General features: G+C 40.4%; 112 protein-coding genes, 1 other RNA gene and 5 pseudogenes (2 of these 118 cut by a window edge). 9 read left to right on the forward strand and 109 right to left on the reverse strand.

Annotated features, from left to right (window positions below):
- The 10 genes from BkAM31D_RS18650 to BkAM31D_RS18685 all read right to left on the reverse strand — a co-directional run.
- Positions 1–452: the 5' portion of a YciC family protein gene (locus BkAM31D_RS18650; protein WP_066156676.1), read on the reverse strand. It extends 295 nt beyond the left edge of the window; only the first 452 of its 747 coding nucleotides appear in the window; it begins with the start codon at positions 450–452; its stop codon lies beyond the left edge, outside the window.
- Positions 445–1,092 (reverse strand): hypothetical protein, encoded by a 648-nt coding sequence (locus BkAM31D_RS18655; protein ID WP_066156678.1) that lies wholly within the window; start codon positions 1,090–1,092, stop codon positions 445–447. The genes BkAM31D_RS18650 and BkAM31D_RS18655 overlap by 8 nt, the downstream gene beginning before the upstream one ends.
- Positions 1,089–1,445 (reverse strand): DUF192 domain-containing protein, encoded by a 357-nt coding sequence (locus BkAM31D_RS18660; RefSeq protein WP_066156680.1) that lies wholly within the window; start codon positions 1,443–1,445, stop codon positions 1,089–1,091. The genes BkAM31D_RS18655 and BkAM31D_RS18660 overlap by 4 nt, the downstream gene beginning before the upstream one ends.
- A 544-nt stretch (positions 1,446–1,989) precedes the next feature.
- Complete coding sequence (locus BkAM31D_RS18665) at positions 1,990–2,865, reverse strand: VanZ family protein (RefSeq protein WP_066156682.1); 876 nt, start codon at positions 2,863–2,865, stop codon at positions 1,990–1,992.
- Positions 2,866–2,999: 134 nt separating this feature from the next.
- Positions 3,000–3,401: a hypothetical protein gene (locus BkAM31D_RS18670; protein ID WP_066156686.1), complete on the reverse strand. Its 402-nt coding sequence runs from the start codon at positions 3,399–3,401 to the stop codon at positions 3,000–3,002.
- Positions 3,394–4,104 carry an MMPL family transporter gene (locus BkAM31D_RS24505; RefSeq protein WP_257391591.1) on the reverse strand — a complete coding sequence of 237 codons (711 nt, stop codon included), beginning with the start codon at positions 4,102–4,104 and terminating at the stop codon, positions 3,394–3,396. Before BkAM31D_RS24505 ends, BkAM31D_RS18670 begins: the two co-directional genes overlap by 8 nt.
- Before the next feature lie 41 nt (positions 4,105–4,145).
- Positions 4,146–5,606, reverse strand: coding sequence for an MMPL family transporter (locus BkAM31D_RS18675; protein ID WP_257391592.1), 1,461 nt, complete (start codon positions 5,604–5,606; stop codon positions 4,146–4,148).
- Between the two features lie 157 nt (positions 5,607–5,763).
- On the reverse strand, positions 5,764–7,182 hold the full coding sequence (locus BkAM31D_RS18680) for a HAMP domain-containing sensor histidine kinase (RefSeq protein WP_066156692.1): 1,419 nt from the start codon (positions 7,180–7,182) through the stop codon (positions 5,764–5,766).
- A complete protein-coding gene (locus tag BkAM31D_RS24510; protein WP_257391593.1) occupies positions 7,160–7,408 on the reverse strand; it encodes a winged helix-turn-helix domain-containing protein in 249 nt (82 codons plus the stop codon). The genes BkAM31D_RS18680 and BkAM31D_RS24510 overlap by 23 nt, the downstream gene beginning before the upstream one ends.
- On the reverse strand, positions 7,392–7,856 hold the full coding sequence (locus BkAM31D_RS18685; protein ID WP_257391594.1) for a response regulator transcription factor: 465 nt from the start codon (positions 7,854–7,856) through the stop codon (positions 7,392–7,394). Before BkAM31D_RS18685 ends, BkAM31D_RS24510 begins: the two co-directional genes overlap by 17 nt.
- Positions 7,857–8,108: 252 nt before the next feature.
- Here BkAM31D_RS18685 and BkAM31D_RS18690 point away from each other — a divergent pair, with 252 nt between their 5' ends.
- Positions 8,109–8,522, forward strand: coding sequence for an LAGLIDADG family homing endonuclease (locus BkAM31D_RS18690; protein WP_066156698.1), 414 nt, complete (start codon positions 8,109–8,111; stop codon positions 8,520–8,522).
- Between the two features lie 340 nt (positions 8,523–8,862).
- Here the strand turns inward: BkAM31D_RS18690 and ssrA are convergent.
- The 6 genes and pseudogenes from ssrA to secG all read right to left on the reverse strand — a co-directional run bounded on the left by ssrA (position 8,863) and on the right by secG (position 14,347).
- Positions 8,863–9,199, reverse strand: a transfer-messenger RNA (tmRNA) gene (ssrA, locus tag BkAM31D_RS18695).
- A gap of 171 nt (positions 9,200–9,370) precedes the next feature.
- The gene (smpB, locus tag BkAM31D_RS18700) at positions 9,371–9,844 is read right to left on the reverse strand and encodes an SsrA-binding protein SmpB (protein WP_066156701.1); all 474 of its coding nucleotides are present in this window, start codon (positions 9,842–9,844) and stop codon (positions 9,371–9,373) included.
- 198 nt (positions 9,845–10,042) lie between these two features.
- Positions 10,043–12,433: a ribonuclease R gene (gene rnr / locus BkAM31D_RS18710; RefSeq protein WP_066156706.1), complete on the reverse strand. Its 2,391-nt coding sequence runs from the start codon at positions 12,431–12,433 to the stop codon at positions 10,043–10,045.
- A 48-nt stretch (positions 12,434–12,481) separates the two neighbouring features.
- Positions 12,482–13,228 carry an alpha/beta hydrolase gene (locus BkAM31D_RS18715; protein ID WP_066156708.1) on the reverse strand — a complete coding sequence of 249 codons (747 nt, stop codon included), beginning with the start codon at positions 13,226–13,228 and terminating at the stop codon, positions 12,482–12,484.
- A complete protein-coding gene (locus tag BkAM31D_RS18720; RefSeq protein WP_066156710.1) occupies positions 13,209–13,928 on the reverse strand; it encodes an alpha/beta hydrolase in 720 nt (239 codons plus the stop codon). The genes BkAM31D_RS18715 and BkAM31D_RS18720 overlap by 20 nt, the downstream gene beginning before the upstream one ends.
- A gap of 189 nt (positions 13,929–14,117) precedes the next feature.
- Positions 14,118–14,347: pseudogene (gene secG, locus BkAM31D_RS18725) on the reverse strand (preprotein translocase subunit SecG).
- Positions 14,348–14,510: 163 nt separating this feature from the next.
- Here secG and BkAM31D_RS18730 point away from each other — a divergent pair.
- On the forward strand, positions 14,511–14,693 hold the full coding sequence (locus tag BkAM31D_RS18730) for an H-type small acid-soluble spore protein (protein ID WP_066156718.1): 183 nt from the start codon (positions 14,511–14,513) through the stop codon (positions 14,691–14,693).
- Positions 14,694–14,816: 123 nt separating this feature from the next.
- Here BkAM31D_RS18730 and BkAM31D_RS18735 read toward each other — a convergent pair whose 3' ends face one another.
- The 14 genes from BkAM31D_RS18735 to BkAM31D_RS18795 all read right to left on the reverse strand — a co-directional run bounded on the left by BkAM31D_RS18735 (position 14,817) and on the right by BkAM31D_RS18795 (position 27,499).
- Positions 14,817–15,197, reverse strand: coding sequence for a hypothetical protein (locus tag BkAM31D_RS18735; protein ID WP_066156721.1), 381 nt, complete (start codon positions 15,195–15,197; stop codon positions 14,817–14,819).
- Positions 15,198–15,297: 100 nt separating this feature from the next.
- Positions 15,298–16,038, reverse strand: coding sequence for a MerR family transcriptional regulator (locus tag BkAM31D_RS18740; RefSeq protein WP_085449822.1), 741 nt, complete (start codon positions 16,036–16,038; stop codon positions 15,298–15,300).
- A 186-nt stretch (positions 16,039–16,224) separates the two neighbouring features.
- Entirely contained in the window at positions 16,225–16,920 is a 696-nt protein-coding gene (gene wrbA, locus BkAM31D_RS18745; protein ID WP_066156727.1) for an NAD(P)H:quinone oxidoreductase, read from the reverse strand.
- A 4-nt stretch (positions 16,921–16,924) separates the two neighbouring features.
- Positions 16,925–18,238, reverse strand: coding sequence for an amidohydrolase family protein (locus tag BkAM31D_RS18750; RefSeq protein ID WP_169801130.1), 1,314 nt, complete (start codon positions 18,236–18,238; stop codon positions 16,925–16,927).
- A 13-nt stretch (positions 18,239–18,251) separates the two neighbouring features.
- Positions 18,252–19,526: an amidohydrolase family protein gene (locus BkAM31D_RS18755; RefSeq protein ID WP_066156732.1), complete on the reverse strand. Its 1,275-nt coding sequence runs from the start codon at positions 19,524–19,526 to the stop codon at positions 18,252–18,254.
- A complete protein-coding gene (locus BkAM31D_RS18760) occupies positions 19,519–20,883 on the reverse strand; it encodes an FAD-binding oxidoreductase (protein ID WP_066156735.1) in 1,365 nt (454 codons plus the stop codon). The genes BkAM31D_RS18755 and BkAM31D_RS18760 overlap by 8 nt, the downstream gene beginning before the upstream one ends.
- A gap of 59 nt (positions 20,884–20,942) precedes the next feature.
- Entirely contained in the window at positions 20,943–21,737 is a 795-nt protein-coding gene (locus BkAM31D_RS18765) for an ABC transporter ATP-binding protein (protein ID WP_084372306.1), read from the reverse strand.
- Between the two features lie 15 nt (positions 21,738–21,752).
- Positions 21,753–22,568, reverse strand: coding sequence for a creatininase family protein (locus tag BkAM31D_RS18770; protein ID WP_066156737.1), 816 nt, complete (start codon positions 22,566–22,568; stop codon positions 21,753–21,755).
- Positions 22,569–22,591: 23 nt separating this feature from the next.
- Positions 22,592–23,608, reverse strand: a complete 1,017-nt coding sequence (locus tag BkAM31D_RS18775; protein ID WP_235820500.1) for an ABC transporter substrate-binding protein — start codon at positions 23,606–23,608, stop codon at positions 22,592–22,594.
- Positions 23,609–23,661: 53 nt separating this feature from the next.
- Positions 23,662–24,456: an ABC transporter permease gene (locus BkAM31D_RS18780; RefSeq protein ID WP_235820504.1), complete on the reverse strand. Its 795-nt coding sequence runs from the start codon at positions 24,454–24,456 to the stop codon at positions 23,662–23,664.
- Positions 24,457–24,595: 139 nt separating this feature from the next.
- Positions 24,596–25,471 carry a hypothetical protein gene (locus tag BkAM31D_RS24515; protein ID WP_257391595.1) on the reverse strand — a complete coding sequence of 292 codons (876 nt, stop codon included), beginning with the start codon at positions 25,469–25,471 and terminating at the stop codon, positions 24,596–24,598.
- Positions 25,441–25,953, reverse strand: coding sequence for an FAD-binding oxidoreductase (locus BkAM31D_RS24520; RefSeq protein WP_257391596.1), 513 nt, complete (start codon positions 25,951–25,953; stop codon positions 25,441–25,443). Before BkAM31D_RS24520 ends, BkAM31D_RS24515 begins: the two co-directional genes overlap by 31 nt.
- Positions 25,954–26,276: 323 nt before the next feature.
- The gene (locus BkAM31D_RS18790) at positions 26,277–26,957 is read right to left on the reverse strand and encodes a cyclase family protein (protein ID WP_066156746.1); all 681 of its coding nucleotides are present in this window, start codon (positions 26,955–26,957) and stop codon (positions 26,277–26,279) included.
- A gap of 206 nt (positions 26,958–27,163) precedes the next feature.
- Positions 27,164–27,499, reverse strand: a complete 336-nt coding sequence (locus tag BkAM31D_RS18795) for a YuzC family spore coat inner layer protein (RefSeq protein WP_066156748.1) — start codon at positions 27,497–27,499, stop codon at positions 27,164–27,166.
- 203 nt (positions 27,500–27,702) lie between these two features.
- On the opposite strand from BkAM31D_RS18795, the gene BkAM31D_RS18800 reads away from it, so the two are divergent.
- Positions 27,703–28,290 carry a hypothetical protein gene (locus BkAM31D_RS18800; protein ID WP_066156750.1) on the forward strand — a complete coding sequence of 196 codons (588 nt, stop codon included), beginning with the start codon at positions 27,703–27,705 and terminating at the stop codon, positions 28,288–28,290.
- Between the two features lie 68 nt (positions 28,291–28,358).
- Here the strand turns inward: BkAM31D_RS18800 and eno are convergent, their stop codons facing one another.
- From eno to rpoN, 8 genes are all read right to left on the reverse strand, one after another.
- The gene (eno, locus tag BkAM31D_RS18805; RefSeq protein WP_066156753.1) at positions 28,359–29,648 is read right to left on the reverse strand and encodes a phosphopyruvate hydratase; all 1,290 of its coding nucleotides are present in this window, start codon (positions 29,646–29,648) and stop codon (positions 28,359–28,361) included.
- A gap of 139 nt (positions 29,649–29,787) precedes the next feature.
- Positions 29,788–31,323 carry a 2,3-bisphosphoglycerate-independent phosphoglycerate mutase gene (gpmI, locus tag BkAM31D_RS18810; RefSeq protein WP_066156757.1) on the reverse strand — a complete coding sequence of 512 codons (1,536 nt, stop codon included), beginning with the start codon at positions 31,321–31,323 and terminating at the stop codon, positions 29,788–29,790.
- Positions 31,320–32,075, reverse strand: coding sequence for a triose-phosphate isomerase (gene tpiA / locus BkAM31D_RS18815; RefSeq protein WP_066156760.1), 756 nt, complete (start codon positions 32,073–32,075; stop codon positions 31,320–31,322). Before tpiA ends, gpmI begins: the two co-directional genes overlap by 4 nt.
- A 27-nt stretch (positions 32,076–32,102) precedes the next feature.
- Positions 32,103–33,287 (reverse strand): phosphoglycerate kinase, encoded by a 1,185-nt coding sequence (locus tag BkAM31D_RS18820; protein ID WP_066156763.1) that lies wholly within the window; start codon positions 33,285–33,287, stop codon positions 32,103–32,105.
- 96 nt (positions 33,288–33,383) lie between these two features.
- Positions 33,384–34,391, reverse strand: coding sequence for a type I glyceraldehyde-3-phosphate dehydrogenase (gene gap, locus BkAM31D_RS18825; RefSeq protein WP_066156765.1), 1,008 nt, complete (start codon positions 34,389–34,391; stop codon positions 33,384–33,386).
- Between the two features lie 58 nt (positions 34,392–34,449).
- Positions 34,450–35,475, reverse strand: a complete 1,026-nt coding sequence (locus tag BkAM31D_RS18830; RefSeq protein ID WP_066156767.1) for a sugar-binding transcriptional regulator — start codon at positions 35,473–35,475, stop codon at positions 34,450–34,452.
- Positions 35,476–35,607: 132 nt separating this feature from the next.
- Positions 35,608–35,859 carry a glutaredoxin family protein gene (locus tag BkAM31D_RS18835; protein WP_066156769.1) on the reverse strand — a complete coding sequence of 84 codons (252 nt, stop codon included), beginning with the start codon at positions 35,857–35,859 and terminating at the stop codon, positions 35,608–35,610.
- Positions 35,860–36,104: 245 nt separating this feature from the next.
- Entirely contained in the window at positions 36,105–37,418 is a 1,314-nt protein-coding gene (gene rpoN, locus BkAM31D_RS18840; RefSeq protein ID WP_066156773.1) for an RNA polymerase factor sigma-54, read from the reverse strand.
- Positions 37,419–37,867: 449 nt separating this feature from the next.
- On the opposite strand from rpoN, the gene clpP reads away from it, so the two are divergent.
- Complete coding sequence (gene clpP, locus BkAM31D_RS18845; protein ID WP_066156776.1) at positions 37,868–38,452, forward strand: ATP-dependent Clp endopeptidase proteolytic subunit ClpP; 585 nt, start codon at positions 37,868–37,870, stop codon at positions 38,450–38,452.
- Positions 38,453–38,573: 121 nt separating this feature from the next.
- Here the strand turns inward: clpP and BkAM31D_RS18850 are convergent, their stop codons facing one another.
- The 35 genes and pseudogenes from BkAM31D_RS18850 to secA all read right to left on the reverse strand — a co-directional run bounded on the left by BkAM31D_RS18850 (position 38,574) and on the right by secA (position 75,294).
- A complete protein-coding gene (locus tag BkAM31D_RS18850; RefSeq protein WP_066156779.1) occupies positions 38,574–38,828 on the reverse strand; it encodes an HPr family phosphocarrier protein in 255 nt (84 codons plus the stop codon).
- A 36-nt stretch (positions 38,829–38,864) separates the two neighbouring features.
- Positions 38,865–39,821 carry a DNA-binding protein WhiA gene (gene whiA / locus BkAM31D_RS18855; RefSeq protein ID WP_066156784.1) on the reverse strand — a complete coding sequence of 319 codons (957 nt, stop codon included), beginning with the start codon at positions 39,819–39,821 and terminating at the stop codon, positions 38,865–38,867.
- Between the two features lie 67 nt (positions 39,822–39,888).
- Entirely contained in the window at positions 39,889–40,836 is a 948-nt protein-coding gene (gene mgfK, locus BkAM31D_RS18860; RefSeq protein ID WP_066156785.1) for a gluconeogenesis morphogenetic factor MgfK, read from the reverse strand.
- Positions 40,833–41,729, reverse strand: coding sequence for an RNase adapter RapZ (rapZ, locus tag BkAM31D_RS18865; protein WP_066156790.1), 897 nt, complete (start codon positions 41,727–41,729; stop codon positions 40,833–40,835). Before rapZ ends, mgfK begins: the two co-directional genes overlap by 4 nt.
- Before the next feature lie 12 nt (positions 41,730–41,741).
- A complete protein-coding gene (locus BkAM31D_RS18870) occupies positions 41,742–42,203 on the reverse strand; it encodes an NUDIX hydrolase (protein WP_066156948.1) in 462 nt (153 codons plus the stop codon).
- A gap of 534 nt (positions 42,204–42,737) precedes the next feature.
- Positions 42,738–43,682, reverse strand: a complete 945-nt coding sequence (gene trxB, locus BkAM31D_RS18875; RefSeq protein WP_066156793.1) for a thioredoxin-disulfide reductase — start codon at positions 43,680–43,682, stop codon at positions 42,738–42,740.
- Between the two features lie 85 nt (positions 43,683–43,767).
- Positions 43,768–44,817 carry a tetratricopeptide repeat protein gene (locus BkAM31D_RS18880; protein WP_066156796.1) on the reverse strand — a complete coding sequence of 350 codons (1,050 nt, stop codon included), beginning with the start codon at positions 44,815–44,817 and terminating at the stop codon, positions 43,768–43,770.
- Positions 44,818–45,030: 213 nt separating this feature from the next.
- Complete coding sequence (gene hisIE / locus BkAM31D_RS18885; RefSeq protein ID WP_066156798.1) at positions 45,031–45,657, reverse strand: bifunctional phosphoribosyl-AMP cyclohydrolase/phosphoribosyl-ATP diphosphatase HisIE; 627 nt, start codon at positions 45,655–45,657, stop codon at positions 45,031–45,033.
- Positions 45,654–46,412: an imidazole glycerol phosphate synthase subunit HisF gene (hisF, locus tag BkAM31D_RS18890; protein WP_066156801.1), complete on the reverse strand. Its 759-nt coding sequence runs from the start codon at positions 46,410–46,412 to the stop codon at positions 45,654–45,656. Before hisF ends, hisIE begins: the two co-directional genes overlap by 4 nt.
- A gap of 1 nt (position 46,413) precedes the next feature.
- Positions 46,414–47,148 (reverse strand): 1-(5-phosphoribosyl)-5-[(5-phosphoribosylamino)methylideneamino]imidazole-4-carboxamide isomerase, encoded by a 735-nt coding sequence (hisA, locus tag BkAM31D_RS18895; protein WP_066156804.1) that lies wholly within the window; start codon positions 47,146–47,148, stop codon positions 46,414–46,416.
- Positions 47,141–47,785: an imidazole glycerol phosphate synthase subunit HisH gene (gene hisH, locus BkAM31D_RS18900; protein ID WP_066156807.1), complete on the reverse strand. Its 645-nt coding sequence runs from the start codon at positions 47,783–47,785 to the stop codon at positions 47,141–47,143. Before hisH ends, hisA begins: the two co-directional genes overlap by 8 nt.
- 1 nt (position 47,786) lies before the next feature.
- Positions 47,787–48,377, reverse strand: coding sequence for an imidazoleglycerol-phosphate dehydratase HisB (gene hisB, locus BkAM31D_RS18905; protein WP_066156810.1), 591 nt, complete (start codon positions 48,375–48,377; stop codon positions 47,787–47,789).
- Position 48,378: 1 nt separating this feature from the next.
- Complete coding sequence (hisD, locus tag BkAM31D_RS18910) at positions 48,379–49,650, reverse strand: histidinol dehydrogenase (protein ID WP_066156813.1); 1,272 nt, start codon at positions 49,648–49,650, stop codon at positions 48,379–48,381.
- Entirely contained in the window at positions 49,647–50,285 is a 639-nt protein-coding gene (hisG, locus tag BkAM31D_RS18915; protein ID WP_066156817.1) for an ATP phosphoribosyltransferase, read from the reverse strand. The genes hisD and hisG overlap by 4 nt, the downstream gene beginning before the upstream one ends.
- 1 nt (position 50,286) lies before the next feature.
- Positions 50,287–51,459 (reverse strand): ATP phosphoribosyltransferase regulatory subunit, encoded by a 1,173-nt coding sequence (locus BkAM31D_RS18920; RefSeq protein WP_066156819.1) that lies wholly within the window; start codon positions 51,457–51,459, stop codon positions 50,287–50,289.
- Between the two features lie 451 nt (positions 51,460–51,910).
- Entirely contained in the window at positions 51,911–52,393 is a 483-nt protein-coding gene (locus tag BkAM31D_RS18925) for an acyltransferase (RefSeq protein ID WP_066156822.1), read from the reverse strand.
- Positions 52,390–53,037, reverse strand: a complete 648-nt coding sequence (ppaX, locus tag BkAM31D_RS18930) for a pyrophosphatase PpaX (protein WP_066156829.1) — start codon at positions 53,035–53,037, stop codon at positions 52,390–52,392. The genes BkAM31D_RS18925 and ppaX overlap by 4 nt, the downstream gene beginning before the upstream one ends.
- Positions 53,027–53,980 carry a nucleoside recognition domain-containing protein gene (locus BkAM31D_RS18935; protein WP_066156831.1) on the reverse strand — a complete coding sequence of 318 codons (954 nt, stop codon included), beginning with the start codon at positions 53,978–53,980 and terminating at the stop codon, positions 53,027–53,029. The genes ppaX and BkAM31D_RS18935 overlap by 11 nt, the downstream gene beginning before the upstream one ends.
- A 20-nt stretch (positions 53,981–54,000) precedes the next feature.
- Positions 54,001–54,860, reverse strand: a pseudogene (gene lgt / locus BkAM31D_RS18940) (prolipoprotein diacylglyceryl transferase).
- 38 nt (positions 54,861–54,898) lie between these two features.
- A complete protein-coding gene (gene hprK / locus BkAM31D_RS18945) occupies positions 54,899–55,837 on the reverse strand; it encodes an HPr(Ser) kinase/phosphatase (protein WP_066156835.1) in 939 nt (312 codons plus the stop codon).
- Positions 55,838–56,089: 252 nt separating this feature from the next.
- Positions 56,090–56,434, reverse strand: coding sequence for a phage holin family protein (locus tag BkAM31D_RS18950; protein ID WP_066156837.1), 345 nt, complete (start codon positions 56,432–56,434; stop codon positions 56,090–56,092).
- Complete coding sequence (locus tag BkAM31D_RS18955; protein WP_066156847.1) at positions 56,434–56,634, reverse strand: PspC domain-containing protein; 201 nt, start codon at positions 56,632–56,634, stop codon at positions 56,434–56,436. The genes BkAM31D_RS18950 and BkAM31D_RS18955 overlap by 1 nt, the downstream gene beginning before the upstream one ends.
- A gap of 41 nt (positions 56,635–56,675) precedes the next feature.
- Complete coding sequence (locus BkAM31D_RS18960; RefSeq protein WP_066156951.1) at positions 56,676–57,782, reverse strand: DUF4097 family beta strand repeat-containing protein; 1,107 nt, start codon at positions 57,780–57,782, stop codon at positions 56,676–56,678.
- Positions 57,783–57,996: 214 nt separating this feature from the next.
- Positions 57,997–60,869: pseudogene (uvrA, locus tag BkAM31D_RS18965) on the reverse strand (excinuclease ABC subunit UvrA).
- Positions 60,870–60,874: 5 nt separating this feature from the next.
- Positions 60,875–62,854: an excinuclease ABC subunit UvrB gene (uvrB, locus tag BkAM31D_RS18970; protein ID WP_066156854.1), complete on the reverse strand. Its 1,980-nt coding sequence runs from the start codon at positions 62,852–62,854 to the stop codon at positions 60,875–60,877.
- A 185-nt stretch (positions 62,855–63,039) separates the two neighbouring features.
- Positions 63,040–63,264, reverse strand: coding sequence for a DUF2198 family protein (locus BkAM31D_RS18975; RefSeq protein WP_066156857.1), 225 nt, complete (start codon positions 63,262–63,264; stop codon positions 63,040–63,042).
- Between the two features lie 341 nt (positions 63,265–63,605).
- On the reverse strand, positions 63,606–64,793 hold the full coding sequence (locus BkAM31D_RS18980) for a PDZ domain-containing protein (RefSeq protein WP_066156860.1): 1,188 nt from the start codon (positions 64,791–64,793) through the stop codon (positions 63,606–63,608).
- A 150-nt stretch (positions 64,794–64,943) separates the two neighbouring features.
- Positions 64,944–66,398: a S41 family peptidase gene (locus BkAM31D_RS18985; protein ID WP_066156863.1), complete on the reverse strand. Its 1,455-nt coding sequence runs from the start codon at positions 66,396–66,398 to the stop codon at positions 64,944–64,946.
- Positions 66,399–66,844: 446 nt separating this feature from the next.
- Positions 66,845–68,203, reverse strand: a complete 1,359-nt coding sequence (locus BkAM31D_RS18990; RefSeq protein ID WP_066156866.1) for a murein hydrolase activator EnvC family protein — start codon at positions 68,201–68,203, stop codon at positions 66,845–66,847.
- Between the two features lie 77 nt (positions 68,204–68,280).
- Complete coding sequence (gene ftsX / locus BkAM31D_RS18995) at positions 68,281–69,174, reverse strand: permease-like cell division protein FtsX (RefSeq protein ID WP_066156875.1); 894 nt, start codon at positions 69,172–69,174, stop codon at positions 68,281–68,283.
- The gene (gene ftsE / locus BkAM31D_RS19000) at positions 69,164–69,850 is read right to left on the reverse strand and encodes a cell division ATP-binding protein FtsE (protein ID WP_066156882.1); all 687 of its coding nucleotides are present in this window, start codon (positions 69,848–69,850) and stop codon (positions 69,164–69,166) included. Before ftsE ends, ftsX begins: the two co-directional genes overlap by 11 nt.
- Before the next feature lie 257 nt (positions 69,851–70,107).
- Positions 70,108–70,467, reverse strand: coding sequence for a c-type cytochrome (locus tag BkAM31D_RS19005; RefSeq protein ID WP_066156884.1), 360 nt, complete (start codon positions 70,465–70,467; stop codon positions 70,108–70,110).
- Between the two features lie 69 nt (positions 70,468–70,536).
- Complete coding sequence (locus BkAM31D_RS19010; RefSeq protein ID WP_066156955.1) at positions 70,537–71,409, reverse strand: YitT family protein; 873 nt, start codon at positions 71,407–71,409, stop codon at positions 70,537–70,539.
- Between the two features lie 194 nt (positions 71,410–71,603).
- A protein-coding gene (gene prfB, locus BkAM31D_RS19015) for a peptide chain release factor 2 (RefSeq protein ID WP_157076858.1) occupies positions 71,604–72,708 on the reverse strand; the annotation gives its coding sequence in 2 pieces (ribosomal slippage) (positions 71,604–72,635 and positions 72,637–72,708; 1,104 coding nt in all).
- 69 nt (positions 72,709–72,777) lie between these two features.
- Positions 72,778–75,294 (reverse strand): preprotein translocase subunit SecA, encoded by a 2,517-nt coding sequence (secA, locus tag BkAM31D_RS19020; RefSeq protein WP_066156886.1) that lies wholly within the window; start codon positions 75,292–75,294, stop codon positions 72,778–72,780.
- A gap of 344 nt (positions 75,295–75,638) precedes the next feature.
- Between secA and BkAM31D_RS19025 the strand changes: the two genes are divergently transcribed.
- Positions 75,639–76,292 carry a glycoside hydrolase domain-containing protein gene (locus tag BkAM31D_RS19025; protein WP_169801131.1) on the forward strand — a complete coding sequence of 218 codons (654 nt, stop codon included), beginning with the start codon at positions 75,639–75,641 and terminating at the stop codon, positions 76,290–76,292.
- Between the two features lie 391 nt (positions 76,293–76,683).
- Here the strand turns inward: BkAM31D_RS19025 and BkAM31D_RS24525 are convergent, their stop codons facing one another.
- The 5 genes from BkAM31D_RS24525 to BkAM31D_RS19045 all read right to left on the reverse strand — a co-directional run bounded on the left by BkAM31D_RS24525 (position 76,684) and on the right by BkAM31D_RS19045 (position 81,836).
- Positions 76,684–76,884, reverse strand: coding sequence for a hypothetical protein (locus BkAM31D_RS24525; protein WP_257391597.1), 201 nt, complete (start codon positions 76,882–76,884; stop codon positions 76,684–76,686).
- Positions 76,875–78,752: a FapA family protein gene (locus tag BkAM31D_RS19030; RefSeq protein WP_257391598.1), complete on the reverse strand. Its 1,878-nt coding sequence runs from the start codon at positions 78,750–78,752 to the stop codon at positions 76,875–76,877. Before BkAM31D_RS19030 ends, BkAM31D_RS24525 begins: the two co-directional genes overlap by 10 nt.
- 212 nt (positions 78,753–78,964) lie before the next feature.
- Entirely contained in the window at positions 78,965–79,516 is a 552-nt protein-coding gene (hpf, locus tag BkAM31D_RS19035; RefSeq protein ID WP_066156898.1) for a ribosome hibernation-promoting factor, HPF/YfiA family, read from the reverse strand.
- Positions 79,517–79,744: 228 nt separating this feature from the next.
- The gene (gene ltrA, locus BkAM31D_RS19040) at positions 79,745–81,139 is read right to left on the reverse strand and encodes a group II intron reverse transcriptase/maturase (RefSeq protein WP_085449804.1); all 1,395 of its coding nucleotides are present in this window, start codon (positions 81,137–81,139) and stop codon (positions 79,745–79,747) included.
- A gap of 499 nt (positions 81,140–81,638) precedes the next feature.
- A complete protein-coding gene (locus BkAM31D_RS19045; RefSeq protein ID WP_012960443.1) occupies positions 81,639–81,836 on the reverse strand; it encodes a cold shock domain-containing protein in 198 nt (65 codons plus the stop codon).
- Positions 81,837–82,525: 689 nt separating this feature from the next.
- Here BkAM31D_RS19045 and BkAM31D_RS19055 point away from each other — a divergent pair.
- Positions 82,526–83,428: a DUF6612 family protein gene (locus BkAM31D_RS19055; protein ID WP_066160523.1), complete on the forward strand. Its 903-nt coding sequence runs from the start codon at positions 82,526–82,528 to the stop codon at positions 83,426–83,428.
- A 422-nt stretch (positions 83,429–83,850) separates the two neighbouring features.
- Here BkAM31D_RS19055 and fliT read toward each other — a convergent pair whose 3' ends face one another.
- The 9 genes and pseudogenes from fliT to xylA all read right to left on the reverse strand — a co-directional run bounded on the left by fliT (position 83,851) and on the right by xylA (position 91,422).
- Positions 83,851–84,213, reverse strand: a complete 363-nt coding sequence (fliT, locus tag BkAM31D_RS19060) for a flagellar protein FliT (RefSeq protein ID WP_066160526.1) — start codon at positions 84,211–84,213, stop codon at positions 83,851–83,853.
- Complete coding sequence (fliS, locus tag BkAM31D_RS19065) at positions 84,213–84,611, reverse strand: flagellar export chaperone FliS (RefSeq protein ID WP_066160528.1); 399 nt, start codon at positions 84,609–84,611, stop codon at positions 84,213–84,215. Before fliS ends, fliT begins: the two co-directional genes overlap by 1 nt.
- A gap of 14 nt (positions 84,612–84,625) precedes the next feature.
- Positions 84,626–85,633 carry a flagellar filament capping protein FliD gene (gene fliD / locus BkAM31D_RS19070; protein ID WP_085449823.1) on the reverse strand — a complete coding sequence of 336 codons (1,008 nt, stop codon included), beginning with the start codon at positions 85,631–85,633 and terminating at the stop codon, positions 84,626–84,628.
- 17 nt (positions 85,634–85,650) lie between these two features.
- Positions 85,651–86,430: a flagellar cap protein FliD N-terminal domain-containing protein gene (locus BkAM31D_RS19075; protein WP_085449824.1), complete on the reverse strand. Its 780-nt coding sequence runs from the start codon at positions 86,428–86,430 to the stop codon at positions 85,651–85,653.
- 102 nt (positions 86,431–86,532) lie between these two features.
- Complete coding sequence (locus BkAM31D_RS19080; protein WP_066160534.1) at positions 86,533–86,889, reverse strand: flagellar protein FlaG; 357 nt, start codon at positions 86,887–86,889, stop codon at positions 86,533–86,535.
- 136 nt (positions 86,890–87,025) lie between these two features.
- Positions 87,026–87,247, reverse strand: a pseudogene (locus BkAM31D_RS19085) (DUF3169 family protein); the annotation flags it as partial.
- 242 nt (positions 87,248–87,489) lie between these two features.
- Positions 87,490–88,473 carry an aldo/keto reductase gene (locus BkAM31D_RS19090; protein WP_066160540.1) on the reverse strand — a complete coding sequence of 328 codons (984 nt, stop codon included), beginning with the start codon at positions 88,471–88,473 and terminating at the stop codon, positions 87,490–87,492.
- A gap of 99 nt (positions 88,474–88,572) precedes the next feature.
- The gene (xylB, locus tag BkAM31D_RS19095; protein ID WP_066160546.1) at positions 88,573–90,072 is read right to left on the reverse strand and encodes a xylulokinase; all 1,500 of its coding nucleotides are present in this window, start codon (positions 90,070–90,072) and stop codon (positions 88,573–88,575) included.
- Positions 90,073–90,096: 24 nt separating this feature from the next.
- Positions 90,097–91,422, reverse strand: coding sequence for a xylose isomerase (gene xylA / locus BkAM31D_RS19100; protein WP_066160549.1), 1,326 nt, complete (start codon positions 91,420–91,422; stop codon positions 90,097–90,099).
- Between the two features lie 203 nt (positions 91,423–91,625).
- Here xylA and BkAM31D_RS19105 point away from each other — a divergent pair, with 203 nt between their 5' ends.
- Entirely contained in the window at positions 91,626–92,234 is a 609-nt protein-coding gene (locus BkAM31D_RS19105) for a YesL family protein (RefSeq protein ID WP_066160551.1), read from the forward strand.
- Between the two features lie 35 nt (positions 92,235–92,269).
- On the opposite strand, the gene BkAM31D_RS19110 is transcribed toward BkAM31D_RS19105, so the two are convergent.
- The 3 genes from BkAM31D_RS19110 to BkAM31D_RS19120 form a co-directional block, all read right to left on the reverse strand.
- Complete coding sequence (locus tag BkAM31D_RS19110) at positions 92,270–93,091, reverse strand: carbohydrate ABC transporter permease (protein ID WP_066160554.1); 822 nt, start codon at positions 93,089–93,091, stop codon at positions 92,270–92,272.
- 15 nt (positions 93,092–93,106) lie between these two features.
- Positions 93,107–93,985 carry a carbohydrate ABC transporter permease gene (locus BkAM31D_RS19115; protein ID WP_066160557.1) on the reverse strand — a complete coding sequence of 293 codons (879 nt, stop codon included), beginning with the start codon at positions 93,983–93,985 and terminating at the stop codon, positions 93,107–93,109.
- A gap of 83 nt (positions 93,986–94,068) precedes the next feature.
- Positions 94,069–95,391 (reverse strand): extracellular solute-binding protein, encoded by a 1,323-nt coding sequence (locus tag BkAM31D_RS19120; RefSeq protein ID WP_066160560.1) that lies wholly within the window; start codon positions 95,389–95,391, stop codon positions 94,069–94,071.
- 254 nt (positions 95,392–95,645) lie between these two features.
- Here BkAM31D_RS19120 and BkAM31D_RS19125 point away from each other — a divergent pair, with 254 nt between their 5' ends.
- Together BkAM31D_RS19125 and BkAM31D_RS19130 are read left to right on the forward strand one after the other, a co-directional pair.
- Complete coding sequence (locus BkAM31D_RS19125; RefSeq protein ID WP_066160563.1) at positions 95,646–96,845, forward strand: ROK family protein; 1,200 nt, start codon at positions 95,646–95,648, stop codon at positions 96,843–96,845.
- A gap of 36 nt (positions 96,846–96,881) precedes the next feature.
- Entirely contained in the window at positions 96,882–98,489 is a 1,608-nt protein-coding gene (locus tag BkAM31D_RS19130) for a glycoside hydrolase family 43 protein (RefSeq protein ID WP_066160566.1), read from the forward strand.
- Positions 98,490–98,711: 222 nt separating this feature from the next.
- On the opposite strand, the pseudogene BkAM31D_RS19135 reads toward BkAM31D_RS19130, so the two are convergent.
- The 19 genes and pseudogenes from BkAM31D_RS19135 to BkAM31D_RS19225 form a co-directional block, all read right to left on the reverse strand.
- Positions 98,712–99,179, reverse strand: a pseudogene (locus BkAM31D_RS19135) (endo-1,4-beta-xylanase); the annotation flags it as partial.
- A 105-nt stretch (positions 99,180–99,284) separates the two neighbouring features.
- Positions 99,285–100,706, reverse strand: a complete 1,422-nt coding sequence (locus tag BkAM31D_RS19140; protein ID WP_066160569.1) for an APC family permease — start codon at positions 100,704–100,706, stop codon at positions 99,285–99,287.
- Positions 100,690–101,760: a YheC/YheD family protein gene (locus BkAM31D_RS19145; protein WP_066160573.1), complete on the reverse strand. Its 1,071-nt coding sequence runs from the start codon at positions 101,758–101,760 to the stop codon at positions 100,690–100,692. Before BkAM31D_RS19145 ends, BkAM31D_RS19140 begins: the two co-directional genes overlap by 17 nt.
- 66 nt (positions 101,761–101,826) lie before the next feature.
- Entirely contained in the window at positions 101,827–104,331 is a 2,505-nt protein-coding gene (locus BkAM31D_RS19150) for a YheC/YheD family protein (protein WP_066160578.1), read from the reverse strand.
- Positions 104,332–104,593: 262 nt separating this feature from the next.
- On the reverse strand, positions 104,594–105,559 hold the full coding sequence (gene hag, locus BkAM31D_RS19155; RefSeq protein ID WP_066160581.1) for a flagellin Hag: 966 nt from the start codon (positions 105,557–105,559) through the stop codon (positions 104,594–104,596).
- A gap of 423 nt (positions 105,560–105,982) precedes the next feature.
- Positions 105,983–106,210, reverse strand: a complete 228-nt coding sequence (csrA, locus tag BkAM31D_RS19160; RefSeq protein ID WP_066160584.1) for a carbon storage regulator CsrA — start codon at positions 106,208–106,210, stop codon at positions 105,983–105,985.
- On the reverse strand, positions 106,211–106,663 hold the full coding sequence (fliW, locus tag BkAM31D_RS19165) for a flagellar assembly protein FliW (protein WP_066160587.1): 453 nt from the start codon (positions 106,661–106,663) through the stop codon (positions 106,211–106,213).
- An 87-nt stretch (positions 106,664–106,750) separates the two neighbouring features.
- A complete protein-coding gene (locus BkAM31D_RS19170; protein ID WP_066160590.1) occupies positions 106,751–107,329 on the reverse strand; it encodes a DUF6470 family protein in 579 nt (192 codons plus the stop codon).
- Between the two features lie 79 nt (positions 107,330–107,408).
- Complete coding sequence (flgL, locus tag BkAM31D_RS19175) at positions 107,409–108,602, reverse strand: flagellar hook-associated protein FlgL (RefSeq protein ID WP_066160594.1); 1,194 nt, start codon at positions 108,600–108,602, stop codon at positions 107,409–107,411.
- Between the two features lie 16 nt (positions 108,603–108,618).
- Entirely contained in the window at positions 108,619–110,316 is a 1,698-nt protein-coding gene (flgK, locus tag BkAM31D_RS19180; protein ID WP_066160596.1) for a flagellar hook-associated protein FlgK, read from the reverse strand.
- A gap of 37 nt (positions 110,317–110,353) precedes the next feature.
- On the reverse strand, positions 110,354–110,848 hold the full coding sequence (locus BkAM31D_RS19185) for a flagellar protein FlgN (protein WP_066160600.1): 495 nt from the start codon (positions 110,846–110,848) through the stop codon (positions 110,354–110,356).
- A gap of 21 nt (positions 110,849–110,869) precedes the next feature.
- The gene (gene flgM, locus BkAM31D_RS19190) at positions 110,870–111,133 is read right to left on the reverse strand and encodes a flagellar biosynthesis anti-sigma factor FlgM (RefSeq protein ID WP_066160603.1); all 264 of its coding nucleotides are present in this window, start codon (positions 111,131–111,133) and stop codon (positions 110,870–110,872) included.
- Between the two features lie 146 nt (positions 111,134–111,279).
- Positions 111,280–111,702 (reverse strand): TIGR03826 family flagellar region protein, encoded by a 423-nt coding sequence (locus tag BkAM31D_RS19195; protein WP_066160606.1) that lies wholly within the window; start codon positions 111,700–111,702, stop codon positions 111,280–111,282.
- Positions 111,703–111,795: 93 nt separating this feature from the next.
- Entirely contained in the window at positions 111,796–112,509 is a 714-nt protein-coding gene (locus BkAM31D_RS19200) for a ComF family protein (protein WP_066160609.1), read from the reverse strand.
- Positions 112,509–113,450 carry a helicase-related protein gene (locus BkAM31D_RS19205; RefSeq protein ID WP_085449825.1) on the reverse strand — a complete coding sequence of 314 codons (942 nt, stop codon included), beginning with the start codon at positions 113,448–113,450 and terminating at the stop codon, positions 112,509–112,511. Before BkAM31D_RS19205 ends, BkAM31D_RS19200 begins: the two co-directional genes overlap by 1 nt.
- Before the next feature lie 20 nt (positions 113,451–113,470).
- The gene (locus BkAM31D_RS19210) at positions 113,471–114,028 is read right to left on the reverse strand and encodes a hypothetical protein (RefSeq protein ID WP_066161086.1); all 558 of its coding nucleotides are present in this window, start codon (positions 114,026–114,028) and stop codon (positions 113,471–113,473) included.
- Complete coding sequence (locus BkAM31D_RS19215; RefSeq protein WP_066161085.1) at positions 114,015–114,398, reverse strand: hypothetical protein; 384 nt, start codon at positions 114,396–114,398, stop codon at positions 114,015–114,017. Before BkAM31D_RS19215 ends, BkAM31D_RS19210 begins: the two co-directional genes overlap by 14 nt.
- A gap of 105 nt (positions 114,399–114,503) precedes the next feature.
- Complete coding sequence (locus BkAM31D_RS19220) at positions 114,504–114,860, reverse strand: hypothetical protein (RefSeq protein ID WP_066161082.1); 357 nt, start codon at positions 114,858–114,860, stop codon at positions 114,504–114,506.
- A 170-nt stretch (positions 114,861–115,030) separates the two neighbouring features.
- Positions 115,031–115,343 carry the 3' end of a hypothetical protein gene (locus tag BkAM31D_RS19225; protein ID WP_066161079.1) on the reverse strand. It continues 383 nt past the right edge of the window, so 313 of the gene's 696 nt are visible here — the last part of the coding sequence; the start codon falls outside the window, past its right edge — the gene reads right to left on this strand; it ends in the stop codon at positions 115,031–115,033.

The raw sequence follows: 115,343 nt of genomic DNA on the forward strand, positions 1-115,343 counted from the left end.
TGCTTTTTTTCTTCAAGTGCCATCACTTGAGGGAAAAACAAAAAATAAATAAATAGAATAATACCAGGAAGAATAAAGAGCATTGAGCCTAGGGTTGATAACACAAAGATCAAAGTCCCTCCGATAATCAATGAAGGAATAAGCTTGTTGAAAGCTCTGCGAACCAGTTTTCGTTGGTCCTTCTTTGAGTGCTCATCTGTAACCATCATAAAATACATTAGATAAGCTGTAGCAGCCAGTGAAAACGAGATAGAAGCAAAACTCATAAAAACAGTTGATAATTGCGATCCTTCCATAAAAAGACTGCTAACAAAATGCAACAGAAAAAAATAGACCAAAACCATAACATAGAAGAAGATCGAAAGTTTTTTTAAAAGCGAAACACCGAGTTTCAATCCACTATTTAACAGATCATTTAATGATTGCGGCATCACATGTTCTTCCTTAATCACGTCGTTCACCTCCAATCTTTTTCATTTTTCCTTTTTGATACATAAAATAATAAGCAAACGCCTCGAAAGGAACTAAAAGCGAGGCCGCCGTAACCTGTGCCAGCATTTCATCAATAAATGGTACGTAAACGAAACATGTCGCCAGTAAGATGTATAATAAATAAAAGAAAAACGTTAGACTTGCCAGACGGAACCAGACTGTTTTCACGATAGAGGCACTTTCTCTCAATGCTTGTCCGTTTGATTTCCCATCTTTTATCACAACAAAAGGATAAAAAGCAAAAACAATCATCAGAATAACGCCAGGTATTAGAAAAAAGAAAAAGCCAATCGAGACAAATAGAGCGTACAGCATAGACGTTGTTAGAAGTACGGTTATATACATTCCACTAATGAATACACCGTTCATCTTCTGATAAAGCATAATTGTGAGTCCGTATAAACTAGTTGAAATCATTAAGTAGAAAAGAGAGGAAACAAACAATCCAACACGATTATTTATGAAGGTAATTTCAGTCAGTAAGCTTGTACTGATTATATGTACATATGAAATTAAGAACATAACAAAAACAGCCAATAAGCTACAAATAGCATAATAGCTAATCTTCTTAAATGGCCTTTGGTCGACAAAGGTCGTCATCGTTCCATCTCCTCTTTCACCCATTCGATATAATCGCCTATTCGAATCACATCGTTTGAAAATTTTCCCGCTTCAGCTTCCACGACATAGAGTGCTTCAGCTACTTTAGGCGACACCCTCCATGGGGAAAGATTGACTATTTTATAGACGACTTGATGATGGTCGTTTACAAACAAAACATCGATCGGCATCCTCATAAACCAAGTATGAATTTGATTACATGGTTGAATAATCATTGCCCTATTCGGGAAGTTCTTTTTGCCCATTAAACCAATGAATCTTGAGAACGATGTCTGTGCTTCTATTACATTTTGAGCAATTCTTTTGTCTGTTACAGATCGATTAATAAGCAAGTTTCACACCTTATTTCAAACTAAAATCGTTTCAAGCAAAAATGAACATACTTATATTTACATGAATTCATGATTAAAACAATTGTCCCCAAAATACAGCAGGGTCAATAGTACCGACCAATTTTTACTAATTACTCTTTAATATGTTCTATTAATATGACAAACTAGATAAAAACAGGAGGAAAGTCTCTTTGTATTTTCTTGTAAAAAAGTAGAAGTTTTTGACGTTTTTTTGCTTATAAACGGTATTACACGAAGCTTTGACAAGCATCCCTGAATCGAGAGATTAATAAATTGGAAAAAATTAGAATGTGTGCATCTTCCTTTTTTTACGCCAAATTTCGACACTTTCTATAAAAAGGAATTAACCCCTATAGGTCAAAAGTATAAAAACATCGAGATTTGTAGTACTTTCTAATCAAATTGCATGTTCGTAAGCGAAAAAGGTCTTAGACAAACAAAAAAAGCATGAGTCCGGTTCCATACCGAATTCATGCCTACTAAACTGCACTATGGGAATAGATTTCCCCTTCTGGTGGACGTGTTAGCCTACGTATCTGCGGTTCACACGCTCAACCTTTCTGCGTTTGTTCTTTTTTGTCTTGAAAAATAACACAAAGGCTAAGGTCACACCTGTTAGTCCACCAGAGAAATCTAAAAGCACATCTTCTACTAATGGAGAACGATTTGGTGTGAATGCTTGGTGGACTTCATCAGATATCGCATACATTAAGACAAATATAAGTGATCCGATGTAACTAGTAGCTCGTCTAAAACCACACGCGATTAAAGCACGGTACATAAGAAAGCCAAGTACGAAAAAGAGACTAAAATGAGCTGCCTTTCTTAATAAAAATTCAATGAATCCTTCTAGCCCTGATCGCTCAACACTTACTATATTTCCTGCGTACGTAAATTCGATTCCTGATACGACCTCACGTACTCTTTCTCCCATTAGACGTTCTTTTAAAAAGAGCAATCCTTCCTCAAGCCTAAAAGCAAAAAGGATCCCTGTGAACATTAGAGTTGTGGAAACAACGAATAGAACTGTCATTACCGCTAAGACTTTAAAGAAGCGTTTATAGCCTTTCTTCCGTATATAATAAAACGATAACAGTGAAACAAATCCAACGCAGATTACCATTAAAACAAGCGCTAGCCCAACTAGCCATTTCCATTTTTCAACGATAATGGTGAGCGTCTGTTTAAACCCATTTTCTTCAACATATAGTCGATGCTGAACATGTTCTAACCTCAATTGCTGATACATCTCTTTTATCTTATCTATATCTGTAACCTGACTTAAGTAAGGCCTAATATCTTGCTGTTCATAAGGTTGCGAAGAAGCAGTGAAAATCACCGCCGCCACAAAAAAGACGGGCAACCAATAAAGAACAATGAGTTTCGTCCATTTTTTCATACATGACTCCTTTGCTCGCTTTCTGCGAATCAATGAACCTAGTTTATCACACTGCCCGTATTCATATACTCACATTTTAAACCAAAAAACCGCTACGACCTAAAGTAGTCATAGCGATTCTCATATAAAATCCTTTATTCTTTATCGGTAATTTTTGGTCCAAACACAAAGGTCATCACAGCAAAAAGCATAAAGCTCGCCATTAAAATGCTTCCACCGACAATATAAAAAATCAGACTAAACGTTTCAGGCGCCCATGCTGGCTGGAAGTAATGCATCCACATTCCAAACGTAAGACCAAAACTTCCGATTAAGGCTGTCCACACATGATAGTTTGCTAGTCTTGAAGTTTTCGGAATGGAGAAAAGGGCGTAAAACGCTGCAAATGCAAATAAAGAAAGCCAACCTACAAGCAAAATATGAGCATGGATGGCACGGAATAAATACGAGCCAGCTCCCGCCATATGAGATCCGATAAAAATACCTATTACGGCATAAATTGCTGAAAAGCGAAGCAAGATTTTTGTTCTATTCATTTTCTGACACCTCATTTTTTTGAAGACTAATTTTCTTTTGCGGCCACCAATTCCATTGTTTTAGAAGGGTTACAATTGCTGGTACGAGCATTCCCCGAATAACAAACGCATCTAGGAGAATACCAATTGAGACGATAAAGCCGAACATAAATAATTCTAAGATTGGTTGTGTCATTAATACACCAAACGTAGCTGCTAGGATTAGACCAGCTGATGAAATTACGCCACCCGTTAATGCCACTCCACGATAGACCGCTTCCTTAATGGCAAAGGTCCGGTTCTCCTCACGAATTCGTGAAATAAGCATGATGTTATAGTCGACACCAAGAGCCACGAGGAACACAAACGCGTATAGAGGAATTAGATAGCTCATCCCGTCGTACCCAAATACGTTTTCAAAGAAGAACCAACTTAGGCCAAGTGCTGAAGCGTACGAGAGCAAGATCGTTGCCATCATGTAAATCGGTGCGATTAAGGAACGAGTATGGAAAATCAACATCGCAAAAATAACGAGCGTTACGAACAGAACAACTAATGTCGTATCTCGATTACTAACAGCCCGGATATCAGCTGAATTAGCTGTTTCACCACTGAAGTAAAGTTGATACTCATCCGAGTTTAACCCACTACTTGAAAGCAGTTTTTCTTTTGACTCAATTAAGTGATCAACAAGATCCAAAGCTGCTTGATCATAAGGATTCATTGAAAGGATCATATCATACTTGATTGCTTGTCCCGATTCATTTATAACCGAAGCTCCATGTCCCCATCGACTCTTAATTCCTCAACTTCTGGCATTGTCGTCGAGTTAACTCCTTCTAGATCAATGAGCTGACGATTGAGTTGATCTAACACCGTTAATTCTTCTTCTGAAAAAGTAAAACCTGTTTCTTTCTCGATTAAAATTGTCACAGGGGCTAATTCCCCAGCCGGAAACGCTTCTTCTAATTGCTCAAATCCAATTCGAGACTTCATATCCTCTGGGAATGATTGAATGATGTTAAACGAATACTGAGCGTTTGTTAGATTCAAAGCATTCACGAGTAAGAAGACGATAACTAGACCACCTGCAAGCAAAGGCTTTTTGGTTACAAATCTGCCTATTGCACTCCAAAAACGATTCTTTTCGATTGTTTTCTCGCCGACTTTAGGAATAAACGGCCAAAACGAACGACGGCCAACCAACGTAAACAAGGCTGGGATTAACGTCAGACCTGCTACTAAGACGATTGCAATCGTGATCGCAAACACCGGAGCAAAATTTTGATAAGGTCCATATTTCGCTAGTAACAATACTAACATGGCTGCAAAAACCGTTCCACCACTAAAAAAGATCGGTTCAGCTACTTCTTTAACAGCTTCTTCCATCGCTTCGTGTTTATTGTCACGTTTTCGTAATTCTTCTCTAAACCTAGAGAAAACAAATAAACTATAATCAGTTGTTGCACCAAATAATAGAATCATAACAATCGAAAGCGATTGTGCTTCAATTTCGAATACACCATTTGCAGCAAAGATTCCTAAAACTCGATCAACCACTTGATAGACTAAAGCCACAGCAACGAGTGGAATAACCGCAAGCAATGGTGACCGATATATCACAATTAACAAAAGAAGTACTAATACAATCGTCGAAAACAACAACACTAAATCCGCGTTGGAAAAAATCGCAATCGTATCTGATGCAATTCCAGCAGGACCTGTAATCATCAAAGTCCCACTTTCTAATACCGTTTCACTAAAGTCCTCAATGTCCACAACAGTCTCATTTACATCAGACATTTCAAGGCTGTCAAACAGCAAGACTGGTAAGACTAGCGTTGATTGATCTTCAGAGCGGAATTGTTCTTTTACAGGCACAGGAAAATGATGAAACGGTACCGTAGACTCAATCGTCTCTAAAGCAAATTCTTCTTCAATCCATTGGCTGACTTGATCAATTTCAGCGAAATTTTCCTCACTCCAACCATTTTCATTATGAAACACTAACAGCGCAAGAAATCCAGTGTCTTCCGGAAAATACTCATTTACCTTTTCACTGGCAATGACAGACTGGGCTTCTTTCGGCAAGTCGTTTTCACCTGTATTAACCTTGTAGTCATTTGCTGGTGGCGCAGCACTTAGTGCCCCCGCAACGGCCACCCATACAAGCAAGATCAACCAGACCCACTTTCGATTTGAAACAAATGTAGCTATGTTTTTCATTTTTATCCTCTTCCTTCATTTTTCATTCTCTAGCTTGCAAACAAAATAGTACTACCTCAATATGAACATAAGATGAACAAGTAAGGTGGCGTCTCAAAAGGTTTATTTTACCTTTCTAGACGCCACCTCTGATTCGGACTTTTGAGCCAGCCCCATATTATTGTCGTGACATCGGTAGTGTAAATGTAAACACAGATCCTTCTCCAAGTGTACTTTTTACATCGATCGTTGTTTCATGTAAGTCAATAATCGTTTTAACGATCGCTAGACCAATGCCTGTGCCGACCTTTTTCGTTCTCGCTTGATCTGATTTAAAAAACCGTTCCCAAATTAACGGAAGTTCTTCAGGTTTAATGCCTTCACCGCAATCTTCAATGCTAATCATGAGGTTCTGATCTACTTGCTTCAATCGTACGATTACCTTACTAGCAGGATGTGAAAAGTGAATAGCATTCTCTATTAAATTCATCATCACTTGCTCAATCCGGTTCGCATCAGCAAAGACACTTACATCATTTTCTGGTGAAAGTAACTCCACCTCCACATTATGTTTGATCACTTGCGGCTCCAACTTGGCAATAAGTAACCTTATTTGCTCACTTATATTATAAGTCGAACGTTTTAGCGTAATATGTCCAGACTCAAGTTGCGACATTTCAAGTAAATCATTTACGAGCTTAATCAAGCGCTCGGTCTCACTTTTCATAATCGTATAATAATGTGGCTTTCGCTCATTGGGAATCGTCCCATCTAATAAGGCAACTAAGAAACCTTTAATGGACGTAAGCGGTGAGCGCAAATCATGTGAGACGCTTGAGATAAAGTCTCTGCGCATTTGTTCAAGGCCCTCAAGTTCTTTTGCCATATAATTAAACGTTTGACCAAGTTGTCCAATTTCATCTTTTGAAGTCACAGACACTTTTTGTGAAAACTCTCCTTTAGCAAGTTGCAAAGCAACACGATTCATATCTCGAAGCGGTGCTGTAATTTTACGTGAAATCACAAAAAGAATAAGGGCGGAGCACGAAATCGTAATCGAAAACGTGAAAAAAATCATAAAAAGCACTTGCTTATATTGATGATCAAGTTCATAGAAAAACATCACCATTGCATATTCCTTTTCGTGTTCAAGACTTAGATGAATCGGTTTTGAAATGGCGTAAACAAAATGACGGTCGATTCTCGATCCTTCAGCAAATTGTTCTCCTTTTAGAACCGACTGTATTATCCCCTCGTCTAACGTCACTTCTGGAACTTCTGGCTTTTCAGGTTCTAACAATAACTGTCCGCTTTCATCATAAATGAAAATACTGCTTTTCTCTTGCGTTAAACTCAAACGTAAAGCAGAGAGGAAAAGCTCATTTTCCCATTCGGATTCCTCAGCAAGCCTCAGTTGTTCTTGGAGTTGTTCCTGATAATGCGAAAATGTTTCATCATAGTCGTCATACAGATTTAGATGAAACAGATAAAGAAAAATTGAACTAAACAAAAAGAAGGACAGGAACAAGATGAGAAGATAAGTTAGAAATAACTTTATAAATATCCCATTCCCATTATCTGTTAGGACATTCTTCAAATTTATACCCCACCCCTCTAATCGTTTTCAAAGACCATTTAAGAGAATCAGTATTTAGCTTTTCACGAATTCTTTTCACATGAACATCAATCGTCCTGGAATCTCCATCAAAATCATAGCCCCAAATATGATCTAACAGCTGCTGCCTTGTAAACACTTGATTTCGATTAGAAGCAAAGAAGTACAACAATTCAAGTTCCTTTGGGGCATCACGACTTCCTCCCATCAAGATATACTTTGTATTGTTTCATATCAATCGTGAGTGAGTTCAATTCAATTTTCTCCTTTGTAGCGTCTAAAAGATTCGCACGACGCATAACTGCCTTCATTCTCGCGATTAATTCATTCGGATCAAAAGGCTTAACGACATAATCATCAGCGCCTAGTTCTAAGCCGCGAATTTTATCGTAACTTTCTCCTTTCCCCGTTAACATAATGATAGGAACGAGAGGATTATCCCTTCTAATTTCCTTGCAAATCTCCCAGCCACTTACCTCAGGCAGCATAATATCAAGAATGACAAAGTCAGGATCTTCCTCATAATACGCTTCCATTCCTTTCTCTCCTTGATAACGAGTTATAAATTGATATCCTTCTTTTTCTACATAGAGCTGAACGAGCTCACAAATATTTGGGTCATCTTCAACCATTAGGACCTTTAGCGCCTTTTTCATACAAGCGTCCCCCTACTCTATTACCGCAAAAGCTGATCGCTTTCTTTATTGTTTGTTTAGTTATAGCATAGATATGTGAATGGAATGTGAATAAAGGGTGAGATATTGGAAAAAGACTGTGCTTAAATGTATCCACTGAAGATGAAGCTTTATAATCAGTGGTAGGAAACCTTACAAAATATGTATCTTAATAGAATAAATCAGTTAAACTCCAACTTATACACTGAATCTATTTCAAAAGGAGCAGAAGGAATGTTATCAATCTCTGAAGCAGCTTATTTAGCCGGTATAATTGATGGAGAAGGAACTATCACTTTAACAAAAATGAATAAAACAGGAAACCGCAGACCTATTATTTCAATTGCTAGTACAGATAAAGAATTGCTGGATTACATTCAAAATTTAATAGGAGGGTACATAACTACAAAGAAAAATTACAAGCCCGGCACACATAAAGATTCATATGTATTAACAATTAAAAAGAAACAAGCTGTTTTCTTTTTGCTAGAGGCAACCCTACCTTTCCTTAGAATTACGCCGAAAAAAGAACGTGCCGAGTTAATACTACAATTTTATGATAAAATCACTCCTCGGAATGGAAAATACTCCTCTTTTGCATATGAACGCAAAAAGAAATTCGAAGAAAATTTTCTTTCGATCACTTAATAACAAACAACCGCATGACCTATGCGGTCATGCGGTTGACGGTATGGTTTTGGTGGAGACGGTGGGACATGTAATTCCAAGCTTTCGCATTGGCACTGACTATATCTTGAACTTAATTAACTATTAAGTCCCTTGGCGTGTTATGAAGCACATAAATTTGTGTATGACTAAATGCTCCATCCTAGTACTACCATACAGGCAGCCTATGAGTCGATACACGGCTGTTGGATTACTCCACATACCGCTCGATATTACCTTATCATCCTTATCGGATGACGTAGGCTTCATCGATAAAGCCAAGTTATCACTCATGTGTCACCACATGAGGCGACTATTTCCATAATCGAACCCACGTCCAGAAATAACGACACTTACGCTTCTACGAGCGTAGTCACTGTATTAGCATTTCGCCAACACTTCGGCCCAATGACAGGCTTCCATGAGGCTAGTCTGATTATTCTCTTCCTTCACCCTCAGACGGAGGGTAACCGGCGTAGCCCACTAAGAGTGAGTCCCAGATCCTACCACATGGGCGATGGAGGGTGGAACCGCAGAGTGCTATTAAGCTGCTACTGCGAAGTTGTTGTTTTCTTTGCCAGTTAATGGCTTTGGCGTTTTAACGAGGCCGACCCCCTCGACTCGCCACGTAAGCACGACCTATCCCTGTCGAATCCAAAACGTCCCCCAGTTAAAAGCTAGCTAGGAGGCTTCCCTCTTTGCTAAGCGGCTTACTAAACATAGTTGCACAGAACTTAAGATGATGTCTCTCTCGCTCTGTGCTTTTATTATAGCATACTCATTTTTGAATACAACTGGTAATTCTCTACCAGAAGTACCAATCCAGACATTTAGCCCTTCATACGATCTTTCATTGCACGTTCAACTTCACGCTTTGCATCTTTACGTTTCAAAGTTTCACGCTTATCATAATTCTTCTTTCCTTTTGCAAGCCCAATTAAAACTTTCGCAAACCCATTTTTTATATACACTTTTAATGGAACGAGTGAATATCCTTTTTGCTGTGTCTGCCCTATTAATTCGTTAATTTGCTTTTTATGGAGAAGAAGCTTTCTTGCACGTGTTGGTTCATGGTTATAACGATTACCTTGCTCGTACTCACTAATGTGTGCGTTATGAAGATAAACTTCTCCATTGACGATACGCGCAAACGAATCTTTTAAGTTCATGCGACCCGCACGCATTGATTTGATTTCCGTACCTTTTAACACGATTCCTGCTTCATACGTTTCTTCAATAAAATAATCATGTGTGGCTCTCTTATTTTGAGCGACCACGTTACGATCTTTGTCTTTTACCGCCATTTGCTACACCCTTTTGCTTCATGACATTTCTTTTATGATAGCAAATTTGAAAGAATGCCGTCAATTTGATCTTGCTTTTCTTCTATAAAGAATAAAAACGTAAGAAGGCACAGAAAAAGGAAAGCCACTGAAAAAGTAAATGTTTGACTTTTTTCAGCGGCTTCTTTCAGGGTTCCTGATTTTCCTATCTGAGCTGAATTACTTCCGACGCTTTTTCCCTTTTTTTCGCTTAACACTCGGAGCATTCTCATAAAACTTCTTCTTTTTACGTCCACCTGATTTCTCAGCTTTGGCTCCAGCAGCGCCTTCTTTCCCTCTGCCTTTAGCTCCGTCCTTGCCTCGGCCCTTTCCACCATTACGGCCTTTAGCGCCAGTTCCATTACGTCCGCCACCTCGGCTTTCACGCTTCCCGCCAACAATCACTTTTGGACGATCTCGTGCTTCGCGGCGTTCTCGCGGCTTCATACCAACGACTTCAAAGTCAATCGAAGCTTCATCGACATTAACATTTGTCACTTTCACTTCAATTTCATCACCAATTCTAAATGTCTTCCCTGTTCGCTCACCGATCATCGCATAATGCTTTTCATCATAATGATAGTAATCATCGGTTAAATAACTAACATGAACAAGTCCTTCGATTGTGTTTTCAAGTTCAACGAACATTCCAAAATTGGTTACACCGCTAATCATACCTGTAAATGTTTCGCCAATTTTATCTTCCATATACTGAGCTTTTTTCACACTATCGGTATCGCGCTCCGCTTCAACCGCACGTCTTTCCATTTCAGAAGCATGACGTGTCAGCTCTGGTAGAATTGCATTCATTCGTTCCTGTGTTGCTTCATCAACATTGCCTTTTACGATATATTCACGGATCAACCTATGAACAAGCAAGTCAGGATAACGTCTGATTGGTGAAGTAAAATGAGTATAATATTCAGTTGATAAGCCAAAGTGACCAAGACTATTTGTATCGTATTTTGCTTGCTGCATCGAGCGAAGCATTACAGTACTAATAACTGTTTCTTCTGGCTCTCCTTTTATTTCTTCAAGCAGTTTTTGCAACGCACGCGGATGTACTGTGTTCGCATTTCCTCGCACGACATAACCGAAGTTTGTAATAAACTCAAGGAATTTTCCTAGTTTCTCCGCATCTGGATCTTCATGAATGCGGTACACAAACGGAAGCTTAAGCCAGTGGAAATGTTCTGCTACCGTTTCATTGGCAGCTAACATAAATTCCTCAATTAATTTCTCTGCAACAGAACGTGTGCGAAGAACGACATCGGTTGGCTTTCCTTCCTCATCAACCAATACCTTTGCTTCTTTGAAGTCAAAATCAATCGCTCCACGGTCAAAACGCTTTTTACGAAGAATGGCCGCTAATTGTTCCATTTCTTCAAAAAACGGCACAAGCGCTTCGTAGCGACTTCGCGTCTCTTCATCTTGATCAACTAAGATTTTATTTACATCGGCATAGGTCATACGCTCTGTCGTTTTAATGACACTTTCGAAAATCTCATGACCAACAACTTGCCCGTTTGTATCGATTTCCATTTCACATGTGAGCGTTAGGCGATCAACTTGTGGATTTAAGCTACAAATCCCATTAGAAAGACGATGTGGAATCATTGGGATGACTCGGTCTACCAAATAAACACTTGTCGCACGATCAGCTGCTTCCTTGTCTATAGGTGATCCCTCTTTGACATAATGACTGACATCAGCAATGGAAACACCTAGCAAATAGTTGCCATTGTCAAGACGTCTAACATGTACAGCGTCATCCAAATCTTTCGCATCTGCACCATCAATGGTTACTATCGTTTCATCGCGTAAGTCTCGTCGGCCCTTTGTATCATCTGGATCAATCGTCTCTGGAACTGAGTTCGCATGGTTAATTACCTCTTCTGGGAACTCAGTCGGAATACCATGCTTATAGATAATTGAAAGAATATCCATACCTGGATCGTTTTTATGACCAAGTACTTTAATTACTTGTCCTTCCGCACTCATGCGTCCTTCCGGGTACTTGATGATTTTGACAACAACTTTATGACCATCAATCGCTCCTCCGGCGTTATCCTTTGGAATGAATATGTCATTGGCAATTCGCTTATCATCCGCAACGACAAATCCATACGAACCTTGATCCGAATAGGTTCCGACAACCTCTGACGTTCCCCGTTCTAGTATTCGAATGACTTGTCCCTCAGGTCTTGTACCTGATGACTTTTGATTTAAACGAACTAGTACGGTATCGCCATTCATGGCACTGTTTAAATCGCCACTCGTTACATAGACATCATCCATGCCCTCTACTTCAGGAAGGATGAATGCAAATCCTTTAGCATGACCTTGAACTCGCCCACGTACAAGGTTCATTTTTTCTGGAATGCCATAGCGATCCGTTCTTGTTCGAACAATTAACCCTCTATTCTCCAGTTCATTTAATGATTTCACTAATTCTTTAAACTCGTCGCTTCCTTGAATGTTAAACGCTTCTTCAATCTCTGTAATAGAAAGAGGCTTTTCCGCCGTTTCGCGAAAGTGACTTAATAATTGTTGTATTTGTTCTTCGTTCAATTGATAAACTCCTTTCGTTCAAACAGCTTCTCTCTATGAGATGTTTGGCTAAACTGACCAATCGAGTTTTTCCAAAAACTGATAGACATCTTCATGAAGCTGTTCTTTCTCTTTTCCTAATGTAATGACATGTGTTGAATTTTCATACCATTTTAATGATTTCTCTTCGGCTTCAACTGTGTCATGAATGATGTTGGCACTGTCGATATCAATCATTTCATCATGACGGGCTTGTACAACAAATGTTGGCGAGTAAATATAATCAAGATTTTCTTTTACATCCTCTATCAGTTGTTGTAATGCTTTTAATGTTCCCATTGGTGTCTCTTTAAAAGCATTCATCTCTTGTTCAATTTGCTCTTCCGGCTTTTGTTCTAGCTTTTTATACCCTTTTGCATAAGCAAGAACCCCTTCATAAATTGCTGATTCTGTCTTAGGCCTCATTGGGGCACACATTGGCACAATTCCCTTTATAGGTAGAGTGTACCCGATTTTTAGTGAGAATACCCCTCCTAAGGACAAGCCGCATACCGCTATCTCTTCATATCCTTCATCTTTTAAATACTGATACCCAGAAATGACATCGTCCCACCAATCTTCAGGTCCCGTATGTACTAATTCTTCAGGAGGTACGCCATGTCCTTTATATAATGGAGCATGGCAAGTATAACCTTGTTTCTGCAAATAACGACCAAGCATCCTTACATCTGCCGTCGTTCCGGTAAAACCGTGCAAAAGCAAAACGGCTCGTTTCCCTCCTTCAAACGTAAATGGCTTAGGAGCAACTACTTTCATCTACATCGTCTTCCTCTCTACATAAAAATGATTCGACTTTTTCAATTAATAACTCTCTCTCAAAACCATGACAAATAAGGTGTTTTGACTTTGGTAAGAAGGCTAATGCCTTTTTATTTGAACCAATGTTCTGATATAAATACAGCGCACTCTTTTTCGGGACAATGCCATCTAACTCACCTTGTAAGATAAGCGTTGGAACCTTTACCCGATTTACATATGGTTTAATCTTTTTCACGACCTGCATAAATTGCATAACGGCTGACATCGGTGTTTCAACGACTTTTTTGTGATAGTGCTTGAAATGTTCATCATGATCCAGCTCTCCTTTTAAACGAAGACGTACGATATCCTTCAATTCTTGGATGAGCTGTTGGGGATTCACATAATAAGCCGCGGCACTTAACAGCACTAATTTTTCTACAGGGTATTTTGCAGCGATATAAGACGCTAACATACCTCCCATCGAAAACCCAACCACATACACTTTATCACACCGCTTTAGTAGTTCCCTGATTGCTACTTCTGCGACTAACACCCATTCCTGATACGTCACTTCTTTTAAATTGCCTGTAGGTCCGTGACCCGGTAGTGTCGGCGTATACACAAGCCATTTCTTTTCATTTAAAAAATAGGTTGAGATCGGCTCCACTTCCCATGGCTCTCCCGTAAATCCATGCAAACAAAGACAACCAATCATCTCACTCACCTTTTTCTTCTTGATTTTGAAATTAGTTGATTCGTAAGGAACGTTAATTTATTTTATTATTTCCCGTTCATAAGAGTGTCAAAACAAGCTTCTTATTAAGCGTACTCTTGTTGCTTACGGCAAGCAAGGGATCAGACTTTGCCTATGCACAAAAAAACAGCAGGCTATTGCCTACCGCTTTTAGATTAAATATGCAACTGCAATGGTTAGAACAAAAAATAGTACAGCTAAAACTATGGTTGCTTTTCCTAAAACGGCATCAATACCACGAGCCTTCTGCTTCCCCATTAGCTGCTCTGCCCACCAGAAATAGCACCTGAAAGTCCAGCACTACGACCAGATTGTAATAATACAACTGCAATTAAACTGATTGATACGATCACAAGTAAAACCGTTGCTACTCCAAGCATGAATTACACCTCCAAGCACAGTTTGCGCTAGTATTACTGTACCACAGAAAGGCTACAAGGCTCAAGACATTTCCCAAACACTCTCTTGTTCAACTCGTTTTGTAGCATAAATATTTCTTTTCCCCAAATACTAAGACTATAACTTATAAAAGGAGTGAAACATATGGATGCAAATCGAGTCAAACAAATCCTTTCCTCTTCTGCTGATATCGATGTCACATACAATGGAACGTCGGTATGGATTGACCAGTTAAACGAAGATGGCAAGACAGCTACGGTTCATTTAAGAGGCCCGTTAGAAGAGCGAACACAAGTAGACATTTCTGAGCTAAACGAAGAAGTGTAGACTACATATTGGATTTGAAAGTGACTCAGAAGCTTGAGTCACTTGTTTTTATGTAAAATCAGGCAGTTTCTATCACTTTAAACATCTAGGGACGTTTCAAATGTTTGAAACGCCCCTTTTTCATTATTGTAGATTTTGCTCAGAAGCCATTGCTTCGTATACTTGCTTTTGAGCTTGGAACACTTCTTCTCTTTCTTGGACAACTTGGTGTTTCTTTTGAATCACATCTTGCTGCGTCTGTCGCAGCTGTTGTTGTTTGCTCGTCACCTGCTGATGCATTTGCTCAAGATCAAGTTTCTGTTGCTGCACTTGCTGCTGCGCTTGTTGAAGTTGTTGCTGTGCTTGCTGCAGCTCTTGATTTTCCATTTGAAGCTTCTGCTGTGCTTGTTGCAACGCAGATTGCGCTTGCTGTAACTGCTCGGGTGATCCACTTGTCTGCGCTTCAATTAAAGCCGCGTTGGCTTCTTCTAACAAAAGTTGAGCAGGATTCGTATCTGGATTCATGATAAGATACCTCCAATTCCTTTGATTGAGTTTACGTGCCCAATCATATCGTGCGCATTAAACACTTTTCTATCCTGTGCAATCACTGGCAGAACGGTTTTTACAAACCCTCCTTCTCATCAGCAAAATAAGCCATCGCTTCGCTCATAAACTGAGCTAATCCTTCACCATATTGGTCAATATTTTTCGTGAAACGCTCATCAACGATATACATTTGACCAAGTCCTTTAAAGGCCTCTTTTGAATACGTACCAAAATGTGTATTTAAACACTCAAACCATTCTTTAATGGCTGCTTGTGACTGTTCTGATTGAGGCGAAATATGTCTCAATGAAGCAAGCTGAGAATAAATGTCTCGTACTTTCTGCTCAGTCTCTTTTGACATTCCTGCCACTTTCTTTTTAGATTGCTCAATAGCTTCATCTCCCCAGCGCTCGCGGGCCTCTTTTTCATAGCGGTTGTCACTAAAGTCAAATCCATCAATTTTTTCAGTATCTGTCATCTCTACTTCTCCTTTCAAATGTTTCATCGATTTCTCTACATTTTGAATCAACGCGTCTAGCTGATTACGCTTTTGAATTAATTTTGTCCGATGTTGTTCTAACGCTTGCTGTTTGTCAAATGAAGAGCTGTGGATGATTTGCTTAATGTCTTTCAAAGAAAAATCCAACTCCCGATAAAACAAAATTTGTTGCAACATCTCCAAGTCTTCCTGCAAGTAAAGACGATATCCCGTATCAGTTTGTTGCAATGGTGACAACAGGCCTATTTCATCATAGTAATGGAGGGTTCGAATACTGATCCCAACCAAGTCAGCAACTTCCTTTACTTTCCAAGCCATCTCCTCCCTGCCTCCTTTCTATTTTCACTGTAAGCCATCACGTAACGTTAGAGTCAACGGGAAATATTGAAATAATGGAATCCCTTCACTATCAATAAAAAAAGACTTAAATAAACGTTTGTTTAACACAATTAAACAAACGTTTATTTAATGAAAGGCTAAAGGGTGTCTAGGACACCCTTTACGCTACTTATCAAACGGTTTGGCAACCGTAAAGGCCTTTGCAATTCGAGCGACACGCTCTCCTAATCGAGATGCCATTGTTAATTCTTCTTCAACAGGGATCCTTGAACCATCTGGTCCTGCTAATGTAGAGACTCCATAAGGGGAGCAGCCAATCGCTTGATCAGTTAAATACTCTGGGTTCTCTGTATATGGGAGCCCAACAAACAGCATTCCGAGATGAAGAAGCGGAACTAATGATGAAAGAAGTGTCGCCTCATGTCCTCCGTGTATGGAGCCCGCACTTGTGAACAATGCTGTTGGCTTCCCTTCTAAATCACCCGTCGTACAAAATTGACCGGCTTGATCAAGAAAAGATTTCACTTGCGCTGGCATTGAACCTAAATACGTCGGAAATCCCCAGATGATACCGTCTGCTAATCGCAAATCCTCCATCGCCGCGATCGGAATACTCGCTTGTTCTTCCTGTACGCGGTCATAATCTTCCACTCGTTTCGTTAATTTAAAATGTTGACCAAGTCCTTCCTCTTTTTGATTGCTTCGCTGGTTGACGACACGAATAGATGGATCGTTGAATTCTGGGATTCGAACAAGTTTATAACGAACACCCTCAACCCGTTCGACTCCCTTTGCGATTGCTTCACTTAATGTCGCTATATGTCCAAATGCACTGTAATACACAATAACAACCTCCGTCATGTCATCACCCTCTTCCTAATTGAATGGAACCATTCACTTCATAATGCCTACTCGTCGTCGTTGAAACGAGCCAACGCCCTCCTCCAAAAACAGCTCGTGTTTGTGGAAGTTCTGCAAATAACCTTTCTACCGACGTAGCATCGATAATGACAAAATCGGCTTGTTGCCCGGTTGCAATACCCTTTTCTTGTTTTCCTGTAAGCTTAGCTGGTATATCTGTAATCATCTTTAAAAGTGTCGGTATATCCTCTTTTCCGCCCAAATGAGCGGTATAACCTGTTAATTGAGCAATTTGCAACAAATCTCCCCGTCCAAATGGATGGAACGGGTCACATACATTATCAGATGCTGTAGCAATCGGAACACCAGCCTCTAGTAACTCACGGACTCTTGTAATTCCTCTGCGAATGATACCGGTATCCCCTCTTCCTTGTAAATATAAGTTTGCTGCCGGAAGTGTGATGGCTCCTAAATGCGCTTTTTTCATTTCCTCAATGACCATTTTCGCCTTTTGCTCCTCCATTGCTGCTAATGAACAAAGATGATCTACAACTACTTTCCCTTGATAGTGAAATTGCTTCGTTTTTTCGGCTATGTACAACACTGTATCAACAGCTGGATCATCGCTCTCATCTGTATGAAGATCGAGCGGCAAGTTGTGTTGTTTTGCATAAGAGAAAATCTCATCGATACACTCTAATGGCTTTTCACTAATGTGAGGAGCACCCCCAACGCCATCGATATCCATTTTTAACATTTTTTCAATTTTCGTTCGATCAAGATCAGTATAAGGATAATAGGGCAGCATCGGATAGACCTGAATCGTCATGACAGAAGCTAGCTCTCGCTTTAATTCTAGGGCCATTCTGATTCCACGAAAGGTCGTTTCTTCCTGGACTCTCGTATTAAAGTCAATATGAGTCCGTATCGTAGTCGTTCCATGAGCTAAGGCTCCTAAAGCCGTTTTTCTCATCCGCTCTTTCACTTGTTCATCCGTAAACGATTCGGATGCTTTCGTATAACTCTCTATCGCTTCTAGCAAAGTGCCACTTTTGTTTTCAGCAACAAAAAGGGTATGCGACTTATCTAGATGCATATGAGCATCGACCATTCCTGGTAAAAGGATCCGTCCTTCCCCGTCCCAGACAATATCATTTGTCGTCATTAATTCTTCTTGCAAATAAGAAAACGCGCGCTCCCCCTTTACCTTTGATGGATGAGGAACTAACTCGACAACAGAACCATCTTTAATCGAAATAGTGTAAAATAGTTCTTTATCCAACGTTGGAATCTTAACATTGACGATTTTCATATTCATTTCTCTTCCTCCTTCAAACAAAATCAAGCTTTTCATCATTTAACTTCAGTGTATCAGCTACATGTAAAACGGTTTGCTGTAAAGGAGTCTCAGCTATGATATGTCCTTGTGAGATTACTACTTCGGCGACTGGTTGTCTTCTTATTAGATCATGAGCATCGCTTGCGGTTACGAGCAGTAAATTAGCCAAACACCCTTTCTTAATCCCATAGTTATCTATGTTTAATATTTTAGCTGGGGTGGATGTAATCATTTCAAACACGTCTTGAAAGTCGTCCAATCCCGTCATATGGGCTAAATGAATAAGCATATGACAAGCATTAAGCAAAGATCCTGTACCTAATGGATAAAAAGGGCTTAAAAAATCATCATGGGCAATAGCAACAGGGACACCCGCCTCATGTAGATCTTTTACCCTTGTAATTCCCCGACCTTTTGGCCATGAGTCAAGACGCCCTTGCATGACACTACTTATAAGCGGAGCCGTCACCACATTGATTTCAGCCCTTTTCACCAAACTGATTACTTTTCTAACGTAAGCTTCATTATAATAGCTCATTGCATTTAGATGACTAACGGTCACGCGTTCTTTTAGCCCAGATTCATAAGCAAGATCTGCGACAACTTCAAGATACCGTGATTGGAGATCATCAATTTCATCACAAAAGATATGGAGAAAGCAATTGCTCTCTTGCGCTCGTTGAAAGCAATAGACAAGAGAGGCCACTCCCTTTTCACGTGTTGGCTCAAGATGAGGAACAGCACTAATCCCGTCGATTCCAAGTGCAATTGCTTGATCAAGCTGCTCTCTTCCTGCTTGCGAACTGAGGCCGCTTTGTGGAAAGGCAACCAATTGTAGTGCCATAAAAGGGGCAACTTGTTTCTTTACTTGAAGCAATGCTTTTAAGGCAATCAAATTAGGGTCTGAGACATCCACCATGCTTCTCATAAAAAGCACACCTTGCCCCGCCATTGTTCGAATGACGTCAAGAGCTCTTGACGTGACCTCCTTCTCCGTCATCGTTTGCCGATACTCATTCCATAATTTAATGCCCTCAAACAATTCACCTGATTGGTTAAATGCCGGAAACCCGCATGTCAACGCCGTATCTAAATGAATGTGTGATTCAACATAGGGCGGTAGTACAACTCTTCCTTTCCCATCAATTGTTTTAAGTGCAGAGTCTGAGATCGACCCAATGGCTACGATTCGGTCTTGTTTGATGCCAATATCGATTGACTCGCTATCAGTTAACCTGCGGACACCTTTAATGAGGAGATCATACAATCTGATCACCTGCCAATGCTAGACGATTCGTTTTTCCTGGGTTTAAAAGATCAAACGGATCATTATGCATTTTCGCATCGCAAATAGCGTCAATCCAATCATCTTTTCCCCCTTCCTCTAATACATACGTATGAGGGTTGCTTACTTTAATCCCGCATTCACGGAACGTTGCAATGATTTCTTGTAGTCGTTCAATTGTCGTAAACCGAATGATTGGTTGTGAGTTCGGCACAACCTTACCACCGGCTTTAATCCATTCAAAATGAATCAGTACCTCATCTTGATACACCTTTTTTAATGTCCTCACCTGAGAAAGATAATCTCTTGGATCGAACCGCCCTTGAAGATACGTATCAGTTGGATGTCTGTTCAACCACCAAAGGGTAACATGGTTCCAACTGAAGTCACTACTCCGTAACTTATGTTTCTTTATATATTCAGAAAAGGATGCAGCAATAGTTCCGCCATCGTTTTCTACTTGTTGCTTAACCTTTTCAATATGACAAGAATCAATTTGCAGTAAGACGGTTGCTGTTCTTGCATTTGTAAACGTTTCAATCGGACGAAAAGCAGCTGATAACGGAGCTTCACACACGGAGACTAAACGCTTTTTTATAATCGGATCATTTGCAACCTTCTCTGAAAAAAGAAGCGCTTGATCAAGTCCGGTAAAATGAACGAACAGATCAACCCAATTCGTTCTTGGAGCTAACGCCAAAGTCGCTTCTAAGATGATCCCAGATATCCCATAGCTATGAATATATTGAGCTAGTTCTTCTTTCGATTGGACTAGTTGCTTTCTTGGTGTTTCTTCCATTGTTAAAATCGTCAGAGACAAAATATTTCCTTCATCCCATAACGTTCCATATTCAATAGAACCTATTCCCCCTGTTCCACCCGCAATAAACCCTGCGACCGTTGATTTCAAATACGTGCTAGGGAAAAAGCGGAGCTCTTGATCGCTTTCTTTTAGCAAACGTTCAATTGTGCCAAGCTTAACACCAGCTTGAAATGTTCCTGCTCCTTTCTCAATGTAAATGACGTTTGTTAGCCGACTTGTATCTAACACAATCCCGCCCTTTAGTGGCACAATTTGACCATAGTTCCCCGTTCCTCCCCCTCTTACTACAATTGGAACTTTGTATCTTACGGCAAATTTTATAATGTCAATTAACTCTTTTTCTGATCTTGGTGATAGCACACAATCTCCAAAACGATCAGTAAGTTGTTCACGTAGGATAGGTGAATACCAATAATAATCTTGAGACATACGTTTGACATATTTCTCTTTTTTATTAATGACTTCTTTTTCAAATTCCGTATCTACTTTTTGTAGCCAATTCGTTGAACAATCCATCACAAACCTCCCTAATAAAGAAGGTACAGCTACGTCTTTGGCTGCACCTTCTTCTTCCGTTAGTGTTTTAATCCAGATTCAATTTCCCCTACTAGTCGACTGAACTCATTTGTACTTCTAAACGATTCATTGCGCTCATAAGGTGGGACTTCATATACGTTCGTAATTCGACCTGGTCTTGCACTCATAACAGCAATTTTCGTTGATAGAAAGACTGACTCAAACACATTATGAGTGATAAACAAAACAGTCATATTCGTTTTTTCCCAAATACGTAGCAGCTCATAATGCAAGTTTTGTCTCGTCATTTCATCTAAAGCTCCAAACGGCTCATCCATTAACAATAGTTTCGGTTTAGCAATTAATGATCGCGCGATCGAAACCCTCATCTGCATTCCGCCTGATAGTTGCCTCGGCAAAGCTTTCTCATAACCTTCTAATCCAACCATCTCAAGCACATTCATCGCTTTTTCATAGCGCTCTTTTTTGGCAACTCCCTTTAATTCTAATGGCAATGCCACATTATCGATTACTGGCTTCCACGGCAGCAAGGTCGCATGCTGAAACACAAAGCCAACTTCATCCCGATTAATCACGGTGTCTGTTGATGTTGGAGTAATCATTTCAATTGCACCTGTAGTCGGTTCGCTTAAGCCTGCGATAATTTTGAAAATAGTTGATTTCCCACAGCCAGAAGGCCCGACAAACGACATAAACTCGCCTTCTTCGATATCAAGATTTACTTCACTCAAAGCGACGATCTTCTGATCATAAGTTTTGCTCACATTGTTTATCCTTAGCTTCGGCTTTTTTTGTATAAGGACATCCTCTTTCGTTGCCACCTCAATTTTCACAAGCTTCCTCTCCTTCTAAACAAACTGCGGCTTTTTGAATTGGTCCATCTCAAATGTGCTTATAACTTGTAATGTATGGGCTGCAGCTACACTTAAACGCTTTAATACTTCCTCACCCTTCTCCTTTGTCGCTTGCTGTGCATTTCCGGCAATCCCTGAGTCTGAAAGGTCATTAATGATCCAAGCTACATAAGGCCCACCTTTGATTCCGACATGAGCCTCGTAATCAAAAAATTCATTTGGCGCCTGATCCATGTTCACCCATTCTTCTTCTAAGGAAAGAATAAGCGATGTCTCAACCTCACCTCCGTGAATCCCAAAGGTGAGTTCTTCCTCTGAAAACAGTTGCGCTAACTCTTGTTTATGATCCATCGCATTCATTCGAAATACCATCAGCTCTGTTTCAATTCTGAGATCGCGGGCAACCATGTTTAATAAGTCAACGTTTCCACCATGTGTATTAAATAATACGATTCTTCTAAATCCACTTGTCTTCACACTTCTGCCAACATCCATAATGACTTGCCGCAACGTTTCGGTTGATAACGTAATTGTACCCGGATGACCTAAATGTTCTGTACTTTTTCCATATGGCAAAGGCGGCAACATCCAAACGTGATCTTGCTCGGAAAGAAGATTAAAAGCTGATGCTAATAGCCCTTCAGCAATGAGTGTATCGGTGTATACAGGTAAATGTGGACCATGTTGTTCAACAGCTCCAACCGGCAAGACGACTACTCCTTTTTCTTTATCCAAGTGTTGAACTTCTTTAGAAGATAGCCTTGGCAAGAAAAATTCCTGCCACGCCTTGCTATTTTGTCTTTGTTTCATGTGACTTGCCCCTCCTTTAATTACTAGTTCAAAAAGTCAGTTGTAAATACTTCTTCTGCTGGAATTTGTGAGTCTAGTAGCTCTAAGCCTACTAATTGGTCTATTAAAGTTTGCCAGCGTTCCTCTGACATATATCCAACCCCATGAGTTACTGCGTCGTCACCAAATACCAACTCCTCCATTTTTTCCGTTGCATAAGCCATTTGCTCAACAGTTTTATCAGGATTTAGTTCAATGATATAGTCATAAACTTTTTCCGGATCTTCTTTAAACGCTTCCCAGCCCTTCTTTGTTGCATCTACATATGCTTGAACGATTTCAGGATGCTCTTCGATAAAATCTTTTGTCGTAAATAACACATCACCATATGGGGAATAACCAGAATCAGCAATAAGCAAATGCCCTGTTTCAACTCCTTCTTCCATTAAGTAATAAGGCTCTGACGTCACATACATTTGCGAAGCTGCTTTTTCATTTGCAACAAATGTAGAGTTATCTCCTGTATAGACACGATTTTGTGATTGTTCAATGTCATATTCGCTTACTAAGTATTCCCAATATCCAGCACCTGCGGCTGTATAAATCTCATAACCATCTCCTAAATCATCGAATGATTCGATTTGTTGATCTTTATGAAACATAATGCCTTGCGGTGTTTTTTGGAAGTTTGCAAATACAGCCACTAACGGAATGCCCTCATTAATGGCATATAACACTTGATCAGCTTGTGCCATACCAAATTGTGCACTTTTAGAAGAGACAATCGATATCGAAGAGACTTGTGGACCACCTGGCTCTGTCGTCATCTCAATTCCAGCTTCTTCATAATAACCTTCCATTTGTGCATAGTACTGACCGGCATTTTCCACTTGAGGAAACCAGCTTGTAATTTGCTTCATCTCAAACAACTCAGCTGATTCATTGGCCTCAATCGTTGTGTCTTCACGCTCTGTTTCTGTTGTTACTTCTTCTACTTCCGTTTCCCCACATGCAGTTAGTGCAATCAATAGTGTCATACTAGCAAACAGTTTTTTAACCATTTCATTACCCCCGTTATGTTTCTATTAATTGATGTGTGTATTGGTAGAAGCTTTTATTCAGATTCCATCTCCGATTCGTGCCATGAGCTTAAGAATAACTTTGAAAGATAGCTAACAATGAGGAAGAACGTAACTCCTAGTACAGCCGCAGATAGTCCTAGTGCAAATAAATATGGAGTTTGGAGTCTTGACGCAGCAACTGTAATCGCATAACCTAAACCACCAGCTCCACCACCTACACCAGCGATGTATTCTCCGACAATTGCTCCAACAACGGCTAATGTACAAGAAATCTTTGCACCAGCAATAATGTAAGGTAGCGCCGCAGGAAAGCGAAGCTTCCACATAACCTGCCATTTGGATGCATTGTACAAGTAGAATAAGTTTTTCATATTATGATCGGTTGCATTGAGCCCGATTAATGTGTTTGACAGCATCGGGAAAAACCCAATCGTAAAAGCAATAATAATGATCGCCTTCATGCCTGACCCAAACCAAATTACGATAATTGGAGCGATTGCAACTACAGGAATCGTTTGTAAAATGATCGCATATGGATACAGACTTCGCTCAACCCATTTGGAGCTAGCCATTAACACCGCAACACCAATTCCACCAATTACGCTAAAAATAAAACCAAGCACAGATTCAATAATGGTTGTCAATAACGCACTTGATAACAGGGACCAGTTTTTCACCGCGGCATCGACAATATCAGTAGGTTTGGGCAAAATATAGTGCGGAACTCCAATTAGTGAAACAATTCCTTGCCATAGTGAAACAAAAAAAATAAAAGCAATAAGAGGAAGGAAAGCTTTTTTTAATCGATCGTAAAATTTTGTCTTCATTACAGGCACTGAACTGGTGCTTTTAGGGATTGTTAGTTGACTTGCCGTATTGGCTGCATGTCTAGACATGACAGGTCACCTCCACGTTTTGATTTCTCCTTATTTGTAAAACCATTTCCACCAACATTTTAAAGCCCCCTTACAATCGTTCTTTTACTAATTCATAGACTGGCAATTTCTCTTGATTCAACAAGGCATATGGATCATTATCTCGTTTCTTTTTTGCAATCGATTCTAATTGTAAATTCCACCCTCCTGCTCCAAGTAAATAAGTGTGAGGATCATTGACTGTCGCACCTATTTCATTAAAGAAATCTATGATTTCATATAATCGTTCATAGGATTGAAACTTAATTAATGGCAGTCCAGCTGGAACGAGCTTGCCTCGATCCCTCAACCATTCCACATGAATTAGCACTTCATCTCCATAACGGTTCTTAATGTTGTCAATCTGATTATGAATGTCTTCTAAAGAGAAAAAGTTTTGCAAATAAGTCCAGCTCTTATCATTTTTTAAAGCCCATAACGTCGTGTGATTCCAGGTGAAATCTGAAATGCCGATTCCTTTACGGTAACGTTCAGCTTCGACTGAATGAACAATACATCCTCCTGACTTTTCTGCAAGTTCGATCATTTTCTTACGGTCCTCTTCAGCTATTTCAATGAGAACTAAATGGTTTGTCTTTGCTACCTCTTTCATGATTTTCTTCAATGGACGGAAGAAAGTTGGAATTGGCGCTTCAACGACCGTAACAAGTCTTTTTCTCCACTCTGTCCCCTCTGCAATGCTTCGTGTGAACTGAAGAGCATCCTTTAAATCATCAAAGCTAATTAGTTCCTGCGTCCATCGATTCTTCGGTTTGATCGGGATAGTTATCTCTGTTATTATTCCGGTTGTCCCGTAACTATGGATGTAATCCAATAACTCTTCTTTCAAAACAACTATTTCCCTCACTTCCTCTTCCATCGTCAGCACTTTAGCTTCTAAAACATTGTCGTCCCAAAGGTTCCCCATGTAACAGAACCAACGCCTCCTGAACCTCCTGAGACAAATCCTCCGATTGTCGCTTTTACAAATGTTGAAGGATAGATCGTTAATTCTTGATTTGTCGCTTCAATTTGTTTTTCCAAATCTCTCATTCTCATTCCAGCTTGTACACGGGTAAAGCCTTCACCTACTTCTAATACTTTGTTAAGTTTACTAAGATCCACCACTACGCCACCTGTCATTGGAATCGCTTGCCCATAATTACCTGTCCCAGCCCCTCGAACTGTAACAGGAAGCTTTTCATCAACCGCTACTTGTAGTGCTTTTTTCAATGACTCAACTGATTCTGGGATGATGACGTAATCTGCCTGTTTCTTAGAAAGTTCTTTCTCTAAAACAGGAGAGTACCAATAATAGTCTTTTGAAAGCTTAGCTATAGCTTCTGTTTCCATAACAACATTTTGACTTCCCACTGCTTCAACCAATTTCATTCTTACCACTTCAGACATTCATCTCATCCCTTCTTTTTCTTTTTTTACTTCGTTTAATCATCATAAATTTTAAAAGATTCTTAATATATTTCGAATATAAAGTTAGCGTAATCGAAAAACATACCGAATTGTTAATTATAGTTAGGTTATCTAACGCATATTTTACGAACGTTTTTATTTGGTATCGCTGCTTATTTTCGTCTTTTTGTAAGATATAACTAAACTAGAATAGAGTACAAAAAAAGCGCAACCTCATCTGATTGCGCATTGAACGAAATCAAAGAAAGTCGCGTGACATTTCCTCTTGTATGGTATGAATAAAATGCCATACATAAATTATTTTAAATTAATAAGGCAACTGCTCTAATTGGAGAGCCAGTTCCATGACGGATTTTCAATGGCAAACCGATATACAAAAACCTCTTGTTCATGACTTTATGTAAGTTACAAAGGTTTTCAGTGTTTGTTATTTGAAATTCACGACAAGCAAGATGGCCTGAAAACTTTCGATCTTCTGGGTGGTCAATTGAAGGTGTATCGACTCCTATGTTCTTAACACCTTGTTCAGCTAACCATTTTGCAGCTAAATAATGCAATCCAGTATGCGAAGTAAACCAAGCATCTGTTCCATAAGCACGATCATAGTGACCTGTATAAAGCAATACAATGTCTCCTTCTTCAATTTTCTGATTAGCTACTTTCAGAGCCTCTTTCAAATCGTTCTTTTTAATGTAGTGGTCTGACTTAACATGTGAAACATCAAGACAAATGGCAGGTCCATAAAACGAGTCTAAGTCCATCTCATCGATAGTCGGTCCTTCTGGGTCAAATTCATATATCGCGTCACTGTGCGTTGGACTATGCTCATTAATTAGGAGATTATTTCTAGCAAATTCAAACCCTATCGTTCGTTTGGAGCTTTCATGTGAGTCATTTGAAAAAATCACTGTTTGTTGTTGTACTGGTAAAACCGGCATTCCTTGAAAAATCTCTTGTGTTAGATCAATGATCTTTGATGTCATGACACTCTTCCTTTCTGTTTTAAATGTTCATGCTTGTTACCTTTTTTATCAAGCTTTGATTTCGATACCCGAAGGATTATAGCAAAAGAATAATAGAAAATAACATCTTCTTGGTGCATTCAGTCATCTTATCTGACAAACTTTTCGTAAAGCAAAAAGCACATGTCCGTGAAGTAGTTCTATACTGCTTCACGGACATGTGCTTATTAGAAGCCCCACCTAAGGTACATCGTTAATGTACAGCATTGCTCAGCACGTAGAATAAAAGTAACCCCAGTAGGTGTATAGTTCGTTTCAACCATCGTTGGTACACCCGTCTCCCTTAGAATTTGATCGACTGCCTCATCATCACTTTTTTGCGCAGCATCCATTAATTGAAACATTTTATCTTGCGAGGATAATAAACTATTGATTACGATTCTGCCATGCTCCATTAATGTTTGATAAGCTTGCAAAGACTGTTGAAAAGTTGTTGTATCTACAGGAGGAAATTGACGATTGTCATATTCAGGCTGGAATTGATAATACACTTGAAATGCCACTGTATTCGACCTCCAAATTCACTCGCTGATACACTATATGTGTACCACCTAGTTAGAGTGAGAAAAAAGGAACGTGTATTTCTCTGCGAACACCTCGTCAATCCTTTTCATATGTTCAACTTTTTTCCTTTTTTATCATTGTCCAATCATGATCATTTTTCTTCACATATACTTTAGAAAGAAGAGATAAAGGAGGAAAGTACATGAAAATTATATATTCTAGCATTTTCCTTTTTTTATTGGCTCTGTTTCTGTCCACTTGCTTCCTTCCCTCTGAACGAACAAAGTCGCCTCTTTCCCTAGAAGATACAGCTGAAGAAGCCATTCAACTGCTAAAAACTAAGGATATGGAACGGTTAAGTGAACACATTCATCCAAACGATGGCGTTCGCTTCTCCCCTTACGGCTATGTAGACCTACAAGAAGATGTCGTCTTCACTACCGAGCAGATGAAGAACGGGTTGACCGATGAAACGGTCTATCAGTGGGGCTATTTTGATGGAACTGGCGAGCCTATTAAGATGACCTTCAAGGAATATTACGACCGTTTTGTGTATGATGAGGATTATGTCAACGCAGAGGAAATTTCCTATAATAAAAGACTCGGCCATGGAAACAGTATTGATAATACAAAGGAAGTTTATCCAGGAGCCACGATTGTTGAATACCACTTTCCTGGGTTTATCGAAGAATATGAGGGAATGGACTGGCGCAGCCTTCGATTCGTATTAATTGAAGAGAATAATAGGTGGTATTTAGTAGGTATTATTCATGATGAGTGGACTAGTTAAGGAAAAGGCAAAAAAAGACGTGTGTCCAACCCACACGTCTTTTTCCAATTCATTACTTCTTTAAGTTATTACTTCTTTAAGTTATAAAATGCTGAACGACCACCATATGTTGCTACGTTAGCAAGCTCGTCTTCAATGCGAAGAAGTTGATTATACTTCGCCACACGGTCTGTACGAGATGGTGCACCCGTTTTGATTTGACCAGCGTTTGTTGCAACAGCAATGTCAGCAATTGTTGCATCTTCTGTTTCACCAGAACGGTGAGAGATAACAGCTGTGTAACCAGCACGCTTCGCCATTTCGATCGCTTCGAATGTTTCCGTTAATGTACCGATTTGGTTTACTTTGATTAGGATTGAATTACTAATTCCTTTTTCAATTCCTTCAGCAAGCTTTTGAGTGTTTGTAACGAATAAATCGTCACCAACAAGTTGAACTTTTCCACCTAGACGATCTGTTAATAGCTTGTGGCCATCCCAATCGTTTTCATCTAAGCCATCTTCAATTGAGATGATCGGGTATTTTGATACAAGATCTTCGTAGAAAGTAACCATTTCTTCTGAAGATAGAACTTTGCCTTCACCAGATAAGTGGTACTTACCATCTTCTTTGTTGTAAAGCTCTGAAGATGCAACGTCCATTGCAAGCATTACTTCTTCACCAGGCTTATAGCCAGCTTTTTCGATTGCTTCAATGATTGTAGCAAGTGCTTCTTCGTTAGAAGAAAGGTTAGGAGCAAATCCACCTTCGTCACCTACAGCTGTGTTGTACCCTTTGCCTTTAAGAACTGCTTTTAAGTTGTGGAAAATTTCCGCACCCATGCGAAGTGCTTCGCGGAAGTTTTCTGCACCAACAGGCATTACCATGAATTCTTGAATATCGACGTTGTTATCAGCGTGCTCACCACCGTTGATGATGTTCATCATTGGTACTGGCAGTTGCTTCGCATTGAATCCACCAAGGTATACATATAGAGGTACACCAAGAGCATCTGCTGCAGCGTGAGCAACAGCCATAGATACGCCAAGAATTGCGTTTGCACCTAGCTTGCCTTTGTTGTCCGTTCCGTCAAGATCGATCATTAATTGGTCAATTCCAAGTTGATCTAAAGCATCAAAACCAATAAGCTCAGGAGCAATTACTTCGTTTACGTTATCAACCGCTTGAAGAACTCCTTTACCCATATAGCGCTCTCCACCATCACGAAGCTCAACTGCTTCATATTCACCTGTAGAAGCACCACTTGGTACTAACGCGCGTCCCATTGCGCCAGACTCAAGGTATACTTCAACTTCAACTGTAGGATTACCACGAGAATCTAGTACTTCGCGAGCATATACATCTGTAATCATTGTCATTGTAAAGTCACTCCTTATATTTGGATCGTAATATGATTTCAATTTATTGTGAGTTAGAATCTGCCTTTTCATGCAGATACTCTGACTCCAACCGTATTAATGTTCGACTCAAAAGCCAAACTTCCTGCTAAATACTTTATTATTTTTGAATTAACGTTACACCCGTCATCTCTTCCGGTTGCTTTCCGCCTAAAAGGTTCAGAACTGTTGGCGCTAAATCCGCTAATTTTCCGTCTTGGCGTAACGTAACACCATCCTCTGTTACGATTACTGGAACACGGTTTGTTGTATGAGCTGTCATTGGCTTGTCCTCAAGGGTGATTACTTCATCGGCATTCCCGTGATCAGCGGTAATGACTGCAGCTCCCCCTTTAGCAACAATAGCATCAACTACTTTACCTAAGCACTCATCAACTACTTCAACCGCTTTGATCGTTGGCTCAAGCATACCTGAGTGTCCAACCATATCTGGGTTTGCAAAGTTAAGAATAATGGCATCATGCTTATCAGCCTCAATATCCTTAAGTAACGCGTCCGTTACTTCATAAGCACTCATTTCTGGCTGTAAGTCATACGTTGCAACCTTTGGTGAATCAATTAAGATTCGCTCCTCGCCTGGGAAAGGCTCCTCGCGTCCGCCACTAAAGAAGAACGTAACGTGTGGATATTTTTCCGTTTCAGCGATTCGAAGCTGTTTATAATTTTGTTGTGCTAACACTTCTCCAAGTGTGTTGTCTAGATTTGTAGGCTTAAAGGCTACGAATCCATCAACCGTCTCACTAAAGTGCGTTAAGCATACATAGTGTAAACCTTCTGGATGGTTTTCACCACGATCAAATCCACGGAAGTCGGTGTTTGTAAACACTTGTGACATTTGAATCGCGCGGTCTGGACGGAAGTTAAAGAAGATGACTGCATCATCACTTTCAATTTTTCCGACCGGAGAACCATCTTCCTTTGTAATCACAGAAGGAATAATGAATTCATCGAAGATTTCATTTTGATAACTATCTGTAACAACATCTATTGGATTTGTATACGTTGGTCCTTCTCCATAAACCATTGCGCGATAAGACTTCTCAACACGCTCCCAGCGACGGTCGCGATCCATCGCATAGTAACGGCCATGAAGTGTCGCAATTTCACCTACGCACAAATCCTCTAACTTACTTTGGAGATTGCGAATGTACTCTTCAGCTGAAGTCGGTCCTACGTCACGTCCATCAAGGAAACCATGTACATATACTTTCTCAACCTTTTCACGCTTTGCAAGCTCAAGTAAAGCAAAAAGGTGTTCAATGTGACTGTGAATTCCTCCATCAGAAAGCAAGCCATACACATGAAGAGCACTCTTCTTCTCTTTTACATGATTCATCGCATCAAGGAACGTTTGGTTTTCAAAGAAATCCCCTTCACGAATCGAAAGGTTTACGCGCGTTAAGCTTTGATAAACAACACGTCCAGCGCCGATGTTTAAATGACCGACTTCCGAATTCCCCATTTGACCTTCTGGAAGACCAACTGCCTCCCCTTGTGCTTCAAGCGTTGCATGAGGATAGGAGTTCCAGTAACGATCAAAGTTTGGCTTTTTTGCTTGAGCAACTGCATTTCCTTTGATTTCATCTCTCATCGCAAATCCATCTAGGATGATGAGAGCAACTGGCTTTTTACTCATTTACCTTCCTCCAAAAGTGCAAGGAATGAATCGGTTTCGAGGCTAGCTCCTCCGACTAATGCGCCATCAATATCAGATTCTGCCATGTATTCTTTAATGTTCGCAGGCTTTACGCTACCGCCATATTGAATACGAACAGCTTCTGCCGCTGCAGGTGAAAAGCTTTCTGCCACAACTTTACGAATGTAAGAACATACTTCGTTTGCATCAGATGCAGAAGAAGATTTTCCAGTTCCGATTGCCCAAATTGGCTCATAGGCAATCACCGTACTTTTCACTTGATCTTCTGTTAAGCCAGCAAGACCAGCTTCTACTTGAACTTTGACAACATCGTTCGTTTTGCCTGCTTCACGCTCTTCATCTGTTTCACCGCAGCACATAATTGGAACTAGGCTATGTTTGAAAGCAGCGTGTACTTTTTTGTTAACTGTTTCATCAGTTTCAGCGAACATTTCACGACGCTCAGAGTGTCCGATGATTACATAATCAACGTTCATATCTGCTAGAGCTACAGGGCTGATTTCGCCTGTGAATGCTCCACTTTCTTCAAAGTGAACATTCTGCGCACCAATTTTAAGATCTGTACCTTCAGCTTGACTTACTAAGCTTTCTAAAAATAGAGCTGGCGCGCATACAACTGAGTCTACTTCGCTATTTGCTGGGATGCTTGCTTTAACCGTCTCAACAAATTGCTTTGCTTCGCCTAGCGTTTTGTTCATTTTCCAGTTACCTGCAATGATTGGCTTACGCATATTCTCACCTCATATAATATTTGAAAATTACTTATCGTTTAATGCAACGAGTCCAGGAAGTTCTTTACCTTCCATGAATTCTAGCGATGCTCCGCCACCAGTTGAAATGTGGCTCATCTTATCTGCAATACCAAACTTTTCAACAGCTGCTGCAGAGTCTCCTCCACCGATTACAGAGTACGTGTCTGTACTTTCAGCAAGAGCTTCTCCTACACCGCGAGTACCTTTTGCGAATGCATCAAGTTCAAACACACCCATTGGTCCGTTCCAGATAACAAGTTTTGACTCTGAAATGACTTTACGATATGTATCAATCGTTTCTGGTCCGATATCAAGAGCTTCCCAGTCTTGAGGGATTGAATCAATTGCAACGACCTTTGTATTAGCATCATTTGAAAAATCATCGGCAACTGTCACATCTACAGGCATGTAGAAATTGACATTGTTTGCTTTTGCTTTTTCCATAAATGATTTTGCAAGATCAATCTTATCTTCTTCAAGAAGTGATTCTCCTACCTCATGACCAAGTGCTTTCACAAATGTATAAGCTAGTCCACCACCGATAATTAAGTTATCGACTTTATCTAGAAGATTATCAATAACACCAATCTTGTCTTTTACTTTCGCACCGCCAATGATCGCTGTGAAAGGACGCTCTGGGTTAGAAAGAGCTTTGCCAAGTACATCTAACTCTTTTTCCATTAGCAATCCTGCCACTGCTGGTAAGTGATGAGCAATCCCTTCTGTTGAAGCATGAGCACGGTGAGCTGCACCGAATGCGTCATTTACATACACATCTGCTAATGCTGCAAATGCTTTCGCTAATTCCGGATCATTTTTTTCTTCTCCAGGATAAAAGCGAACGTTTTCAAGTAGAAGAACTTCTCCTTCAATAAGAGAGTTAGCTGCATCTTCTGCTTGCGGACCAAAAGCTTCATTGACTTTTTTCACTTCTTTCCCTAGTAGTTCGCTTAAGCGTTCTGCTACTGGAGTCAAGCGAAGTTCTTCCACAACTGTCCCTTTTGGACGGCCAAGGTGTGAAGCAAGAATAACCTTAGCTCCTTGCTCTACTAACGCATTGATTGTTGGAATTGCCGCACGAATACGAGTTTCGTCTGTCACTTTTCCGTCCTTCATTGGAACGTTAAAGTCCACACGACAAAATACCTTTTTCCCTTTCAGGTCAACATCACGAATCGTTTTCTTGTTCATTTGCTAAACCTCCTGCGTTTTTTGTGAAACGTAAAAAATACAGAGGAAAAAGGAGGAAAATGCTATCTTCTTCCTCCTCTTACCAACTGTTACTTATTATAGTCCTTGTTTAGCGATGTAATCAACAAGATCTACAACACGGTGAGAATAACCAGACTCGTTATCGTACCAAGAGATTACTTTAACCATGCTGCCTTCCATAACCATTGTTGAAAGAGCATCGATTGATGAAGAATGAGGGTTACCGTTATAGTCACTAGAAACTAGTGGCTCTTCACTGTAGTTAAGGATTCCTTTTAATGGACCTTCAGCCGCTTCGCGAAGTGCATTGTTCACTTCTTCAGCTGTTACGTCTTGATCTAACTCAGCTACTAAGTCAACTAATGATACGTTAGGAGTTGGAACACGCATTGCTCCACCGTTTAATTTACCTTTAAGCTCAGGAAGTACTAAAGCAACTGCTTTTGCAGCACCTGTAGTTGTAGGGATGATGTTTTCAGCAGCCGCACGCGCACGACGGTAGTCCTTGTGTGGAAGGTCAAGGATTTGTTGGTCATTTGTGTACGAGTGAACAGTTGTCATCATACCGCGTTTAATTCCGAACTTGTCGTTAAGTACTTTTGCAAATGGTGCAAGACAGTTAGTTGTACAAGATGCGTTTGAGATAACATGGTGGCTAGCAGCATCATATTTATCTTCGTTAACACCCATTACAACTGTAATATCTTCGTCAGATGCAGGAGCTGAGATGATTACTTTTTTCGCACCAGCTTCAAGATGTTTTGCAGCATCTTCACGCTTTGTGAAGAAACCAGTTGATTCAACAACTACTTCTACTCCACGATTAGCCCACTCAAGTTTCGCAGGATCGCGCTCAGCAGAGATGTTGATTTCTTGGCCGTTCACTACTAATGTATTGCCATTTACAGAAACCTCAGCATCTAAGTTGCCGTGTACAGTGTCGTATTTAAGTAGGTGAGCTAGCATGTTAGCATCTGTTAAATCGTTGATTGCTACTACCTCAACATTCGGATTGTTTAATGCAGCACGAAAAACGTTACGTCCAATACGTCCAAAACCATTAATACCAATTTTTGTTGCCATGTTAAAATCTCCTCCTAGTGGTTCACTTAAGATTTTTATCTAAAAGAGCTAGGCTCTTTTATCTACGAATGTTTAATAAAGATTCAGCAGCTGCTTCATCTGTAATCAGTACATCGCTCGGTCTATATTTCATATAAGCAGCAATTGCTTCTGCTTTTGAACTTCCACCTGCGACTGAAATGACAGATTTGTGCTCGCCTAGGTCATCAAGCTGTAACCCGATCGTACGTTGCTTATGGATCAATTCACCGCTTCGATTAAAATAATAACCAAACGCTTCTGCTACAGCCTCTTCCCGATTTAGCTTGTCAATAAACGAATTAACTGAATCACGTCGCTTCGCCATTGTCTTGGCATCACCAATACCATGAATCACCGTACAAGCTGATTGGATCAACTTTAGGATATCCTTAACGGATGGTTCTAATACAAGTGATGAGTAAGCTTCTTCACTTATTTGATCAGGGACATGCAATAACCGATATTGAGCACCGGCCCGACTAGCCAATTCGGCACTAATCGTATTTGCCTGGTTCTCCACTTGTTCTCCAAGTCCGCCTCGAGCTGGAACAAAGACCGCTTTTTTAATTTTCGGATCTGGTTGCATCATTTCAGCAACGGCCGCAAGTGTCGTTCCGCCCATAACAGCGACAACGTCCTCTGGCTCAATAATCCGCTTTAACTCACTAATACAAGCGCGCCCCATCTCTCGCTTAACCCAGTTGTCTTGATCGCTGTTTCCAGCTACAACAATGACTTTCTTTACACCTAAATCAGCTTCTAGCTTCTTTTCTAGCTCTCGCAACCCAAGCAAATCCTTCATCATATCTTCTAGTTGCAGAAAAAGCTTTTCTCCTTCTTCTGTAATACTCATTCCTGCAGTTGCGACATGAACAAGGCCCTGGTCTTTCAAAAACGTAACCTCACCTCGCAGCACCCGTTCTGAAAGCTGGAGGTTCGCCGATAAGCTTCTTCGACCAATTGGCTGCATGAGCTTAATGTAATGTAGGATGCGATACCGCTTGATCATGACTTCAAGTAAATCAGGTAATAATTTTTTTTGAATGTCTAACAATACTTGCATAGAGCGAATAACTCCTTTTTAAAGGTGGACTATTTTTGTCCCACATAGACTTTTTACGTCCCGATCTGTGCAAAAAAAAGACCAAATCCTTCCTACAGGTTCATATTACCAAGGATCAGGCCAATAAACAAGTTATATTTGCCTATTTAATTCAAGTAAACGTTTTCTTATTTTATCTTTTGTGATAATTCCGTAATCTACCTCTTCCCCGTTGATTACCACAACCGGGATCATAATTTGATATTTCTCAAGAAGAACATCATCCTTATAAATATCAACGATCTTCATTTCAAATCCAAATTCCTCTGCTAAAGGTTGTAGCTGATCAATCGCCTTATCACAAAGCGGACAATCAACCTTTGACATCACTGTTACATCTAACATTTGTAGAATCACTCACTTCTATACAATTTAAAAATTGCGCCAGCGTTTTTTAAAAATGCAATGAGCGAAGCCGTTGCCATCCCTTAAGCCTTCTATGAGCGATCTTCTCATAGAAGGCGCGCAACGTGCGTAGCCATTGCTCTCCCTTGAATACGCTTAAAGCTCTGCATCAGCTCAAAAATGTCCTACGTTACCTACTTTCTTACCGAACAAACCTTCATCATTATCCTACATTACCAGCATTTCTATTCAAATCTTTTCCGCTTAGAGGACGAAGGGATGCCTAATTCATCACGGTATTTGGCGATCGCACGCCTTGAAACCGTAGTTCCCTTTTCCTTTTCCAGCCACGCAACGATTTTCGCATCAGATAATGGCTTTTGCTTATTTTCACTCGCAATTAGCTCTTTCATCCATTCTTTAATCGAACGGCTTGATGTCGATTCTCCTATCCCGCTTTGAACACCCGAAGAAAACAAGGACTTTAATTCTATGACTCCTCTTGGCGTATCGGCAAATTTATTTGTCGTTGCTCGACTTACCGTTGATTCATGAACATCAATTTCTTCAGCAATTTCTTTTAAAGTCAGCGGCTTCAAGGCCCCATTTTTATTTAAAAAGTACTCTTTTTGATGCCTTGCGATTGCTTCTCCTACCTTAACAATCGTTTGTTTTCGCTGTTGAATGCTTCGCATTAACCATTGAACTTGTTGAATTTTTTGCTTTGCATATTGAGAAGCTTCTTGATCCCCCTCTTGACGAAGCAACTTTTCATAATGATGGTTTAGTCCAACATTCGGAATTAATTCATCTTCTAAATGAACAAGGAGATCTCCTTCATGAGGTACGATTCTTAATTCGGGCTTCACAAATTGGACTGGCTCCGCGATATATTGAGTTCCTGGACGAGGATCTAATGTTTGGATTAGATCATTTACTTCTTGTATTTCAGCTAAACTAACATTTAATTTTAACGAAATGTCTTTCCACTTCCGCTTCGCAAAGGCATCCATATAATGAGTGATCACTTGCTCCGCTAAAAAATTTCTGCTGTCTAGACGCTCTAATTGCAAAAGCAAACATTCTTGTAAGTCTCTAGCACCTACCCCTGCTGGATCAAAACTTTGCATGGTGAAAAGTGCATCTTCAGCTTCCTCAATATTTATAGAAAGCTCCTCAGAAATCTCCTCAAGAGACCTCGAGAGATAGCCATCCTCTCGTAAACTATATACAAAATAAGTAATTTCTTTTTTTTGTTTATCTGATAACCGTAACTCTTGAACTTGTAATAAAAGATGATCAAACAAGCTCGTTCGGCTCACATGCGCATAGTCAATTGGAGAGGCATGCTCTTCATTTCTATTTGGTGTAAAAGTCGAAAAAGAATAATCTTCTAACTTTGACCGTTCTTTCACTTCCAATAATGGGTTTTCAAGTGCTTGTTCTTGAATGAAATTCGTTAGTTCTACTGCAGAATACTGTAACAAGTGAATAGCCTGACGCAACTCTTGAGTCATTACAAGACTTGTCGTTTGTTGTTGATAAAGACCAAACTGCACGATTTTGCCCCTCCCCTCAAATAGCAAAAAAATTTCGTTCTATTACCTTTTACAACGTCCAAGCTCAGCATCTCAATGAAACTTCTACTCTTACAATCTTTAAGGCTAAGCTTACTATCTATTAGCACCCCTATAGAAAGGCTCCTTTTTCAATCTTCACTTAACATTGTAAGCGCTTTCTAATTTCTATGCTACCCTTAGTTTATTTCATTCCTATATTTCTATTATAAATGATGAACTAGTTTAAAACTATGGAATCGTCCTTTCATCGTTTAGATATTTTAAAAACGGGTATTATGAAAGGAGGGTTTAAAACGATTGATATGGAATAGTATGTATAAGAGGTTTCTTAAGCCTCTAAAAGAAGGCGAAAAAATTGACCTTCTTTGACCATTCTTGTATGATGTACATAAGTAAAACTCAAAACCACATTTAAAGGAGGATTTATTATGAATTTAATCCCTACAGTTATTGAACAAACAAACAGAGGAGAACGCGCATACGACATTTACTCTCGTTTATTAAAAGACCGTATCATTATGCTAGGTAGTGCGATTGATGACAATGTAGCAAACTCCATTGTAGCACAATTGCTCTTCCTTCAAGCAGAAGATCCTGAAAAAGATATTTCAATCTACATTAACAGCCCAGGTGGTTCTATCACAGCTGGTATGGCCATCTACGATACGATGCAATACATCAAGCCGAAAGTATCAACTATTTGTATTGGTATGGCTGCATCAATGGGTGCTTTCCTTCTAGCAGCAGGTGAAAAAGGAAAACGTTTTGCACTACCGAACAGTGAAGTCATGATTCACCAACCACTTGGCGGAACACAAGGTCAAGCATCAGACATCCAAATTCATGCAAAACGCATCATCGAAATGCGTGAAAGCTTAAACCGCATCTTAGCCGAGCGCACAGGCCAACCTCTTGAAGTAATCGAGCGTGACACAGACCGCGATAACTTCATGATCGCAGCTAAAGCTCAAGAATACGGTTTAATTGATAAAGTAATTCCTGCTACAAAGTAAATAAGGTTTTGTGTAACAGGCTAGAACAGAAATGTTGTAGCCTGTTTTTTTATTTCATTTTCCGCTCAGTCCCCATAAAAAAGACACCGTTCCCCCATCGTGGTTATCGGTGTCTATAGGCTTATTCTGTTTCAATAAATTCACTTAAAGCTTCTAGGGCTTCTGCCTCGTCCTTGCCCTCAGTAATTAGTGTGATCGTTGTTCCATGACTTAATGCTAAGCTCATAAGCCCCATGATACTTTTGGCGTTTACTTTTTTCTCATCTTTTTCAATAACAACCTCAGATAAGAAACGAGATGCCTCTTGTACAAATAGTGCTGCTGGTCTTGCTTGTAATCCTACTTTTCGTTGAATGGTTACTTCTTTCTTTAACATAATAATTCCTCCTCTTTCACTACATAGTAATTTATTTTATTTATTTAGATTTAGTGTCTGGCCATTTCTTAACTTATCAGCGATCTGATCAATCTTTCTTAGCCGATGATTGACACCAGATTTGCTGACTGTTCCTCCTTCGACCATTTCACCTAGTTCTTTCAACGTTACATCTTGATGCAGTACACGTAGTTCAGCGATTTCTTTTAACTTTGGTGGAAGCTGGTCAAGTCCAATGACCCGATCAACATAGCGAATATTCTCTACTTGTCTAAGTGCAGCACCGACTGTTTTGTTCAAATTGGCGGTTTCACAATTGACAAGACGATTCACCGAGTTTCGCATATCTTTCATAATACGAACATCCTCGAAATAAAGCAAAGCTTGATGCGCACCAATAATGTTCAAAAATTCGGTAATCTTTTCGCTCTCTTTCATATACGTAATGAAACCCTTTTTACGTTCCAATGTTTTGGCATTTAATTCATACTCGTTCATCAGTTCACATAAAGAGTCATTATGTTCCTCATAAAGAGAGAAGATTTCTAAATGATAGGACGACGTTTCGGGATGGTTAATGGATCCGCCAGCTAAGAAGGCTCCCCGTAAATATGCTCGTTTGCAGCATGCATCCTTTGTTAACTCAGGTGAAATAGTCCTAACAAAAACAAAGCCTTCGCTTAAGATCTTAAGCTTTTCTAGCAGTTCCTTTGCCTCATGTTGCATACGGACAAGGTAGACGTTGTTCTTCTTAAGCCTCATTTTTTTCCGAACTAGCAATTCTACAAACATCGTCGGATAGACTCGTTTAATTAATGTATATATTCTTCTAGCGATGGCAGCGTTTTCGGTTGTAACATCTAAGCTCAATTTCATTTGACTAAATGAAACAGAGCCATTCATGCGAATCAAAGCAGCTAATTCAGCCTGCGCACAGCAGTCTTCATGTTCTAGCTGCGTTAATTCTTTTTTCGTTTTGGCTGCAAAGGACATTGCCCCTCACTCCTTTCAGCCGTATAGTACAAATTTGATTACTATGATTTACACTATACGTATTCCCTTATCTTGTTACACGTAGAATAGCCTCAGAAACCTTGGTCGCGTTATGCCTTAGCATATTATTTTGTTCTGTGACGAAGTGATCTTGAATGATCGATATCCCGAGCTTTCTAAGACGTTCTTCATCAACAATGACCGGTTCAGCTCCTTCTACTTCATAACGCTCTCGCAACTCTTTCGAAATCGGAGAACCATTTACGAGAATATTCTCTACTAGCTCATCTCCACAGTGAGAAATAATCGCTTCTATATGATCAGCGGCTGTGTAATGATCGGTTTCACCTACTTGGGTCATTACATTACAAATATATACTTTATTGGCCGGTGACTGTTGTATCGCCTCTACCACTCCTGGAACGAGCAGATTCGGTAGAACACTCGTGTAGAGGCTTCCCGGTCCTAGCACAATTAAATCAGCTTCATTAATGGCTTTTATCCCAGCTTGTAACGGTTGTATGTTCTCTGGTGTTAGGAACACTCGTTTAATTTGTTTCTTTTCAAGCGGAATTAATGATTCCCCTGTTACAATCGTTCCATCAGCCATTTCTGCATGAAGAACAATGCTCCTATTAGAAGCAGGGTACACATTTCCTCGAACGTTTAGTACTTTGCTAATTTCTGTTATCCCTCTAGCAAAATCACCTGTTATAGAAGTCATACCAGCAAGCAATAAATTGCCTAGTGAGTGCCCCGACAACCCATTTCCATTTGAGAAGCGATGTTGAAAGAGCTCTTCTACTAAAGGTTCCACCTCGGCTAAAGCTACTAAAACGTTTCGGACATCTCCTGGTGGTGGGATGTCTAGTTCTTTGCGAAGTCTGCCTGAGCTACCGCCATCATCTGCGACTGTAACAATCGCAGAGATGTCGACCGGAAAAGCCTTCAGTCCCCTCAATAGCACCGAAAGGCCCGTACCTCCCCCAATGACAACTACTTTTTTTCTAATCACTTATATGCTTCCTTTCCTTTCTCAATATCCCGATGACTTACATGCAACGTATATTCATTTGCAAACTCTTTTCCGAAATATTCGGCTAAGGTGACGGAACGGTGTTTTCCACCAGTACAACCAATTCCAATCACAACCTGACTCTTGCCTTCCCTTTTGTATTGCGGAAGCATAAATTTAAGCAGATCTGAGAGTTTTTCAATAAATTGCTGTGTCTCAGTCCACTTTAATACATATGAAGATACTTCTTCTTCAAGTCCTGTTTTGGGCCTCATGTGATCAATGTAATGCGGATTCGGCAAGAAACGAACGTCGAAAACAAGGTCAGCATCAATTGGAATTCCATATTTAAAGCCAAAAGACATCATATTCACAGTAAATGGGTGCTTTTCATCTAAAGAGAACCTCTGAATGATTCTTTCTCGCAGCTGAATTGGTTTCATTTCTGTTGTGTCAATGATCTGTTGAGCTCTGCCCTTCATTTCTTCTAGCATTTCTCGTTCTAACCGAATTCCTTCCAGTGGCAATCCATTTGGAGCTAGCGGGTGTGAACGTCTTGTTTCTTTGTAACGTTGGACGAGCTTGGCATCTTTTGCATCTAGGAATAAAATTTGCAGCTTGTAATTTAATTTCAGCGACATGCTAATGGAATCAATTGCTTCGAACAAGTGATCAAAAAACTTGCGTCCACGTAAATCGATAACAAGTGCCACTTTATCCATCTTCCCATTAGACCCTTCTATTAACTCAACAAATTTCGGAATAAGAGCTGGAGGAAGATTATCGACACAAAAGTAGCCTAGGTCTTCGAAGCTTTGAACGGCTACCGTTTTTCCTGCTCCTGACATTCCTGTAATAATGACAATTTGAATTTCTTCCTGTACGATCGACATCCTCGTCCCTCCTTAAGGTTGTTCTGGTGTGACCCGATATGAAATCAACTCAAAGTCCTTTGTATAATAAAACGTTCCATACATGATCCCTTTACCATGAAACACATGTCGAAACATATGTTTATCTCCAGGTGCCATTGGCAGATTAGGAACCTCTGTAATTTGTTTCCATTCTAACTTTCCTTCTGGTGACTGCGCCAGTTGCTTACCTTGGAAACTAGTTGCATGAAAAGTGAACATCATCCATTCATCAGCAACTTGATCTCCTTCCATAATGACAATCGTTGATACAGCCCGCAGATCAGCAGATATAATTAGCCCTGTTTCTTCTCTAAATTCACGTTCCGCAGATTCTTTGATCGTTTCACCTGGTTCCATTTTGCCACCTGGTGCAACCCACCAACCACGGCTAGGCTTTTGTAAAACTAATGCTTTGTCTCCAGTTGTTAGTACACAATTAGTTATCCTTTGCAACAGCGCCACCTCACGTTCTCCTAATAGACATTGCTCACTAGTAGCAATGTCAAGCAATGGGTGAAGCAGCTACTCTGATGTGATCGTTTCACACAAACACCTTGATTGATTTCTCAACAAAGCGAGTCAGCTATGCGTGACCATTGCATACTCGTTCTATTATTTTATTATACAATTAATTGAATCGTGTAACAATTGTTAGAAATAGGGAATAGCTCTTTTCAGCTTATTTATGTATGTTTTGTGAAAGGAAATGAAAAAAAGGGCACGAACGTAAACGCTCGTGCGAAGAAATTATATAAAAAAGGGGGTCAATTACTTAATTCTATCTTACCCTTTTTATATTTCACTCTTGTTACAGAAGCATTAAGATGGAGTGACGTTTAATCGACAGTTTGTAAAAAAATTTGAGTTTCTCCCATTATTTTACAAATCTACAAACTCCTTTTATCTATTAACAGAAGCCCCTGCTTGCAAGCAAGAGCTAAGCCACTGAAAAGGTATTCTCTTTCTTTCCTTTCCAGTGGCTTATCGTTACGCTTTCGCCTTTTCTTCTAAAGACTCAACATAATGTTGAACATTTTGTGCAGCCAAACTACCATCACCAGTAGCTGTTACGATTTGTCGTAGCGATTTCTCACGGATATCTCCAGCTGCAAAAATGCCTGGAACTTTCGTTTCCATTTCTTGATTCGTCTCAATATAACCATCAGCATTTGTAATCCCTAAGTTTTTCACGCTTTCGTTTAACGGAAGCATGCCGATGTAGATGAAAACACCATCTGTTTTAAACTCTTGTTCTTCTCCGTTTTCAGTGCTCACTAACGTGACACTTTCAACTTTGCCATTATCACCGTTGATTTGCTTTACAGTATGATTCCAGATGAAATCAATTTTTTCGTTATCAAATGCACGTTGCTGTAAGATCTTTTGGGCACGAAGCTCATCACGACGATGGACAACTGTTACTTTTGAAGCAAAGCGTGTTAAATAAACAGCTTCTTCTACAGCAGAGTCTCCGCCGCCGACAACTACAAGCTCTTTTCCTTTAAAGAAAGCCCCATCACAAACAGCACAATAAGAAACCCCGCGGCCGCTTAATTCTTTTTCACCAGGAACTCCTAGCTTTTTGTACTCTGCTCCTGTTGCGACGATCACAGCACGAGCTTTGTATTCTTTGCTACCAGCTTTTACAATTTTCAAATCGCCTTCATCAACGATTTCTTTAATGTCGCCATAGCCATATTCTGCACCAAATTTTTTCGCATGTTCAAACATCTTCGTTGAAAGCTCTGGTCCTAAAATATGGTCGAAACCTGGGTAGTTCTCAACGTCTTCTGTGTTAGCCATTTGTCCGCCTGGAATTCCACGCTCTACCATAATCGTTGATAAGTTGGCACGAGATGTGTAAACCGCCGCTGTCATTCCCGCAGGACCTGCACCAGCAATCACGACATCATAAATTTTTTCCTCAGTCATCTTCTTTCCACTCCTTTTCGATCAAAGCGTCTTTATACTCATATCGTAAGGGAACAATGTGTCCTCTGTCTATTTATCTGCTCAGTTAGTCAACCCATATGTCAACACAAACTAGGTCTTCGCTCCAACCTTCTACTTTTTGTTTCTCTAGCAATCTCTTGGCTTGTTTCGAACCAGAATCAGCAGCTCTTGTAAAAACCGACTGAGCCCGCTCTATTTTGCCAACATGATACATTGCCACGCCAAACGTATAAAGCAGGTCTGGACGTAATTCAAATTCCCATCGACCTAACTCTTTTAATCGCTCGTAAGCCAATTGGTACTCGCCTACTACGCAAAGAGTTTCGGCGACCTTCACATAATGATCTCCATCAATCGGATAAACACGTTGCAACGATTTTATAAATGGTTCAGCTTTTTTAGCTTTTCCTTTTTTCGTATAAAATACTGCTAAATTTGCAATTGTAAAAAGGTTGCCTGGGTCTTTTTCTAAAATGGATTCACTAATCTCAAAAGCTTTTTCATCTCCTAAACGGAAATAAGCTTCGGCCAAATGATTATACGCAGCCCAATACGTTGGGTGCATTTCAATGATTCGTTTTAATAATTCAATTGAGGATTCAAGCTTTCCTTGACGTAATAACGAACATGCACGTTCATGCTGGGCAATAAGCTCATCTTCGTGATCGTCGAACTCCTCCCAGTCCTCTTCCTCACGCTCAGAACGAAGCAATTCCAGAAGATCCTTAGCATCTTCTGAAAAACGCTCATTCGGACTTGTTTCTAAGTAACGTAAAGCCATCCGTTCCGCTCTTTCAAACAAGCCTAAATAAGCATAGTTGTTTGCCATAAAGAAATAGCATTCTTCTACATTCGTTTCATTGTCGTCTAATACATTTTGCAAAATTTCATTCGAGCGCTCGTACTCTCCAACTTCTGAGAGAACTGCTGCTAATTGAACATGAAAAACAGGCTCCGTACTCGTTATTTTAACTGCTCTTTCAAACAGCTTAACCGCACGATGCAAGTGATTCTTTCGATAAGCCTCTATCCCACGATGGAAAAAATAGTCCCCGCTTTGAAATAGAGGAACAACTTTATTCTTTTCATGTTCATCTTTCGGTATTAATCCCATGAAGTTCGGTTCCCTCCAGCTTCTCATTCATACGTTACAGTATACAACATTTTCTTGTCCTTAGGGGACAGAATTCGCGAAAGATCGACGAGAAACTCTATGCAGAAATATTTGAATTTTCACCACAAAAAGCCCTCGCCATTCTTTAGCGAGGGCAAAAGTTATGTGAAAGGGAGCGTCTCTGGATCAAACTTTAGAGACAACCGCTCATTGTTATTTATGTCTTTCCTCTAACACTTTTAACACTTCATCAAGTGGTAGCTTCTGCTCACGTAAGAGCACAAGTACATGGTAGAAAAGATCGGCTACTTCCCACTTCAATTCCTCAGGGTCACGGTTTTTCGCCGCGATGATGACCTCACCCGCTTCTTCACCGACTTTTTTCAAAATCTTATCAACGCCTTTTTCAAATAAATACGTCGTATAAGCCCCTTCCGGCATTTCTGCTTCACGCTCAGCAATTGTGCGCTCAAGCTCGTCCATAATCGCAAAACGTGTTGAATTCACTTTCACTGGCTGTTGTTCCAAAAGTGAATCAGCAAAACACGTGTATTCTCCTTTATGACATGCAGGTCCCGCTGGATCAACAAGAACAACAATGGCATCAGCATCGCAATCATAGCGCATGTCGATGATTTGCTGCGTATTTCCTGATGTTGCCCCCTTATGCCAAAGTTCTTGGCGTGAACGTGAGTAGAACCACGTTTCACGTGTTTCAAGGGATTTCTCTAATGATTCTTTGTTCATATAAGCAAGCGTTAATACTTCCTTGCTTCCTGCATCTTGAACAATCGCGGGCACAAGGCCATTTTGATCAAATTGAATTGTATCAATGCTCATCGTACGGTCACGTCCTTTTCTTTTAAATACGTCTTCACTTCAGCAACCGACGTTTCTTTATAGTGAAAGATCGAAGCTGCAAGGGCCGCATCGGCTTTTGCCTCGACAAATACATCATAAAAGTCTTCTTTCTTTCCAGCACCGCCTGAAGCAATAACAGGAACAGTAACAGCCGCATTTACTGCTTTTGTTAGCGCAAGATCAAAGCCGGTTTTCGCTCCGTCTTGGTCCATGCTCGTTAATAAAATTTCTCCTGCTCCTAAGCGAACCGCTTCTCTTGCCCAATCTGTTACTTCCCACTCGGTTGCTTGACGCCCACCGTGTGTGTAAATTCTCCATGAGCCTAACTCTTCATCCCACTTTGCATCAATCGCCACTACAATACATTGAGACCCAAAGAAATCGGCTCCTTCTTTAATCAATTCAGGACGTTTAACAGCAGCCGTATTCAAAGAGACTTTATCTGCTCCAGCGCGTAAGACACGCTTCATGTCTTCAAGCGAGTTAATCCCACCGCCAACGGTAAAAGGGATCGCTAACGTTCCAGCTACCTGCTCGACGACTTCAACCATCGTTTCACGGCCTTCATGAGAAGCTGAAATGTCAAGAAAAACGAGCTCGTCTGCCCCTTGTTGATCATAAAATGCCGCAAGTTCTACCGGGTCACCTGCATCACGCAAATCAACGAACTGAACGCCCTTGACGACCCGTCCTTCTTTTACATCCAAGCAAGGCACGATTCGTTTTGTTAACATGTTATTCGCCTCCTTGGAGAGCTTCTTCTAACGTAAATTGATTTGTATAAAGGGCTTTGCCGACAATCGCCCCACTAACACCGCGGTTTTTGCGTTCACGTAGTTCTGTTAGGTCGTCTAGTGAACTTACTCCGCCTGAAGCGATAACCTGCTTACCAGTTGCTTCAGCTAAGTTTGTAATTGCCTCTGTATTCGGACCTGAGAGCATGCCATCACGAGAAATATCTGTAAAAATAAACACTTCAGCTCCGTAACGAGCGAGCTCTTGTGCGAGTGTCTCAGCTTTCACTGATGACGTTTCAAGCCAGCCCTCTGTCGCAACAAATCCATCACGAGCATCTAGACCAATCGCAATGCGCTCACCGCCGTACTTTGCGAGCATTTCTTTCGTAAAACTTGGGTTGTTCACTGCGACACTGCCTAAGATGACACGGTCCACTCCTTGATCAAGGTAAAACGCCACATCTTCTGCTGTACGGATACCACCACCAACTTGGACTTTTACATTTAACTCCTTCGCAACACGGAGAACATGCTCATGGTTGACACGCTTTTTCGCTTTGGCTCCGTCTAAGTCGACCATATGAATCCACTCTGCTCCGCTATCAGCAAAGAGCTTTGCCATATCAAACGGCGAATCGCCATAAACGGTTTCTTGATCATAATCACCTTGAACAAGACGAACACATTTTCCGTCTCTCATATCAATCGCTGGATAAATAACAAAATTACTCACGTATTTCTCCTCCTTGTGTGACAAGCTCTCCGAAGTTACGAAGAATCGCCATACCAACATCGCTGCTTTTTTCTGGGTGAAACTGAGTGCCTAACACATTGCCGCGTCCAACAACTGCTGGCACCGTTACATCATACTCACTCGTTGCAATTAAAACGTCTTCCGCTTCTGTTTTCACCACATAAGAATGAACAAAATATACATGTCCTTCTTCTACATCCGTTAAGAGGTGGTTTTCAGGCTGTCTGAACGTTAACTTGTTCCAGCCCATATGAGGGACTTTATATGTAATACCATTGGCATTATGACCGACAAAGCGATCAACACGTCCTGGTAAAAGCGCTAATCCTTTTGTTTCCCCATGTTCTGTACTTTCTTCAAATAACAGTTGCATACCGAGGCAAATACCAAGTAACGGTTTGCCAGACTCCGCCCAATCGCGCAGAAACTCTGTCATGCCCATTTCATTTAACGTCTTCATTGCATCTGGAAATGCCCCTACTCCTGGTAACAACAACCCATCTGCTTTCTTTAACTGTTCAATATCATCTGTTAACACATACTCTAACTCAAGGCGTTCTAGTGCTTTACTAACACTATGTAAATTCCCCATCCCGTAATCAACAATGCCGATCATCTTATAACATTCCTTTCGTCGACGGGACTCCTTTTACGCGCTCGTCGATACTCGTAGCTTCGTCTAGTGCACGTGCTAACGCTTTAAACACCGCTTCAATCATGTGATGTGTGTTCGAGCCATAATGAACGATAATATGAAGGTTCATGCGCGCTTCAAGCGCAAGCTTCCACATGAATTCATGAACAAGCTCTACATCGAATGTCCCTACCTTTTGACTTGGAAATTCAGCACGAAACTCAAGATGTGGACGGTTGCTTAAGTCAACGACTACTTGCGCTAACGTCTCATCCATAGGAACAAAGGCGTTGCCGTAGCGGCGGATTCCTTTTTTATCGCCTAATGCTTCTTTTAACACATGACCAAGGCATATTCCGATGTCTTCCGTCGTATGATGATCATCGACTTCGGTATCCCCTTTCGCATCTACCTTTAAGTTGAAATGACCATGTTTTGTAAAAAGGTCTAGCATGTGAGTTAAAAACGGAACTCCTGTTTCAAGCTCTGATTTCCCTTCCCCATCAATCATAAAATCAAGGTTAATTTGTGTTTCCCCTGTTAATCGTTCGATTTGTGCGCGTCTTTCTGTCATCTTAGTTATCCTCCAACCTAATATCAATTGCTCGTGCATGTGCTTCTAAACCTTCTAAACGAGCTAATGCTGAGATTTTATGTCCATGCGTTTGTAACGCTTGTTTGCTATATGAGATAATGCTTGATTTTTTCGTGAAATCATCGACATTTAGCGGACTTGAGAATCGAGCAGTTCCGTTTGTCGGAAGCACATGATTCGGTCCAGCAAAATAATCACCGACTGGCTCTGAGCTATAGGCGCCGACAAAAATGGCTCCAGCGTGGCGAATTTTCCCTATAAGATTCATTGGCTCTTCTGTCAGAATTTCCAAGTGCTCTGGTGCAAGTTGATTCACCACATCGATCGCTTCTACTAAGTCACGCGTTACATAAATTGCACCGTAATCACGGATCGATGCTTCTGCAATCGCCTTTTTCGGTAAAGTTGCGAGCTGTGTTTCAACCTCCCCTGCCACTTGATCAGCTAACTCTTGGGAATTCGTCACAAGAACTGCCGAAGCTTGCTCATCATGTTCAGCTTGGGATAATAAGTCTGCTGCAATGTAACGTGGATTTGCTTTTTCATCCGCCAAGACCACAATCTCACTTGGTCCAGCAATCATATCGATGTCTACTTTGCCAAAAACAGCCCGTTTAGCTAAAGCGACGTAAATATTGCCTGGCCCAGTAATTTTATCAACCGGCGCAATTGATTCCGTTCCATAGGCAAGCGCTGCTACCGCCTGAGCTCCTCCGACTTTATAAATTTCAGCAACCCCTAACTCACTTGCTGTCACAAGAACACTTGCTGGTAGCTTCCCATCCGCTCCTGCGGGAGATACCATCACAATTCGCTTCACACCAGCGACTTGTGCCGGAAGTACATTCATCATGATCGAAGAAGGATAAGCCGCTTTTCCTCCAGGAACATACACCCCCACAGAATCAAGCGGTGTGATCTTTTGTCCGAGAATCGTTCCGTCTTCCTTTGCTGTCATCCATGATTGTCGCTTTTGACGTTCATGGAAATCTCGAATGTTCACAATCGCTTCACGGAGGGCTTGAAGGAGGTCTTCACTAATTTGTGAATATGCCCCTTCTAGCTCTTCTTTCGTTACACGGAACTGCTCAAGGCTAGCGCCATCAAATTTCTTTGTAAGCTCGCGTAAAGCTGTGTCTCCCTTTTGACGAACTTGTTCAATAATCGCCTCCACTGCCTCACGCTGTGCTTCTGTTCCCGTATCAAGATCGCGAGTAAGACTAACCGTTTCATTTACAGGTTGAATTTTCATTGCTCTTCCCCCTCAATGACATGTGAAAGGCGTTCAACCATTTGATCGATGCGTTCATCTTGCATCCGGTAACTAACAGGGTTGACGATTAAACGTGATGTAATCGGTACAATTGTTTCAAGTTCAACAAGGCCATTTTCCTTTAACGTTCTACCTGTTGAGACAATGTCGACAATACGATCAGCAAGGCCAATTAATGGTGCAAGCTCAATCGAACCGTTTAGCTTTATAATTTCTACTTGCTCGCCTTGTTCTTTAAAGTATCGGGTGGCGAGGTTCGGATATTTTGAAGCTACTTTCGGGTTAATGTCTTTCTTTTCATAGCCCGGTAAACCCGCGACCGCTAAGTAACATTCACTAATTTTCAGATCAAGAACTTCATATACCGTACGCTCTTCCTCAATCATGACATCCTTTCCTGCAACACCTACATCAGCTACACCGTGTTCGACATAAGTTGGAACATCCATTGGCTTAGCTAGAATGAAGCGCATCTTTTCTTCAGGTACATCTATGATTAATTTACGCGAATCATCAAATTCAGCTGGGAGCTGATACCCTGCTTTGCGCAACAATTCTAGCGCCTCTTCAAAAATTCGCCCCTTTGGCATCGCAACCGTTAACCAATCGTTCATTTTACGCTTCTCCTTTCTTTTGACCAATGAAATAGAGGACATCTGTAAATTGTTCCGACATCCCATCAAGATCTGTTACACCAGCAATGTCTTGTACGACCACAGCTTTGCCTTCTTGTCGTAAGCTCACTGCTTCACGGAAAGCTTCTGCTCTTCTTTCCTTGCTAAACATAATACATGTTGCTTGACGTTGTTCTGCTTTTTTACCAATAGCTTCAACAAGTAAGTCTAAACGGAGTCCAAAGCCTGTTGCCTGTCCTGGTCGCTCAAACTTGCCAAGTAACTCATCATAGCGACCACCGCTGCAAAGTGGCACCCCTAAGTTGCTGCTGTACCCTTCAAAGACGGCTCCTGTATAGTAACTCATGTGCAAAACGAGATTTAAATCTAGCTTGACGAAATCCTCGATGCCATAGCTTTCAAGCACTTGCCACAATTCTTCTAACTCTGCTAATGCTTTAGCACCTTGTTCAGTCGAAACAAGCTTGGATGCGTCCGTAAGCATCTTTTTATCTCCTCGAAGCTTTAAGAGACCGAGTAGTCTACCTTTGTCAATCGAAGAAATCGGCAGGTTTTTCACATGTTCTTTGAAACCAACATAGTTTTTCTCATATAGAAATCTTCTTAATGTATCTGACTGTTCACCGACAATGTCTTCTAGTAATGCATTCACATAGCCAATGTGACCAATAGCAATTTTAAAATGAGATAGTCCGGCACTTTTTAACGCTGAAGCCATGAGTGCAATTACTTCTCCGTCTGCACTAACGGTTCCATCCCCAATTAATTCTACTCCAATCTGTTCAAACTCAGCTGGCTTACCACCTTCATGTTGCTGAGCACGATACAAATTTGATTGGTATGACAGTCGAAGCGGATAAGCCTCTCCCTTCATACTTGAAGCAACTAAACGTGCAATCGGTGCTGTCATATCAGGCCTGAGCACCAATGTATTTCCTTGCTGATCAAGTAATTTGAATAATTGTTGATCTAAAATAGCGGAAGCAAGTCCGACTGTTTCGTAATATTCTAATGTTGGCGTTTCAACCATTTGATAACCCCAAGCTGACATCTCTTCTTCTAATTGCTCACGAATCTGCTTTTTCATTTCATACATTTCAGGTAATGTATCCCGCATACCAAGCGGCTTTTCAAACATAAATGGCTTAGACATCGACTGTCACTCCTTCTGTTATCTCCGTTCATCTGCTTGAACAAGCAGATCCCCATTCTTTTTATCTTTCTTATAATTCGCTACTTTTGTCAAAATACCTGTTTTTTTGTTGTCTTTAAATTTCAAATACTTTAGTTCGCTAATATGCTAACAAGATAAAGTATAGTGATTAGTTTACATCGAGGGTATGCCAGCGTCAACTGTTTTAAGTAAATCTGAACGAAAAATATGAAAATAATGTTTATTCGCCTTTCTTATCCACAGTCATGGGAGTGGTTAATTTTCTGAATAATGTTTTTTGTGTGACTTTTCTGTGGATAATTGATCACCTGTGTATGACTCTGTTAGTAAATTGCAAAGATTGGGGATACATTGACTCAGCCAGCTCAGCTATATACAGCATCAAACAAAAAAACCGCTGCTAGATTCGTTCATCTAGAGCGGCTTTCTTCTATTCTTTTATTATTCTCATTGGGTTCCCGCCAACAAAAGCTCCAGCAGGAACATCTCGATGAACGAGTGTCCCAGCTGAAACAATTGCGCCATCTCCAATCGTCACACCTGGAAGAATGGTCGTGTTCGCACCAATCATCACTTCATCGCCAATGATAACATCACCGAGACGATATTCTTTGATTAAATACTCATGTGCTAAAATCGTCGTGTTGTAGCCAATAATCGAGTTACGCCCGATGCTAATTCGTTCTGGAAACATAATGTCCATCATCACCATTAAAGCAACGGCCGTTTGCTCACCGACCTTCATCCGTAAAAACGTGCGGTACAGCCAATTTTTCACACCAATAAAGGGCATATATCTAGCAATTTGAATGACGATGAAGTTCTTTACAACTTTCAAAAACGGCACCGTTTTGTAGATTTGCCAGAGTGAATTGGCAGATTGGACTGGATATCGCTCCGTTTTCCGACTCACGACTGATCCGCTCCGACAATCGCGATTAAATCACGCATGTTGGATAAAATATAGTCTGCTTCGAATGTACGAATTCTTTCTTCGCCTTTAATTGACCAACCGACAACAGCTGTTGGGATTCCTAAATTTTTCCCAGCTTGAACGTCAAAATGACTGTCCCCGATCATCATCGCTGTCTCTTTTGAAGAACCAAGAGCTTTCAAGGCTTTTTCAAGAGGCTCTGGATCAGGCTTAGCCTTCTCAACGTCATCTAATCCGATGACAACATCAAAATACTGATCGAGACCTGTTAACTTCAAGCCCATTAACGCTGTTTTACGAATCTTCGTAGTTACAATGGCAATTTTAAAGCCTCTCTCATGAAGCTCTTTAATGGTTTCGTACACACCTTCATACTCAGTCACAAGTTCATCATGCTTTGCATGGTTAAATGTACGATACGTTTGAATCATATCGTCCACTCGTTCTGGATCAACTTTTTCAAAGCTGTCCTTTAAAGGAGGCCCGATAAAATCAATCACATGTTCTCTTGTATATTCACCAGGACGATACTCTTCAAGAGTATGCAGAAACGAGGCAATGATTAATTCATTTGTGTTAATTAAGGTACCATCTAAGTCAAATAACAAAGTATCAATGTTCATAAGTTGCTTCCTTTCTTTCGATCTCTTGTTTTTTCTCTAACTTCTTCCACACATATGCAATCGCAATTGTTAAGACGATGGCTGTAATCACTCGAATTAAAAGCAATGGCCACACGGGGATTCCTAGAGGAATGAAGATGAGTGTATCTTCAATGACCGCATGACACGCCACGAGAAAGATGAACACTAGGTACAAATCTTTCTTTTCTACTCCATCTTCTTTAACAGCTTGAATCATTACACCCGCTCCAAAAGCAAGGCCAAATAAAAGACCGGATGCTAGAGTAGTCGACGTATTCTCTTTAATTCCTAACATTTTGGTAAAAGGTCGCATTCCTTTTGAAATAAACTTCAGCCAATTTTTCTCTTTCATAATTTGAACGACAATCATAAGAGGAATCACGATCAGCGCCAGTTGTACAATTCCTAAAGATGCGCTCATTACCCCTTGCCAGCCAACTTGCAGCCAATTTTCCGCAACAGGCTGAGTCGTGTTGGAAACAAATCCGTACTGGGCGGTTTCCTGACCACCATTCCAAAAAAGATTAATTACAAAAGCAGAGAATAAAGCGAGACCGATTCTAACTGCCAGCACAACCGACATTCGGATGCCCACTTTCGCAGCAACCGCTGATTCGATAAACAAGTTATGAGAGAAGGAAAGCATGACTGCTAAAATGAAAACTTCCTTCACCGTTAACTCTAACGTTAAAATCGCACCGATTGCCGCATACAAATTAAGAACATTCCCTAGAACGAGTGGAATCGCAGCTTCTCCTGATAAGCCTATCAGTCCCATTAAAGGAGCAAGCAAATCGGCAAGCCAACCTAGAACGGGCGTGTACCCTAAGATTGTAACAATTAAGGTGATTGGAAAAATGATTTTTCCAAGCGTCCATGTTGTTTGTAGACCGACAAGTAATCCGCGCTTAAGCATCCCCATGCTACTCTCCTCCATCTCCATTATTTTTTCTTTTTCTTTTTGTTTTTGCTTTGTTTTTTTGTTGTAGGCAATGCTGGGTCAAAGTACCTCGGCGTATTTGATTGCATTCGACGATAAATAATCAGTATAACCGCGATTACAATCGCGATGATCGATACAACTTGAGCCGTCTTCAGCACACCACCGATCAACAAGTAGTCTAATCGTACTGCTTCAAGCCAGAAGCGTCCGAATGAATAGTAGATCATATACGTCATAAAGATTTCACCTTGGCGCAGGTTAAACCTTCTTAAATAAATAAGCAAAAGAAATCCTAACAAATTCCAAATCGATTCATATAAAAACGTTGGATGATAATAGGTTCCGTTGATATACATTTGATTAATAATAAATTCTGGTAACAGTAAGCTTTCTAAAAATTCTCTCGTAACAGGACCGCCATATACTTCTTGATTCATGAAGTTCCCCCAGCGGCCGATTGCCTGAGCTAAAATTAAACTCGGTGCTGTTATATCAGCAATTTGCCAAAATGAGTATCCACGTTTTTTACAGAAGAAATACGCTGTGAGCATTCCCCGATGACCCCACCGTGAATAGCTAGGCCACCTTCCCATATGTAAAAGACCCGTATCGGATCATCGGCAAATTGCTCCCACCTAAAGATTACGTAATATAGTCTTGCTGATAAAATGGCGATCGGTAAAGCAAATAAAAGCAAATCCGCATATGTATCTTTCGGAAAACCACGCTTCACTGCTTCTCTAGTTGCAATAACGTACCCGATTGCCACCCCTAAACCAATTAAAGCACCGTACCAATAGATCGTAAAAGGCCCTAATTGTAAAAACACCCTACTTAACGGTTCAATTGTTTCTTCCATTGTTCCACCTCACCTTACTTCCTTTGCCTTTAGAAAACTTAACGAAATTCGTCGTGATCTGCTTCTTCAATCACGTCTGTTAACCGCGATGAGAACTCTTGAGCGGCGTCATAGCCAAGACGCTTTAAGCGATAGTTCATCGCAGCCACTTCAATAATAACAGCTAAGTTACGACCAGGTCGAACCGGAACCGTCAACTTTGTAATTTCTGTATCAATAATCTTCATTTTCTCTTCATCAAGTCCTAAACGGTCATAAGCTTTGTTTTGATCCCATAGCTCAAGATGAATGCAAAGTACAATTCGTTTATATGGACGAACCGCTCCCGCTCCAAACAGAGTCATGACATTGATGATTCCTAGTCCACGAATCTCAAGCAAATGTTGGATTAAATCTGGAGAACGCCCTACCAATGTTCCCTCATTTTCTTGACGAATCTCGACCGAGTCATCTGCAACTAGGCGATGTCCACGGCGCACAAGGTCGAGAGCGGTCTCACTTTTACCGACTCCACTATTCCCCGTAATTAATACACCAATTCCATAAATATCAACAAGAACACCATGAACAGCTGTCATTGGTGCAAGCTCACTCTCAAGGTACGTGGTTATGCTACTACTTAAGCGTGTCGTTGGCATATTGGAACGCATAAGTGGTACGCCTACTTTTTCAGCGGCTTCAATTAACTCAGAAGGTACTTCTAACCCTCGTGAAAGAATAATCCCTGGTGTATCATATGTGCACAGCTTGAGCATTCTTTCTTCTTTTTCATGCTGCTTAAGATGTTCAAAAAAAGAAAGCTCTGTTCGACCTAATAACTGCAATCGTTTCGCAGGGTAATACGTAAAGTATCCAGCCATCTCAATTCCGGGCCGCGATAGATCACTTGTTGTAATCGGACGATAAATGCCCTCTTCTCCTGCGATAAGCTCTAAATTAAAACGTTCTAATAAATCATTTGCTGTAACTTTTGCCACTACTCTAATCCCACCTTTATGATCGCTATCCTTACTAGTGTGAAGCTTTTTACATGCTTTTAGTACGCTTGAGCATTTCTGCACGGATTGGTTTGGTTACTTAATCAAACGTTTGTTTAATGCAGAATCGTTAATAAGTACGTTCTCCATTTTATCATGTTTTACCGAAAAAAGCGTAATCGCTGTAAAAATCTGTAGAACAAGGCCAAACAAAAAAAATCGCCCCTGCTTTAGCAGAAGACGAATGACACACTACCCTTTTCGTATCGGTTTTACAACAAACGTTTGAATAAGTGCGATTAGTACCGCAGCTAAGAGCGCCATTCCGAAGCCATTGATGACAAAAGCACTCCCCATTAGTGCTGCTGTCAACATGAGCGTGATTGCACTAATAACAAATAGAAATAGCCCTAACGTCAAAACAGTAATTGGTAATGTTAAAACAACGAGAATCGGTTTAACGACCGCATTTACAATCGTTAATAGCAAACTAGCAATGATTGCAGCTCCAAAACCAGAAAGCTCAAAACCATCAAATAAATACGCAATTCCAAGCAGTATAACTGCATTAATCAATAAACCGATCAGCCATCTCATTACTCTCTCACATCCTCTTCATTCGGTATAATGAATACAGCAATGATATACCCGATAATGAATGGAAATACACCTGATACGAAAAATAAAATGACAGCTAGTAGACGAACAAGAGTCGCGTCAATATTCATATAATTAGCAAGCCCACCGCATATGCCGGCGATTTTTCGATCATATTGTGATCGGTATAAACGTTTCATTTTTTCTCACCTCACTTTGAAAAGCACTCGCTCTAGGAGTTCTACTTTTGATCCTTGACTAGAACAGAGCCGGTATTTGCCGTAGCACTTAATTTTAACCTTGGAGAGGAAACTTGGTTTCCTAGAAAGTTCATTGACTTTTGTGCAAATTCTTTCTTTTCTTCTAGCACTTCATAATCTTCAAGATCGACTGTAAAGCCGCCAACATTTGTTTTTAACTTCCCTTCAATGCGGGTTGTTTTTGGAACAAACAAATGAATGCTTCCTGTCGTCGCTTTTAAATCTGCATATCCAGACTCCGTTAAGTCATCAATGTTATACGTAATGGAACCATTGATCGTCTCAACATCGACATCTTGAATTTTTCCTGTTAACGTAATCGCACCGTTTAACGTTTTACCATCAAACACTTCAATCTCAATTTGTTTGAAATCAATGGCACCGTGTACCGTTTCCGCCATTGCCTTTTTCGCTGTAACATCAGCAAAAGTTAAAGCTCCATTCACCGCATTGACATCAAGAGTATCGACATGAATATGTTCCCCATGGATTTGACCGTTAAACGTGTATAACTTAATATGACTAAATTGTACACGTGGGACATAAATCGTTGTTTGAACTTTGATCGATTTCGTCTTCGTATGGAAAAGCATCTTACGTTCATCCACCCTAAAAGCCGTTTCCTGCAAGAAGACTCTTCTCGCTTCCTCTGTATCCCTTACCCGATACACTTTCGCTTCACACTCAATTCGAATATCTTCCTCGTCCCATGGCTTAAATGTGATTGATCCATTCTCTAAGGAAACATCAAGAGCCGTTGGTTTCATGTCGCGATGTTGAAAAATATGGTCAACGACAACATGAGGGCCGAAGTTAAAATCCAAATCAACATCTTTGATTTTTTGAATCGCCGTCTCAATAAAGTTGGTAAATACATTTGTTGTAGAAGAAGCCGCTTGGCGGGCGCGCTCACGATACTTATCTCCATCTTCCCACTTTACTTTCGTTGTGACTTCAGACTTGTTGCGCGGCTCTGCTTTTGCTTGTTCACTTTCCGGTTTATCAATGGCCTCGAGTAACTTCAAACCTTCTTCTGCCGTTATTTTCCCGTCTTCAATCATCTTTAAAATCATTTTACGCTCTTCCAACTTCGTCACTCCCTTTAATTTCATGAGCATCGGCATTCATTAGTGTTCCCTAAGAAAAAGAAAGCAATGAATCCCTACTGATCTTCTACCAGTATTGTGCTCATTGCTTCCGATGACGATTTATGGCCAAAACGCTCATTCACATTCTTCACTATTGTATTACGAAGAAAGGAAAAATATCGTTTCAACTTTTTTAAACCATTTATAATTTTTTTCAGCTATTTTGGTATTCCTTTTCACGAATCCATTGATCCATCCTAGCTTTGTCTCGTTCTAAAATAGGCTTTAAATATTTTCCTGTGTAAGAACCTGCAACTTCTGCTACTTGTTCCGGAGTACCTTGTGCAACAAGTTGGCCACCTTTGTCCCCGCCTTCAGGTCCAAGATCAATGATGTGGTCAACTGTTTTAATGACGTCAAGATTATGCTCAATTACCAACACCGTATCGCCATTATCGACGAGACGCTGTAACACCTTTAACAGACGATCAATGTCATCAACATGAAGCCCCGTTGTCGGTTCATCTAGTATATAAATGGTCCTTCCAGTCGCTCGTTTATGAAGCTGGGAAGCAAGTTTCACTCGTTGTGCTTCTCCACCAGATAATGTTGTGGCTGGCTGTCCAAGCTTCACATAGCCTAACCCAACATCAACAAGCGTTTGGATTTTCCGATTTATCTTTGGAATGTTCGCGAAAAATTCCAATCCTTCTTCAACCGTCATTTCCAGCACATCAGCAACCGTCTTGCCTTTATACGTTATATCTAGCGTTTCACGGTTGTAACGCTTGCCTTCACATACTTCACAAGGAACATACACATCAGGAAGAAAGTGCATCTCAATTTTAATAATTCCATCACCACGACAAGCTTCACAGCGACCGCCTTTCACATTAAAACTGAATCGACCTTTCTTATAGCCACGCACTTTTGCTTCATTGGTCATTGCAAACACGTCACGAACATCATCAAACACGCCTGTATAAGTTGCCGGATTTGAACGCGGTGTCCGTCCAATTGGAGATTGATCAATATCAATGACTTTGTCAATATGATCAAGTCCGACAATTTCTTTATGTGCACCAGGCTTTTCCTTTGCTCGGTTCAACTTTTGTGCCAATGATTTATACACGATTTCATTAATCAGTGTACTCTTCCCTGAACCAGATACACCGGTTACGGCAATAAAGAGTCCTAACGGAAACTCAACTGTAACATTTTTTAAGTTGTTTTCCGTTGCCTTCTTCACAGTAAACGAGCGTTGTTCCACTGGACGACGTTCACTCGGAATCGGAATGAACTTTTTCCCAGAAAGGTATTGACCTGTTAAGGAATTATCGTCATTCATAATCTCTTCTGGTGTTCCTTGTGCTGTAATTTGACCACCATGCACACCGGCACCTGGTCCAATATCAATAATGTAATCGGCTGCCATCATCGTATCCTCATCATGTTCGACGACAATTAGCGTATTTCCAAGATTACGCATATGCTCTAGCGCCTCAATTAAACGGTCATTGTCACGCTGGTGAAGTCCAATCGAAGGCTCATCCAGTATATAGAGAACGCCCATTAATGACGAACCAATCTGTGTTGCCAAACGAATTCGTTGCGCCTCTCCCCTGAAAGCGTTCCTGCTGACCGACTTAACGATAAATAATCAAGGCCAACATTGATTAAGAAGCCAAGACGGTCATCGATTTCTTTTAAAATTAAGCGGGCAATCGCAACATCCTTTTCAGACAACTCAAGCGTCTCAAAAAATGCTTTCGCATCCTTAACCGAGAGCGCTGTCACATGTCCAATATGTTTGCCACCAATGAATACCGCAAGAGTCTCTTTTTTCAAACGGAATCCTTTACACGTTGGACAATCTTTGTGTGTCATGTACGTTTCCATTTGCTCGCGGGTATAATCAGAACTTGTTTCCTTATAACGGCGGGCAATATTGTTTAAAACCCCTTCAAAAAACACAAGGTTCTCTCGGACTTGTCCAAATTCATTTTCATAACGGAAATAAATCCTGTCCGTGCCACTTCCATATAAAATTTTATCAAGCAGTGATTCAGGTATTTGATCAAGCGGCTGATACATATCAATCTGATAATGTTCGCAAACAGCCTCTAATAACTGCGGATAATATTGTGAACTTGTCGGCTCCCACGCGGCAATCGCATGCTCACTTAGCGACTTTGTCCGATCTGGAATAACAAGATCAAGATCGACTTCAAGCTTATGCCCAAGTCCATCACATGATTGGCAGGCCCCAAACGGACTGTTAAACGAGAACATTCTTGGTTCAAGTTCTGGAATGGAAAAACCACATTCCGGACAAGCATGGTGCTGACTAAACAATAACTCTTCTTCTCCAATGACATCGACAAGCACACGTCCATCCGCTAACGTTAGCGCTGATTCAAGTGAATCGGCTAGACGTGATTCAATCCCTTCTTTCATGACGATGCGATCAATCACTACTTCGATGCTGTGCTTTTTGTTTTTTTCTAATTCAATCTCTTCGCCAACCTCATGCATTTCGCCATCAATCCGCACACGGACATAGCCTTGCTTTTTAATGTCTTCTAGTACTTTGACGTGTGCTCCTTTTCTTCCTGATACGAGTGGGGCAAGAATTTGCATTTTCGTTCGTTCAGGAAACTCCAATAACCGATCGACCATCTGCTGAATCGTTTGCGAAGCTATTTCAATGCCGTGCTTTGGACAGACTGGTTTCCCTATCCGAGCATACAACAAACGCAAATAATCAAAAATCTCCGTCACCGTACCAACTGTCGAACGTGGGTTACGGCTCGTTGTTTTCTGATCAATGGAAATCGCCGGTGATAAACCTTCTATTGCATCGACATCTGGTTTGTCCATTTGCCCAAGAAACTGACGGGCATAGGCAGACAATGATTCAACATAGCGCCGTTGCCCTTCTGCATAAATCGTATCAAAGGCTAATGACGACTTCCCTGACCCAGATAGACCTGTCAAAACGACAAGCTTATCGCGAGGAATCGTTACATCAATGTTTTTTAAATTATGAGAGCGTGCCCCTTTAACGACAATATTCTCTAAAGCCATCTTACTCACCCCTCCGCTTTCAGTTCTAGAACGAGATCTCGTAGTTCCGCTGCTCGTTCAAAGTTCAATTCACGTGCTGCATCTTTCATCTCTTTTTCCATCCGCTCAATCACCGCTTCTCTCTCTTTCTTGCTAAGTTTCTGAGTCGGAGCAGCGTATGAATTTGTTTCTGTCTCTTCAGCTACAAGCGTTGCTTGAATGACATCCGGAATTTTCTTTTGAATCGTCTTTGGTGTAATGCCATGTTTTTCATTGTGTTCTTCTTGAATGGCGCGACGGCGTTTCGTTTCATCGATCGCTAATTGCATTGATTTCGTGATTTTATCAGCGTACATGATGACATGACCATTTGCATTTCTTGCCGCTCGACCGATCGTCTGAATCAGCGAACGATCCGAACGAAGGAAACCTTCCTTATCAGCATCTAAAATTGTCACAAGTGATACTTCTGGGATATCAAGCCCTTCTCTAAGCAAATTGATCCCAACTAATACATCGAATGTACCGATACGAAGCTGTCGAATAATTTCAATTCGCTCTAGTGTTTTGACCTCAGAGTGAAGATAACGCACTTTGATGCCAATTTCTTTCAGATAATCAGTAAGGTCTTCAGACATTTTCTTCGTTAACGTCGTCACAAGTACGCGCTCATTTCGTTCAACACGTGCATTAATTTCACCAATCAAATCGTCAATTTGTCCTTCAATTGGACGGACATCAATTGTTGGATCAAGCAATCCGGTTGGACGAATAATTTGCTCAACCATCTTCGGTGTATGTTCAAGCTCATACGGGCCAGGTGTTGCCGAAACATAAACAGCTTGATGAATCTTCTTTTCAAACTCCTCAAACTGGAGCGGGCGATTATCAAGTGCTGATGGCAAACGAAACCCATGATCCACAAGGACCTGCTTACGAGCGCGGTCTCCATTGTACATTCCCCGCACTTGCGGAAGCGTAACGTGCGACTCATCCATAATAAGAAGAAAATCTTCTGGGAAGAAGTCAATTAACGTATATGGGGTAGCCCCTGCTTCTCGCAAAGTTAAATGCCGGGAGTAATTCTCAATCCCAGAACAGAAACCCATCTCCGCCATCATTTCAATATCATAGCGTGTACGCTGCTCCAACCTCTGCGCCTCAAGGAGCTTTCCTTGCTCATGAAGTTCCTTCAAGCGAGCTTCTAATTCAACTTCTATGTTCGCAATGGCTTTTTTCATTTTTTCTTCACGTGTAACGAAGTGGGATGCTGGGAAAATCGCCACATGATTGCGTTCGCCCTTGATCTCACCAGTGAGAGAATCCACTTCCGTCATTCGATCAATTTCATCTCCGAAAAATTCAACCCGAATACACTGCTCATCTCTCGAAGCCGGAAAAATTTCAACGACATCTCCACGAACACGAAACGTTCCGCGCTGAAAGTTTACGTCGTTACGGTCATACTGAATATCAACGAGCATTCTTAAAAGTTCATTCCGATCTATTTCCATACCAACTCTTAAAGAAACGACTAGCTCTCGGTACTCTTCAGGAGAACCTAAGCCATAAATACACGACACACTCGCGATGATAATGACATCATTGCGCTCAAATAAAGCACTTGTCGCAGAGTGGCGCAACTTATCAATCTCATCATTAATACTTGCATCCTTTTCAATGAATGTATCTGAACTTGGAACATAAGCCTCAGGCTGATAATAATCATAGTAACTAACAAAATACTCAACTGCGTTATTTGGGAAAAACTCTTTAAACTCACTGTACAACTGGCCAGCGAGCGTTTTATTATGAGCCATAATTAACGTCGGTTTGTTGATTTCTTTAATTACATTCGACATCGTAAACGTTTTACCAGTTCCTGTTGCCCCTAGCAAAGTCTGATGCCTTTCTCCTTTTTTAATCCCATTCACTATTTCTTTAATAGCTTCTGGCTGATCCCCCTCTGGCTGATAAGCCGATACAAGTTCAAACGTCTCACTCAAGTCAGATACCCTCCTCGCGAACTGTTCATAAGTAGATGTATTATACCATAGTTAACCAGTTGAAAGCCAAACAATACGAACGTTTGTTTTTAATTTATTAGGAGATTTCTTGGAAGTTTATGCTTTTCACCTTACAAGAAATGACCAAATGCACAGCAAAAAGGAAGACGAATCTCATCGTCTTCCTACATGCCTGGCTTCTTTTTTAATCTTTTCTTTGCTATGATAAGCCCCAACACAAAAGATAGTAACGTAATCACTCCAACTGTCCATGGTTGTTCACTAACCGGCAATACGACCCAGCATACCATCAAAGTGACAATACAAGCCCCAACAATACTAAATGTGACCCGTGTGACAACAACCATTAAGAGAAAAGGAACGACTAGAGCAAGGACTAAGTCCGTCATCCGGTTATTCAAACTCCTTTTTTGATCTCAATCAAGACATCTATAATACATGAGTGCTAGCTCTCTAACATTCATTCATAATATGTTTATTATACTAAGCAATCGCTATGAAAGTAAGTCTATTTCATTAGGAAATATGGTAAAAATTCGATTCATCGACAATTTTCCGGGAAATAGAACAACAGGATGATGGAAATTGACAGTAGACGTCTCATAAAGTCTGATTTTGACCTTTTGAGTCCTCAAATTATCAGGCAGTTGTTTCCTTGTAAAAAAGCTTGGTACGAGACACTCGTACCAAGCTTTGCGTCATGAGGAGCTATTGTCCTTCCCAACTTTCATTACGTAATTGAATCTTGTAAAACAAGGTCATCTTTTACGAGTAAAATCCCTACTTGATGATGCTCACCATCATAGAGAGCTCCTTGGGCAAAGCGTACTTCACCATCATGGTTGAGTACTTCTAACTTACAAAAAGCAGAATTCAATTGCAAAGCATCATAGAAGCTCGTTTCACTATTTACCGCTTGTCCGTTCACCTTGGCAATGGTTTCCCCAACAGAAATTTTCATTTTTTCTGCCGGACTTCCTGGCAGTACCCCTAAAACGATACACCCTTTTGACTTCGTTGCAAATATAGCAGAACGCTTTTCTTCAAGAGCTTTCGTTTGATACGTTAGTAATTCACGACCAACAATTGCCAATACACCTAACACTACAGCTAAAACTGGAACAAAATAACTCCCAATTGCAAACAGTGAAAATAAAAACCCTAGTCCTAAAACGCGATTGCCAATCGCTTTGATCGGATGTGTCGGAATAGAACCGCGAACGACCTGCTGGAAACCAATTAAAAATGGAACAAGAACGGGTTGAAGGGCTACATCCCCTATATGAATAGCTGGCCAATAAGAGATGGCCGGAATAACGCCCTCTGGAATAAACAAAATAACAGGTATGATCCACAGGCGTTTGGCTACATGTAAACCAATCCACTTGCCGCGCTTGCTTTTTTCAAGTCGTGGTGAAGTATAAACAGCCCCGTTGATTCGAATGAGAAACCCTTCCACAATCATTAGAACGATAAGCAAACTGGCAACAGCTACGAGTGGTACTTGTGTAAGAATTTCATAGATTGGTTTTAGGAAATCTATTCTTCCAAGCAACGGCTCAAGCCCATATAGAAGCAATAACAACCCTAACGCATAGACGGGCGTTACCCAACGAAGTTGTGTCGTTACAGCTAATACAAGATAGAACGCCGCAACAATCGCCAGCCATTCCCAGGAGACTACAATGCCGAGGGCTATTGTCACGACAGAGACGTAAATCCCTGCTAACAACGCCGGTAAAAATGGAATTGTAAAATCAGCCATCCTTCGATAAACACGCGTATGAAAGGCCATTCGCTCCTTTTTGACCCTGTAATTGGCCATTAAGTAAAGAATAGCGATGCCGATATATAAAACAGGATTTGCTAAAAAATAAAGGATAAAAACACTAATCATATGTAAGATGTCTGTTATCATAGTTGTGACTCCTTCAACTATTGTTTCTTTCACTATAACAATTTTTTCCGTTAAGACGTATATATTTTTCCTTTTTCATGTAAAAAGGTACATCCTCACTCTAACAGAAGGATGTACCTTTATCATTCGACAAAAGTTTGTCGATTCCTCTTATTCGTTTGCTTGTTTTATTAATAATTCAAGAGCCGTTTGGAACTGATTATCGTTTTCCCTGTCACGAACTTGCTCAACAACCTCTTGTTGAATCAAAGCTGCTGTCTCTTCGTCAATTTCTCCAGTAGGATCAAGATCTTGATCACGTTGGAAGGCTGTTACAGCTTGCTTTGTCTGTTCGCTGTAGTAGCCATCATCGCGCCCAGGTTCAAACCCTAGCCCTTTTAGCATGAGTTGAGCATTTTTAATTTGTTCACTCATCATATCTTCTCGGAGAGCACCAACATCACCAACAGATAGCGGAGCGGAATAGAAATAGTCAGGCTGTCTTACTTCAACAGTCGGTTTGACTCCCTCACCATTAATGTCATTACCGCCAGATGTTAACCATTTAAACAGTGATAATTTCAACTCACTGCCATCACCTAGCTTTATCGTCTGTTGAACGGTCCCTTTCCCAAACGTTTTCTCACCGACAACATCATATCCACCACCCTCAATTAAAGCAGCTGCTAAAATTTCAGAGGCAGAGGCCGACGCTCCGTCTGTAATTCCAATGATTGGATAAGGCTTTGTCTCATTTAAATTAGACATATAGCGGATTTTTTCACCTTCACGATTTTCAATTTGAACAATTGGAGTACCACCTGGGATAATAAGCTTCCCGATGTCTTCAACCGCATTCAAATAACCACCAGGATTTCCACGAACATCAATTAATAGACCATCAATTCCTTGTTCCTCTAGTTCCATTAATTTTTCTTGGAAACGATCAGCTGTATCCTCAGAAAACGAGGTGATTTCAAGTAAACCATATGTCTGACCATCACGTTCTATCACGTCTTTTCGTACCGTTTCGATTGGAATTAGCCCACGTTCAACAGGAATTTCAAATAATTCATTGACTCCTGCCCGTTCTACGGTTAAGCGGACTGTTGTTCCTTTCTCGCCTCTAATTTGCAAGACCGCCTCATAAAGAGAGAGACCATCAATCGATTCACCATCAATCTCAATGATCTTATCATTTGGTTGTAACCCAGCTTTTTCAGCCGGTGAGTCTCGGAATGGAGCAACGATTGTCACTTTACCATTAGTCATGCTGACTTCAGCACCAATCCCCTCAAAATGAGAACCGAGCGATTCAACAAACTGAGTTGCTGTTTCCTGATCCATATAAACAGAGTAAGGATCATCTAATGTACGTAACATGCCTTCAATTGCACCTTCATATAACTCCTGCTCACTAACCTCTTCGACATATTGTTCTTGGATAATCGAAAGAGCCTTTTCAAATTTAGCGGACAACTCTTTACTAGATAACGTTTCCTCTACCTTCTCATCCGCTACAGTTGAGTCTGTTTTCACACTTGGCGGTGAAGATTGAAAATAAAAACCAAATACTCCTAACACAAACACCGCCGCAATAATCATCAGAACCTGCTTCTTATTCATTCTACCAACTCCCACTATGTCTAAAACATGCTTTACCTACAACCAGAATTAAATCCAAGCACTAAAAATGAAAGCAAAAGGCACCACACAAACCGTGCAATGCCTATACCATTCTAAATAAACATAAAAATACCAAAACCCAAAAACATCCCTACATTAATGTATGCATAAATGGACGAGTTATGCAATGAGCGTAGCCGATGCCTTCCCTTAAGCTTTTTATGAGCGCCCTTCTCATAAAAAGCGCGCTAGCTGAACGGAGCCATTGCCATTCCTCGATGATTCCCCTCCAAAAAGTCGCTTTTTACCTTTTGGGATTGGATCTATGCAATGAGCGCAGCCGATGCCAATCCTCTAATGACCCATTTCCTTCATTGTAGTAAACAACCGAAAATAAGTCAAAACCTCACCACTTTTTTCATGCGGTGAGGTTTATATCATTTTATTTAGGGTAAATAACGCATAGGATCTACTGCATTCGCTGAGCCGTTCCATCCGCCTTCATGAACCTCAAAGTGAAGGTGAGCTCCAAATGAATGTCCAGTGTTCCCCATTAAACCAAGACGTTGTCCTTTAGAAACACGTTGTCCTGAAGATACTTCTCTGTTTTCTAAGTGTGCATATAAAGTTGTAACTAAACGACCATTTACTTGGTGCGCAATGATTACAGTATTTCCATAACTATTTGAATAATAGGATTGAACAACTGTACCATCTTGAACCGCTACAACTGGTACGTCACCCGTACGACCATTTTTTCCGATATCTATTCCGTAGTGCATACGTCCACCTGAGAACGCACGAGGGCCAAATCCAGATGTGATAGATCCAGTAGCCGGACGCATAAAGCCAGATCCTGTTACAGGAGGAGCACTATGAACTTGTGATGAACCACTGTTTGAGCTTGAAGAGCTTGAAGAATTTGAACTCGAGTTCGAGCTTGAACTGCTCGAAGAACTACTTGAGCTAGCACTACGAGAAGCTAATTCTTCTGCTTCCTTACGTTTACGCTCTTCTTCTTCTTTTTTGCGTTTTTCCTCTGCTTCAAATGCAGCAAGCTCTTGTTTTAAGGCTTGTTCTTGATTACGCAGAATGTCTTCTTCGCCTTCAAGACCTTCAAGGTCTGCGTGTAACTCACCTTCTGTTGACTGAAGCTGTCCCATAATACGGTCTTTCTCTTGACGTTGTGCTTCTAGATCAGCCATTAACACTTCAAGTTCTGCTAAGTGAGATTCTAATTTTTCTAATTGTACTTCTACTTCTGCTTTTGCTTCTTCCAATTGAAGGTGATCTTCAATATGTGCATCTAAGATGTTACGATCTTGTGTAGCAATAATTGATAATGCACTAACACGATCAAGAAAATCACTAAACGTTTGCGCACCTAAAATAACTTCTAAATAGTTAACCGAGCCACCTGTTTGATACATAGAGCGAGCACGTTCTTTTAGAAGTTCATCTCGTTCTGCAATTCGTTCTTCTAAAATTTTAATTTCTTCTTGAAGTTCCTCAATTTTTTCTTGAACTTCTTCAATTTCAGCACGTTTATCTCGAATCTTTTGATTTGTTTCCGCTACAGCTTCATCTATAGCCTGAATTTCAGCTGTAATATCATTCATTTCCTCTTGTAACTTTTCAATTTCAGATTCTTTCTTTTGTTGTTTCGCTTTAACTTCTGCACGTTCTTTTTCTACATCTGATATTTGGTTTTTGAGTTCAGTATTCGCTAGTGCCTTCGGGTTAAACCCAAAAGAACCCGCTGTTAATATTACCGCTAAGGCGATAAGCCCAAGTTTCCTTTTCATCCAGCTGCTCCTCCTCAACCTTTTTCAACTTGTTATGTAGTTGTTCAAAAAGGCGGTTTGCCTTTTTGAACAGCTTCTTATACTTTTAAGAATTTACGAACCGACATCATGCTTCCCCAGATACCGATAAATGCCCCAATCAAAAGCAGCAATCCTGCAATTTGCCACACGTGTGGGAAGACAGGAAGTAACGAGATGAACATTATTTCAATACGCGCACCTAGATTAGTAAAGATATACGAGTAACCAAATACAATGACGATAATAGGAATAAGCGCTCCTAGTATCCCAAGTAGCATACCTTCCACAAAAAATGGCCAACGAATGAAACCATTTGTAGCTCCAACGAGTTTCATAATTTGAATCTCTCTTTTTCTTGCTACAATCGTTATCTTAATCGTATTAGCGATTAGAAACATCGCTGTAAACATCATACCGACAACGAGAATTAATCCACCTGTGCGTATTAAACTCGTAGCTGTGAACAACCGATCAACATAATCACTTCCATAATTGACACGCTCCACATTCTCAAGAGGCTCAATATTACTAGCAACTTGTTCTGTTAATTGAGGCGTTGTGGAACGAACAACAAAGGAATCATTCAGTGGGTTTTCTTCGCGAATTGACTCGAACACTTCTCCACTTTCTTGTAAACTATCAATCAGTTGATCTAAGCCTTCCTCTTTATCGACATACGTAATCGATTCGATGTTAGGAATTTGCTCTATTTCTGCCAGCAGCTCTGCCTGGTCCTCTTCTGTTGCTGTTAATTCAATATATACTTTTATCTCAACATCCTCTTCAATACCAGTTGCAATATTGTTGACGTTCATAATAAGCAAAATGAACACTCCGACAACAAAAAGCATCACTGCAACGGCACTAATTGATGCAAAGGTCATCCAACCATTTCTACCTAAATTTCGTGTACCTTCTCGAACATGCCGTCCGAGGGTTCTAAGCTTCATAGCCGTAGCTCCCCCTTACTTCATCTCGGACAACTCGTCCACCTTCAATGGCAATGACACGTTTTTTAATTGTGTTAACAATATCTTTATTATGAGTTGCCATAATAATTGTTGTCCCACGGTGGTTGATATCATCTAAGATGTCCATAATTTCCCAAGCTGTGTCTGGATCTAGATTTCCTGTAGGCTCATCGGCTATCAGTACTTCCGGGCTGTTGACAATGGCACGAGCAATTGCTACTCGTTGCTGCTCTCCCCCTGATAACTCATGCGGCAAAGCTCTTGCTTTGTTCTTCAACCTAACAACATCTAAAACATCCATTACTTTTCGTTTAATCACACTTGGATTTTCTTCTATAACTTCTAAAGCAAATGCTACATTCTCATAGACTGATAGACTTGGGAGTAATTTAAAGTCTTGGAATACGACTCCCATTCTTCTTCTTAAAGCAGGAATTTCTCTTTCCTTTAGCTTTGCAAGATTCGTTTTATCTATGAAGATGTCGCCCTTTGTCGGTTTTTCTTCACGATACATCATTTTAATGAACGTCGATTTCCCTGCTCCACTTGGACCAACGACATAAATAAATTCACCTTTATCGATCGAAATCGAGATCCCATTTATCGCTTTAACGTTATTTGGGTAGGCTTTCCATACGTCTTTCATTTCAATCATTTTTTCACATCCCTGCGTTTCTTCTTACTTGTGCTAACGTTGAAGCACAGGATCGTAGCTTGTCCAGACAAAAAAACATGTTGGATTTTCGGTACTTCTGTCGTTTCCTAAATCATTATAACACCTAAACAAATAAATAGGTGGATCATTTATGTTACAATTTCATTTCAAGTTGTTAAAAGATCTTGTAATAAAACCAAAAAAAACCATCTTTCTTTTTCAGAAGATGGCTTTTTTGAGATAAGATTGTTTCGATATTATTGCGATTCAATCCATCTAGCTAAGTTTTCTGCGTCTTCAGCAGGAATGTTAATAGCAGGCATTGTTCCTTGTCCATTTTGGATAACGTTTAGAATTTGCTCAGCAGTATGTCCCTCTCCAGCTAAAGCAGGACCCATAGCTCCTTCTAAGTTTCCACCGTGACAGCTAATACAGCTTGCTTCGTATTGTTCACGAGCCGCAGTCGCATCGAAATCACCTGTTGCTTCTTCCACCGCTGCTTCATCTGCTGGTGCTTCTTCTGGCGCTGCTTCCTCAGGAGCAGGAGCCGCTTCATCACCACCACCACATGCTGTTAGCGCCGTTACTAAGCCAAGTGCAAGTAGAAATTTCTTCATGTCTTCTCCCTCCTTTCTTGGAAAATTAAGGAGTAACTCCATTCAGTATTATAACCCTCTTTTGATGTTTTAAGCTCGTTTAAACCCTTCCCCGAGAACTTCTGTCGCGTTAGAAACAATGACAAACGCTTTTGGATCAACCATTTTGACTACTTGTTTCAATTTTGTGACCTCGGTTTGATGGACAACACACATGAGAACATCGCGTTCTTCGTTCGTATATCCTCCATAACCGCTTAATTTCGTCACACCACGATCAATGTCTCGCAGTAGAACTTGCCGAACTTCTTCTTGATGGTTAGAAATAATGAGAGCTATCTTTGCATAGCCTACCCCCATTTGTACAATATCAACCGTTTTTCCAGTAACAAATAAACTAATTAATGCATAAAGGGCAAGTTCAATCCCAAAAGCGACGGCTGACGTAATAACTATTAATCCATCAATTAGAAAAACGGCGAATCCGAGCGAAAGACCTGAATATTTCTGAATAATTTGTGCTGCTAAATCGGTCCCTCCCGTACTCGCACTTGCTCGAAAGACAATACCAATCCCGAGCCCAACACCGATCCCGCCAAATAATGCTCCAAGAAGCGGATCTTCAAAGCCAACCGACCAGTCTCTCGTTACATAAACAATTAATGGTAAAAAAGCGGTACCTATTAACGTTTTTAAGCCGTATTTAAATCCTCCTAGCAATAAAATACCAAGGATAAATAATGGTATATTCAGCGACCACTGGGTAAACGCTGGTTCAATACCGAAAAGGTGAGCGACAATCGTACTAATCCCGCTCACTCCACCAGAAGCAATTTTATTTGGAAGCAAAAATAAATTAAATGCAATCGCGACAATCGCTGCACCGACTAAAATATATGTATAATCCAATAGTAATTGCTTAGTCCGACTTGGTGGCGGTTGCCCTCTTCGTTGCTTCATCATCATAACAGTCACTCCTTACGTATAGAATGTCCAAATAATCCTTGCGTAGTATAGCATTAGCTTTCATATTCTGTAAATGAGACCGTGCTAACACGGTGATGGAGTGAAGTATATTCGAGATATTTCCTTATTTAAAACCGTAACAAGAGCTCTCTTAACGAGAAAAAGTCACCTAAAAAGGTGACTTCCTCTTATTATTGCCCTAACGCTAAGCGCAGATATGCATCAATAAAACCATCAAGGTCTCCATCCATGACAGAGTTTGTGTTTCCAACTTCATACCCTGTACGGTGATCCTTCACCATGCTGTATGGATGGAAAACATATGAGCGAATCTGGCTTCCCCAGCCGATTTCTTTTTGCTCACCACGAATTTCCGCTAGCTCCGCTTGTTGCTTTTCAATTTCCAATTGATAAAGCTTTGCTTTCATCATTTTCATTGCGCGTTCGCGGTTTTTAATTTGTGACCGTTCCGTTTGACACGTCACAACGGTGTTGGTCGGTACGTGCGTAATACGAACAGCTGAGTCAGTCGTGTTAATATGCTGACCACCAGCTCCGCTTGCACGGTACGTATCAATTTTTAAATCTTCTGGTGATATATCAATTTCGACATTATCATCAAGCTCCGGCATGATCTCACATGAAACGAACGACGTGTGACGGCGACCCGATGAGTCAAATGGTGAAATTCGCACTAAGCGATGAACACCTTTTTCTGCTTTTAAATAACCGTAGGCGTTATGCCCTTTGATTAAGAGGGTAACACTTTTCACACCAGCTTCATCGCCCGGTAAATAATCAAGTGTTTCAACTTTAAAGCTTTTGTCTTCTGCCCAACGCGTGTACATACGAAGCAACATCGACGCCCAGTCTTGAGACTCCGTTCCGCCAGCACCAGGGTGAAGCTCTAGAATTGCATTGTTCTTATCATATGGCTCACTCAGTAAAAGCTGAAGTTCAAAATCATTCATCTCCTGAGAAAGAGCTTTTACCCCAACTTCAAGCTCTTGCTGCAGATCTTCATCAGGCTCTTCTTTGACTAAGTCATATGAAACTTCAAGATCTTCAAACTTCTCTGCTAACTGTAAAAATGTATTCACTTGCTCCTTCAACGCATTTGCTTCATTAATAACTACTTGCGCTGCATCTTGATCGTTCCAGAAATCTGGATCGGTCATTTTTTCGTCCAATTCAGCAATACGCTCTTGCTTCTCATCGAGGTCAAAGAGACCCCCTAAATTCATTTAGTCGTTTTTCCACTTGGGAAAGTTCTTGCTTGATTTCTACTAATTCCATCTTCTCACCTCAGGAGGATGAGCCAGATCTCCTCTGACTCATCCAACTCTTTCTATATTATTGTTATTATTATTGTGCTGTTCCGCAGCAGTTTTTGTATTTCTTTCCGCTTCCGCACGTACAAGGATCGTTTCGTCCAACCGTTACTCCTTTACGGATTGGCTTGCGCTTTTTCGGTTGCTGCTCTGTGTTTTGCTGCATTGCTTTACCTTCTGCTACTTTTTGACGTTCAAGGTTTTGCTGCACTTGCGCTTTCATGATGTACATTGCCACTTCTTCTTCAATGGAATCGACCATTGCTTCAAACATTTCAAAGCCTTCAAAGCGGTATTCACGAAGCGGATCATTTTGTCCGTAAGCACGTAAATGAATCCCTTGGCGAAGTTGGTCCATTTGGTCAATGTGATTCATCCACTTACGATCGACCGTACGAAGCATGATCACTTTTTCAAATTCGCGCATATGCTCAGGTGTAAACTGCTCTTCTTTTTCGTTGTAGTTAGCCGTTACTTTTTCAACGATAAGATCAACCATTTCCTCAGGATCTTTGCCTTTTAAGTCTTTCTCCGTTAGATCGTCTTCATTTAGTAGATTCGCTTTCATGTAATTGACGATCGCTGAAAGGTCCCAGTCCTCCGGCACTTCAGAATCCGGTGTGTGCAATTGAACCGTACGCTCAATGACAGATTTGATCATTTTCTCTACAATCGAACGTAGATTCTCGGACTCGAGAACTTCCATACGTTGTTTGTAGATGATCTCACGTTGTTCACGCATAACATCATCATATTGAAGAATTTGTTTACGTGCATCAAAGTTATTACCTTCTACACGTTTTTGCGCTGTTTCAACGGCACGAGACACAAGCTTGCTTTCGATCGGCTCATCCTCTTCCATGCCAAGGCGATCCATCATTGCGCCCATACGCTCTGAACCGAAACGGCGCATCAATTCATCTTCCATCGATAAATAAAATTGCGTCGATCCCGGATCTCCTTGACGACCAGAACGTCCACGTAGCTGGTTGTCAATTCGACGACTCTCATGACGCTCTGTACCTAGTACGTGAAGTCCGCCCAATTCAAGTACGCCTTCTCCTAACTTAATGTCTGTTCCACGACCAGCCATATTTGTTGCAATCGTTACAGCGCCTTTTTGACCTGCTCCTTCAATAATCTCCGCTTCTCTCTCATGGTTTTTCGCATTTAAAACATGATGCGGGATTTTACGTTTTTTCAGGAGGCTTGAGACAAGCTCTGATGTTTCAACGCTAACTGTACCAACTAGAACAGGCTGGCCACTCTTGTACTTCTCGTCGATTTCATTGACAACGGCTTTAAACTTCGCTTGCATCGTCTTGAAAATCAAATCTGGTTTATCGTCACGGGCAATTGGTTTATTCGTTGGAATAACCATAACGTCCATTCCGTAAATGTTACGGAACTCTTCTTCCTCGGTTTTTGCTGTACCCGTCATTCCGGCAAGCTTTTGGTATTTACGGAAGTAGTTTTGGAACGTAATCGACGCAAGCGTCATGCTTTCCTTTTGAATCTGCATGCCTTCTTTTGCTTCAATCGCTTGGTGTAAGCCATCGCTATAGCGACGTCCTTTCATTAGACGTCCTGTAAATTGGTCAACGATCACGACTTCCCCGTCTTCAATCACATAATCAGTATCACGATGCATCACAACGTGGGCTTTTAATGATTGATTTAAATGATGGTTAAGCTGCACATGCTTTTGATCATAAAGGTTTTCAATGCCAAACGCACGCTCCGCTTTATTAACACCTTCTTCGGTTAATTGAACATTTTTTGTTTTTTCATCAAACGTGTAGTCTTCTTCATTTTTTAAGACGCGAACGAATGAGTTCGCTTGTTGATAAAGCTGAGTTGAACGCTCTACAGAACCCGAAATAATTAACGGTGTTCGCGCCTCGTCAATTAAAATCGAGTCCACTTCATCGACTAAAGCAAAATGAAGCGGGCGTTGTACCATTTGCTCTTTGTAAAGCACCATGTTATCACGTAAATAATCAAATCCTAATTCGTTGTTTGTGCTGTATGTAACATCTGCTAAATACGCTTCTCGTTTTTCATCTTTCGAAAGATCAGAGGCATTTAATCCAACTGTTAATCCTAAGAAACGGAAAAGCTCTCCCATGATTTCAAAGTCACGACGTGCTAAATATTCATTGACCGTAACAACATGGACTCCTTTTTCTGATAAGGCATTTAAGTAAACCGCTAATGTTCCAACAAGCGTTTTCCCTTCACCTGTTTTCATTTCCGCAATGTTTCCTTGATGGAGTGCAATCGCACCTAGTATCTGCACTGGATAAGGAGTCATGTTAAGGACACGGGTCGAAGCTTCTCTGACAACTGCAAACGCTTCGACTAATAAATCATCAAGCGATTCCCCTTTTTGGCAACGCTCTTTGAACTCTGCTGTTTTCGCACGAAGCTCCTCATCTGAAAGCTTCTTTATATCTGAAGCTAATGCTTCAACTTGGCCAACGATTTTTTCATTCTTCTTCACTTGTCGCTGACTCGGATCACCGATCACTTTTTTAAGTAAACCTAACATCCAATTCGCCCTCTCTTTTTTCAGCTCGTCCTACTTTCCAACGAGCATGACGCATTTTCACTAGCTTTAATTTTATCAGGTAAAAACAGGTCTTACAAGGGACACCCTCTTGACAAATATGTCGAAGCTCGTCAATTTCCTCTACGATCTTTCTGACCAAGGAAGCAGAAAAGGAAAACTTGGGTGTTGTGACGATTTACCTTTATATATGAAGATTAAAATCTGCAGATAAAATGGGCTAGTGATAAGACTCTTACATTCAATCTAAATTGCCTCATTTATTTGTAAAACGAGAGTTGCTCCCTCCGCTTTTACCGCATAAGGTAAGCATGAGGAGGGATATTATGCGAATTTTAAACTGGGGAGTAGATTCCGCCGCTGCCGTAACAGAAGACTTGTACGAGTGCGTCGTAGGAAATTTTGGCCAACCAGATTTTTGGGGCCGTTACTTATCAACAATTCCAAATGTGAGTGAGGGACTTACCCTTGAAGAAGTACAATTGATTCATGATCGCGGTATGAAAATTATGACGATTTATAATAATTTCAGTGCAGCCGTCGGTGAACGCGCCGGTGCGGTCGCCGCTCGCAATGCCATTTTTAAAGCACGTCAACTTGGTATAGAAGAAGGAAGTTTTTTGTTTGCAAATGTCGAACGATTTTTTGATACAGACGCAGCCTGGCTAACTGCATGGGTTGAAACACTATATAACAGCCCATATCGCCCAGGCATCTATGCTGACCCTGATGAAGGACCATTTAACGCCGCTTTCTGCGAAGCAGCTGCTGCCAACCCTATCGTTCGCCAACAAAGCGTCATCTGGAGCGCCGAACCAGAGCCAGGAACAACCACAAAACAAAACGCCCCAAGACAATTCACCCCAAATCGCCCCGACTGCGACGCCAACGTCTGGGCCTGGCAATACGGCCGCGACGCCGACGAATGCCCAATAGATACAGTCTTAATGGAGAATCGATTGTATAAAGAGTTATTTTAAAAAGGCGCCCTTTGCCTTTTTAAAATAACTCTTAAGCAATGAGCGCAGCCGGTGCCTTCCCTTAAGCCTTTTATGAGTGCCCTTCTCATAAAAGGTGCGCATCGTGCGGAGCCATTGCCTTCTTCGAAATCCCTCAAGAATCTTTTAAAAGGCGCCCTTTGCCTTTTTAAAATAACTCTTAAGCAATGAGCGCAGCCGATGCCTTCCCTTAAGCCTTTTATGAGTGCCCTTCTCTAAAAAGCGCGCATCGTGCGGAGCCATTGCCTTCTTCGAAATCCCCAAGAATCTTTTAAAAGGCGCCCTTTGCCTTTTTAAATAGAAAAGGCAACGACAAGTACTCGCTTTTCGTCCCCTTCCTTTTAAATCCTAAAAAACTCATAAATTCCTTATACTAACTCAATCTCAAACGATCACCTTCATCAAGATATGCTCGAACATGCTTTCTTGTATCTTTAAAGATATATTTTTTAGTACCTACTTTAATGATCGTTCCTTCCCACGCCTTATTGAGGTGAATCTTTTGATCAGCCGGGACTGCTATGACTGTTGCTGTACCAAAATCAGCTCCTGCTTCGTTTATCATTACGCCCATTTTGCCGTAGACTTCTCCCCCCGTACAATACCGTTTATCGTTAAATGTCCTGAAGCGTGAATCTTTGTATTTACACAACCCTTTCCTGTAATGCTGATGTCGCCACTACAGAAAAGCGAACTATTTGCTGCACTCGGAAGGATAATAGAAGAATCAGGTTCAACAGGTGTTTGACTTACCTGATATAACTCTTTTAGTTTTTGCGACAGTTGAACTACTCGTTCAACTGAAACGGGCTTACTAGAAATTGATAAAAATACTTGTGCCATTTCACTTGAAACTTCTTTCCACTCTTCACGTTCTAAAAAGCGATCGGCCTTCCTAACAACTTTGACATATTTCTTCGCAAGTGAAGAAAAGCTTTTAAATTTTTTCTCAAGTAAAATCCGAATTAATGGCTGTAGGCCTCCTATAGAAAAGTCGCCGTTCTTAAAGGCCGGAGATTGTATTAATTGACGAATAGCAGCGATGATGTTTTCCGTTTGAAATGAAAGTGGGCCTACAATCTTTCCTAGCTCTGCAACAATCATATTGTTTTTCCCAGCCGAAAGTTCCGACCCAGAAACATTTCCGTAGCAAAAAACCGCACCAGAGGCCGTCACCGTAGCCTGATTGACTTCCTTATGAACAATAATATCGCCTTCTGCCTCCACAAGCATACTTTCGTCGATGTTCCCGATCACTTCTACGTCTCCAGTAAAGCGAATGTTTCCGGTAGTAATATCAACATTGCCGCGATGAGTTAATTTACGTAATATTTTCACCTTAACCATACGCCCTCTTTGTTCTAAATGAGGGCGCCCGGCTTCAATTGCAACCAATAGCTCGTTTACAAGTTCCATTCCTTTCCCGATTACAAGGTTGACTGGATAAGTTGGCTTAGAAGAAATTTGTTCATTCGTTACAGTCCAACCGTCTTGTCCAGCAATCGGAGGATGGACAATCCCAACTACTTCTCCAACTTTGACAGAGGGAATTTCCTTACTATCACGAAAATCAACACGGCCATTTTCGAGCTCTTTCGGCCCTTGTTGCATCTTTAGTTGGACAAGCGCTTCTACCCAACCGTCTTTGCCTTGTTTTGCCTCAAGCCCTGTTGCAATTTCAAAACTACCCGGTGTCTTTGCTTGCGACGCTTCTCTTATCGCCTCTTCATTTACTCCTCGGCTAATTTTTAAAGCATGTAATTTTTGCAAGACTATGTCATAGGTCAATTCGTTATAAGCTTCTTTGATTTGTTTAGCATGAATGGTAAGGTGCTTTTCTGGCTTATGATCAGGAATGCTTCGAGTCAACTTATAACCTGGCTCAACATGTAAGAGAACCTTTAATTTCTGTGGGGACAATTTGATGCTCCATTTTGTTGGAGTCTGCTCATTTTTTGTCTGCAACACATAAGTCTCGTTCTCGGTTACGATGACTTTTCTTTCTTTAATAACTTGTTCGTCTTTTAAAAGCTTAACCCCATCCGTGATCGTAATCATCGCTAGCTGTTTCGGTGCACTTTTCACATATAATTGGCCATCTTTCACCCAAGCTTTTCCGACCGTTTCTTCTGTAAAATGATTCGCAACGTTACGCTCTGCTTCCTGCTCATTCCAATCGGTTTCTTTAGTTGGGATTTGATTCACGATGTCTTCAAGAGTTGTATGAGAATCAGTTTGAGTCGAGGCTTCGCTCTTGGGAGAAAACACAGAATCCCTCATTATAAGTTTGACGATGGCATCTCTTGAGCCAATTTTCAAAAAACCTTTTGCTTCATTTTGAACGATTTCAATAGTAACGTCTTCTATAGTTGCATTCAGTACTATTAATCCACGTTGTATCGCCTCATTAATGTTTTTACCCTTTGATATGATTGTTTTCATGTAAACTCACCTGTATTTTATTAGAATGCGAAAGCTCACCCAACATAGATTATCTTTCAATTAGAACAACTTAATTGAAGGGAAACCCTTATATCTTTTTTATCGACCTTTCGCCCTTTTACTTCCAGTGGTAATATTTTCCTGTTAGGTAACCATCCGCTACTACAATAAAAAAGAGCACAGCCGCGTGTGGCTGCACTCTCCTTTTCAACTTAAGCTTCAGGCTCAATCAAGCCATATTTTCCGTCTTTACGCTTATATACAACATTTGTTGAACCGTTAACGGCATCCGAGTAAACAAAGAAACTATGACCTAACATGTCCATTTGTAAAATGGCTTCCTCTGCATCCATCGGTTTTAAATTAAAACGTTTTTTCCGAACCACTTCAAGCTCATCTGTTATTACAGGCTCATTTTCTAGTGGCTCTAGATCATTTTTAAACATATATTTCAAGCTTCCCTCTTGGCGAAACTTGCGATTAACTTTTGTTTTATGTTTACGGATTTGTCGTTCTAATTTCTCAACGACATTGTCAATAGCCGCATACATATCAGAATGCTTTTCTTCTCCTCTTAGTAAGAGCTGAGGTAATGGAATTGTTACTTCGATGATATGCTGATTGTTTAGTACCTGCATGCGCACGTTGACATCAGCAATCGGTGTTGTATCGAAGTAACGCTCAAGCTTCCCGACTTTTTTTTCTACATAGTCTCGTAACGCTGGAGTTACTTCCATATTTTCACCACGGATATTATAGTTCATAAACAACTCCTCCTTTTTCTATGTACTTATTTCTATTTACCCCACTGAAACTCCTTCTTAAACATGAAAATTACTGAAAAATATGGCAATTTTGTTACTTTATAATTTATTATCATTAGCCGCGTTTTAGTCCATTTCTAATGGAAAAAAATCGAGTAGGAGGAGGTGTTTAGCCTCCGACCTCTCACACCACCGTACGTACGGGTCCGTATACGGCGGTTCAATAAGTTAAGTGTGTTTAGAATTTATCGAGGAATATAGTTGAGTAAGATTGAGTAATCCAATTCGTTCAAGAAGATGATTTGGTATCGCGGTATTTAAGATGAAACTATTTGAAATATGCCAGTAGCCTTTCCGAGTGTTTGCCCACTCCCAAGCCTTTTGTTTGGGGATTTTTAGTTTGATAAGACTTTTAAAGCGAGTTTTAACCTTCTTCCACCTTTTCCAGATTATTTGTCTAATCCTTCGACGTATCCAACGATCAATTTCTTGAACATAGGTTTTCACAAGACCAACCCCATAATAGTTGATCCACCCCCTAGTTACTTGGTTGACCTCCTTGATGATCTCACGGATCTCTCCTGGTCGTTTGCGGGAAGTTAGTTTTCCTACTTTTTCTTCGAGGCTCTTTTTCGCCTTAGTATGCGGACGGACTTGTGCTCCATTTCTTGTTGGATGTATACAGAACCCTAGAAACTTCCGTTTCGTCGGTTTACCAACTTCACTCTTCTCCTTATTCACCGTTAGCTTTAGTTTTTCTTCAAGAAATTTTGTAATGCTTTTTAATACTCTCTCTCCAGCCCTTTGGCTTTTCACGTAAATGTTACAGTCATCTGCGTAGCGGATAAACTTATGACCACGCCTTTCTAGTTCTAGGTCCAGTTGGTGAAGATAGGCGTTACTAAGAAGCGGTGATAGATTTCCTCCTTGAGGAGTTCCAACCTCGCTTGGCTCATATTTTTCACCAATCATAATGCCACTTCGCAGGAATTTACGAATTAGCTTAAGCACTATTGGGTCCTGAATAAATTCCTCTACATGATACATGAGTTTATCATGGTTGACTGTATCGAAGTACTGCTTCATATCAATGTCTACCACGTATCGGTATCTCTCTTCATAGTACTGTTTTGCTTTTCCGATTGCGTCGTGAGCACTTCGGTTTGGGCGGAAGCCAAAACTGTTTTCGGAGAAATGGGGGTTGATCCATTTTTCAATTACTTGAAGAATCGCTTGTTGGACAAGTCGGTCTTTGACCGTGGGAATTCCTAGCTTTCTTTTTGAACCATCCTGCTTCGGAATTTCAACCCGCTTAACGGGTTGTGGTTGATACGTTCCATCTTTAATGGAAAGCACAAGAGACCTTCTCTCTTCGGCTAAGAATAGTGGCAATTTGTCTACCGTCATTCCGTCTATCCCAGGTTTTCCTTTGTTCTTCTTGACTCTTTTATAAGCCCTATTGAGGTTATCTCGATCAATAATCTCGCTGATCAATTCTGAACTTTCACCATCTCTTCTTCTAGGTTCAGCGTGAAGTATACTGCACGCTTCCGCTTTATGTTCAGGTTCCACCTTATGTTCTAGCAGGTAGCCATCTTTTGATGTTTTCTGTGGTCGATGCATACTTCTCACCTCCGTTAGTTCCAAGATTCTTATTGTTCGGTCCTTCATCCACTGGACTACTATGACCTCTGCTGACTTCTTACCGTTCACAAGCTCATCACTGAACTCGTTGTTTTCTTATGAAATTTCTTCATCTCGAAAACCCCGGTAAGACCTCCCCGGGTAAGTCTAACCGCTTTCCTCTCGTAGACACTGGATTTACTGTAGGAGATTCGGGCAGTGTTGGACTTCGTTTTGTATAGGAAACTCGTCCGTCCCCAGCCAGCCTTATATCCAGTTTCTGTTCGTTGTCCCGAGATTTTGCGTCCGGCTTCCTTCAGATTCTAGGTCACCCTAGACACCCTTGCCATTCGCTAACAGTTCCCACTGCCAAGCCTGTAGTGGACTTACACCACCTAGCTGTTAGACATGCCGGGCACACTATGAAAAAGCTCATCCCAGAAAACTGAGATGAGCTGTATGGTTTTAGCTATTATTCATTTTCCAACAGGAATGTGAATTAAAGCTTAACTACGTTCGCAGCTTGAGGACCACGAGCACCTTCAACGATTTCGAATTCTACGTCTTGACCTTCGTCTAAAGACTTGAAGCCTTCAGAGTTGATTGCTGAGAAGTGTACGAATACATCGTCTCCGTCTTCGCGCTCGATGAAACCAAATCCTTTTTCTGCGTTAAACCATTTTACTTTTCCTTGCATGCTTTCACATTCCCTTCATAACTAAATTGCTGTGGTAATTTCCACACTTTTACTATAACAGCGCTCTCATAAAATTGTCAAACCATTATAAGTCTGACAACTCGCCAAAAATCAACATTTTCTTTGTTTTCGACGAATAAAATGGTTGCGCTTACACCATTTTATTTTTTCCCTAAATTTACCTGACTTTTTCTTACCACAAATGATCATTTTTAAGTTTGTACAAATAAGCTGTGAACTATTCTTACACACTTCATTGACCTAACAACTTTTTCCCTATTACAATATATTCAGGATAAAACAAAAGGCAACGAAAGACGACAACCTATACAATCAATCAATCATTCTTTTGTCCCCGTTCACTCTTTTGCCGTTATGTATTTTACATATTCCCCATACATCTCGGCAAATGAGGTTAAAAAGGTGTCGAAGCGCCTCACTTCTTGAGGTTTTATGCAAGCCCTCGCCTTCGCCCTTTTAGATAGGAGGATGACGCGAACCTTTCTAATGATCACAATCACAAAATATCGTATCCTCCCCTTGTCCACACATCTATATCTTGTGCCCTTGTTATCAAACAAAGTTTGCGCTACATCCTCCACTGTTTTCAACCTTTTGTCTCTATATAAATTAGTAAAACTTTGGTAAAATGAGGTGGTGTTGTGTAAATCAAACAAGGGGGTTCTTACATGGGGAATTTCAAACACTGGTTGGTCATTCTCTGCGGTCTTATTGCCTTATCTGCCTGCAGTGAATCAACATCAGTAGAGTCGACAGACCCTAAGCCGAACGAAACAAACGAAGCAGAGTTTACGGTCGAAGAAATTTTACAAAAGTCAATCGAGGCGATGAACGATGTTCAAAGTCTTTCTACCGAAATGAATATGATTCAAGAAATGGAATTGCCACAAGATGAACAATATTCATCAAACATCCTTGTATATATGGAATTAACACAAGAACCTTTCAATATGTATCAAAAAATCAGTATGGACCTGCCTGAAGTAGGGCTAAGTGAAACTGAACTTTATATGGTTGAAGACACATTTTACTTCAAAGATCCAATGGAAGAGTCTTGGTTTACATATCCTGATGATCTTGCTGCTACTCTTCGCGAACTCGAGAGCGAACAATTCTCGACTAACGAACAGCTTGATCTGCTTTTAAAAAATGCTGATCTTCTCTCTTATACAGAAGATGAAGAGCACTATATTATTACAGTCGAAGGTTCTCCTGACTTGCTGCAAGACTTTGCACAAGAATTAAATGGCCTTGTTCACGACGAGATGACAGGTGACATTAATCAATTAATGATGATGTCAGACATTCAAGAGCTCAATTACACACTTTACATCGAAAAGGACACATTCATGCAAACAAAAATGGATATGTCCATGGCTTTTGAACTCTCAATGGATGGCGAACAAATCACGATTAAAACAGATACGCAAGCTTCATTTGATAATTTCAATGGCTACAGTGAAATTACTGTTCCAGAAGCAGTTATAAAAGAAGCCGAAGAATTTAACCTTGAGTTTACAGAATTTGAGGATTTTGAAGAATTCGACGTAGACGAAGAACTTGATGATTAATTAGGAGAAAAGCAACAGGTCTGGTTATGTTTAATGAAACTTCCATATTACAGTGAAAGCCGCATTGGTTATTGCCAATGCGGCTTTCTATTTTAGAAACAGCCTTTTTCTAGCTTCTGAAGCTTTAGTGTCTTTTAGCAGGGTATCTAGGACATTTTCCTCCTTTTTCTTGCTCATCTTGTCCTTTAGCAGCCCTCTCTTGGACACTTTCCTCCTTTTTCTTGTCCATCTTGTCCTTTAGCAGCCCTCTCTTGGACACTTTCCTCCTTTTTCTTGTCCATCTTGTCCTTTAGCAGGCCATATTCTAGCTTCTTGCCAAGAACTTTCCGCTTCCATGTTAAAAGCCTGGTACGAGAAAGAATTCTCGTACCAGGCTTTTATGTGTGGAACACATAGTAGTCTTTAACAACTGCAAAGAAGTGTTACACACCACGTGAGTCAAAGAAGATCCCGTCAGTTTGAGTTCCTTCATAAGGACTTTCATACTTGCGTGCATTTTCTTTTTTCTTTTGTACCTCTGTGATGTTCGCGCGAATTTCTGCTCGAACTTCTTCCAGTCGTTTGTTCAAACGTTTATTTAATTTCACTAGTTCTTCGCCTAGCTTCTTTTCTAGTTCTGATAAATTCATTGCATCTATTTTAGCAAGATGCTGCTCACGATATTGTAGCTGTTCATCGATCGTAGCGATAAAGCGATCTCGCTCATCCGCTTCTTTTGGGAAGGACTGGCTGACGTACTCAAACAGCGCTTGCGTTTGCAGAAAGAGCTCTTTGACAGGAGACATTACGCTTGGCCGCCTGCACCGTGGCGATTTTGACGGTCTAATTGCATTGCCTGCTTCCACGTATCACGAAATTCTGTTACAAGTTCAGCTGCGTTTTCTAATGCTTTTCGGTCGCTTTTGACATTCGCTTCAATGAGTTGATTTAAAATGAAGTCGTACATACGCATCATGTTTTGCCCGACTTCAGAATCAGTTTTTAACGTCACCATTAGTTCACGAATAATGTTTTGCGCTTTTGTAATTGCGATGTTACGCTTTTCAATTTCATTCGATTCCATCGCTTGATTCGCTTGTTTAATAAACTTTAAACAACCGTTATAAAGCATCAATGTAAGATCAGCTGGTGATGCTGTCTTCATTGCATTTTGTTTGTAGGCCGCTTGCATACTAGTTGCCATTTTTCTTCTCTCCTTTAGCCTTGTGGATATAATTGAGCAAATAAGGTTTCTGCTTGTTGATTCGCTCGGTTCACCGCTGCATCCATCGCATTAAATTGACGCCAATATCTTTCCTCTACTTGTTGCAGGCGTCGCTCAAAGTCTGAAATCCTCGTTTCAATAGAGCTTAAGTTACGGCCAAGCGTAAATTGGTGGTTCGCAATTTTTCCTTTATAGCCACCAGCTGTATTGGCTAATGACGTAATAGCACCGTCGACTGTCGAACGAACTCTTCGTGCAATCCCTTGTTGTTCCGGTGTACTTCCATTGGCCGCAAACAATTGGAACACCCCGTCTGCATCTTGTTCAATCGCTTGACGGAGCTTGTCTTCATCTATTTCTAACTTACCTCGGTCCATATAATTACTAGTTGTCGTAATTCCAATCGCCGATAACTGTGTAAAAGCTGAATCAAGAGCTCCACTTACCGGGTTATACAGATCCATTCGCATTCGGTCAAATTGCGTCCGAAGCGTCGCATCATTACGCAGCAAACCACTCCTTGCCCGCTCTTCCCACTTTTCGATTTCCTTTTCAGATAACGCATCACGCTCATCATCGGTTAACGGCTTATAATCACGAAAGCGTTCTTCCGTCATTTTGCCATTAACAAAATCGAGAAGTTCATTGTATTCGTCTACAAACTTTTTAATCGTATCAACGACTTTATCAGTATCAGTAGACGCATCTAACGTCACGACTTCATTCCCAGTGGTCACACCTTTTAACGTCATCGTCACACCAGAAATGGTAAAGGTATTAGTACGCCTTTCGGTTTCTAAGCCATTTAGTGTAAACTTCGCATTTTGTGCGCCACCATCTTGACCATTGCTATCTAAATGAAGAACATCTTTAAAAAAGCCCGTAAACGTAATTTCAGCGCCCCCACTAGTGTTGAAGACACCGGTTTGCGTTCGGGAAACATTGACCTTACCTGTATGTTCGTCATAGAAACCATTTACTCCGACAGAAGAACGTCCCATTTCCGTAAACACTTGGCTTAGTGATTGGTCGGACGTGAAGATGAATCGATCCTTAATCTCGTTCCCATTTTCATCAAAGGTTGAGATCCCCCCGTTGTGTATAACTGCTTGGGATTAGTAGGATCATCCGCTTCTGTCATGTATGTGACTGAGACATTTGCTCCTTGAGATAACGACTTATGAAAAATAAGAGATTGATCTTTAAAGACAACTGTATTCTCATTCGGAGTTGGTGCCGGATCTGTTCCGTTATCGACAACAACGTTATAGACTTTGCCGTTTACTTTCACAACCATATCATCATGATGAATAATCTCTGCTTCTGTATCTAATGTAACTGTATCACTATTTTCTGCTCGAATGGTCGTCTGATGGACAACACCCGATTTCCAATTCGTTTCAAAAGCTTGCTGCGAGCCCATTGCTTGCGTACTACTTACTTTTTCGCCATTGGCGATGCTAGCTGTACTGCTGTATGATGCGGCTCTCGCTAACTGAGTGATGTTGCTTAGACGAAATGAGGCGTTTGATGCATTGGCGAGAGCTGTTGCTGTGACAAGGTTGCTGTTTGAGCTCGTCACTCTTTTTGCCGTCATATTAGAAGCACGCATAACGGTATCAAATATATTAGTATGAAATGTATTTAATTTGCGATTAATCTCGCGGTAATCTTCCATTTTCCATTCAATGATCTGCTTTTCTTGCTTCATTTTATCAACAGGAATCCGTTCAGCTCTCATCAAATCAGAGACGATTTGATTAATATCCATTCCCGTCGCCATCCCAGCAATTCTCATCTGTTCAACCCCTCTTACATCATCGACATGTTTCTACTTATTTTATCGGTTCTCAATCGAAAAACATTTAGTCTATTAAATAAGATTTTCAATTTGACAGCTTTAAATCTTCTTATCAATTAACAAGCCAGCGTGTTTTAGCATTGATGCGACCATATTAAGAAATTCTTCTGAAGGAATTTCACGAATGATTTCGTCATTGTCTTTACTCACGAGTTGAATATACGAGCGATTTAATTCGTCATGCATATTAAATTTCACGCTCGTCATATTCGATTTGAGCAGCTCATTCATGCTTTCCACTTGGCGCCGAAGAGCTTCTTTTGAAGGAAACTGTGGATATTCATTGGGATTTTCTATCTCCTTTTGCTCTACTTGAATTTGCAAACGATTTTGTGTTTCTGATTTTACTGCCTGTATGTCTAATGAACTTGTGACGGAAGTACTTTTCACGTCCATGTTTGTGCACCTCGTTTATTTTGTTTTTTTCCTATCTTATATATCGGTAGATCAAGAGATTTCTTCAGTCCGATTGTTTAATAGAAAAAAGAAACGACTAAAAATTTCTCCCTTAGTCGCTTCTTTTTCCACTTTTTTATTTATAAGACTTATAGCCCTCCAAATAATAGATACTATTCATGATAATCCAAAGGGCACCAATTAATAAAAAGGCCAAAGGATTGAACGAAACAAATAATCCATATACAAACAGACCAATGATTGCCATAGAGAAGACAATGTTCATTTTCCGAAAGGCAATATAGGCGAGGCGGTACGTTTCATGACGTTCGCCATCATCCATCTTTCTTAAATATTCTGCATCCGGTTCGTTAGAAAAGAACTGAAAAGACTTCTCCGGATTCTTCTTATTAAAAAGGCTAAAGGCATACCACCAGTATTTTTTTCAAATCTAGCTACTAACTTACTTTTTTCTGCTTCTCCCCATTTCTACACACAACGCAAAAAAACTCCTAATATAGGAGTTTTTTTGCGTCCAACAGACATATTCCCCACCAAATCTCAACAATTTCCGGGGAAATTCGGGGAGTGACAGGCACCTCAATAAACGCCGCGAATAAACGAATCTACCTTCTCTTCATAAAATGTTGATAACCGCTCACGCTCTTCAGTGCTATAACCTTTTACCGTCAGTGCTTCTAAATTGTCCTCTGCTTGTTTCAATGTCTTGAAGCCTGGGATGACACTCGTGACACCCTCCGTCTCCATGATCCATTTTAATGCGGCTCTTGTCATGTTGCCGCGTTCTTCTGCGATCCAACGTAACTGTTCGCTCAGCTCGACTCCTTTGGAAAATTCCAAGCCACCGAATGTTTCACCGACATTAAAGGCTTCTCCGTTGCGATTAAAATGACGGTGATCATCTGCAGCAAAGTTAGCACCTTGTGTGAATTTACCTGTTAGCAATCCACTTGCTAACGGAACTCTCGCTAAAATGCCGACTCCCTTCGCCTTAGCTGCTGGGAATAACTCAGTTGCTGGCTTTTGACGAAGCATGTTGAAGATCACTTGGAGTGCACTTGCTTTAGTGTGATCGAGACAGAATAAACCTTCTTCAATCGTTTCAACACTCACTCCATAATAACGAATTTTCCCCTCAGCTTTTAACTTCTCTAGTACTTCAAAAACAGAGCCATCTTTTAAGATTTCAAGTGGTGGACAGTGAATTTGATAGAGATCGATTGCTTCTCGTTCTAGTCGTTGTAAGCTTTGCTCACAGTAAGCACGAACACTTTGCTCTGAGTAAGTAGCTGGATCATGAATGTCTCCGGCACGACAAAATTTTGTCGCAATATGAATTTGATCTTCTTTCCCTTTTGTCGCTTTTGCTAAAAGTCGTTCGCTATGGCCATCGCCATATACATCGGCTGTATCGAAGAAATTAACACCCTTTTCAATCGCTAGATCAAGACCTTTTAATGCTTCTTCATCATTCGTCTTTCCCCAAGCACCACCAATTGCCCACGTTCCAAAACTTAATTCGCTAATATGTAAGTCGGTGTTTCCAAGCTGGTTGTATTTCATTTCATCGTCACTCCTTCTCCAAAGTAGATACTAACTCCGCTATTATGCAAAAGCCTTGAAAGGAGACATCTCTCCTCTCAAGGCGTGTAGCTATCTAACTTATTTTCGAAACTTCACAAGTTGTTTGTTCAGCTCTTGTGTTTGCGTGTATACCGTTTGATAAAGCTTAAATAGTTCTTGATACTTTTCGACATTGGCTTCGTTTGGTACGTATTCTTTATCAACTTTCAAGAATTGATCCGCACATTCGGTCATCGATTCAAACCAGCCGCACCCATATGCAGCTAGCATCGCAGCTCCCATGCCTGGGCCTTGCTCACTAGCTAGTTTGACGATTTTTGCGTTAAAAATGTCTGCTTGCATTTGCAGCCATGCTTCATTTTTCGCTCCGCCACCAATCGAAACGACGGTATCAATTGTTTTGCCGTGGTTTCTAAAGATTTCAACTGATTCATGCAATGAAAACGTAATTCCTTCAAGAACAGCACGGGCAAAGTCTTTCCGCTCATGTGAACCATCCATTCCGATGAAGCTTGCACGAATTGTTGAGTCAACATGTGGTGTCCGTTCTCCGACAAGATACGGGGTAAATAGTAACCCATTTGCTCCTGGTGGAACGGTTTCAACTCCGGCTAACAGATTCGAGAAGCTTTCTTCAGGGGCAAATACATCTTTGAACCAGCTCAAGCTGTAACCAGCTGCCAATGTCACACCCATCGTGTAAAACGCATTTGGTGCACCGTGGTTAAAATAATGGACAGTGCCTTGGAAGTCTTTCTCATCGCTTGATTCATAAGATAGGACAACGCCTGATGTTCCGATACTTGCTAATGTTCTTCCTTCTTCTAAAATCCCCGAACCAATTGCGCCACACGCATTGTCAGCACCGCCAGCAAATACACGTGTATGCTCAGAAAGACCTGTACGCTCTGCTACTTCAGAAAGAAGCGTTCCAACTTCCTCGTGCGAACCGACTAATGGCGGACAAAAGTCCGTACTCAGTTCAAACAAGTTACAAATCTCTTTACTCCATGCTTTTTCAGAAACGTTTAAAAGCAACGTACCGGCAGCATCCGAGTAATCCATGTGGATCTTTCCTGTTAGCTTGAGACGAACGTAATCTTTTGGCAACACGAATGTTTTTGCTTTCGTAAACAGTTCTGGCTCATGCTTTTTCACCCATAAAATTTTCGGTAACGTGAATCCTTCTAGAGCTGGGTTTTTCGTCAGCTCTAGAAGACGCTTTTCACCAACTGTATCATAGATGTCTTGACATTCAGCGGTTGTGCGCGTGTCATTCCAAAGAATCGCGTTACGGAGAGGGGCACCCAGTTCATCAAGAAGGACAAGCCCATGCATTTGACCGGAGAAGCTAATTCCTTCGATATCAGCCGGATCTCCCGTGAAATCCTTGAGGAGATCAGACAGTCCTGCAACTGTCTGATTCACCCAATCGTCTGGATTTTGTTCACTGTATCCCGTTTTTTCTTGAAAGAGCGGGTATTCTTTTGATACTTCCTGTGTCACTACACCGTTTTGATTAACGAGCAGTATTTTCACAGCACTTGTTCCTAAATCTACCCCGATTACGTATTTCATCGCTATCCTCTCCTGCTTAAAAAATTACTCTCCTGCGTAAGCGCGTAGTAAGTATTGATTGATTGTCGCTTTAATACGCTCTAATTTACCAGACTCGTGTTTGATTTCTGTTAAGCCTAATGCATGGTCTTCAAGCTTTTTAAGATCCATGTTTCCTGCAACGATTTCTTTTCCGATTCCTTCTGTAAAGCTTTGGTAGCGATTTTCGATAACTCCATCCATTACTTTGTCGTCGATTAACTGTTGAGCTACTTTTAAGCCAACTGCGAAGCTATCCATTCCTGCGATGTGTGCTTCAAATAGATCTTCAGGTGCGAATGATCCACGTCTTACTTTCGCATCAAAGTTTAATCCACCTCGGCCAAGACCACCGTTTTTAATAATTTCGTACATAGCAAGAATGCTAGAGTATAAGTCTGTTGGGAATTCATCCGTATCCCATCCTAATAACGGGTGACCTTGGTTCGCATCAACAGAACCTAACATGCCGTGAATACGAGCGTAATGTAATTCATGCTCAAATGTGTGACCAGCTAGTGTTGCATGGTTTGCTTCAATGTTGAATTTAAAGTGATCTTGCAATCCGTAATGTTGAAGGAATGCATATCCGCTTGCCACATCGAAATCGTATTGGTGAGATGTTGGCTCTTTTGGTTTTGGTTCGATTAAGAATTGTGCATCAAAGCCGATCTCCTTCGCATAATCAACTGCCATGTGGAAGAAGCGTCCTAAGTTATCCATTTCAAGCTTCATGTCAGTATTTAGAAGTGTTTCATACCCTTCACGGCCACCCCAGAATACATAGTTTTCAGCACCAAGTTCTTTTCCGATTTCAAGACCTTTTTTCACTTTTGCAGCTGAGTAAGCAAATACATCTGCACTGCTAGAAGAAGCTGCACCGTGAACGAAGCGTGGGTTAGAGAAGTTGTTCGCTGTGTTCCAAAGTAGCTTTGTTTTGCTGTCTTTCATGTAATCTTTAATCATCGCAACAATCGTATCTAAGTTTTCATACGTTTCTTTTAAGCTATCTCCCTCAGGAGCAATGTCTACATCATGGAAGCAGAAGTATGGAACACCTAATTTTTCGAAGAATTCAAATGCTGCTTCAACGCGCGCTTTTGCTAAATCCATTCCGCTAAATTTGTCCCATGGACGAATCGCTGTTCCTGCTCCGAATGGATCCGAAAGATCTTCTGTGAATGTGTGCCAGTAAGCTACACCGAAGCGAAGATACTCTTCCATTGTTTTTCCGCCAATTACTTCTGTTGGATTATAAAATTTGAATGCATATGGATTTGTTGATTTTGCGCCTTCGAATTTGATTTTGTCAATGTTAGAAAAATAAGTCATGGGTAAACCCTCCTGAGGAAATTTTTTATTTTATATGGATACAATAATTGTAAGTGCTTTCAGGTTTATTATAGCAGTCGCTTCTTAGTTTGTCCATTGAATAAACAAAGTTTATTTTACTTTTTTTCTATAGCTTCTCTCCTGGTATTTTATCGATTTTGCCTTATAATAGGGAAAGAATTTCTATTATGAGGAGGCCCCCTATGAGCCGTGCACTTTATGCCATTTTAGAATGGATTACTCGTTTTGCTTATATAAATGCCTTATGGATCATCTTTACGTTAGCTGGAGCGATCCTTCTCGGGTTATTCCCCGCTACCGTTGCAATGTTCTCCGTCATTAGACAATGGTTAAAAGGCAAAACCGATCTACCTATCTTTTCAACGTTCTGGCAATACTATAAGACTGAGTTTCTTAAGAGCAACCGATTAGGCCTACTCGTTTATCTCGTTGCTCTCATTATTGGCTTCAATCTCTTCTTTCTTTACGCGAATATCGGTGAATTGCTAACATGGACGTCGGCCCCATTACTAGCAGGCATAATTTTATTTGTCTTCATACTGTTTTACTTATTTCCAGCCTATGCACACTATGATCTAGGCCTCTTCCAACTAATAAAAAATGCGTTTCTCACGATGCTTGTAAGCCCGATACACAACGTGGTGATCATCATTAGTCTTGTTGCTTTTTATTTCATCGTAACAGTGATTCCTGCATTGGCCTTTATATTCGGCGCAAGCTTTTACGGCTTTATTACGATGTGGTTTGCCCTTCATGCATTCAACCGAATTCAAGAAAAACAAAGTGCGTAACCACCTACCTGCCTCTTACACAGGCGGGTGTTTTTTTATCCTTTTACAGCACTTGAGGAAATCCCTTCGACAATTTTATTACTGAAGAATAAGAATGCAATGAGGATTGGCAGTATACTAATGATCAACGTCGCACCAATTGCACCCCAGTCTGTCATGTATTGCCCAACGAAGTTTTGAATTCCAACTGTTAATGTTTTGTATTTGTCAGAGCTAATGAACGTATTGACAAAGACGAACTCGTTCCAGTTGTAGATCATGTTAATAATCGCTGTTGTCGCTAGGACAGGAGCAGAGATTGGTAAGAGAATGGTAAAGAACAAGCGATGAAGGGATGCCCCATCAATAATCGCTGCTTCCTCAATTTCTCTTGGAATCGTGTAATAAAATCCTAGTAAGATCATCATCGTAATCGGCAAGTTATAGGCTGTATACGTAAGAACGATCGACCATGGATTATCGATTAAATTGACACTTAAAAACATGCTGAATAGTGGAATTAATGCAGAGTGAATCGGAATCATTAATCCGACCATGAAAACCCCTAGAACGACTTTGTTAAGCTTCCAAGACATTCTCGTAATAACGAAAACAGCCATACTCGCAAACAAAAGCGTAATCGCAATTGATACTCCGGTAATCCAAACACTGTTGAAGAAGTACGTACCTATTCCGCCTTCCCACACACTTAAATAGTTTTCCCACTTAATTTGCTGTGGAAGGGCAAAAGGCGAACCTGCAAAAATTTCACGATTGTCCTTTAAAGAGAAAAGGAACAGCCAGACAATAGGGAAAATTTGAAAGATGGCAACCATGCCTAGACAGAAATATAGTAAAAAGTACCCTATACGCCCCATTACATAAACCTCCCTTTAATATTGGATCTCATCTTTATTAGCTGTAAGCTTTCTGACAATGACTGTGACGATTAAAGTAATAAGAAGCAGCATGAAACCTACGGCACTACCATAACCAAAGTTGTAGTTTCCAAACGCAAGCTTATACATATACGACGCCATTACTTCACTTGCTCCATTCGGGCCTCCGCCAGTCATAACGTAAATTAAATCAAAGTACTTAAGGGAACCAACAATCGCTAAGACAACTGTTACTTTTACGACCCCCATTATTAAAGGCAGCTTAATGCGGTAAGCAATTTGTAGCGGTGTCGCTCCATCAATTTTCGCAGCCTCGATGATTGACTCAGGAATTCCTTTTAAAGCTGCATAATAAATCAAAATGTAAAATCCTGCATATTGCCAAAGGATCGGAATGAAAATTGAGTACAAAACAATATTAGGATCTGCTAACCATAATGGTGGGTTTTGAACCCCAAACCAGCCGAGAACACTGTTTAACATACCGTTTGATGGGTTGTAGATTTTAATCCAAAGCTGTGCAATCGCAACAGATGATAAGAGCATCGGAATTAAGTAAATCTTTCTTAATATGTCAGCCCCTTTAATCTTCGAAGCTAAAATCATAGAAACCGCTAAGTAGATGACTAAGCTAAGTGTTGAAAAAATGGCTAGTAAAAACGAATGGCCGGCACTTTCCCAGAAACGATTGTCCTGGAGCACATTGATATAGTTTTCTAAACCGATGAACTGCATTGCTCCAATTCCATCCCATTTCATCAATCCATAATACCCTGTTAAGATCAATGGAATGAAGATTAGAACACTGACTAACAACAATGCAGGGAGAATATATAAAGATATAAACCATTTGTTTGACATTACTTTGTTCATATCACTCAACCCCAATTAATAAAGAATGGAAAAGGACAAGACCATTTGAAGGAATTGTCCCTTTCAATAGACTGATGTTTTCCTTATTCACCAGAAAGCGCTTTCTCATGCTCCTCTGCAAATTCCTCTGGTGTAATTTGTAATCCGAATAATGATTGAATTAAATCTAAGTGCGTTTGCGCAACAGATGCTGTCATTTGAACATCTGCATACAATGTTAAGTTCGTTGCATCATTTAAATCTTGTAACACTTCTACATACATATCAGGAAGGTCTAAGCTCTCACCATCAACGATTGTTGCTGGAATAACACCTGCTTGTTGTACTGCTCTTTCTCCCCATTGCTCGACGAAGTAAGCAGCAAATTGCTTCGCTTCTTCTTTTACATCTGAATTCTCAGCTACGAATAAGCCAACTCCTGGTCCACCAACGAAGCTGTTTGTGTCACCATTTCCATCAACTGTCGGGAACTTGAAGTAACCAACATTGTCTCTGAACTCTTGTGGAACGTTTTCATTTGTTGTGTAGTTTGGTAGATCCCAAGTTGCAATCATGTACATAGCCGCTTGATCGTTCATGAACATGCTTTTCGCTTCTTCATCTGCAAGGCCATTAAATCCACTTGTAAATGAATCTGATTCTACCATTTCTTGAACTTTCGCCGCAGCTTCTACTAGCGCTGGATTTTCAAACGAACCTGAACGGTTGATTGCTTCTGTTAACACGTCGCTACCACCGATACGATCCGCAAAGTACATGTACCACATTGACCCTGTCCAACGATCTCTGTTACCAAGTGCAATTGGATTGACATTGTTTTCATTTAATGTAGCAATGACTTGCTCTAACTCATCATAAGTAGTTGGTGCTTCTAACCCATACTCATTGAAAATCGCTTTATTATAGTAAACGTAAACTGTATTTAACTCTAAAGGTAACCCATAGCTAGAACCGTCTTTTTCATAAGCTTCAAGAGTACCAGCTACGAACTCATCTCTTAATCCGTCATCTAACATATCATCTAATGGGGCAAATTTATTTCCTTCAACAAATGGATCTAAGTAACCAGCTGCCCAAGTCATCCCAACATCTGGAAGTTCGTTAGATGCCGAAAGAATCGTAATTTGATCTTTATACTGTTCATTGCTCAATACTTGCATGTTGACTGAAACGTTTTCATTTTCAGCTTCGAAATCTTCAATGATTTCGCTTACAATTCTGTGATGCTCAGCAGAACTACCTTGTGGCCAAAGATGCATGAAATCAACCGTAGCTGTTTCTGCTGATCCTCCTCCAGCTGCCTGCTCACCATCTCCATTGCTATCAGATGCGCCTGAACACCCTGTAGCAACTAACACACCTGCCATTAAAGCAAACAAAGATGTAACCGTTTTCTTTTTAAACATTTTGTTACCCCCTTTTGGTTAACCGTTAGCCTTTTCGCTAACTTCAAAAATAGAATATCATGTAAAACATCGTTTGTCTAGTGGATAAACAAAGTGTATAATAGACTCATAAGTGTTATAATGAAATCATAGGAAGCCTTACCATCCTTGACTATTCAATCCTTTTCTAGGATCTATTAACCTTCCTCTTGAATTTCAACTTTCAAAAATTTTTTTATACTGACAACAACCTACTATGAAAGGAGTGAAAGAAGTTGAAAACAGTGAAAACGTTTAATCAACATGTTGTAAAAATTAGAAACAAATCTCTCGTCCTTCATGCGATCAAAGATTCCTACCCTATCTCAAGAGCTGAGTTAGCTACAACGATTGGCTTGAATAAAGGAACGGTCTCTTCTCTAGTAAATGAATTATTAGAAGAAAAATTAATTCTAGAATCTGGACCTGGCGTTTCAAGCGGCGGCCGTCGTCCGGTTATGCTCTTGTTTAATAAAACGGCTGGCTATACAATCGGAATCGACATTGGCGTCAACTACGTCCTTGCCCTTCTTACCGATTTACAAGGCGTGATCGTCAATGAAAAACGCATTAAAGTTCAACAACCTTCTTTCAATGAAATGACAGACGTACTTTATCATGTCATTGATGAACTTATAGCAAGTGCTCCGACTAGTCCATATGGCATCGTTGGAATTGGTATTGGAGTTCCGGCAACGGTTAGCAATCATGAACAAATATTACTAGCACCTAACCTTAAATGGAAAAACGTTGATTTAAAATCAGTAGTCGAAGAAAAATATCAAATTCCAGTGAAAATTAAGAACGAAGCCAACGCCGGTGCTTATGGCGAAAAGAAATTTGGCGTAGGGCAAGCGTTTGATGACCTCATTTATGTCAGTGGAGGAATTGGAATTGGGGTTGGCCTCATCTTAAATGGCAACCTATATAAAGGACACAACGGCCTTTCCGGAGAACTTGGCCATATGACGATTAACATTGACGGCCCGGTATGTAACTGCGGCAATAAAGGTTGCTGGGAATTGTATGCTTCGGAGCGCGCCTTGTTGAAATTGGCTGAAGACCAAGGAATCACTCCAAAAGGCGAGCAAGTAGTAACGCTTGAATGGATTATCAGCCAAGCAGAAGCTGGAGATGAACAAACGTTACAGCTGATTCAACAGCTAGCCAACCATTTAGTCGTTGGCCTTACGAACATCATTAACATTTTCAACCCTGAACAAATCATTATCGGAAACCGTCTTGCAGCGTTGCAAAGCTGGCTGATTGGACCGTTAACCGACCACTTAGAGAAATATGCACTTGCTACACATCAAAAAGACTTAAACATACATTTTTCTAAATTAGAAAAGCGCTCCGCTGCACTCGGAGTTGCCGCATTCGCTGCAGAGAACTTTCTAACAATGAATTTAGAAGAAGAGCAAGCTATCTTGTAAGCGCTATAAAAATTCTAAAATAGAGGTGGACATACGATGACAACGATTCAAAACCCAATTTTAACTGGCTTTAATCCAGATCCAAGCATTTGTCGTGCAGGTGAAGACTACTACATTGCGGTCTCTACGTTTGAATGGTTTCCAGGTGTCGGCATTTATCACTCGAAGGATTTAAAAAATTGGCGTCTCGCATCAAGACCATTAAACCGTCTTAGCCAATTAAACATGATGGGAAATCCAGACTCCGGCGGTATTTGGGCTCCTGCTCTTTCATACAGCGACGGCAAATTCTGGCTCATTTACACAGATGTAAAAGTAACAGAAGGACAATGGAAAGACAGCCACAACTACCTTGTCACATGTGACACAATTGACGGCGAATGGTCTGAACCGGTTCACTTGAACAGCTCAGGCTTTGACCCATCACTCTTCCATGATGACGACGGGAAAAAGTATTTTGTGAACATGGTTTGGGATCACCGCATCTCTCATCACAACTTTTACGGCATTGTCCTTCAAGAATTTTGCCCAGAACAAATGAAGCTGATTGGCAAAAAAGAAGTCATCTTCAAAGGTACAGATGTGATGCTAACAGAAGCTCCACATTTATATAAAATGAACGGCTATTATTATTTGCTAACTGCAGAAGGCGGAACAAAATATGACCACCAAGCGACAATTGCTCGTTCGAAAGATTTATGGGGACCATACGAAGTACACCCAGAAAACCCATTGATTACGTCGTTCCCATATCCGCGTAACCCACTGCAAAAAGCAGGTCATGCGTCGATCGTTCAAACACACACAGACGAATGGTTCCTCGTTCACTTAACGGGAAGACCACTGCCACAAGAAAACAAACCTTTGCTTGACCCACGTGGCTTCTGTCCACTTGGAAGAGAAACAGCGATCCAACGTCTAGAGTGGAAAGAAGATTGGCCTTATGTCGTTGGCGGTAACCAACCATCGCTCGAGATTGAAGGCCCAGCGATCGAAGAAGTAAAATGGGAAGCAGACTTTGATGAAAAAGACGATTTTGATCATGAGACATTAAACCTTCATTTCCAAACATTGCGTATCCCTCTTGGCGAGAACATCGTTTCACTAAAGGATCGCCCAGGACACCTACGCCTGTACGGAAAAGAATCGCTCACATCAAAATTCACACAAGCTTATGTAGCAAGACGCTGGCAGCACTTCAAATTCACAGCGGAAACAAAAGTTGCATTCCAACCTGAATCATTCCAGCAAGCAGCCGGTCTCGTTAACTACTACAACACGCAAAACTGGACAGCGCTCCAAGTAACATGGAACGAAGAAAAAGGCAGAATCCTAGACATCACAACATGCGACAACTTCACTTTCGCTCAACCGCTAAAAGGTCGCGAAATCGTTATCCCAGAAGATGTCGAGTACGTATACATGCGCGTTGACGTACGCACAAACCTATACCGTTATTCATACTCATTCGACGGCACGAACTGGAATGAAATCGAAATAGACTTCGAATCTTACAAGCTGTCAGATGACTACATCCAAGGAGGCGGCTTCTTCACCGGCGCATTCGTCGGAATGCAATGCCAAGACACATCAGGCGAAGGCCTCCCTGCTGACTTTGATTACTTTACGTATAAAGAAAGATAATAGGAATAGAGGGCGTGTGAAATGAGACTTTTTCATACGCCCTCTTGCGTTCCGAAGCTAGCTTTTTTCGGCGAGTTTGGTAAAAATATCGCCTACACTTGTTGGTTTTTCGGCGAGTTTGGTTCAGATATCGCCCACACTTGTTGGTTTTTCGGCGACTTTCATCAACATATCGGCGCCTCAATAAGAAACAGCTCTGCTTTGGCAGAGCTGTTTTCTTTATTATTTCATAATCTTCCAATACGCAGGTTTCACATAGTAATTTTCATCAAATAGAAACGGCGCATCTACTCCAACACCATCATTGTACTCCTCGGCACGGTCATCAAGCCATGTATGGTTATCAGCAATACCCCAGAATGTGACGCTGCTAATGTCTGCTTTCAAATTCTTATCCGTATAAAGCTCGAACAATTGGCCATAGCGTTCTGCTTGAGCTTCAAATAACTCCTCTGGAATTTCTTCATACGTTCCATAAGCACCAGTTGGTGGCCAGCCGTAAAGACTAACATCAAGCTCTGTAACTTGATTATCCAACCCTAATTCAGCAAACTTTTCAAATGAATCTTTTATTTCTTGAATTGTAGGCCAACCAATTTGAATATGCGCTTGGTGACCAACTCCATCAATCGGAACTCCGTCTTCTGTTAATTCTTTCACGAGATCATAAAGTCGATCTTTCTTTGGTTCTTTTAGTTATGTCCCAGCCTCATCCAAGAGACTACTTAGATACTAATCAATTTACTAAAAACATTATAGATACATTACACAATTATAATAATTAATTTTAATCCATTAATCATCATTCAAGATATAATATCGTAAATCTTTTTCATCAATTCTAGAATAATCTTTACGAATAAATAAATAAAAAATAAATCCTATAAGAAACCAGGCAATTAATGCAATTATAGAAGGCATTTTTAATGCTGCTGGTGATATTGGAATTAATAATAATAATATGAATATTATACTAAAGGTTATCCCCGAAAGAGCTATTAGTTTTTTTATAGGAGCGAACACCTGATTTCCAGACCGTTTCCAAGATAAAAGTTTATAGGCTGCAATACATGTAAATAAATAGCCAACTGTTACTCCTATAGATGCCATGTCAACAATCCATGATAAAGCTGGCCTACCGAATAGCATCAAAGGTAACATTGTTATTGCAATAAACCAGATCGCTTTATATGGTGTTTGATATTTCGGATGCAAATCTTCGAAAAACTTAGGTAACGCTCTTCCTCTTGCCATCGAATACAAGAGACGGCTAGAAGAATTTAAAAAACCATTTAACCCTGTGAAAATCCCCATTATAATAACAATTGTTAAAACTAACAAGCCCATTATACCTGCTGAAGAATAAATGATATCACCTATTAACCAGAGACCACTATTACTATTAAAATTAGATATATCAAATGTCCATGATGCTACACCAATCATCACTATATAAACTAATCCAGAAGATAATAGTGATAAAATAATTAACATAGTAGTTTTTTGGGTTGAGAATTTAAATTCTTCTGCTGCCTGTGGTACATTGTCAAACCCTACATATGCCCAGGGGGCTATTGCTAGTACAACTAATATAGAGACAGTAATTGATTGATTTTCATTAAAGGCTGGTTGCATATTCATCAACGGAAAATCCGCAAAATTAAATGTATAAATAGCAATGATGACTACACCAACTGCTAAAATAACAGAAAAAAACAATTGGAGCTTTCCCGAAAATTTAGATCCCTTAATATTAAACAGGGCGAATAATACAATCATTATAGAAGAGATTATTAACTCAGGTATATAAACTTCCCAACCAGCAATTGTATACAAATAACCTTGTTTCATAAATAAAGGATTTAAATATTTCAGTAATAAAGAAAAAGCAGACGCATTAAGGGCAACAATACTAGCATAACCCAATACCATGAACCATCCTGTTATAAAAGCCCAATTTCTACCTGAACTTAAATAAGCATAAGCATACCCTCCACCTGATACAGGATAACGGCGAATTAGTACACCATAACATATTGCGATCATCATCATGATTGTAGCTCCTAAACCTAACCCAATCATAGCTCCTATACTACCAGATTGATTAACCCAATCAGTAGGTAAGATAAATGCTCCCCAACCTATTGAAGATCCAAAGGCAATCGACCAAACCCATGACGGTTTTATACTTCGCGCTAGTTCACTTCTTTGCGCCATAATAAATTCTCCTTTCTTCTTTATTCAGAACATATTGATAATACATTGTTCGTGTAAAAGCAATGGATGTTGGTGCAAAGGTAATAGCTGGAGCACCATTAACTTCAAATAGGTATAATTCTCCTTCTGGAGAAATCCCAATATCCAAGCCAAGTGTCATCAATTCTGTTTGTCTTACCTTCTCTACTATTTGAGCTATCAAAATACCTAAATAGTTCAGTTTTTCATTTATTTCATTTGCCCTTCCGTTAAAATTTGCTTTTAGAAATTGTAAACAATCTGCAATACCTCCTCCTTGATTTACATTAGAGATAACTTTTTGACCAATTCCAATTCTAATAGGCTTTTTTACAATAGCCCATTTACCCAAACCGTCCTTTTCAAGATGCACTCTACAATCAAATGGGTCGCCTTGTCTTGTACTTGACTGTATATACTTTTGCAGAATATATTTCCCACCCGTAAATTCATTTTCAAAAAGATTTATAAACTCATACAAATCAATATTTTGAGTTTTTGTTTGATACTCAACTTGATAATTGAAATCATCTAACTTTGTTACCAAATATACTCCTTTGCCTCCTAAACCATTAATGGGTTTTAAAACAACCTTTTTATCATGATTTAGGGCATTATCTATATCTTTAAAATTTTCTACTCTTAACGTAGGTATTAGGTATTTTTCAATTTCACTATATTTTTCCAATTCTAAATTCATTAATTCCTTTGAGATAATAAAAGGATTTGATGAAGCGAGTTTACCAAGATTTAAACGATTATCTGATAAAAGAGTGTTTTTCTCAAGAAATTCAAAAACTACTCTATTATTTTCCGAATATTCATAGGCCGTCACATCTATAAATAAAGGAATCTGAGTTTTAACGGTCACCCAATTATTTCTAATTAAAATCTTACCAGTAATTTCATGATTACTGATATTGATATCTTTTGGTGTAAGGTAAATTAATTCTATTCCCAATTCTTTACATGAAATTGCTAATAACTTTGCCATCTGACTAGGCTGTGCTCTTGATCTCAAATAACCTACGAACATACTAAAGCTCCTTATTAGTTTTACTATTTACATATTAATATATTAAGTAGATATCAATTTAATCTATTATAGCTTTTTTTCAGCCAATTTTATCGCATAGGGAATTGCATGTTTTGCTAATTCAAATTCGTAATTTATAAAACCTGGCTTGTTCACATTTACTTCTATTAATTTCAGCTTCAATTCTTTATCAACCGCTATATCTAACCCAATTTCATTTATTCTTTCCTCATACAGCCTTTCGAATTCCACAGCTACATTTAATGATAGTGTTCTAACCTCACTCTCGATGTTTATATATATATCTTTGCCAAAATTTCTTTCTAGAAAGCTAGAAAGTTTACCAATATAACCACCTTTTCTTAGAACTAAGATAACCGCATGATAAACTCCTACCCTAGGGTGGATATTCACAAAAGACCAATCATTTTTTTCATTTTTCATCATGTGCACCCTAATATCAAATGGTTGATTGTCTATTGTTCTCGATTCAATATATTTTTGTACAATGAATTTTCCATTCTTTAAGATCTCTCTTAAATACTGAGTAAGGTACATTTCACTATAAGTCCGTTCAATTTCCCCCAAAGCTAAAAAGTAATTATCAATGTTCTTTTTTTCAATAAAATGAACACCATTTGCAAACGATCCTACCTCTGGCTTAACGATTATTTTTCCATATTTATTCAAAAAATCAAAAATATCTTTAACTCTTTCTACCTTTTTATAAGGAATTATATTTTCATCTAGAGCATTGGATAAATTCAACTTATCGTATACTTCAAGCTTACTGATAGAATTACCAAAGAATTCATTTGTAAACGGGATTCCTTCAAACTCTTCATAAATATGGCTATAACTTTTCATTCCTCTTAGTCTTAGGCGATCGTAAATAGCATGTGGATATTCAACAATTTTAGGTATCCACTTTTTATCTTCATAGTAATAACCCCGAATTAACATTTCATCGTAATCAATATCTTTAGGGGTAAAGTAAAAAAATTGGACATCTTCGTACTTAGCAACATATGCACAAGCGATCGCTAAATTATTATTTTCAGATTCGCTTACTAACATTCCGATTCTGTATCGACCATCCGATTCTACTTTTTCTAATTTCGTTTTCAATACATCAAATTGACCATCGGTATTAACCTTCTTATTAAATTCATTAATAAAAAATAATTGATTTTTCCCAACATATTCTGCATAGGCAATAGTTTTTACTGCTCTCTCTTCCTCATGAAACGTCGACTGTGGACTAGTATTTACCTCGTGTAACCAAAAACGCCCATTTTCATCTATGGCTAAATCTAATCCCAACTCATCAAATGAAAACCCATATAGCTTATCAATATGTTTAGTTAATCCTAGTGATAAGTCAATTAGTGCCTTTTCATATTTATTACCCGCTTTTCCAAATTCTCTATACAATAAATCAGTCAGTGATATAACTTTACCACCACGACTAATATTACTCAGTATGGTTTTTCTATTCCCAATTCGAGGATATACTTTTGTTATTTCCCATTTTCCCTCTCCATTTTTTTGAACATGAGCTCTAATATCATAAGGTTCATCATTTTTAGTTCGACATTCCACGTACTTTTGAACTATGTAAACCTTTTCCTGAAGAAATTCTTCTTTAATCCAATGATTTAGTTCTTCTTCACTTAAAATATGTTGTTTTTGGTGTTCTAAAATAGAAAAACGTTTCCCTTTTTTTTCAATAAAATAAATATTATTACCTTGACTGCCTTTAATAGGTTTCACTACTATTCTTTTGTTAACATTTAAAAAAGATTTAAGTGTAGTTTCTTTTGCAATGATCTTAAAAGGTATTAATAATTCATCATACTTTCTAGATTCAACTATTTTTTTAGGAAGGTGAAATTTATCACCTATATTAAAACACGTAAATGGAATTTCTCTTCTCAATCTTCTTTCAGTACGTGACCAATAAACTCGGGCTTTTGGCGATATATTATAAATCACCTCGGGAAAAGGAACACTTTCAATTATCCATTCTCCATCATCATAAACATTAGCCTTAATCTGTTTTAGGTTAAAATCCACAGCCTTAGAGCTAAAAAATATAAGCTTAATATCCCTTTTTTTACTTTCTTTTAATAAGGCACTTACACGCTCAGGCCTTATTTTATTAATAGGATTTTCCTGACAAAGATAAATACCAATTGTTATCGAATGCTGTTCACCTCTACTATAAAAATCTTCTTCATCTAAAACTTCCTTCCACTGCTGAAGCTGTGGCATTAATGTAAATTGCATGACTTCACTAACTTTAATTAAATTTCTTTCTTCTATTAATGTTGTTATAAGAGAGATCGTCTTTTTAATTTTTTCAATATTATTTTGCATGTAGCCATTTGCTAAAGCCAAATCTCGTAGATTCTTTTCAATAGCTCCAAATCCCTCAACAATTGAACTAAAAATTAAAATTGTTTCGTTAAATTTCATTTCTCTTGCTACAACTTGGAAGTGGTCTCCAGCTTCTATTAATGTTTCTATTATCTTTCCCGATTGAAAAAGTAATTTTTCTCTTTGTTTCATCACAGATGCTCTCCTTTATAATTTGATAAAGATATATTAACTAAATTGAATCAATTTCATATTACATATTCATATGTAAACTACTAAAACATTTAAATTGAATATAACTTAATATTTTTCTATAGTTGAATTATTAAATTTCACCCAACATTTATTGACATTCATTTAATTGTTCACTTCTATGAAATTGATTCAATTTATATTATTGTTTACTCAGTAAAAAAGACCCTATTACTTCAGGGTCTTTTTTACTACCGATAAATTATCCCAATAATTGAAGTACGGCTTGTGGAGCTTGATTCGCCTGTGCAAGCATTGCTTGAGAAGCTTGAGAAAGAATATTGTTCTTTGTCATCTCCATTACTTCCCGCGCCATATCTACATCTCGTATACGAGATTCCGCAGCCTGTAAATTTTCAGCAGATGTATTCAAATTGTTAATTGAATGATCTAACCTATTTTGTAATGCACCTAATTTTGAACGTTCGCTCGAAACTTGTTCAATAGCTTTATCAATAGAACCAATAATATTATCGAAGGTTACAGCTCCTCCACCTTCACCTTCACCTTCACCTTCACCCGCACCCGCTGATTGGTGTACAGCAGTTGTCACATTAATGTTATTAATAGTGAGACCACCGCTTCCTTCACCTTCACCTTCACCTGCTGCGCTAACGTTCCCCAATGCACTCGCTCTCATGTCTGAAATATTTAAAGTTACAGTTTGTCTTTGATTAGCACCTATTTGGAAATTAAGGCTTCTAACAGCAGCGGCTTCACCTTCACCTTCACCTGCTGCTGCTTCAGCAAAATCACCAGTCATTAGCGTTTTAGTATTAAATTCTGTACGTTCAGCAATACCAGTTATCTCTGAGCTTAAAGCTGTAAGTTCATCTTGAATAGCATCTAGATCTTCTGTAGTATTAGTATCATTAGCAGCTTGAACTGCTAATTCACGCATTCTCTGTAAAATTGAATGCGTTTCATTTAGAGCACCTTCAGCAGTTTGAATTAATGAAATACCATCCTGAGCATTTCGAGCAGCCTGGTCTAAACCACGAATCTGAGCACGCATTTTCTCAGAAATTGACAATCCTGTAGCATCATCTCCAGCTTTATTAATTCGCATTCCTGAAGATAACTTCTCCATTGCTTTTTGCCCCGCCATTTGATTAGCACCCATCTGACGATACGTATTCATTGCCGGAATATTATTATTAATAATCATTTCATTTCCTCCTTGAAATTCTCCGCCCACATCCTTGTGGTTGGATGTTGATTTATTTTGTGGGGCAGTGGGTCACGGTTGTCGGCCGTACTTCCGTGACTTCCTGCCTACATTCTTAATATCGGTTGATAGATTGAGATGTTTATAGTTTTTTTATGTTTTTTAAATTTTTTTTGCTATGTTGCTACGAGTTCGACTTCTTGGAGAATTTCGTCGATGTGAATTCCGGCGGTTTGGGAATGATGATGTCGTCAAGTGTTTGGACGTATGGGTTGAGGGGGGCTTCCTTTGAAACAAAGATTATTTTTCCTGTACGGCCGTCGGTGAGACAGATGAGGCTACCAATTGATTGCTCCATAACCTTGCGGATAAAGGTGGCTAACTAAAAAAACGAAAAGAGATCACACCCTTTTCGTCTATCGTCTAGTTCTTTCTTTCAAGAAACATCTTTAACGAGTCAATCGAGATACCTTGAGCGGCTTCATGGTTCTCTTCTTGAATGGCCAGGTATACTTCTTTTCGGTGAATTTCGACGTGTTTAGGGGCGTCGATGCCGAGTTTGACTTGGTCTCCTTCGATCGCGAGGATTTTGATTTCGATGTCGCCTGCGATCTGAATCGATTGTTTTAGTTTTCTAGAGAGAACAAGCATTTACTTTCCCTCCTTCGCTGTGACAGCGGCTTGCTTGAAAATTTGGTGCTTTGTTTGGTAGTCCGTGTCGCTTAGGAGGAGTTGTTTTCCCTTTTTCTTGTTGGCGTTAATGATGATTGGCCCTTGTAGGTTGGCGGTTGTTTCTTCGAATGGGTCTTTGACCGTCAAGACGACGAATGTGGCAACGTCTTCTTGTTTTTCGATCTCCAACTGTTCGATGGTCGCATCCGGTAGTTTCACTTCGTAGTTCGGGACAACTTCAAATGGGTTCATCATAATAAACGCAACATTAACGCTTTTAATCGATTGCAAGACGAAAAATGGTGTCCCTTCGTCAAACGGAAGCAGGATGAATTGCTTTTCGTCTTCAAATGCTGGAATGCCTTGAGAGAAAGTAAGGATGTTCTCTGTATGTATGTTAATCGTTCCTTGGTATTTTGTTTCAATGTTCATGCGGTCACACACCTTCTTCATCGAATGAGAAATTTCCATCATTGTAACATAGTCGGTCTTCATTTTTTAAAAAAGGTCGGTCAAGCTTTATAGACCTTTGTTCACAATACTGCCTACTGATTGAAAGGAAATGTGATTTTTTTGTTGCAAGTATGCTTCTGTTTGCCATTTTGGTATGTCTATTTGTACGTCTCGGCGGTTGATTGTGATGTTTGGTTTTCGTTCATTGGCCGTGATTGAAAGTTGAGATGGTTGAAAGTCAAAGCGGACGCGGTCGGCTGATTTCGGCATGTAGCCGATTGTCGCTTGTTTCGGCGGACGTTCTGCGTTCCATTTTGCTTGTCTCGCAATTATACCTGTGCCGTTTTCAATTCTCATTAGTTGATCGCCTTGTTGAGCCGTTTTGGCGATGTAGCTTTGTGCTATTTGTACAGCACTTGCGGCTTGTTCCCGTGAATAGCGTAGCACCGATTTAAGATTGGCGTCGGCAAACGCCTCGGTTTGATCAATCTGCATTTTTGCCTCTGTCGTGTTCATCTTTAAAATGTGGTGAGTTTGTTGAATCGACATCTCCGCTGCTGGCTGGTTGATTTTCATTTCCGCTCGGTGTGAGCGGAGCCCGATCCGCGCAGCGGTTTGCTCGATATGTATCGCTAGAAGTTGCACGTTTGCCTCCTCCTTTCTCTTTTAAAAAGGGGACTTCTCAAAAGGTCGATCTTTGACTTTGAGAAGTCCCCTAGCTCGCTTATCGCAAGAAGTCCATTAAAGTAGGCTGAATGATTCGTGCGCCTGATGACAGGGCCGCACGGTGGACCGTTTCTTGAGTCATTAAGTCGATGATGACTTTCTCAAGGTCCGCGTCTTCATTTTCTGACATGATCCGGTTCGCATTTACTTCTTGTTCGAGCAAGCGGTTTTCAATCATTTGGACGCGGTTTACTCTTGCGCCAAGTTCTGCTCGTTCAGCAACAAATGTGTTGATGTGTCCAAATAAATTGTCAATGTAGCTTGTGAGATCGGTCCCTTTCATCTTTGGGTCCTCGAGTGCTCGTTCAAGGCGGATGATGTCGCCAAATAATTCGGTACTGAATACATCTCCAGCGTTAATATTGATCGGAACCGTAACCCCTTTAAGCAATTCAACTTCAACCGCTTGAGTGTTAATAGAAACCGTGTTTGCATTTGCGACAATGACATCTCGTTGCGAGACACTATTTGTTAGCTGTTGCTGGCTTGTTGGATCGTTCGCGTTATAGTCTTGGTTTCGCGCCTGGAACGTAACAGCACCGCTTGGGCTAATCGTTAACCGAGTTGCTTCACTTGCAAACGCATCTGAACCGTATTCAGGGCTCGTCTGACTTTTATCTTGAAAAATATGTGAACCATTTTCTGTTCCAACATGCTGAAACGTTTTGCCGTTATAAATCACTTCAATCGACGAGAAATCGGTCGTCGTCTCATTTAGTAAAGCGGTAACGCCAAGGTCCATATTGTTTGTGTTTTTAATCGGTGCGGTTGTCGTGTCCGTTCCGTTGAAAATGTATTTGTTGCTGTTCTTTGTGTTACCGAGCGATTCCAAGTGTTCACGGAGCTGCTTCACTTCTTTTGCAATGTTTGCGCGGTCTTCAGCGTTATTCGTATCGTTCGCTGCTTGTGTCGTAAGTTCGCGCATTCGTTGCAGCACTTGTGTCGCTTGATCAAGTGCTGCATCAGCGGTATCCATCCAGTTGTATGCTTCGCTTAGATTGCGCTTGAACTGCTCGACTTCTGTTACTTGTGAGCGGTAGCGCATCCCTTTCATTGCAACAACAGGATCTTGTGAAGCACGTGTTATCTTCTTCCCTGTTGCAAGCTGGTCTTGGATTTGCGCTAACCGGTTGTATCCTTGATTTAAATTACGTAATGAGCTTTGGGAGAGCATCATTTGTGTGACACGCATTTAGATCCACCTATCCTTATCTGCCGACGACGCCCATACCGTTAATAATGCGGTCGAGCATTTCATCAACCATCGTAATATTTCGTGCTGCAGCATTGTAAGCATGCTGGTATTGAATCATCATCGTCATTTCCTCATCGAGAGAGACGTTGCTAACCGATTGCCTGCGGTATTCGACACTGTCTTGAAGCGAGAGTGAACTGTTCATCATTCTGCCAGCTTCCTGTGTCGATACAGCCATGTCGCCGATGACTCCTTGGTAATACGTGCTGATCGTACCGGAATCATTAGAAAAAGATAGCGTCGTGTCTTTCACATCTGCAAGGCGCTTCGCGTTTGTCCCATCACCGGCAAATGCTGTCGGGGCGCCGGTTGTAAAGTTTGAACTTGTAGTTAAAAAGTCGACAATGTTGCTGAAATACTGTTGATCACGTGGCGCATTGACTAGATCTTGATACACTTGCCTTTGGCCTGAAACGATGCTATTTATGTTGACACTTGATGCGGCTATGTTGTTCAAGCTCGCTTGGATATTCGAATCAAGCTTGATCGCTTTTGCGGCCCCTACTCCTTGTCCAACTCCACTTAGATCAAATAAATCACCACCGCGGTGAACAACTCCATTTTGATCCGCTAACGTAAAACCGATCGAATGAATGTTGTTCATCTCCGTTGCAAACACTTCGGCCATGCTATTTAATTCTTTCAGCATATTCGGATAGACACCAGTGACATCCTCAGGTGATGTTCCGTACCCGTATGCTTCAATGAGAGCTTTCATTTCGCCGCGTGGCAATGTGTTGAGGACATTTGTTCCCGTTCCGTTCCCTTCTCTGACGGTAAAGCCTGTCACAAAATGGGCGTTTGGCTGAAACTCAATTTCGAATTGAGCTCTCTCACTTGCTCCGGTTCCATCAACTAGATTAATAGGTTGTCCTGCTTCATTTTGAACCGGCTTGCCTTGATCATCAATTAAAGTAACCGTCACAGCTCCTTCTGCGGCAGGGTTTGTATTTCCAACGCTAGCTACGCGCTGAACTTGAATGTTTACAAGATTCGAGAGCTGATCTAGTAGGCGATCTTGCTCATCGTATAAGTCATTTGTAACATAGCCGTGCGGTTCTGTTTTCCGGATTTGTTCGTTCACTAAATCAAGTTGGCTTAACAACGAGTTGATTTCTAGGCGCTTGATTTCGATTTCGTTTTGATAATCATTTTGAATCATTGTTAACGAGTCATGTAAAAAGTTAAACGTCTCCGCGACCGCTACAGCACGTTGACGAACGACCGAGCGCGCTCCAGCATCTTCAGAATCGGCTGATAAGTCTTGCAGAGCTGTCCAAAACAAATCAATTTGTTGGCTCAAGCCTTGTTCCGATGGTTCGTTCAAAATGTCCTCCATCTTCGTTAACGCTTGATTGCGTGTTTGCCAATATCCGACCTTATTCGTTTCATTGCGGTATTGCACATCAAGGAACTCTTCACGTATCCGCTGAACAGAGCCTGCTTTCACCCCTGTTCCAAGGTTCCCTGGGACACTCGGGCTATTTCTGCCGACAGATGGGTACGATTCGGTTTGCGTAAAGTTCACTCGTTGTCTTGTGTAGCCTTCTGTATTGGCATTGGCAATGTTGTGACCTGTTGTATGCAGCGCATATTGCTGCGTCATCATCGCACGTCTGGCTGTTTCTAATGCATGGAATGTTGATAACACGTGACATCCTCCGTTTCACTATTTGGTGCGTAAACGATTACGCTTTCGAATCAAAAATCGAGCGGCCGTTTCCTATTGGTCTGTCCTCATGCTCATGCGGATGGTAGCTGACATCCTCTTGATGAGGGACCATTAAATCGAGGGAGAGGTTGACAAATCGCAACGATTCCGCGATTAAGTCTTGATTCAGTTCATTTTGCTGTTTCAGCTTTTGGGCATAATCGAGAAGCTGTTGTTGTAATAGTTCAAGCTTTTCCGCTTCTTCTTTCGTCGCATATCGCTTCACATCGGTCATCGTTGCGCCTTCTTTTGCCTCTCCCTGTTCAAATAAATACGTCCGTACGACTTTTTGACGCAGCATTTCTGTCGTTTGGAGTTTATGAGCGAGCTTAGATTCCTCACGAACGATTTGCTCGAGTGCCTTCATATCGCCTTTTTTTATTGGTTCAAGCTTATCCACTGCAAGGTGATACAACTGCTCGTGAATTTCAAACAAACGTTCAATTAATTGAGTAATCGCCTTGATCGACATCGCTTTTCCTCCTCCCTGACACTAGTTGTTGTTCCAATAATCATATAGTTTATTAGCAATTGCTTTTGAATCGACTTTGTATTCTCCAGAGGCAATTTGCTTTTTCAATGCTTCGACTTTCTCTTGTCGTTCTTTTTCGACCTTCGTCACTTGCTGCATTGATAAAGCTTCTGATGAAATTTCTACTTTATCTCGTTTCGCTTCTGTAGTCGCCGCTTTTTCTGTTTTCTCGATTTGCTTTCGATATGGATTTTGCGGAATGGAGTTATATGGATTAATTTTCATGGTGTCACCTCACTTTCTTTTTTTAAAAAAACGATCATAAAAACGTCCCGATTCTGTTAGATGTTATCCCTTGATCGATCGACCAATGGACTTTTCACTATCCTTACAGTTATTATCGGCACGTTTTTCAATTTTGTTAACTCTTTTTATTCAATCCGATCTTTTAATGTATGATACGTTCGTTCCATTCGATGTTTTTCCTTTGTTCGTTCTTGAAAGTCCTTTTCTTGTTGATCTTGCTTTAACCCTTTTAGAATATAACCCTTGCACCCATCACAAATTCTTCCTTGTTGAATAATCTCCCCACAAGATTCACAAGGATAGCCTAAGTTTGGGAACAACTTTGTACTCAGGCGGCCTTCCCGAACAAATTGCTGAAGCAAAGTAAGAGTAACACCTGTTTTCTCATGAACTTCGACCATTGTCGCCATTCGATTATGCTTCGACCTCATGAATTTTGAGACCGTTTCAAAATGTCCCTCTTGTTCCATGTAACATTGTGGACAAATCGAACGCAAAGCCTTAATGAAGATCTTTCCACAATTCGGACAGTTTTCAACATTCTTCATCGTCCTTCCCCCTCCCTTTCAAAGTCATTATAGCGGAAAGAAAACGAACTTGTTAGAGTGTTTCAAAAAAAGCTTGGATCATGGTCCCCTCGTCTATCTCGCAATCGTCATCGATGCCACCTCTTTCGCCCCGTGCGCTAGTAACATTTTACAAGCTTGCCGAATCGTTGTCCCTGTTGTGTAAACATCATCAATTAAGACGATTTTCTTTTGATGAATACGAGACACGTTTTCCTCGTTGATTTGAAACGTCTGCTTCTGAAAATCGGTAATTCGTTGGTCTCGATTTTTCTTGCTTTGCTTTTCACTTGTTTTTCTCTTCAAAACATCACTCGTCTCGCTCCATTCTTTGATGAGCAGTTCAGCTTGATTAAAACCTCTCGCGTAAAGTCGTTCGTCACTTAACGGAATCGCAACGGGCAAATAGCCAGCAAATTCCGTCCGGTAAAGCTTGTGCATCAGCGGCGAGAAAAACCGAGCGATCTCTGCATCACCGCGATATTTGTATACCGCAAGCCACTCTTTTAAAAAAGCATTGTACTCATACAACGAACAGTTGCGGGTAAGCAAACCTGTTGTATCAGCTCGCTGTTCCCAACGCCAGCAATCGAGGCACTGACTTTCTTTGATGTAGTTTTGCGGCAATGTTTGAAGCGATCGCGAGCAACGTATGCAGCGAAGATCGCGAAGTGGCACAAGCTCTGCTTCACAAAGCTGACAGAGAAGGGCTGCCTGTTCAAGCAGAAAGAGTGTTCTCCAACTAACCGGTTCGATGAAATGTTCATGGCACGACAGACATCGCCTCATCAAAATCCTCCTTCCTCATTCATGTTCGCAATATGGCTACGGGCTTTGAGCATTTCGTTCGTCACACCATAATGGAAAAAGACGACGTCTCCTGTTGGAGCTGTTTCTTTTCTGCCTGCCCTGCCGGCAATTTGGACGAGAGCAGACTCTTCAAAAATGGCATCATCTGCTCCGAACACCGCGACTTGCACATCAGCAAATGTCACGCCTCGTTCTAAAATCGTCGTCGTAAGCATTAAGGACTTTTTCCTCGTTCGAAATTGAGCCACTGCCTCATGACGAGTTGGTTCTTTTGCATGAACGGCAAAATGGTCGATTTGCCGCTGGTTGAGAATGTTTGATAATGTTTTTAATGCTCTCGTTGAAGGAACAAAAATCAGTTTTGGTTTATGCTGATGGCGAGTAATCCAATGAGCGACCGGTTCTGGTAAGGTGTTTTTACTTAGTTTTTTCGACCAATTGCCAAGCCATTGAAAACGTGGGACGGGCAGTGGGTAACCATGGTAACGTTTCGGGATTTTGACGACGTGTAAGTTCGGAGTAAATAAGACGGACTTAGAAGGAGTGGCACTTAAATAGATCATCGCGGCATTCGGTTTTGCTGCTTGTTCAACCGCATATTGAAGGCTCTTATCATAAGAAAACGGAAAGGCATCAACTTCATCGACGATGACGACATCAAAGGTTTTGTAAAAACGCATCGCTTGATGGGTTGTGGATAACACCAATTGTGCTCCGAATTTTCGCTCTTTTTGTCCACCATAGAGCGTTGAAATGTGTGTATGTGGAAAACTATTCTGAATTCTCGGGGATAACTCTTTGACAACATCGGTACGGGGTGTGGATAAGAGGACACGTTTTCCAAGCGCAAAAGCTCGTTCTAAGCCGTGAAACAGCACTTCTGTTTTCCCAGCTCCACAAATAACCGACAATGAAAACATAAGGATTCATTGCTACTTATTTAAGGAGCTATTATAATATTCTTCGCTTCTCCACGTTCATATTTCTCGATAAAATCTATAAGCAAGATTTCCAATATCCTCTCTACAGTGAAATGATGATCAGGAAACACTTTGGCCATGTCTGAAAATAATATTTCCATTCTCAGAATATCATCTCGATCTAGTCTCATAAATACGATCTCGAAGTCATCTTCTTTTCTAGGTTTTTTAATCGGATATAAAGGTACAGTCTCATCATCATCATTATTGTAATATCTTAATCTTACATTGATCGTCGATTTGTCTTTACTCATAAATAACCTGTTTAATCCTTTTACGTCCTGTGTACGTCTGACATGGTCCACAATATCATCTAATAGTAACTGCATAAGATCATCAAGTTTATATCTATCACCAGTGGTCACAGTGACGTCATCGCATAAATTACGAGCTCTAAATAAGACGTCATGAGGCATTATTAACTTTAAGCTAACCTTGGACGGAGTAAACAATTTAATAAAGGGCGATCGCCCTTGCAGTTCATTCTGCAATAACTTTCTCTCGCTATATGCCCTCAATGATAATCTCTCCTCTCTCCAATCTTAATGACTGCATGAAGATACGATGAGTAGCTTTGCGCACGCTTCTACACCCCCATAATGCGGCATAGTATGATATTTGCTCTTGTAAGTGCAGATCGGCTTTTATATGGACGGTTGTTTGATAATTATAATAAGGCACTTCTTCAAATTCATTATTTCTGGACAATGCGGATTTAAGTAACTGAGTACAATAGTCTGTTTCAGATTCATTCCTCCCAATCGAAGCCATAATTATGAAGTGTTTTTCATCTTTAGCGACAGGGATCTTAATGTCTCGTTTCTTATCAGATCGAGTTCTTCTTGAGACGTCTTTCTTCTTTTGATTAAGCATTGGGTTTAATCGCACTCTACTCCCCCACCTTCATTTTTAGGATTTTGCCTCCCTTAAGTCTGGGTAACTCGGTAACTCGGTCAAAAGGGAGGTTGTTGCACATGAGAGGAGGGACTGACGTCACAATTGTCTTCCATTAAAATTGATAGATGCATTCCCTCCTGGACTATATACTCTTGGACTGGTCTGTTGATAATTTTGTTGGACGACTTTCTTTGGTGGTGCTTGTGGTTTCTCTTGGACCACTTCTGCTTTATCGTGGTACCACAACCCATTCTCATCCGCTTCCCACAATGGATCAGGGAATGAGTGCCCCCTCTTTAGATATGGATCCATTAAATTTTTAAACTCTTGTGTGTGACCGGCAATAAATAAGGCTGCTCTGATAACCTGTGTGCGGTTTAAATGCGTTGCAGTCTCAAGGTTTGTTACATAGTCCTTGTAAAGATCATCGTATCTAACTGTTGGTCTGTACATACAATCCCTCCTGGCGTCATACTGACGTTTTTTAGCGCACATTGCTTTATCAAGATGTATACATTTTGTTTACTACTGCGACGTCTTGTGCACCTTGAATAAAAGATATTCGGTATCTTCTTTGAGTAGAACTTAAAGAAATAAAAAAAGAGTAGCTCTCAGGCCACTCCTTATAATTCATATTTGACTTGTTGCTTCTCCGTAATTGTCTCATAGAAATCGGCATCCATAGATTGTGAAAAAATAATATTTACAGAGGTTATCTCTTCAGGATTCCCTTTATAGAACAACCCAACAACCCCTTCCTTTTTCACCTTGCCGTAAAAAATGCTATCAAAATCATCCTCACCGATTATAAAATCATTTAATGTCGCGTTCAATTGCTGCCCATTTGAAAGTACTACTTTATCAATACCAAACCAGTCGATGTTTTTCTCCTCTATATTTTCGGAAGAATAAACTATTTGAATATAATGCAATTCA

Origin of the sequence: Halalkalibacter krulwichiae, from assembly GCF_002109385.1 — a bacterium.
Taxonomy (GTDB): domain Bacteria; phylum Bacillota; class Bacilli; order Bacillales; family Bacillaceae_D; genus Halalkalibacter; species Halalkalibacter krulwichiae.

Coding starts and splice junctions, on each gene's coding strand:
- BkAM31D_RS18655 (WP_066156678.1), bottom strand. CDS start 1,092: ATGACGACCTTTGTCGACCAAAGGCCATTTAAGAAGATTAGCTATTAT.
- BkAM31D_RS18665 (WP_066156682.1), bottom strand. CDS start 2,865: ATGAAAAAATGGACGAAACTCATTGTTCTTTATTGGTTGCCCGTCTTT.
- BkAM31D_RS18670 (WP_066156686.1), bottom strand. CDS start 3,401: ATGAATAGAACAAAAATCTTGCTTCGCTTTTCAGCAATTTATGCCGTA.
- BkAM31D_RS24505 (WP_257391591.1), bottom strand. CDS start 4,104: ATGAATCCTTATGATCAAGCAGCTTTGGATCTTGTTGATCACTTAATT.
- BkAM31D_RS18675 (WP_257391592.1), bottom strand. CDS start 5,606: ATGAAAAACATAGCTACATTTGTTTCAAATCGAAAGTGGGTCTGGTTG.
- BkAM31D_RS24510 (WP_257391593.1), bottom strand. CDS start 7,408: ATGGGAGGAAGTCGTGATGCCCCAAAGGAACTTGAATTGTTGTACTTC.
- BkAM31D_RS18685 (WP_257391594.1), bottom strand. CDS start 7,856: ATGAAAAAGGCGCTAAAGGTCCTAATGGTTGAAGATGACCCAAATATT.
- BkAM31D_RS18690 (WP_066156698.1), top strand. CDS start 8,109: ATGTTATCAATCTCTGAAGCAGCTTATTTAGCCGGTATAATTGATGGA.
- smpB (WP_066156701.1), bottom strand. CDS start 9,844: ATGGCGGTAAAAGACAAAGATCGTAACGTGGTCGCTCAAAATAAGAGA.
- BkAM31D_RS18715 (WP_066156708.1), bottom strand. CDS start 13,228: ATGAAAGTAGTTGCTCCTAAGCCATTTACGTTTGAAGGAGGGAAACGA.
- BkAM31D_RS18720 (WP_066156710.1), bottom strand. CDS start 13,928: ATGATTGGTTGTCTTTGTTTGCATGGATTTACGGGAGAGCCATGGGAA.
- BkAM31D_RS18730 (WP_066156718.1), top strand. CDS start 14,511: ATGGATGCAAATCGAGTCAAACAAATCCTTTCCTCTTCTGCTGATATC.
- BkAM31D_RS18735 (WP_066156721.1), bottom strand. CDS start 15,197: ATGAATCCAGATACGAATCCTGCTCAACTTTTGTTAGAAGAAGCCAAC.
- BkAM31D_RS18740 (WP_085449822.1), bottom strand. CDS start 16,038: ATGGCTTGGAAAGTAAAGGAAGTTGCTGACTTGGTTGGGATCAGTATT.
- wrbA (WP_066156727.1), bottom strand. CDS start 16,920: ATGACGGAGGTTGTTATTGTGTATTACAGTGCATTTGGACATATAGCG.
- BkAM31D_RS18750 (WP_169801130.1), bottom strand. CDS start 18,238: ATGAATATGAAAATCGTCAATGTTAAGATTCCAACGTTGGATAAAGAA.
- BkAM31D_RS18760 (WP_066156735.1), bottom strand. CDS start 20,883: ATGGATTGTTCAACGAATTGGCTACAAAAAGTAGATACGGAATTTGAA.
- BkAM31D_RS18770 (WP_066156737.1), bottom strand. CDS start 22,568: ATGAAACAAAGACAAAATAGCAAGGCGTGGCAGGAATTTTTCTTGCCA.
- BkAM31D_RS18775 (WP_235820500.1), bottom strand. CDS start 23,608: ATGGTTAAAAAACTGTTTGCTAGTATGACACTATTGATTGCACTAACT.
- BkAM31D_RS18780 (WP_235820504.1), bottom strand. CDS start 24,456: ATGAAGACAAAATTTTACGATCGATTAAAAAAAGCTTTCCTTCCTCTT.
- BkAM31D_RS24515 (WP_257391595.1), bottom strand. CDS start 25,471: ATGGGGAACCTTTGGGACGACAATGTTTTAGAAGCTAAAGTGCTGACG.
- BkAM31D_RS24520 (WP_257391596.1), bottom strand. CDS start 25,953: ATGTCTGAAGTGGTAAGAATGAAATTGGTTGAAGCAGTGGGAAGTCAA.
- BkAM31D_RS18790 (WP_066156746.1), bottom strand. CDS start 26,957: ATGACATCAAAGATCATTGATCTAACACAAGAGATTTTTCAAGGAATG.
- BkAM31D_RS18800 (WP_066156750.1), top strand. CDS start 27,703: ATGAAAATTATATATTCTAGCATTTTCCTTTTTTTATTGGCTCTGTTT.
- eno (WP_066156753.1), bottom strand. CDS start 29,648: ATGACAATGATTACAGATGTATATGCTCGCGAAGTACTAGATTCTCGT.
- gpmI (WP_066156757.1), bottom strand. CDS start 31,323: ATGAGTAAAAAGCCAGTTGCTCTCATCATCCTAGATGGATTTGCGATG.
- tpiA (WP_066156760.1), bottom strand. CDS start 32,075: ATGCGTAAGCCAATCATTGCAGGTAACTGGAAAATGAACAAAACGCTA.
- BkAM31D_RS18820 (WP_066156763.1), bottom strand. CDS start 33,287: ATGAACAAGAAAACGATTCGTGATGTTGACCTGAAAGGGAAAAAGGTA.
- gap (WP_066156765.1), bottom strand. CDS start 34,391: ATGGCAACAAAAATTGGTATTAATGGTTTTGGACGTATTGGACGTAAC.
- BkAM31D_RS18830 (WP_066156767.1), bottom strand. CDS start 35,475: ATGCAAGTATTGTTAGACATTCAAAAAAAATTATTACCTGATTTACTT.
- BkAM31D_RS18835 (WP_066156769.1), bottom strand. CDS start 35,859: ATGTTAGATGTAACAGTGATGTCAAAGGTTGATTGTCCGCTTTGTGAT.
- clpP (WP_066156776.1), top strand. CDS start 37,868: ATGAATTTAATCCCTACAGTTATTGAACAAACAAACAGAGGAGAACGC.
- BkAM31D_RS18850 (WP_066156779.1), bottom strand. CDS start 38,828: ATGTTAAAGAAAGAAGTAACCATTCAACGAAAAGTAGGATTACAAGCA.
- whiA (WP_066156784.1), bottom strand. CDS start 39,821: ATGTCCTTTGCAGCCAAAACGAAAAAAGAATTAACGCAGCTAGAACAT.
- rapZ (WP_066156790.1), bottom strand. CDS start 41,729: ATGTCGATCGTACAGGAAGAAATTCAAATTGTCATTATTACAGGAATG.
- trxB (WP_066156793.1), bottom strand. CDS start 43,682: ATGACTGAGGAAAAAATTTATGATGTCGTGATTGCTGGTGCAGGTCCT.
- BkAM31D_RS18880 (WP_066156796.1), bottom strand. CDS start 44,817: ATGGGATTAATACCGAAAGATGAACATGAAAAGAATAAAGTTGTTCCT.
- hisIE (WP_066156798.1), bottom strand. CDS start 45,657: ATGAGCATTGATACAATTCAATTTGATCAAAATGGCCTTGTGCCCGCG.
- hisF (WP_066156801.1), bottom strand. CDS start 46,412: ATGTTAACAAAACGAATCGTGCCTTGCTTGGATGTAAAAGAAGGACGG.
- hisH (WP_066156807.1), bottom strand. CDS start 47,785: ATGATCGGCATTGTTGATTACGGGATGGGGAATTTACATAGTGTTAGT.
- hisB (WP_066156810.1), bottom strand. CDS start 48,377: ATGACAGAAAGACGCGCACAAATCGAACGATTAACAGGGGAAACACAA.
- hisD (WP_066156813.1), bottom strand. CDS start 49,650: ATGAAAATTCAACCTGTAAATGAAACGGTTAGTCTTACTCGCGATCTT.
- hisG (WP_066156817.1), bottom strand. CDS start 50,285: ATGAACGATTGGTTAACGGTTGCGATGCCAAAGGGGCGAATTTTTGAA.
- BkAM31D_RS18920 (WP_066156819.1), bottom strand. CDS start 51,459: ATGTCTAAGCCATTTATGTTTGAAAAGCCGCTTGGTATGCGGGATACA.
- ppaX (WP_066156829.1), bottom strand. CDS start 53,037: ATGAACATTGATACTTTGTTATTTGACTTAGATGGTACCTTAATTAAC.
- BkAM31D_RS18935 (WP_066156831.1), bottom strand. CDS start 53,980: ATGGGGATGCTTAAGCGCGGATTACTTGTCGGTCTACAAACAACATGG.
- BkAM31D_RS18950 (WP_066156837.1), bottom strand. CDS start 56,434: ATGAGATGGCTGATCGGTTTATTGATTAATGCAGTTATACTGCTTGGA.
- BkAM31D_RS18955 (WP_066156847.1), bottom strand. CDS start 56,634: ATGAAACGTTTATACCGATCACAATATGATCGAAAAATCGCCGGCATA.
- BkAM31D_RS18975 (WP_066156857.1), bottom strand. CDS start 63,264: ATGACGGACTTAGTCCTTGCTCTAGTCGTTCCTTTTCTCTTAATGGTT.
- BkAM31D_RS18980 (WP_066156860.1), bottom strand. CDS start 64,793: ATGATAACAGACATCTTACATATGATTAGTGTTTTTATCCTTTATTTT.
- BkAM31D_RS18985 (WP_066156863.1), bottom strand. CDS start 66,398: ATGAATAAGAAGCAGGTTCTGATGATTATTGCGGCGGTGTTTGTGTTA.
- BkAM31D_RS18990 (WP_066156866.1), bottom strand. CDS start 68,203: ATGAAAAGGAAACTTGGGCTTATCGCCTTAGCGGTAATATTAACAGCG.
- ftsX (WP_066156875.1), bottom strand. CDS start 69,174: ATGAAGCTTAGAACCCTCGGACGGCATGTTCGAGAAGGTACACGAAAT.
- ftsE (WP_066156882.1), bottom strand. CDS start 69,850: ATGATTGAAATGAAAGACGTATGGAAAGCCTACCCAAATAACGTTAAA.
- BkAM31D_RS19005 (WP_066156884.1), bottom strand. CDS start 70,467: ATGAAGAAATTTCTACTTGCACTTGGCTTAGTAACGGCGCTAACAGCA.
- BkAM31D_RS19010 (WP_066156955.1), bottom strand. CDS start 71,409: ATGATGAAGCAACGAAGAGGGCAACCGCCACCAAGTCGGACTAAGCAA.
- secA (WP_066156886.1), bottom strand. CDS start 75,294: ATGTTAGGTTTACTTAAAAAAGTGATCGGTGATCCGAGTCAGCGACAA.
- BkAM31D_RS19025 (WP_169801131.1), top strand. CDS start 75,639: ATGCGAATTTTAAACTGGGGAGTAGATTCCGCCGCTGCCGTAACAGAA.
- BkAM31D_RS24525 (WP_257391597.1), bottom strand. CDS start 76,884: ATGGGCGTAATGATAAACGAAGCAGGAGCTGATTTTGGTACAGCAACA.
- BkAM31D_RS19030 (WP_257391598.1), bottom strand. CDS start 78,752: ATGAAAACAATCATATCAAAGGGTAAAAACATTAATGAGGCGATACAA.
- hpf (WP_066156898.1), bottom strand. CDS start 79,516: ATGAACTATAATATCCGTGGTGAAAATATGGAAGTAACTCCAGCGTTA.
- ltrA (WP_085449804.1), bottom strand. CDS start 81,139: ATGCATCGACCACAGAAAACATCAAAAGATGGCTACCTGCTAGAACAT.
- BkAM31D_RS19045 (WP_012960443.1), bottom strand. CDS start 81,836: ATGCAAGGAAAAGTAAAATGGTTTAACGCAGAAAAAGGATTTGGTTTC.
- BkAM31D_RS19055 (WP_066160523.1), top strand. CDS start 82,526: ATGGGGAATTTCAAACACTGGTTGGTCATTCTCTGCGGTCTTATTGCC.
- fliT (WP_066160526.1), bottom strand. CDS start 84,213: ATGTCTCCTGTCAAAGAGCTCTTTCTGCAAACGCAAGCGCTGTTTGAG.
- fliS (WP_066160528.1), bottom strand. CDS start 84,611: ATGGCAACTAGTATGCAAGCGGCCTACAAACAAAATGCAATGAAGACA.
- fliD (WP_085449823.1), bottom strand. CDS start 85,633: ATGGGACGTTCTTCTGTCGGAGTAAATGGTTTCTATGACGAACATACA.
- BkAM31D_RS19075 (WP_085449824.1), bottom strand. CDS start 86,430: ATGAGAATTGCTGGGATGGCGACGGGAATGGATATTAATCAAATCGTC.
- BkAM31D_RS19080 (WP_066160534.1), bottom strand. CDS start 86,889: ATGGACGTGAAAAGTACTTCCGTCACAAGTTCATTAGACATACAGGCA.
- BkAM31D_RS19090 (WP_066160540.1), bottom strand. CDS start 88,473: ATGAAATACAACCAGCTTGGAAACACCGACTTACATATTAGCGAATTA.
- xylB (WP_066160546.1), bottom strand. CDS start 90,072: ATGAAATACGTAATCGGGGTAGATTTAGGAACAAGTGCTGTGAAAATA.
- xylA (WP_066160549.1), bottom strand. CDS start 91,422: ATGACTTATTTTTCTAACATTGACAAAATCAAATTCGAAGGCGCAAAA.
- BkAM31D_RS19105 (WP_066160551.1), top strand. CDS start 91,626: ATGAGCCGTGCACTTTATGCCATTTTAGAATGGATTACTCGTTTTGCT.
- BkAM31D_RS19110 (WP_066160554.1), bottom strand. CDS start 93,091: ATGGGGCGTATAGGGTACTTTTTACTATATTTCTGTCTAGGCATGGTT.
- BkAM31D_RS19115 (WP_066160557.1), bottom strand. CDS start 93,985: ATGAACAAAGTAATGTCAAACAAATGGTTTATATCTTTATATATTCTC.
- BkAM31D_RS19120 (WP_066160560.1), bottom strand. CDS start 95,391: ATGTTTAAAAAGAAAACGGTTACATCTTTGTTTGCTTTAATGGCAGGT.
- BkAM31D_RS19130 (WP_066160566.1), top strand. CDS start 96,882: ATGACAACGATTCAAAACCCAATTTTAACTGGCTTTAATCCAGATCCA.
- BkAM31D_RS19140 (WP_066160569.1), bottom strand. CDS start 100,706: ATGGCGCAAAGAAGTGAACTAGCGCGAAGTATAAAACCGTCATGGGTT.
- BkAM31D_RS19145 (WP_066160573.1), bottom strand. CDS start 101,760: ATGTTCGTAGGTTATTTGAGATCAAGAGCACAGCCTAGTCAGATGGCA.
- BkAM31D_RS19150 (WP_066160578.1), bottom strand. CDS start 104,331: ATGAAACAAAGAGAAAAATTACTTTTTCAATCGGGAAAGATAATAGAA.
- hag (WP_066160581.1), bottom strand. CDS start 105,559: ATGATTATTAATAATAATATTCCGGCAATGAATACGTATCGTCAGATG.
- csrA (WP_066160584.1), bottom strand. CDS start 106,210: ATGCTTGTTCTCTCTAGAAAACTAAAACAATCGATTCAGATCGCAGGC.
- fliW (WP_066160587.1), bottom strand. CDS start 106,663: ATGAACATTGAAACAAAATACCAAGGAACGATTAACATACATACAGAG.
- flgL (WP_066160594.1), bottom strand. CDS start 108,602: ATGCGTGTCACACAAATGATGCTCTCCCAAAGCTCATTACGTAATTTA.
- BkAM31D_RS19185 (WP_066160600.1), bottom strand. CDS start 110,848: ATGTCGATCAAGGCGATTACTCAATTAATTGAACGTTTGTTTGAAATT.
- flgM (WP_066160603.1), bottom strand. CDS start 111,133: ATGAAAATTAATCCATATAACTCCATTCCGCAAAATCCATATCGAAAG.
- BkAM31D_RS19195 (WP_066160606.1), bottom strand. CDS start 111,702: ATGAAGAATGTTGAAAACTGTCCGAATTGTGGAAAGATCTTCATTAAG.
- BkAM31D_RS19200 (WP_066160609.1), bottom strand. CDS start 112,509: ATGAGGCGATGTCTGTCGTGCCATGAACATTTCATCGAACCGGTTAGT.
- BkAM31D_RS19205 (WP_085449825.1), bottom strand. CDS start 113,450: ATGTTTTCATTGTCGGTTATTTGTGGAGCTGGGAAAACAGAAGTGCTG.
- BkAM31D_RS19220 (WP_066161082.1), bottom strand. CDS start 114,860: ATGTACAGACCAACAGTTAGATACGATGATCTTTACAAGGACTATGTA.